The 115343-nt window shown below is 51.2% G+C and carries 96 protein-coding genes and 2 pseudogenes (1 of these 98 cut by a window edge); 70 read left to right on the top strand and 28 right to left on the bottom strand.

Annotated elements, in window-relative coordinates; translation table 11 throughout:
* Positions 1-811, top strand: partial view of a CDF family Co(II)/Ni(II) efflux transporter DmeF gene (gene dmeF, locus DYA43_RS16865; protein ID WP_061056107.1) — the 3' portion only. Its footprint begins 161 nt before the window's first position; only the last 811 of its 972 coding nucleotides appear in the window; its start codon lies beyond the left edge, outside the window; the stop codon is at positions 809-811.
* A 10-nt stretch (positions 812-821) separates the two neighbouring features.
* On the top strand, positions 822-1238 hold the full coding sequence (locus tag DYA43_RS16860) for a MarR family winged helix-turn-helix transcriptional regulator (protein ID WP_047461411.1): 417 nt from the start codon (positions 822-824) through the stop codon (positions 1236-1238).
* Positions 1239-1245: 7 nt separating this feature from the next.
* On the opposite strand, the gene DYA43_RS16855 is transcribed toward DYA43_RS16860, so the two are convergent.
* Positions 1246-1830, bottom strand: coding sequence for a LysE family translocator (locus DYA43_RS16855; RefSeq protein ID WP_061055965.1), 585 nt, complete (start codon positions 1828-1830; stop codon positions 1246-1248).
* A gap of 111 nt (positions 1831-1941) precedes the next feature.
* On the opposite strand from DYA43_RS16855, the gene DYA43_RS16850 reads away from it, so the two are divergent.
* The 20 genes from DYA43_RS16850 (at position 1942) to DYA43_RS16755 (ending at position 28568) form a co-directional block, all read left to right on the top strand.
* Positions 1942-2385: an Lrp/AsnC family transcriptional regulator gene (locus DYA43_RS16850; protein ID WP_032082175.1), complete on the top strand. Its 444-nt coding sequence runs from the start codon at positions 1942-1944 to the stop codon at positions 2383-2385.
* A 423-nt stretch (positions 2386-2808) separates the two neighbouring features.
* Positions 2809-3093 carry a type VI secretion system PAAR protein gene (locus DYA43_RS16845; protein ID WP_020329726.1) on the top strand — a complete coding sequence of 95 codons (285 nt, stop codon included), beginning with the start codon at positions 2809-2811 and terminating at the stop codon, positions 3091-3093.
* On the top strand, positions 3077-4084 hold the full coding sequence (locus DYA43_RS16840) for an SEL1-like repeat protein (protein WP_047462520.1): 1008 nt from the start codon (positions 3077-3079) through the stop codon (positions 4082-4084). The genes DYA43_RS16845 and DYA43_RS16840 overlap by 17 nt, the downstream gene beginning before the upstream one ends.
* A gap of 381 nt (positions 4085-4465) precedes the next feature.
* Complete coding sequence (gene tssB / locus DYA43_RS16835) at positions 4466-4975, top strand: type VI secretion system contractile sheath small subunit (RefSeq protein ID WP_024375571.1); 510 nt, start codon at positions 4466-4468, stop codon at positions 4973-4975.
* A 46-nt stretch (positions 4976-5021) separates the two neighbouring features.
* Positions 5022-6497, top strand: coding sequence for a type VI secretion system contractile sheath large subunit (gene tssC, locus DYA43_RS16830; protein ID WP_020329729.1), 1476 nt, complete (start codon positions 5022-5024; stop codon positions 6495-6497).
* A gap of 2 nt (positions 6498-6499) precedes the next feature.
* On the top strand, positions 6500-6937 hold the full coding sequence (gene tssE / locus DYA43_RS16825; RefSeq protein ID WP_004727193.1) for a type VI secretion system baseplate subunit TssE: 438 nt from the start codon (positions 6500-6502) through the stop codon (positions 6935-6937).
* Between the two features lie 5 nt (positions 6938-6942).
* Positions 6943-8712, top strand: a complete 1770-nt coding sequence (gene tssF, locus DYA43_RS16820) for a type VI secretion system baseplate subunit TssF (protein WP_061055964.1) — start codon at positions 6943-6945, stop codon at positions 8710-8712.
* Entirely contained in the window at positions 8676-9692 is a 1017-nt protein-coding gene (gene tssG, locus DYA43_RS16815) for a type VI secretion system baseplate subunit TssG (RefSeq protein WP_020329731.1), read from the top strand. The genes tssF and tssG overlap by 37 nt, the downstream gene beginning before the upstream one ends.
* Before the next feature lie 3 nt (positions 9693-9695).
* On the top strand, positions 9696-11174 hold the full coding sequence (gene tagH, locus DYA43_RS16810; RefSeq protein ID WP_061055963.1) for a type VI secretion system-associated FHA domain protein TagH: 1479 nt from the start codon (positions 9696-9698) through the stop codon (positions 11172-11174).
* 2 nt (positions 11175-11176) lie between these two features.
* Positions 11177-11653, top strand: a complete 477-nt coding sequence (tssJ, locus tag DYA43_RS16805) for a type VI secretion system lipoprotein TssJ (protein ID WP_020329733.1) — start codon at positions 11177-11179, stop codon at positions 11651-11653.
* Between the two features lie 6 nt (positions 11654-11659).
* Entirely contained in the window at positions 11660-12994 is a 1335-nt protein-coding gene (gene tssK / locus DYA43_RS16800; protein WP_020329734.1) for a type VI secretion system baseplate subunit TssK, read from the top strand.
* Between the two features lie 2 nt (positions 12995-12996).
* Positions 12997-13770, top strand: coding sequence for a type VI protein secretion system protein VasF (vasF, locus tag DYA43_RS16795; protein WP_020329735.1), 774 nt, complete (start codon positions 12997-12999; stop codon positions 13768-13770).
* 26 nt (positions 13771-13796) lie between these two features.
* Complete coding sequence (gene tssH / locus DYA43_RS16790; RefSeq protein WP_061055962.1) at positions 13797-16409, top strand: type VI secretion system ATPase TssH; 2613 nt, start codon at positions 13797-13799, stop codon at positions 16407-16409.
* 2 nt (positions 16410-16411) lie between these two features.
* Positions 16412-18007, top strand: a complete 1596-nt coding sequence (locus DYA43_RS16785) for a sigma-54 interaction domain-containing protein (protein WP_061055961.1) — start codon at positions 16412-16414, stop codon at positions 18005-18007.
* Between the two features lie 44 nt (positions 18008-18051).
* Positions 18052-18663 carry a type VI secretion system protein VasI gene (gene vasI / locus DYA43_RS16780; RefSeq protein WP_081094741.1) on the top strand — a complete coding sequence of 204 codons (612 nt, stop codon included), beginning with the start codon at positions 18052-18054 and terminating at the stop codon, positions 18661-18663.
* 9 nt (positions 18664-18672) lie between these two features.
* Positions 18673-20073, top strand: coding sequence for a type VI secretion system protein TssA (gene tssA / locus DYA43_RS16775; protein ID WP_061055959.1), 1401 nt, complete (start codon positions 18673-18675; stop codon positions 20071-20073).
* An 18-nt stretch (positions 20074-20091) separates the two neighbouring features.
* Positions 20092-23637, top strand: coding sequence for a type VI secretion system membrane subunit TssM (tssM, locus tag DYA43_RS16770; RefSeq protein ID WP_020329740.1), 3546 nt, complete (start codon positions 20092-20094; stop codon positions 23635-23637).
* Positions 23638-23689: 52 nt separating this feature from the next.
* Complete coding sequence (gene vasL, locus DYA43_RS16765) at positions 23690-24970, top strand: type VI secretion system protein VasL (RefSeq protein ID WP_061055958.1); 1281 nt, start codon at positions 23690-23692, stop codon at positions 24968-24970.
* A 191-nt stretch (positions 24971-25161) separates the two neighbouring features.
* A complete protein-coding gene (gene tssI / locus DYA43_RS16760) occupies positions 25162-28188 on the top strand; it encodes a type VI secretion system tip protein TssI/VgrG (RefSeq protein WP_177431938.1) in 3027 nt (1008 codons plus the stop codon).
* Entirely contained in the window at positions 28185-28568 is a 384-nt protein-coding gene (locus DYA43_RS16755) for a hypothetical protein (protein WP_225869385.1), read from the top strand. The genes tssI and DYA43_RS16755 overlap by 4 nt, the downstream gene beginning before the upstream one ends.
* A gap of 108 nt (positions 28569-28676) precedes the next feature.
* Here DYA43_RS16755 and DYA43_RS16750 read toward each other — a convergent pair whose 3' ends face one another.
* The gene (locus DYA43_RS16750) at positions 28677-28943 is read right to left on the bottom strand and encodes a DUF3012 domain-containing protein (RefSeq protein WP_024375407.1); all 267 of its coding nucleotides are present in this window, start codon (positions 28941-28943) and stop codon (positions 28677-28679) included.
* 409 nt (positions 28944-29352) lie between these two features.
* Here DYA43_RS16750 and rbsD point away from each other — a divergent pair, with 409 nt between their 5' ends.
* The 6 genes from rbsD to DYA43_RS16720 all read left to right on the top strand — a co-directional run bounded on the left by rbsD (position 29353) and on the right by DYA43_RS16720 (position 35341).
* Positions 29353-29772: a D-ribose pyranase gene (gene rbsD / locus DYA43_RS16745; RefSeq protein ID WP_024375408.1), complete on the top strand. Its 420-nt coding sequence runs from the start codon at positions 29353-29355 to the stop codon at positions 29770-29772.
* 31 nt (positions 29773-29803) lie between these two features.
* Positions 29804-31309, top strand: a complete 1506-nt coding sequence (gene rbsA, locus DYA43_RS16740) for a ribose ABC transporter ATP-binding protein RbsA (RefSeq protein WP_061055957.1) — start codon at positions 29804-29806, stop codon at positions 31307-31309.
* On the top strand, positions 31306-32289 hold the full coding sequence (rbsC, locus tag DYA43_RS16735; RefSeq protein WP_020329748.1) for a ribose ABC transporter permease: 984 nt from the start codon (positions 31306-31308) through the stop codon (positions 32287-32289). The genes rbsA and rbsC overlap by 4 nt, the downstream gene beginning before the upstream one ends.
* A 61-nt stretch (positions 32290-32350) precedes the next feature.
* On the top strand, positions 32351-33229 hold the full coding sequence (gene rbsB, locus DYA43_RS16730; RefSeq protein ID WP_020329749.1) for a ribose ABC transporter substrate-binding protein RbsB: 879 nt from the start codon (positions 32351-32353) through the stop codon (positions 33227-33229).
* 173 nt (positions 33230-33402) lie between these two features.
* On the top strand, positions 33403-34320 hold the full coding sequence (gene rbsK / locus DYA43_RS16725) for a ribokinase (protein WP_020329750.1): 918 nt from the start codon (positions 33403-33405) through the stop codon (positions 34318-34320).
* A 16-nt stretch (positions 34321-34336) separates the two neighbouring features.
* Entirely contained in the window at positions 34337-35341 is a 1005-nt protein-coding gene (locus DYA43_RS16720; protein ID WP_032081820.1) for a substrate-binding domain-containing protein, read from the top strand.
* Here DYA43_RS16720 and DYA43_RS16715 read toward each other — a convergent pair.
* Positions 35338-36243: a LysR family transcriptional regulator gene (locus DYA43_RS16715; RefSeq protein ID WP_061055956.1), complete on the bottom strand. Its 906-nt coding sequence runs from the start codon at positions 36241-36243 to the stop codon at positions 35338-35340. The two genes, DYA43_RS16720 and DYA43_RS16715, sit on opposite strands and share 4 nt — an antisense overlap.
* 107 nt (positions 36244-36350) lie before the next feature.
* Between DYA43_RS16715 and xapA the strand changes: the two genes are divergently transcribed.
* Positions 36351-37181: a xanthosine phosphorylase gene (gene xapA, locus DYA43_RS16710; protein ID WP_171934567.1), complete on the top strand. Its 831-nt coding sequence runs from the start codon at positions 36351-36353 to the stop codon at positions 37179-37181.
* A gap of 86 nt (positions 37182-37267) precedes the next feature.
* Here xapA and glpQ read toward each other — a convergent pair whose 3' ends face one another.
* The 3 genes from glpQ to DYA43_RS16695 all read right to left on the bottom strand — a co-directional run bounded on the left by glpQ (position 37268) and on the right by DYA43_RS16695 (position 41415).
* Complete coding sequence (gene glpQ, locus DYA43_RS16705) at positions 37268-38323, bottom strand: glycerophosphodiester phosphodiesterase (protein ID WP_061055955.1); 1056 nt, start codon at positions 38321-38323, stop codon at positions 37268-37270.
* A gap of 167 nt (positions 38324-38490) precedes the next feature.
* The gene (gene glpT, locus DYA43_RS16700; protein WP_020329755.1) at positions 38491-39861 is read right to left on the bottom strand and encodes a glycerol-3-phosphate transporter; all 1371 of its coding nucleotides are present in this window, start codon (positions 39859-39861) and stop codon (positions 38491-38493) included.
* A gap of 312 nt (positions 39862-40173) precedes the next feature.
* Positions 40174-41415, bottom strand: a complete 1242-nt coding sequence (locus DYA43_RS16695; protein ID WP_225869384.1) for a diguanylate cyclase domain-containing protein — start codon at positions 41413-41415, stop codon at positions 40174-40176.
* A 303-nt stretch (positions 41416-41718) separates the two neighbouring features.
* Between DYA43_RS16695 and DYA43_RS16690 the strand changes: the two genes are divergently transcribed.
* Positions 41719-43266, top strand: a complete 1548-nt coding sequence (locus DYA43_RS16690; RefSeq protein WP_061055954.1) for a methyl-accepting chemotaxis protein — start codon at positions 41719-41721, stop codon at positions 43264-43266.
* A gap of 70 nt (positions 43267-43336) precedes the next feature.
* Here DYA43_RS16690 and DYA43_RS16685 read toward each other — a convergent pair whose 3' ends face one another.
* Positions 43337-43684 (bottom strand): DUF3316 domain-containing protein, encoded by a 348-nt coding sequence (locus DYA43_RS16685; protein WP_020329758.1) that lies wholly within the window; start codon positions 43682-43684, stop codon positions 43337-43339.
* Positions 43685-44079: 395 nt separating this feature from the next.
* On the opposite strand from DYA43_RS16685, the gene DYA43_RS16680 reads away from it, so the two are divergent.
* The gene (locus tag DYA43_RS16680) at positions 44080-45249 is read left to right on the top strand and encodes a lytic polysaccharide monooxygenase (protein ID WP_061055953.1); all 1170 of its coding nucleotides are present in this window, start codon (positions 44080-44082) and stop codon (positions 45247-45249) included.
* Positions 45250-45297: 48 nt separating this feature from the next.
* Here DYA43_RS16680 and DYA43_RS16675 read toward each other — a convergent pair whose 3' ends face one another.
* Complete coding sequence (locus DYA43_RS16675) at positions 45298-47379, bottom strand: sensor histidine kinase (RefSeq protein ID WP_081094727.1); 2082 nt, start codon at positions 47377-47379, stop codon at positions 45298-45300.
* Between the two features lie 68 nt (positions 47380-47447).
* Complete coding sequence (locus DYA43_RS16670; protein WP_020329762.1) at positions 47448-48167, bottom strand: GntR family transcriptional regulator; 720 nt, start codon at positions 48165-48167, stop codon at positions 47448-47450.
* A 241-nt stretch (positions 48168-48408) separates the two neighbouring features.
* On the opposite strand from DYA43_RS16670, the gene mngA reads away from it, so the two are divergent.
* The 8 genes from mngA to lhgD all read left to right on the top strand — a co-directional run bounded on the left by mngA (position 48409) and on the right by lhgD (position 61921).
* Positions 48409-50346 carry a PTS 2-O-a-mannosyl-D-glycerate transporter subunit IIABC gene (gene mngA, locus DYA43_RS16665; RefSeq protein WP_061056104.1) on the top strand — a complete coding sequence of 646 codons (1938 nt, stop codon included), beginning with the start codon at positions 48409-48411 and terminating at the stop codon, positions 50344-50346.
* A 134-nt stretch (positions 50347-50480) separates the two neighbouring features.
* Positions 50481-53120 (top strand): mannosylglycerate hydrolase, encoded by a 2640-nt coding sequence (mngB, locus tag DYA43_RS16660; protein WP_061055952.1) that lies wholly within the window; start codon positions 50481-50483, stop codon positions 53118-53120.
* Between the two features lie 43 nt (positions 53121-53163).
* A complete protein-coding gene (locus DYA43_RS16655) occupies positions 53164-54312 on the top strand; it encodes a glycerate kinase (protein ID WP_061055951.1) in 1149 nt (382 codons plus the stop codon).
* 1 nt (position 54313) lies between these two features.
* Positions 54314-55501, top strand: coding sequence for a mannose-6-phosphate isomerase, class I (manA, locus tag DYA43_RS16650; RefSeq protein WP_061055950.1), 1188 nt, complete (start codon positions 54314-54316; stop codon positions 55499-55501).
* A gap of 193 nt (positions 55502-55694) precedes the next feature.
* Positions 55695-57083, top strand: coding sequence for a sigma-54-dependent transcriptional regulator (locus tag DYA43_RS16645; RefSeq protein WP_061055949.1), 1389 nt, complete (start codon positions 55695-55697; stop codon positions 57081-57083).
* Positions 57084-57446: 363 nt separating this feature from the next.
* The gene (locus tag DYA43_RS16640; RefSeq protein WP_020329768.1) at positions 57447-58454 is read left to right on the top strand and encodes a TAXI family TRAP transporter solute-binding subunit; all 1008 of its coding nucleotides are present in this window, start codon (positions 57447-57449) and stop codon (positions 58452-58454) included.
* Positions 58455-58555: 101 nt separating this feature from the next.
* Positions 58556-60676, top strand: coding sequence for a TRAP transporter permease (locus DYA43_RS16635; RefSeq protein ID WP_020329769.1), 2121 nt, complete (start codon positions 58556-58558; stop codon positions 60674-60676).
* Positions 60677-60685: 9 nt separating this feature from the next.
* Positions 60686-61921, top strand: coding sequence for an L-2-hydroxyglutarate dehydrogenase (lhgD, locus tag DYA43_RS16630; RefSeq protein ID WP_061055948.1), 1236 nt, complete (start codon positions 60686-60688; stop codon positions 61919-61921).
* 48 nt (positions 61922-61969) lie between these two features.
* Here the strand turns inward: lhgD and DYA43_RS16625 are convergent, their stop codons facing one another.
* Positions 61970-62374 carry a cystatin domain-containing protein gene (locus DYA43_RS16625; RefSeq protein WP_024374905.1) on the bottom strand — a complete coding sequence of 135 codons (405 nt, stop codon included), beginning with the start codon at positions 62372-62374 and terminating at the stop codon, positions 61970-61972.
* Between the two features lie 106 nt (positions 62375-62480).
* Here DYA43_RS16625 and DYA43_RS16620 point away from each other — a divergent pair, with 106 nt between their 5' ends.
* Both DYA43_RS16620 and arfB read left to right on the top strand, forming a co-directional pair.
* Positions 62481-62696, top strand: a complete 216-nt coding sequence (locus DYA43_RS16620) for a DUF3820 family protein (RefSeq protein ID WP_061055947.1) — start codon at positions 62481-62483, stop codon at positions 62694-62696.
* Positions 62697-62700: 4 nt separating this feature from the next.
* On the top strand, positions 62701-63114 hold the full coding sequence (gene arfB, locus DYA43_RS16615; protein ID WP_020329773.1) for an alternative ribosome rescue aminoacyl-tRNA hydrolase ArfB: 414 nt from the start codon (positions 62701-62703) through the stop codon (positions 63112-63114).
* A gap of 95 nt (positions 63115-63209) precedes the next feature.
* Here arfB and DYA43_RS16610 read toward each other — a convergent pair whose 3' ends face one another.
* Positions 63210-63629, bottom strand: a complete 420-nt coding sequence (locus DYA43_RS16610) for a universal stress protein (RefSeq protein ID WP_024374906.1) — start codon at positions 63627-63629, stop codon at positions 63210-63212.
* A gap of 236 nt (positions 63630-63865) precedes the next feature.
* On the opposite strand from DYA43_RS16610, the gene DYA43_RS16605 reads away from it, so the two are divergent.
* The 5 genes and pseudogenes from DYA43_RS16605 (at position 63866) to DYA43_RS16585 (ending at position 66307) form a co-directional block, all read left to right on the top strand.
* Positions 63866-64198, top strand: coding sequence for a YggL 50S ribosome-binding family protein (locus DYA43_RS16605; protein WP_020329775.1), 333 nt, complete (start codon positions 63866-63868; stop codon positions 64196-64198).
* A gap of 76 nt (positions 64199-64274) precedes the next feature.
* Positions 64275-64673 carry an SRPBCC family protein gene (locus DYA43_RS16600; protein ID WP_047462086.1) on the top strand — a complete coding sequence of 133 codons (399 nt, stop codon included), beginning with the start codon at positions 64275-64277 and terminating at the stop codon, positions 64671-64673.
* Between the two features lie 35 nt (positions 64674-64708).
* Complete coding sequence (locus DYA43_RS16595; protein ID WP_061055946.1) at positions 64709-65146, top strand: GNAT family N-acetyltransferase; 438 nt, start codon at positions 64709-64711, stop codon at positions 65144-65146.
* Positions 65143-65643, top strand: a pseudogene (locus DYA43_RS16590) (GNAT family N-acetyltransferase); the annotation flags it as partial. The gene DYA43_RS16595 and the pseudogene DYA43_RS16590, both read left to right, overlap by 4 nt.
* A 61-nt stretch (positions 65644-65704) precedes the next feature.
* On the top strand, positions 65705-66307 hold the full coding sequence (locus DYA43_RS16585) for a DJ-1/PfpI family protein (protein ID WP_020329780.1): 603 nt from the start codon (positions 65705-65707) through the stop codon (positions 66305-66307).
* Between the two features lie 29 nt (positions 66308-66336).
* Here DYA43_RS16585 and DYA43_RS16580 read toward each other — a convergent pair whose 3' ends face one another.
* Complete coding sequence (locus tag DYA43_RS16580) at positions 66337-67320, bottom strand: LysR family transcriptional regulator (RefSeq protein WP_061055944.1); 984 nt, start codon at positions 67318-67320, stop codon at positions 66337-66339.
* A gap of 233 nt (positions 67321-67553) precedes the next feature.
* Between DYA43_RS16580 and DYA43_RS16575 the strand changes: the two genes are divergently transcribed.
* The 12 genes from DYA43_RS16575 to astE all read left to right on the top strand — a co-directional run bounded on the left by DYA43_RS16575 (position 67554) and on the right by astE (position 80841).
* Positions 67554-68327 (top strand): transporter substrate-binding domain-containing protein, encoded by a 774-nt coding sequence (locus DYA43_RS16575; RefSeq protein WP_061055943.1) that lies wholly within the window; start codon positions 67554-67556, stop codon positions 68325-68327.
* A gap of 61 nt (positions 68328-68388) precedes the next feature.
* Positions 68389-69105, top strand: coding sequence for an ABC transporter permease (locus DYA43_RS16570; RefSeq protein WP_020329783.1), 717 nt, complete (start codon positions 68389-68391; stop codon positions 69103-69105).
* A 10-nt stretch (positions 69106-69115) separates the two neighbouring features.
* Entirely contained in the window at positions 69116-69835 is a 720-nt protein-coding gene (locus tag DYA43_RS16565) for an ABC transporter permease (protein ID WP_024374912.1), read from the top strand.
* 83 nt (positions 69836-69918) lie between these two features.
* Positions 69919-70941 carry an N-acetyltransferase DgcN gene (gene dgcN, locus DYA43_RS16560; RefSeq protein ID WP_061055942.1) on the top strand — a complete coding sequence of 341 codons (1023 nt, stop codon included), beginning with the start codon at positions 69919-69921 and terminating at the stop codon, positions 70939-70941.
* Positions 70934-71920: an N-acetyl-D-Glu racemase DgcA gene (gene dgcA, locus DYA43_RS16555; RefSeq protein ID WP_061055941.1), complete on the top strand. Its 987-nt coding sequence runs from the start codon at positions 70934-70936 to the stop codon at positions 71918-71920. Before dgcN ends, dgcA begins: the two co-directional genes overlap by 8 nt.
* Before the next feature lie 654 nt (positions 71921-72574).
* Positions 72575-73561 (top strand): GlxA family transcriptional regulator, encoded by a 987-nt coding sequence (locus DYA43_RS16550; protein WP_061055940.1) that lies wholly within the window; start codon positions 72575-72577, stop codon positions 73559-73561.
* Positions 73562-73693: 132 nt separating this feature from the next.
* The gene (locus tag DYA43_RS16545) at positions 73694-74908 is read left to right on the top strand and encodes a bifunctional succinylornithine transaminase/acetylornithine transaminase (RefSeq protein WP_024374915.1); all 1215 of its coding nucleotides are present in this window, start codon (positions 73694-73696) and stop codon (positions 74906-74908) included.
* 3 nt (positions 74909-74911) lie between these two features.
* Positions 74912-75925, top strand: coding sequence for an arginine N-succinyltransferase (locus DYA43_RS16540; RefSeq protein WP_020329789.1), 1014 nt, complete (start codon positions 74912-74914; stop codon positions 75923-75925).
* Positions 75926-75963: 38 nt separating this feature from the next.
* A complete protein-coding gene (gene astA / locus DYA43_RS16535; RefSeq protein WP_020329790.1) occupies positions 75964-77007 on the top strand; it encodes an arginine N-succinyltransferase in 1044 nt (347 codons plus the stop codon).
* Positions 76994-78466: a succinylglutamate-semialdehyde dehydrogenase gene (gene astD, locus DYA43_RS16530; protein ID WP_061055939.1), complete on the top strand. Its 1473-nt coding sequence runs from the start codon at positions 76994-76996 to the stop codon at positions 78464-78466. The genes astA and astD overlap by 14 nt, the downstream gene beginning before the upstream one ends.
* 23 nt (positions 78467-78489) lie before the next feature.
* On the top strand, positions 78490-79839 hold the full coding sequence (gene astB / locus DYA43_RS16525; protein ID WP_061055938.1) for an N-succinylarginine dihydrolase: 1350 nt from the start codon (positions 78490-78492) through the stop codon (positions 79837-79839).
* A gap of 12 nt (positions 79840-79851) precedes the next feature.
* On the top strand, positions 79852-80841 hold the full coding sequence (astE, locus tag DYA43_RS16520; protein ID WP_061055937.1) for a succinylglutamate desuccinylase: 990 nt from the start codon (positions 79852-79854) through the stop codon (positions 80839-80841).
* Between the two features lie 138 nt (positions 80842-80979).
* Here astE and DYA43_RS16515 read toward each other — a convergent pair whose 3' ends face one another.
* From DYA43_RS16515 to DYA43_RS16505, 3 genes are all read right to left on the bottom strand, one after another.
* On the bottom strand, positions 80980-81903 hold the full coding sequence (locus DYA43_RS16515; protein WP_225869382.1) for a diguanylate cyclase: 924 nt from the start codon (positions 81901-81903) through the stop codon (positions 80980-80982).
* Between the two features lie 19 nt (positions 81904-81922).
* Positions 81923-85723: a PAS domain-containing hybrid sensor histidine kinase/response regulator gene (locus DYA43_RS16510; RefSeq protein WP_061055936.1), complete on the bottom strand. Its 3801-nt coding sequence runs from the start codon at positions 85721-85723 to the stop codon at positions 81923-81925.
* A gap of 227 nt (positions 85724-85950) precedes the next feature.
* Complete coding sequence (locus DYA43_RS16505; RefSeq protein WP_061055935.1) at positions 85951-86430, bottom strand: L,D-transpeptidase family protein; 480 nt, start codon at positions 86428-86430, stop codon at positions 85951-85953.
* Positions 86431-86734: 304 nt separating this feature from the next.
* Between DYA43_RS16505 and DYA43_RS16500 the strand changes: the two genes are divergently transcribed.
* Entirely contained in the window at positions 86735-88852 is a 2118-nt protein-coding gene (locus tag DYA43_RS16500; RefSeq protein WP_061055934.1) for a GGDEF domain-containing protein, read from the top strand.
* A gap of 16 nt (positions 88853-88868) precedes the next feature.
* Here DYA43_RS16500 and DYA43_RS16495 read toward each other — a convergent pair whose 3' ends face one another.
* The 7 genes from DYA43_RS16495 to DYA43_RS16465 all read right to left on the bottom strand — a co-directional run bounded on the left by DYA43_RS16495 (position 88869) and on the right by DYA43_RS16465 (position 96626).
* Positions 88869-89588, bottom strand: a complete 720-nt coding sequence (locus DYA43_RS16495) for an SIMPL domain-containing protein (RefSeq protein WP_024375602.1) — start codon at positions 89586-89588, stop codon at positions 88869-88871.
* 73 nt (positions 89589-89661) lie between these two features.
* A complete protein-coding gene (locus DYA43_RS16490) occupies positions 89662-91323 on the bottom strand; it encodes a BatD family protein (protein WP_061055933.1) in 1662 nt (553 codons plus the stop codon).
* A 2-nt stretch (positions 91324-91325) separates the two neighbouring features.
* Positions 91326-93293: a VWA domain-containing protein gene (locus tag DYA43_RS16485; RefSeq protein ID WP_062789275.1), complete on the bottom strand. Its 1968-nt coding sequence runs from the start codon at positions 93291-93293 to the stop codon at positions 91326-91328.
* The gene (locus DYA43_RS16480) at positions 93286-94254 is read right to left on the bottom strand and encodes a vWA domain-containing protein (protein ID WP_061055931.1); all 969 of its coding nucleotides are present in this window, start codon (positions 94252-94254) and stop codon (positions 93286-93288) included. Before DYA43_RS16480 ends, DYA43_RS16485 begins: the two co-directional genes overlap by 8 nt.
* Positions 94241-94726, bottom strand: a complete 486-nt coding sequence (locus tag DYA43_RS16475; protein WP_038128037.1) for a DUF4381 domain-containing protein — start codon at positions 94724-94726, stop codon at positions 94241-94243. The genes DYA43_RS16480 and DYA43_RS16475 overlap by 14 nt, the downstream gene beginning before the upstream one ends.
* A 7-nt stretch (positions 94727-94733) precedes the next feature.
* Complete coding sequence (locus DYA43_RS16470) at positions 94734-95660, bottom strand: DUF58 domain-containing protein (RefSeq protein ID WP_020329805.1); 927 nt, start codon at positions 95658-95660, stop codon at positions 94734-94736.
* A gap of 9 nt (positions 95661-95669) precedes the next feature.
* Complete coding sequence (locus tag DYA43_RS16465; RefSeq protein ID WP_061055930.1) at positions 95670-96626, bottom strand: AAA family ATPase; 957 nt, start codon at positions 96624-96626, stop codon at positions 95670-95672.
* 302 nt (positions 96627-96928) lie between these two features.
* Between DYA43_RS16465 and DYA43_RS16460 the strand changes: the two genes are divergently transcribed.
* Positions 96929-98845 (top strand): methyl-accepting chemotaxis protein, encoded by a 1917-nt coding sequence (locus tag DYA43_RS16460; RefSeq protein ID WP_061055929.1) that lies wholly within the window; start codon positions 96929-96931, stop codon positions 98843-98845.
* A gap of 62 nt (positions 98846-98907) precedes the next feature.
* Positions 98908-99108 (top strand): restriction endonuclease subunit S domain-containing protein, encoded by a 201-nt coding sequence (locus DYA43_RS16455; protein ID WP_020329808.1) that lies wholly within the window; start codon positions 98908-98910, stop codon positions 99106-99108.
* Between the two features lie 66 nt (positions 99109-99174).
* On the opposite strand, the gene DYA43_RS16450 is transcribed toward DYA43_RS16455, so the two are convergent.
* Positions 99175-99828: a DsbA family oxidoreductase gene (locus DYA43_RS16450; protein ID WP_020329809.1), complete on the bottom strand. Its 654-nt coding sequence runs from the start codon at positions 99826-99828 to the stop codon at positions 99175-99177.
* 312 nt (positions 99829-100140) lie between these two features.
* Here DYA43_RS16450 and DYA43_RS16445 point away from each other — a divergent pair, with 312 nt between their 5' ends.
* From DYA43_RS16445 to DYA43_RS16425, 5 genes are all read left to right on the top strand, one after another.
* The gene (locus DYA43_RS16445; protein WP_061055928.1) at positions 100141-101499 is read left to right on the top strand and encodes an alpha-amylase family glycosyl hydrolase; all 1359 of its coding nucleotides are present in this window, start codon (positions 100141-100143) and stop codon (positions 101497-101499) included.
* 241 nt (positions 101500-101740) lie between these two features.
* Positions 101741-102691 (top strand): DUF4382 domain-containing protein, encoded by a 951-nt coding sequence (locus DYA43_RS16440; RefSeq protein WP_061055927.1) that lies wholly within the window; start codon positions 101741-101743, stop codon positions 102689-102691.
* A 559-nt stretch (positions 102692-103250) separates the two neighbouring features.
* Complete coding sequence (locus tag DYA43_RS16435; RefSeq protein ID WP_020329812.1) at positions 103251-104459, top strand: NupC/NupG family nucleoside CNT transporter; 1209 nt, start codon at positions 103251-103253, stop codon at positions 104457-104459.
* A gap of 212 nt (positions 104460-104671) precedes the next feature.
* Positions 104672-105901, top strand: a complete 1230-nt coding sequence (gene pepT / locus DYA43_RS16430) for a peptidase T (protein ID WP_061055926.1) — start codon at positions 104672-104674, stop codon at positions 105899-105901.
* A 275-nt stretch (positions 105902-106176) separates the two neighbouring features.
* Positions 106177-107046: a mechanosensitive ion channel family protein gene (locus tag DYA43_RS16425; RefSeq protein ID WP_020329814.1), complete on the top strand. Its 870-nt coding sequence runs from the start codon at positions 106177-106179 to the stop codon at positions 107044-107046.
* A 66-nt stretch (positions 107047-107112) separates the two neighbouring features.
* On the opposite strand, the gene norR is transcribed toward DYA43_RS16425, so the two are convergent.
* Positions 107113-108699: a nitric oxide reductase transcriptional regulator NorR gene (norR, locus tag DYA43_RS16420; RefSeq protein WP_024375588.1), complete on the bottom strand. Its 1587-nt coding sequence runs from the start codon at positions 108697-108699 to the stop codon at positions 107113-107115.
* A 232-nt stretch (positions 108700-108931) separates the two neighbouring features.
* Here norR and hmpA point away from each other — a divergent pair, with 232 nt between their 5' ends.
* Complete coding sequence (gene hmpA / locus DYA43_RS16415; RefSeq protein WP_061055925.1) at positions 108932-110116, top strand: NO-inducible flavohemoprotein; 1185 nt, start codon at positions 108932-108934, stop codon at positions 110114-110116.
* Between the two features lie 61 nt (positions 110117-110177).
* On the opposite strand, the gene DYA43_RS16410 is transcribed toward hmpA, so the two are convergent.
* From DYA43_RS16410 to DYA43_RS16400, 3 genes are all read right to left on the bottom strand, one after another.
* Positions 110178-111221: a GGDEF domain-containing protein gene (locus tag DYA43_RS16410; RefSeq protein WP_038128064.1), complete on the bottom strand. Its 1044-nt coding sequence runs from the start codon at positions 111219-111221 to the stop codon at positions 110178-110180.
* A gap of 180 nt (positions 111222-111401) precedes the next feature.
* Positions 111402-111944, bottom strand: coding sequence for a YaeQ family protein (locus tag DYA43_RS16405; protein ID WP_020329820.1), 543 nt, complete (start codon positions 111942-111944; stop codon positions 111402-111404).
* A gap of 115 nt (positions 111945-112059) precedes the next feature.
* The gene (locus DYA43_RS16400) at positions 112060-112269 is read right to left on the bottom strand and encodes a cold-shock protein (RefSeq protein ID WP_000106983.1); all 210 of its coding nucleotides are present in this window, start codon (positions 112267-112269) and stop codon (positions 112060-112062) included.
* A 377-nt stretch (positions 112270-112646) separates the two neighbouring features.
* On the opposite strand from DYA43_RS16400, the pseudogene DYA43_RS16395 reads away from it, so the two are divergent.
* Positions 112647-112844 (top strand): annotated as a pseudogene (locus DYA43_RS16395) (alternative ribosome-rescue factor A); the annotation flags it as partial.
* 50 nt (positions 112845-112894) lie between these two features.
* Here DYA43_RS16395 and DYA43_RS16390 read toward each other — a convergent pair.
* The gene (locus DYA43_RS16390; protein ID WP_020432828.1) at positions 112895-114058 is read right to left on the bottom strand and encodes a threonine/serine exporter family protein; all 1164 of its coding nucleotides are present in this window, start codon (positions 114056-114058) and stop codon (positions 112895-112897) included.
* A gap of 492 nt (positions 114059-114550) precedes the next feature.
* On the opposite strand from DYA43_RS16390, the gene DYA43_RS16385 reads away from it, so the two are divergent.
* On the top strand, positions 114551-114907 hold the full coding sequence (locus DYA43_RS16385; protein ID WP_020329829.1) for a hypothetical protein: 357 nt from the start codon (positions 114551-114553) through the stop codon (positions 114905-114907).
* A gap of 142 nt (positions 114908-115049) precedes the next feature.
* A complete protein-coding gene (locus tag DYA43_RS16380) occupies positions 115050-115289 on the top strand; it encodes a hypothetical protein (protein ID WP_020329830.1) in 240 nt (79 codons plus the stop codon).
* Positions 115290-115343 lie beyond the last annotated feature (54 nt).

The raw sequence follows: 115343 nt of genomic DNA, 5'->3' as shown, positions 1-115343 counted from the left end.
GCATATGGGCACTCATGCCGCGGCATTCTGTATCACGCTGTTCACGTTTCGTTACGCACGTAAACATCAGGACTCACGTCAGTATACGTTTGGGACTGGCAAGGTGGGCGTGTTGGGGGGCTACACCAGCGCAATTGGCCTGGGATTAGTGGCGCTATTTATGTTTGGCGAATCGCTGCATCGTCTGTTCAATCCGCTGTCAATCCAGTTTAATGAAGCGATTTTAGTGGCTGTGATTGGTTTGATTGTGAATGTTGTCAGTATGTTTTTATTGCACGACCATCACGACCATCACGACCATCACGACCATCACGACCATCACGACCATCACGACCATCATCATGAACATGAACATGAACATGAACATGAACATGGCCATGCTCATGAGCATCATCATGATCACAATCTCACAGCAGCGTATATGCATGTTCTGGCTGACGCACTGACGTCGTTGCTGGCCATTGCAGCATTGATTGTGGGCAAATATCTGGGTTGGGTATGGTTGGATCCAATCATGGGTATCGTGGGGGCGTTGGTGATCACCAAGTGGGCGATTGGTTTGATGAAACAGACGGCGCCAATATTGCTGGATGCACATATTGGCCGTGATTATGAGCAAAAAATTCTGACCAAGCTGGCGCAGAGTGGTGCCGATGTGATGGATATCCATATGTGGAAAGTGAGCTCCAGTCATTACGCAGCGACGATTCGCCTTAAAGCTGAAGCTGAGAAAGATGCTGAGTACTTTAGACAGCAACTGACCGAGTTTGATAAACTGCACCACCTCACACTAGAGGTGAATACCAAGTAAAGGCAAACACATGCAACATCTGACTGAACTCAACAATCTGATCACCGAGTTTTACGACAAAATGTCCTCTTGGGAACTGTCAGTGGTCAAAGAAACCGGTTATTCACTGGCGCAGATCCACACGTTGGAGGTGTTGGGCAGTCATGGTGCGATGCGGATGAAAGAGCTGGCCAATCGCTTGAGTATCACGACGGGCACGCTGACCGTTCAGGTTGAAAAACTGGTGCAGGCGGGGTTGATTGAACGTCAGTCGTTGGAAGGCGACCGACGTTCCATTGTGGTTGATCTAACTGAGCAGGGGCAAAGTGTTTATCGCGAGCACAATGCGCTGCACATCGCGCTTACGCAGGATTTGACCCGCCACTTTACCGAACAGCAGCACCAGGCTCTGGTGCAAATGCTGACTCAAATGAACAAAGAGTTCTGATCGTACCTCACAACATCGGCACGGTGGACAGCAGGAGCAAACCGCCCATCGAGCCGTTAAACCAACGCACATACTTCGGATGTGTCATCCAATGGCTGAGCTGTTTTCCTGCAGCCGTCCACACGCTGACGGACGGAATGTTCACTGCCGCGAACACCAACGCAATCAACAGTAATTGAGCCCAACTTGCACTTTGGTTATAAACACTGACTGCCGTTAACGCCATTGACCAACCTTTGGGATTGACCCACTGAAACATGGCTGCTGAAAGAAACGACATCGGCTTATATTGATGGTTTTTATTTGCTGGCGTGCTGCGAGCAATTTTGATCGCCAGATAGACCAGATAAACCAGACATGCCACGTGCAGGATCTGCTGCAGCACTGGGTAGGCTTGAAACAATCCCGTCAGGCCAACGCCCACTAACAGCACCATGACACTAAACCCAAACGTAACGCCCAACATATGGGGAATCGTACGCCAGAAGCCTACGTTGGCACCGGACGTCATGAGCATGATGTTATTCGGGCCTGGGGTAAAGGTTGATACAAAAGCGAAAGCCACCAGCGGGCCCCATTGACTGGAATCCATACAAAGTTACTCATTCATCATCAAAACATATGAAAAATAGTAATGGTAGCTGAGCGCAATTTTGTGCTTATATTTGTGTATTATTGAAGTTTTTAGCAATGGATGGTGGCAATGGATAAGTTTGACGAAAGAATATTGCGTGAGTTGCAGCAAGACGGCCGAATCTCCAATGTAGAGTTGGCGGAACGGGTGGGTTTGTCGCCCTCAGCCACGCTGCGTCGAGTTCAGGAGCTGGAACGTAAGAAGGTCATCAAAGGCTATCGTGCGGTGTTGGATAAAACTCAACTGAATGTTGGGTTTATTGCCTACGTCTCAATTGGTTTGAACAGCCATACTAAAAAGTCGCAACTGAGTTTTGAAGATCATGTGCGCTTTGCAGATGAAGTCGTGGAATGCCATAACATTACCGGAATGAATGAATATCTGCTTCGGGTTGAAACAAAGGACCTCTCGGCTTATAAACGTTTTCATGCTGATGTATTAGGAGAATGTCTACAAGTGCAATCGATTACAACCATGGTGGTTATGGATTCACCCAAAGATGAACGGCAATAATATTAGGAAAATATATTTTAGAAATATCAAACAATAATATTCAACTAGATGAATTAAATTAAAAATGAAAAGTAATTATTTACTCAATATATAGAGTTATATTTTCTCTCAAAAATAAGACATTATTAATATATTTATTATCGACTAGAAGTGATATTCAGCCACAAAATTGATCAATTAAATGACAAATGTGTATATTGTGATGATTTATTAGAGCTTTTACTTTATTAAATTTCATTTCTCTGACATTGATAAACCATCGAGCAAATTTTTGTATTGGTTTGGGTAATGTATTGCTTGTTATGGGCAATAACTTGCCTGATTATGTTCTGGTTTAACCAGTTGCTGGATAAACAATGGGTATACATTTTGCTTTTATAAGAGCCACACATATTTTAATGATGGTTCAGAGAAGAGTTTGTTATGGGAAATGGCATAGTAGTCGGGCATATCGGGTCAGCACATGATGGATTCCCTCCGACTCCGGTCACTGCGGGTTCGGGTTCGGTCAAAATTGATGGCATTCCTGCCGCTCGTCAGGGGGACCCGCTTGCACCGCATGATAAACCGAAAAATCCAGCTCACCCGCGCAGTATTGCGGCAGGCTCTGCAACCGTGATGATTGATGGCAAGCCCGCAGCAAGAGCTGGCGATGCAGTGGATTGTGGTGGCGTGTTACAAGGTGGTAGCAGTGTCAACATTGGTTAAGTCTTGTCTGGTTTCTCTTGTTCTCTCCTTTGGCGTGACGAGCTTTGCTACGCATGGTGAAGATTACGATGCCAAGTTGTTGAACGCGCAGCAGGCGTTCGAAAGTGGTCGCTTATTGCGCGCCCAGTTTAAAAATGTTGAGTCTCGCCAGTATCTGAAACACGCAGCGGACAATGGCAATGCTGATGCGGCTTACCTTTATGCTATGGAACTTTCCAACTATCGGACGACGATTCGTACCCCGCCGCAAGCCCGTGAATATTTGCTTCAGGCTGCACAAGGCGGTAACCGCCACGCGATGCAACATTTGTATCAGAATGGTCAATGGCTGAGTAAAAAGGAACGCGAGCAGTGGCAGCATCAATACCACGACACGCTGATTCGCTTGGGGCAGCTTAACCCGGCGCAAGCTTTGTTTGAATTGGCGCAGTACTACCATTCAAGCAATAAAGAACTTTCAGAATATTACCTGGTTAAAGCAATGGCTTTTCATCATCCGCGAGCATTAATGGAGCAGGCCAGACGGATAGAAAGTGGTTCTGGCTCATATATGATGCCTGGTTCTCGTGACACCAAAGTGCGTGAAACGTATCTGGCTGCGGCTAAAACAGGTTATGTTCCGGCAATACGCGCCTATATCAACTTGTTGGAAGATAAAGGTCGCTACGAAGAAGCATTCGAATGGCGCCAGAAGGCCTTGCAGGCCGGAGATCTCACATCGCTAGCCGCACTGGGTTTCATTTACAGCGGACAAGGAGAAGCTTATCCGTTTGTGGAAACCGACTTGGTGCGAGCAAAAGCTTACTTCGATCTGTATCTGGAAACGGCGGGGACGGACCGCTTAGAAAATCTCCATTCTGCAGTGGCTGAAAAGTATCAACAATTGGCACCACGTATTACCTCTGAGCAAGAGACTGCGGCAGATACATTAGAATTAAACCTGAAAAAAAATGTCGACTTTTATAACCATGATCTGTTCTGGGATATTTAGTTTATTTCAATATTAGCGATAGATAATAAGTGTGATAAAAGTAATCGTTTTTGGGGTGAAGATCATATTCTTGTGATTTTTGTGCAACAAAACATTATTAAATGAATAGAATATGCTCGCTTTCGAATATCAGGAATAGGGAGATTGGCTTGTCTCTTTATTCATAGTTTTATAAATAAAAGTTTATATGTAAGTTTAACTTGTATTATTCAATGGTTATATTTGTCTGACGAGAAGTCGGGTGAATTAATCAATTTCAAGAAGTTATATTTACTAAAAATCAAATAAGATAATTAAGATATTTCTAATGTGTATTATCAATCAGATATTTACACAACTATTTCATTGACAACGACTGGCATAGGTATTTGGAGACGTTATATGTCTAAAGAAGGAAGTGTAGCTCCTAAAGAGCGCATTAATATTAAGTATATTCCTGCGACTGGGGATGCACAGGCTGAAGTGGAATTGCCATTAAAAACCTTAGTGGTTGGTGATTTCAAAGGCCATTCAGAAGAGACGCCAGTAGAAGAGCGCTCAACCGTTTCTGTGGATAAGAATAACTTTGAAGCCGTAATGCGTGAAAGCAATCTCAAACTGACGACAACAGTGAAGAACAAACTGGGTGAAGATGAAAACGCCGATCTACCGGTGGAACTGAGCTTCAAATCCCTTGCGGATTTCTCCCCAGATTCTGTGGCTTCGCAAGTTCCTGAATTGAAAAAATTGATTGAGTTACGTGAGGCGCTGGTGGCACTGAAAGGTCCGCTGGGCAACATTCCTGCGTTCCGTGAGCGCTTGCAAGATCTGCTGAACTCGGAAGAGTCGCGCGAGAAACTGCTGGCAGAACTCAGTCTTGTTAGTGAGTCAGAAGAGCAAACTCAAGCCTAAGTTGACTTGATACTTTTGTCATTAATTATTAATCAGGAACAAAAAGATGTCTACTACTGAAACGGTACTGGAAAGACCGCAGCTGGCTGAAGGAAGCCTGCTGGACGAAATTATGGCGCAAACCCGCATCGCTCCAAGCGAAGAAGGGTACGATGTTGCGAAAAAAGGTGTTGCAGCATTTATTGAAAATCTGATTGGTGGCAACCAGTTAGATGAAGCAGTGAATAAATCTCTGGTCGACCAGATGTTGGTTGAACTGGACAAAAAAATCAGCGCGCAGATGGATGAAATTCTCCACGACGAGAAATACCAGCAAATGGAATCGGCTTGGCGTGGCTTGAAACTGTTCGTTGATCGTACCGATTTCCGCGAAAACAACAAAGTTGATTTGCTGCACGTCACCAAAGAAGAGCTGCTGGAAGACTTTGAATTTGCACCAGAAACAACTCAATCTGGCTTATACAAACACGTTTACTCCTCAGGTTATGGTCAGTTTGGTGGTGAACCAACCGGCGCTATCATTGGCAACTTCGCTTTCACGCCATCAACACCGGACATGAAACTGCTGCAATACATGGGCGCATTAGGCGCAATGGCGCACGCACCTTTTATCTCTAGTGTTGGCCCGCAATTCTTTGGCATCGATTCTTTTGAAGAGCTGCCAAACATCAAAGACATCAAGTCTACGTTTGAAAGCCCGAAATACACCAAATGGCGTGCACTGCGTGAGTCAGAAGATGCACGTTACATTGGCCTGACGGCGCCTCGTTTCCTGCTGCGTGTTCCTTATGACCCAACAGAGAACCCAATCAAATCATTCAACTATTCAGAGAACGTGAGCCAATCGCACGAGCATTACCTATGGGGTAATACGGCGTTTGCATTCGCAACTCGTTTGACAGATAGCTTCGCGAAATACCGTTGGTGTCCAAACATTATCGGCCCACAAAGTGGCGGTGCGGTTGAAGATCTGCCAGTACACGTATTTGAATCGATGGGCGCGCTGCAAAGCAAGATCCCAACGGAAGTGCTGATCACTGACCGTAAAGAGTTTGAACTGGCAGAAGAAGGTTTCATTGCTCTGACCATGCGTAAGGGCAGCGACAACGCCGCATTCTTCTCGGCAAACTCCATTCAGAAAGCCAAGATCTTCCCGAACACCAAAGAAGGCAAAGAAGCAGAAACCAACTACAAGTTGGGTACGCAACTGCCTTACATGATGATCATCAACCGCTTGGCACATTACGTGAAAGTGCTGCAGCGTGAACAGATTGGTGCTTGGAAAGAGCGTCAGGATCTGGAACGTGAGCTGAACGCTTGGATCAAGCAATTCGTTGCCGATCAGGAAAACCCGCCAGCAGACGTACGCAGCCGTCGTCCACTTCGCGCCGCGAAAATCGAGGTGATGGACGTGGAAGGCAATCCAGGTTGGTACCAAGTTTCTCTGGCTGTTCGTCCGCACTTTAAGTACATGGGGGCGAACTTCGAACTGTCGCTGGTAGGCCGTCTGGATCAAGCATAACCATGACTTACATTGCACCTGAAGAGAGTGCATTTGGTGTTGGCTTCTTTGAACGTTTGGAAGCCAATGCTAAACCCATGTCTCTGACCCAAGGGCCAGATGCATGGGATGTACTCGAATCCGTTAAGCGTAATGTGTCCAATATCCTCAATACACGAATCGGTGGTGCTCAAAGCGCCCCGCATCTCGGGTTAGTGGATTTTAACGACGCTACTTTGGAAACCATGGACTTGTCGCTGCGCATCAAACTGGCGATTCAGCATTGTCTGGAACGTTATGAGCCGCGCTTAAAACAGGTACTAGTGCGTGCCGACTCGGACCATTTCAATCCTTTAACGCTGCGTTTCCACATTGTGGCCAGCATTAACTGCGATGCATTACACAAGAAAGTTCAGTTCAGTCTGTTACTGGATCAAAACAGAAAGTATCGAGTGTTTTAATCACCATGACTCAAGACAAGTATTTCAGGGAAGAGCTCGCTTTTCTTAAAGAGCAGGGGAGAGAATTTACCGAAATTCACCCTCAGCTGTCGCGCTTTCTGCATGGCAGAACAACCGACCCGGACGTTGAACGTCTGTTGGAAGGTTTTGCGTTCCTGACTGCGCGTCTGCGTGAAAAAGTCGAAGATGAATTCCCTGAACTGACACACTCGATCATCAACATGCTGTGGCCGAACTATTTGCGGCCCGTGCCGAGCATGAGTGTGGTGGCCTTTACACCGGACAAAAGCGTCAGTGAAAAGCAGACCATTACACGCGGCACACAACTGGATAGCAAACCCGTGTTTGGCACTAAATGCCATTTTCGAACCTGTCGAGATGTTGCTCTCTATCCGCTTCATTGTCTGGACGCCAACGCGGAACACACGCGCGAAGCAACCACCATTAAATTAGTGATGAAGATGAACGGCGACATTTCGATTGGTGATGCTGAACTGGGTGATTTGCGTTTTTACTTAGGTGGGGACAAGTACAGTTCACAAATGCTGTATCTGTGGCTCAACCACTATCTGGATAAAGTCACCGTTGAAGTGAATGGTGCGGTGTTTACTCTGCCGCGTAATACGTTTGCAACAGTGGGCTTTAAGAGCGACGAATCGTTGTTGCCTTATCCAACTAATGTTTACGAAGGCTACCGCATTTTGCAGGAATACCTGTCATTTCCGGAAGCGTTCCACTTTTTTGATCTCAAGGGATTGGGGCAAGCACTGCCAAAATCGGTGCACGGCGAATTCACGCTGCACATTCATTTATCCAAAACGTTGCCTGCCGACGTTCGCGTGCGTAAGGACAATTTTCAGCTCTATTGCACCCCAGTGATCAACCTATTCGAACATGATGCCGACCCAATCGATCTCAATGGTCGCAAATCGGAATACCGTATTGTGCCGTCAAGCCGCTATCCGGCGCACTATGAAGTGTTCAGCGTTGATAGCGTGGTGGGTTGGCAGGACAACAGCCAAGCGGGTCAACGGGTGCGTGGCGAGAAGCGTGTGTACTCCTCATTTGAAAGCTTTCAGCACGAAGTAGAACGTGTTCGTCATCGTCAGGCGTTGTATTACCGCACACGCATTAAAGAAAGCATTCGCGGTGACGGCTTTGACTCATTTGTGTCCTTTATTCGTGGTGATGAAACCTTGTCGGTAGATGTTGATGAAGCGGTGTCAATCAAACTGACCTGCACCAACCGTCTGTTACCGTTGGAACTGGGCATTGGTGACATTTGTGAGCCGACCGATACCTCGCCGCCGTATGCGACGTTTCGCAACATCACCGTGCCGTCGCAGTCACTGCGTCCGGTTCTTGATGGCAGCCTGCTGTGGACACTGATTTCCAACTTGTCACTCAACTATTTGTCGCTGCTGTCCAAAGATGCGCTCAGCTGTGTGTTGCGTGCTTACGATTTTCGCGCGCTGGTCGATCGTCAGGCAGAGCGTGTGGCGCGTCTGCGCATGGACGGCATCAGCAAAATCGAATCACAACCGGTGGACAAAATGCTGCGAGGCTTACCCGTGCGCGGCCTGCAATCGACCCTCTACATTGATCAGGCTGGTTTTGGTTCAGAAGGCGATTTGTATCTGTTTGGCACGGTACTGAGCCATTTTTTTGCGCTCTACGCCAGCATCAATTCGTTTCATGAGCTGGTCGTCATCAACGTTAGTAACCAAGAGAAATACACATGGGGAACACAGACCGGAATGCAGCCGTTGATATGACGGCTGACAGCCAGCTGGTGCCCCAATCGCACTTGCCTGGTGATGTACGTGCTTACAACTTCTATCAGTTGGTCGAATTGTTACAAAAACTGCAGCAATTCAACCCAGAGTCGGAAGAGTGGGAGCGTCAGTGTCAGTTGGTATTCAGTGCAAACCCAAGCCTTGGTTTTTCGCCATCAGACGTCAATTCCCTGCACGAGCGCGCAGATGAACGCCTGGTGATGCTGACCAACTTTTTTGGCTTGTCTGGCGCGCAGTCACCCTTGCCAGGATTCATCATCGAGCAACTGGTTAATGAAGAGCCGGGTGGTTTTAAGCAGCCATTTCTCGATTTTTTTAACAATCGGCTGATCAACCTCGTGTATCGCATCTGGCGAAAGTATCGCTATTACGTGCGCTTTCAGCCGGATGCTAAAGACGCCTTTTCCGCTCAGTTGTTTGCATTGGTCGGGCTGGGTGATACCGACTTGCGCGGTGAGACCCCCATCAACTGGTGCAAGATGCTGGCTTACGCTGGCACTTTGGCCGGACGTAGCCGCTCACCGCAGGTGGTGGCCGGCATCATCGCCCACTGTTTCGATTTGCAGGATGTGCAAATTCGCCAGTGGGTGCGCCGTAAGGTGCATATCGACAAATCCCAGCAATTGTCGCTGGGGCAGCAGAACGCTCAACTGGGCGTTGACAGCATGGTGGGTGAATCAGTGATGGACTGCAACGGTAAGTTTGTCATCTGTATCGGTAAGTTGTCGCGCGAGCGTTTCGCCGATTTTCTTCCTTCCGGTAAGGAACACCAACCGCTGTGTAAATTGGTGGAATTTATTTTGCGTGAGCAGATGGCCTACGACGTAGAGCTGACCATGGATGAAGATGAAGCGCCAAAACTGAGCCTGGCCGCTGACAGTGGTGTGGCTCTGGGATGGACTTCGTTTCTGGGTGACAACGCGCAAGACCAACACGTTCTGATTCAAGTGAGGCAATAACAGATGAACGCAATGACTCAGACGTCACTGATCCTTCAGGTGGCTAACGTACAACTGCTCGAATCGGGCCTGACCGCTCAGTCACACTGGACTGCAGAAGGCGGCAACATCGGATCTGAATCATGGGCAACCTGGCGACTGAAAGATGCTCAAGGCCGCGTGAAACCGCAGCATTGCGCGATTGTCTCGATTGATGGTGCGTTTTGTGTTCGCGATTTGTGTGGTGACACCTATGTGAATGGATCACACATGCCGCTGGGTAAAGATCAGTTGGCGAAGCTGGAACACAAAGACGAAATCACCGTCGGGCCTTACCAGTTACGCGTGTCATTTGGTCATGCGGACGATCATGAGCGTAATTCTGGTCCGCTGGATGCGATGTTTAAAGCCGATCAGGTCGATCTGCTGGCGGATGAACCTTTCGATGATGAAGAACTGTTGGACGACGATCAACCTGCTGTTAATGCCGATCCACTACTGGCACTTGATGCGCTGCTTGAGGCCAAAGACGACGCCGATGCACTGCTGCGTGATGTTGAGCTGAAAGAAGACAGTGACAAGCCACAATCCTTGGTGCCGGAAGATAACCTGGTTCTTCATGATTTGAAATTTACTCCGCAGGCAGACAGCGAATACGAAATGACGTCATCAATCCGATTGAAAAAAATTCTGGGCTTTGGCCAGCGCAAAGATGATGCCGCGCAACGCGACATTGAGCCTGAGCATCAGCCGCTACAACAAACAACAGCACCATCACTACAAATCAATACTCACAACGTATCAGAGGGCTTAATAATGGATGAAAAAGTATTGGATCTTCTTGAAGAAGAAGTCGCCAAAAGTCTGCAACCAGCTAAGGCAGAAAGTGCCACAAGTTCCGCTGGCGGTAAACATTTGCTGACTGGCCCAATGCTGCAGGGACTGGGAATCGATCTTAGTCAGGACACTGACATGGAACGCATGCACTTTTTGTCTCAGGAACTGGGTGAGTCGCTGCAGGCGTGTGTCAAAGGCTTGCTGGAACTGCATCAACAAGTCAGTGAGGGTCGCTTTGGTACCATGAACCGTAACCTGCAACCTATCGAAGATAACCCACTGCGTCTGGGGCTCTCTTACGAGCAAACTATCCGCACCATGTACGATGCCGACAAGAGTTTGGTTCACCTCTCTGCACCAGCGGCGATTTCAGAAAGCCTGAAGAACGTGCGCGACCACAACGAAGCAATGCAACATGCGACATCGGAAGCGCTGAATCAGATTCTGAACGCGTTCTCTCCGCAGGTGTTGTTGCGCCGTTTCCATCACTACAAACGCAATACAGACAACAGCACAACCTCGGATGAAGCGTGGGCGTGGAACATGTACTGCAACTACTACCAAGAGCTGACTTCCAACCGTCAACGCGGTTTTGAAAAGCTGTTCTGGGAAATTTTCGAACAGGCTTACGACAAGAAAATTCGTGAGAAGCAACTGGAGCTCTAATCGTGAACAAACTGCTGTTTATGCTGCTTTCGTTGCTGGTATTGACCGCCTGCAGTTCGACGGAACCGTACGAGCCAGCGAAACAGCCGACGAAAGTCACGTTCAGTCTGCTCGCTGATGACGGGGTGAACCCTAGTATCTGGGGTGAAGCGTCTCCGGTCGAGATTCAGGTGTTTGAACTCAAAGATGACTCGATGTTCATGTCCGCCGATTACGACCAACTGAAAGCGGACTACAAAAAGGCGCTTCGCAGCAACTTCGTCAAAAATTACGACTACGTGCTGATGCCGGACCAGTTCAAGTTTGTGAATGCGTTTGAAGTGGATGAAGAAACAAACTACATCGGCGTGATGGCGCACTTTTCTGATCCGGAAATCAGTGAATGGAAAAAGGCCGTCAAAGTGCTGAACAAAGGCAGGGAATACCATCTGCTGATGTTTTTCAAAGATTACGATGTGAAATTGGATAGGGTGGAATAACAAAAGATGTTTGCGCGTAACCGTGTCATTTGGAATGAGGGGCTGTTTATCAAGCCGCAACATTTCCAGCAGCAGCAACGTTATGTGGAGTACCACATCGACGAGCGTATGACCGCTGTCAGCCGTTATCTGTACGGTGTGTCTGAGCTGTCACTCAATCCTGAATATTTATCTTTTGGTCGCATTGCCATTGAACGCGCGGTCGGCATCATGCCTGATGGTACGGCGTTTCGCATTCCTCAGGAAGACGCGATGCCAGATGCCTTAGAAATCGAAGACGCGTCACTCGCTAATCAACTGGTGTATCTGGCGGTTCCGCTGCGCAGTGAATCGCTGATGGAAGTGAACTGGCCGGAAGAAAGAGGCACCGGGCGCTATGTCAGTCGCCGCTTGGAAGTGCGTGACGTGCACACAGTACAGGGCGATACCACGACCATTGATGTCTCGCCAGTGCGCATGCAACTGATGCTGGAAAAAGAAGATCGCAGCTCGTTTGCCTCCATCGCCATTGCACGTATTCTTGAAAAACGTCCGGACGGCAGCGTGGTGATGGATCCGGATTTCATCCCTTGTCACCTCAACGTGGTGGGCAATGCTGCGCTGCACCGTTTCATCAACGAAATGTCCGGTCTGATGCGCGAGCGCGCCAAGAACATTGCGCAGCGTATCAGCTCGCCGTCTCAGGGCGGCGTTGCCGATGTGTCGGATTTTATGTTGCTGCAAGCACTGAACCGCCTACAGCCACAGATGCAACATTTGGCAGAGTTGCGTAGCCTGCATCCCGAACGTTTGTTTGAGTGCCTGGCGTCAGTGTGTGGTGAACTGGCGACGTTTACGGACGAAAGCCGTCTGCCGCCAGCACTGCCAAGTTACAACCACGACATGCCCAGCCAATCTTTTGGCCCCTTAATTCGCAATCTGCGTCAGAGTTTGAGCGTGGTGCTGGAGCCTCGCGCCGTTTCGATTCAACTGGACAAGCGCAAGTACGGCCTGATGGTGGCGCCAGTGCACGATCCGCAGTTGATGGACAGCGCCGAATTTATCATTGCGGTGAAAGCACGGATGCCGCTCGACGATCTGCGTCGCCTGTTTACGCAGCAGACCAAAGTGTCGTCGGTGGAGAAAATTCGCGAACTCATTTCCCTGCAACTGCCGGGTATTCCGTTGATTTCATTGCCTGTGGCTCCTCGTCAGTTGCCATATCACGCAGGTTATACCTATTACCAGCTGGATAAAACCAGCCCAGCTTGGGCGATGCTGAATCATTCGAGCGGCTTTGCGTTCCACGTCGCTGCGGCATTTGACGATCTCGACCTGCAATTCTGGGCGATTAGGAGTTAATCATGGCGTTAAGTAAAAAAGAGACCCAATACAGCAGCTTGCTCTTCGATGACGTGCAGCAGATCAACCATGATCAGGACTTCTGGTTCCAACTGCGTGGCGACAATCCCAATGTGCTGATCGATGCGGCGACGCCGCTGTTTGGTTTGTCACTGCGTGTCCGTTCTTTGGCGGCCTGCGACAACATTGAGCAAATCTATAACCAGACCATTGAAGAGATCAAAGCTATCGAGATTGAGCTGGCTGAACAAGGCTTTGAACACGCGATTCTGATGGCGTATCGCTACATCCTGTGCGCGTTTCTGGATGAAGCGGTGATGGGCACCGAATGGGGCGCATCCAGTGTTTGGGCGGAGCATTCTATGCTGTCGCGTTTTCACAATGAAACGTGGGGCGGCGAAAAAGTCTTCACGATTCTGAGCCGGTTGGAAGGTGAACCCAAGCGTTATCAGGCGCTGTTGGAATTCATTTATCAGTGCTTGGTGTTGGGTTTTGAAGGCAAATACCGGGTGATGGACGGTGGTCAACTGGAACGTGAAAAGGTCATCGCCCGCTTACACGGCGTTCTGGCGAGCCTTGAAGAGGAAGAGCCACAGGATCTCACGCGTGCCACTGACCATGTTGTGCGCGCCAAATATAAACTGAGCCGTCAGTTGCCAATCTGGTCGATTTTTGCCGGTTTTGCCCTGCTGTGGGTAGGACTCTTTCTCGGCTATACCTATTTGCTGCACAGCAAATCAAGCGACGTGTTAAATCAACTCAATCAAATACTTTAAAAAAATTATAAGGCTAGGTAATCGCTGTGATTCGTATTGAACTACCCACTCTGATTTCAAAATTAAACGCCCAAAGCAAGCTGGCCCTTGAGCAGGCTGCCTCTCTGTGTATCGAACGTCAGCATCCGGAAGTGACATTTGAGCATTATTTGGATGTGCTGACGGACAACCCGCTGTCGGATGTGCGCTTGATTCTCAAACAAGCCAATCTGGATCTGGATACCGTGAAACAGGCTTTGGCCGCCAGCTATGCGCGCGAGCAGGTGCTCGATACTTATCCGGCATTTTCACCGCTGCTGGTCGAACTGCTGCAAGAAGCATGGCTGCTTTCTACCACCGAACTGAACCAAAGCGAATTGCGTTCGGGTGCAATTTTCCTCGCGGCAATCACACGCGCTGATCGTTATCTGCCTTTCAAACTGATCAGTCTGTTTGAAAGCATTAACCGTGAAAATCTGAAAAAACATTTTGATGTGATTGTGGCTGATTCGGCAGAAACTGAAGTGAGCAAACCAGCAGCAACCAAGGGTGTTACCAATAGTCTGGAAGGGAACAATTCGCCGCTGACCAAGTACTGCACCAACGTGACTGAACAGGCGCGTAATCAAGAACTGGATCCGGTGCTGTGTCGTGAGAACGAACTCAACCTGATGATTGACATTCTCTGCCGCCGCCGCAAAAACAACCCGATTGTGGTCGGGGATGCGGGTGTCGGTAAAAGTGCCATGATTGAAGGCTTGGCGCTGCGTGTGGTCGCAGGCACCGTGCCGACACAGCTCCAAAACGTTGAGCTGCTCTCGCTGGATCTCGGTTTGCTGCAAGCGGGTGCTTCGGTGAAAGGGGAGTTTGAGAAACGCTTGAAAGGCGTGATCGATGCGATTAAGAGCTCGCCAAAGCCTGTCATTCTGTTTATCGATGAAGCGCACACCTTGATCGGCTCCGGAAATCAGGAAGGCGGCAGTGACGCGGCAAACTTGCTGAAACCCGCTTTGGCGCGCGGCGAACTGAGCACCGTCGCGGCGACGACGTGGAAAGAGTACAAAAAATATTTTGAAAAAGATCCGGCATTGACGCGCCGTTTCCAACTGGTGAAGTTAGAAGAACCGACGATTCACCAGGCGGTCGACATTCTGCGCGGCCTCAACAGTGTGTATGAAAAAGCGCATAACGTGTTGATCACCGATGATGCGTTAAAAGCGGCGGCGGAATTGTCTGCTCGTTATATCTCAGGTCGTCAGCTGCCGGATAAAGCGATTGATGTGCTGGACACCGCTTGTGCCCGTATCGCCATCAACATGACCACGCCACCCAAACGTCTGGCGCTGCTCGAAACTGCGTGTCACCAACGTCAGTTGGAAATTGACATGCTGGAGCGCGCGCAATACCTCGGTCGGGAAGTCGATCATGCTCGTCTGGATGAGCTGCGCACTCAGGAACTGGCGGACGAAGCGGAAAAAGCCTCGCTGACCGCAAGCTGGCAGCAACAAAAAGCACTGATTGAGTCGATCATCGCTCTGCGAGCGGAACTGATGGCCATGTCGACGGCAGATGATTTGGATGAGGACGCACGCTCTGCGCTGCAGGCGGATCTCGCAGCGCAATATCAGGCACTGGAGGCAATAGCGCACCATGAGCGTTTGATGCACCCACAGGTCGATGCAGAGCAAATCGCCGAAGTCATTGCCGACTGGACGGGCGTTCCGGTTGATCAAATGAACACCGATGAGCTGTATAAAATTACCCACCTGACGGACATTCTCGGCGCGGCAATCAAAGGTCAGGACACTGCGATTGAGCGTGTCCATCGCCATCTGCTGACGGCACGTGCGGATCTGCGTCGTCCGGGACGTCCGAAAGGCGCTTTCTTGCTGGTGGGACCCAGTGGCGTAGGGAAAACCGAAACGGTGGTGCAGCTTGCCGAGCAGCTCTACGGTGGTAAGCAATTCCTCACCACCATCAACATGTCAGAATATCAAGAGAAGCATACAGTTTCACGTCTGATCGGGTCGCCTCCTGGCTATGTGGGCTACGGCGAAGGCGGCATCCTGACCGAAGCGATTCGCAAAATGCCATATTCCGTCGTGCTGCTGGATGAAGTGGAAAAAGCCCACCCTGAAGTACTGAACATTTTTTACCAAGCGTTTGATAAAGGTGAACTGGCCGATGGCGAAGGACGCTTAATCGACTGCCAGAACATTGTGTTCTTCCTGACATCGAACCTTGGTTATCAAACCATCGTTGATTTTGCTGACGATCCCAAAGCTCTGGATGAAGCGCTGTACCCAGAACTGGCAGCATTCTTTAAGCCAGCTCTGTTGGCGCGTATGGAAGTCATTCCATATATGCCACTCAACAAAGAGATTCTTGAGCTGATCGTCAAAGGCAAACTGGCGCGTCTGGAGAAACTGTTCCGTGATCGCTACAACGCTGAGGTGGTGATTGAAGATCGCTTGATTGAAGAGATCTTAAATCGCGCCACGCGCAGCGAAAACGGTGCACGCATGCTTGAAGCCATCATTGAAGGTCAATTGTTGCCGCCCGTATCGCTGGCGCTGTTAAATAAACTGGCGGAGAAGCAACCGGTACATCGTATTCATCTTGATGCGCAGGACGGTGAATTCAAAGGAGAGGTAGAGTAATCATGAGTAACTGGCTCGCTTTCACCGCCGATCTGGTGGGCCTTCGAAAGCCGCACCAGCTGGCGACCCGGTTTGTTGACATCATTGCAAAGGAGCTTGGGCTTTCAAATGCAATGCTGTTGATGCCCAGCTCCGATGGTCGTCTATTGGTTCCTCATGATGAACGTCTGACCTATTCGTGGGCAGTAACGGATTTTGATAATCCGTTTGCTCATGTACTGCAATCGTCGAAAGCCATGCATCTGACCGCAGAAGAGCTGGTGTTCTGGCAGTCAAACCGCACGTTTGGCCAACTGGTGTCAAAAGTGGGAATGTTTGATTCCGTGTGGATTCAACCGTTGCCGATGGGACATCGTCATGTGCAATCGATTTTGCTGCTGATTGGCGAAAGCCATGTGGTGGCGAACATTTTCCAGGATGAGGGATTCCTTAAATTCATCGATGTGTTCTCGCAGCAGTGGTCACTGCTGCATGACATGGAGCGTGAAGAGCAGAACCGCCGCGTGCTTAAAGAGTCGCTGTGTGACATTCAGCGTGACTCCGTGCAGCGTGTGTTGGTGAGCGATCTGTCACGCAAACTGATTGGTGACAGTGAGGTCATGCAGAAGCTGCGTGAACAAATCGTCAGTGCAGCCAGCTCTAATCTGTCGGTGATGGTACAAGGCGAAACTGGCACGGGTAAAGAACTGGCAGCCGAAGCGGTGCACGATCTTTCATCACGCAAACATTCGCCGTTTGTGGCTATTAACTGTGCCGCCATTCCGGAAAACCTGCTTGAAAGTGAACTGTTTGGTTACTGCAAAGGCGCCTTCTCCGGTGCAGACAGTGACAAGCAGGGGCTGATCGCCCAAGCCAACGGCGGCACTCTGTTTCTCGATGAAATTGGCGATATGCCGCTGGCGTTGCAAGCGAAGTTGCTGCGGGTTCTGGAGTCAAAAACCTTCCGCCCGGTCGGGGGCAAACAAGAACTGACATCAGACTTTCGCTTAGTGTCGGCAACGCATGTCAACTTGTTGGATCAGGTGCGCCGCAAAGCGTTTCGTCAGGATCTTTACTATCGTCTGTTCCAGTATCCGATTACCCTGCCGCGCCTTGCTTCCCGTCTGGATGATGTGGATCTTCTGGCGCAGCATTTTGTGCGTGTGTTCAATCAGCAGCATGGCAAAAACATTCGCGGCCTGCACTACAGCGCGATCGATTGCCTTAAACAGCATGATTTCCCGGGCAACGTCCGTGAACTCAAGCACTTGATTGAGTTTGGCTGCGCGCAAACGGCCGATGGTACGCAGGTTGAAGAGCACTGTTTTACGCACCGCATTGCTTCCATAGCGATGCTGTCGCCAACGGTGTCCGCTCACGACGAGACAATCATTCCGCAGGTTAATCAACCTCAGGCTCAGCACACCAGAGCGGCGGCTGATCACAACTACTCGGTGATTAACGATCTCAAACAAGCACTGAGCGACTTTGAAGAAAAAATCATTCGCGAACGTCTCAACCATTTTTCGGGTGACCGCGCCAAAGCGGCGCAGAGCCTTGGTATTCCTAAGCGCACGCTGGCATACAAATGCCAGAAGCTGGAGATCAAGGCGTTATGACAAGATCGCTATATACACTTTCTGGGGCCAGTTCACTGCTGCTGATGTTCTCGGCTTCTGTATGGGCTCAAGAGTCCAATGAGTTAGTGACGCAGGCTGAGCAGTGCCGCGTCATCTCGGGGCGACTAGAGCGTTTGGCCTGTTTTGACCGCGTTTTTCAGACACCCGTGGATGAAGTGGTGATCGCACCTAAGCAGAACGTGCCACCTTCTTGGCAGCGAGCCATGCAGGCTGTCGCTGGCAGTGAAGCGGCGATGGTGTTAGTGACCGAAGGCGAAGGTAAGGGCAGCAACGCTTGGGTTGCTCTCAGAGCACTCAATCGCACCACACCGTTTGAGCATAATGCAAAACCCGTACTGATGGTGAGCTGCATTGATAACCTGAGCCGCGTTGAACTGGCGCTGCCAAGCAGTGTGGAAGATGCACGCATTCAGATATCGGTGGCCAATGCACAGCCGGAGTATCTGCGCAGTGATGATAACGGTGTCCTGATGTCGTCGGCACGCGGCATTCCCGCCATTGAAATGATGAAATCGATGGCAAGAGAACCGCGTCTGGTGCTGCGCTCCAACTCACCATTTGCGGACGGTTTGCAGTTTGATGCGAGTGAACTTAACGACGCGTTGTCGGCACTGCGTGAACGCTGTGGTTGGTAGGAGGCCTGAATGGAAATAACCGAATACCGCCGCTGTGTGGCACAGCCGATTGCTGGAGATAATCCGGTCGGTGAACGTTTGATTGACGATCCCCTGTTTGACTTCATTGAAGATCAGATGATGAAAGTCGGCTCACTGTCGCATAGCAGCGTGCAGTGGGACGAAGTGGAACACAGTGCGCTGAAATTACTGCAGGACAAGACCAAAGACATCAAGCTGATGGTGTATCTGCTGCAATGCCTTCACAACCAACTTTCGCCTTCCCGTTTTATTCTCTCATTTGAACTGATGAGCGATTTTATGGCGTCTTTCTGGGAAGAAAGTTACCCCGCACCGGGCAAGCGCGGCAATCTGCCAAGACGCAAATTTTTCAGTCAGATTGCGCAGCGTTTTTCGATGGCGACGGAAAAAATCGATTTTAATCAGTTTGATGCGCAGGACCGCCAAGCATTAGGTGAGGCGGTGGATGCGTGGAAAAAAATCATTGAAGCGCAAGGGCTGAGTTCGGATGTGGTCGAAGCGGTCGCTCGCTCGGTTCAGAGTGAACTGAATAAAGTGGAAGCGCGTCAGCAAGCCGAGCAGCAGCAAACGGCCAAGCCTGCAGATACGCCGCGCCCGACCACGGCCAACTCAGCCTTGTCGGTGGATAATTCCAGTGACAAAGCGGCCAAGCAAACGCTGCTCAAAGTCGCGGATTTTCTTGCTGAGCAGGAGTTTGGCATTGCGCTGTCGATTCGCCTGCGCCGTTATGCCGTTTGGGGTTCGATTACTACGCTGCCGGATCACAAAGCCGACGGTGAAACCATGCTGCGCGGTATGCAGCAAGATCGAATTAAAGATTATCAGGACCAGATGCGCCATGCGGATCTGACACTCTGGCGCAAGGTCGAGCAGAGCCTCACGCTCTCCCCGTACTGGTTTGACGGCCAACTGATGAGTTTCACCATTGCGCAAAACTTGGGCAAAGAGAGCTGGTGTCTGGCTATTACTGAAGAAACGCAACAATTTCTCGCCCGAATGCCTTCGCTGCTGGAACTCAAATTCAAAGGGGGCGAACCGTTTGTCTCCGACAGCGTGAAGGAGTGGCTGGCATCCGGCAACGGCTCGACTGGCGGGCAAAGTGTGGGCGGTGATTGGCAGGAAAAGCGCAAAGAAGCGATGGCTTTGGCTAAGGAAGGCGGCATCGCGGTCGCCTTGTCGATGCTCAATGATGGCCTAGTGGCAGCCACGGAACCGCGCGACAAATTTTACTGGCGGATGCTCTCTGCCGATCTGCTCAACGCCAATCATCTCGATGCGATGGCGAAAGAGCAGTACCAAACTTTACATAATCAAGTCACCACCATGCAGGTCACCGATTGGGAGCCGTCGCTGGTGGAACAACTAGAACGATATACAACGTCAGAGTAAACGAAGGACACAATTCACATGTGGAAATTTATTGTTGGAATAGTGAGAAAGCTTAAGCCAGGTATGGTGGCCGCTTTACCGATTTTGCTATTCACCACGTTCATTTTACTGAACGTCGCAATTTGGTGGGCGGGCCCTTGGCTAGAGGTTTCCGGTCACAAGCCGCTCGAGTCTGTGGCTGCTCGTGCTGTCGCAAGCAGTTTGTTTACTCTGGGCGCATTCGCCGTTTGGGGCTTCTGGCAATGGCGTAAACTGCAAGGCTATAAAGCGCAGCAGAAACGTGATGAGCAACTGCGCCAAGACCCGATTCAGCTGTTCGAAGAACGTCAGGAAGTCGAACTGAATCAGGTCATGGTCAACATGAAGCAGAACCTCAATAAGCGCAATTATTTGTATGCGCTGCCGTGGTATCTGGTTTTGGGGTTAGAAAATGCAGGCAAAACCAGCCTGATCAACCGCTCCGGCCAGAAATTCGTGTTCTCTTCAGTGATGCGTGCTTCGGGACAAAAAAGCGAAAACCCGTACTCGTTCGACTGGTGGATCGGCGATGAATCGGTACTGATTGACCCGGATGGTGAGCTGCTGACTCAGGGCAATCGCAGTGAAGACAACGACGGTGCGATGGAGCGCCGTTTGTGGCTGCATTTTGTCAACTGGCTGGACAGAACCCGCAGTCGCCGCCCGCTGAACGGTATCGTATTGGCGTTGGATGTGTCGCATTTGGCGACGGCGACGGCATCGGAGCGTAAAGCTTACGCCAGTTTGCTGCGTGCCCGTCTGCGTGAGTTGATGGAAACACTCTCAACGCGTTTACCAGTGTATATTGCGCTGACCAAGCTTGACCTTCTGTACGGTTTTGAACCGTTTTTCAAACACTACACTAAGAGCCAGCGTGAAGAAGTGCTGGGCTTTACTTTCTCGCTGGATTCAATTGATAACCTGGATCACTGGTTGGAAGAGTTTGCCAAAGAATACGCCGAGTTTGTCGAGCGTATTAATGGGGTACTGCCACATGCGGTATCGGCACCAATGTCGCTGGATGAACGTAATGCCATCTACAGTTTTACTCGCCAGATCTCCGGTTTGAAAGAGATCCTGACACAGTTTTTCCAAGATGCCTTGGCGAGTGATCAGTTCTCCACCTCGGCACTGGTGCGCGGGGCTTACTTTACTTCGGTGTATCAGCAAGGTGTACCAACCAACGCATTCGATGATGCGGCGTCTCGCCGCTACGGCCTGTCGCATGCGATCAATACTGCTCAGCACGCGAAAAACTCGACCATCTATTTCACCCAGAAACTGTTCAGTAACATCATTTACCCGGAAGCCGGACTGGCTTCGGATAACTTTCGGATTGCGCGCCAAAAGCGCCGCTTGATCGCGTTGTCGTTTCTCACTTGTTCAATTGCGACCGTTTTGCTTGCGGGGACATGGCATCGCAACTACCTGGCTAACATTAAGCATTCCGATGCGGTTCTGGCTAAGGTCAACCAGTACAAAGATCAGTATCCGTCCAATGTCTATCTGGCGTCGCAAAAGGATGTGCTGGAGCCGCTGAACAAGATTCGTGAAGCCACGTTGGAATTTGGTTTCTTCCGTGAAAAACCCCGCTTTATTTCTGACTTTGGCCTCTATCAGGGCCATACCATCGGGCCGATGGTGGAAGCGACGTATCTGAACCTGCTGGAAAGCCGCTTTCTGCCTCTTTTGATGGCGGACGTGGTGGTCGATCTGAATCAGGCGCAGACGGATGAAGAGAAGCTGGCGGTGCTGAGGGTGTATCGCATGATGGTGGATAAAAGCGGTCGCTATAAAGATTACGTGATGGATTACTTCGCGAAACATTGGCAGCAAGAGTTCTCGGGCCGTCGTGAAATTCAGGAGGAACTGCTGGGTCACCTCGATTACGCCATGCGTCATACCGATCTGGCAGGCGAACGTGAACGCGGTGACAAAGTCGCGAATCAGGTGATGAAGCCTTATGATAAGACCATCGCGAAAGTGCAGAGCGATCTGGGTTCGATGCCAAACGACCAACGCGTCTATCGTAACCTGAAGCTGAATGCGCAAACGGTGCTTGGCCCAGCGATTAACCTGCGTAATCTGGTGGGGCCGGTATTTGATGTGGTGTTCGAAGAGCGCGTGATGAACAGCAGCACGCTGTATATTCCGCAGATGCTCACCAAGCGCGGCTTTGAAGATTACTTTATGCCGCAGTCTGAATCGGTGTCGGAACTGGCATTGATCGACAGTTGGGTATTGGGACAGTCAAAGTCGGCGCAATTCAGTGAAGCGGACAAGCAAGCGCTGCGCGATAAGATTCGAAATCTGTATGTCGCGGACTACACCAACACCTGGCGTGCGGCGTTAAATGAAATCGACATGAAATATTTCAGCGATATCAACGACGCCGTCACGGTGTTAGACAACCTGACTGGCAACATTGAACCGCTGCAACGTCTGCTGCGCACACTCGACGACAACACCAAGATGTTTGCCGCGCTGCCAAAAGACGATAGTGCTCAGAAAGAGCTGCTCAAGAGTCCCAAATATAAAGTGGCCTCGATGATCGAAGCGCCGTTCTCTGATTTGAACAATATGATCAAACCGGTTGGAGACAAGCCTGCGTACCTCCATGAAGTGTTGGCATCGGTGGAAGAGCTGAAGAACTATCTGAAATCCATTCAGGATGCGCCGGATGTTGGCATGGCAGCGCTTGATGCAACCAAGGCTCGAGTGAAGCTCGTCAACGCGGACCCAATCTATACCTTGAAGCGCATCTCTTCTGGCTTGCCAAAACCGCTTGATACGATGGTCGCCAAACTGGCGGATGAGAGCTGGTATGTAGTCAAGCAAGAGGCAATCAAACATCTTGAAGTACGTTGGCATGAAGATGTTTATAAGACATTTGAAGAGAAACTGGCGGGTCGTTATCCGTTTAATACGGCATCGAAAAAAGATGCGTCACTGGAGGATTTTGAATCCTTCTTTGCACCAAACGGCACGCTGGATAGCTTCTACAACAATCAGCTACGCATGTTCATTGAAGAGAACATCGCTGTGAATAACGACGATACCTCACAGTCGATCATTCGCAAAGATGTACTGAGTCAGATAAAACAGGCGCAGAAAATCCGTGAAGCCTTCTTTAACCGCAAAGGCATTCTGGATGTCAGTTTCTCGGTTGAGCCTCTGCGTCTGAGTGGCAACAAACGCCGCAGTGTACTGAATGTCGACGGCCAATATCTGGCATACAGTCATGGCCCACGCGATAGCGTGGAGTTGATCTGGCCAAACACGTTGCGTGACTCGGCGGTATCGAAAGTGACTCTGGTTCCGACCAAAGCCAACATGTCACCACGCAGCATCAACATTCAGGGACCATGGGCATTCTTCCGTCTGCTTGACCAGGGAGATGTGGTGGCTGCGAGCACCACGTCAGTGGACTACAAGTTCGCGGTGGATGGCGGCGATATGATTTACCGCATCAACTCAGAAGCGGATGCCAACCCGTTCACAGAACGTTTGTTCAGATCGTTCAAGCTATCTAAAACCTTGTATTAAAAAGTAAAGGAGCGGGGAAACTCGCTCCTGTTTATTTAGGACGCAGTCGTAAATGTCCAACATTTTATTTATTGATAACGCTTACTATCGTCTGACCAATGACATCGATGCCATTCGCCAACTGGATGTCTATCAGAAGATCAGAGATGAAATTAACCGTCGTTTCAATCCGTTAGCGGGTGGAACCGATTGGGAAGCCGTGCGCGAATCTTGCGATGTTTTGGCAAAGAGTGCCGGGCTGGATCTGTTGATGTGTGGCTACTTTGCGGTCGCCAATCTTAAAACGGTGGGGTTGGCTGGCTACGCCAATGGTTTGGAGTTGCTGAGCGTCTGCTTGAGCAATCAAAGTAAGCCGGATGTAAAAACCGCCAAGATGCGTAAAGAGGTCTTGGATTGGGTCAATGCCCGTGTGGTTCAGGAACTCAAAGATCTTAAGCCTAACTACGAATCGCTACGCGACTTATATCGTTGCGAACGTTTTTGCGAACGTATCCATCATCAGCTTGAGCGTCAGCAACCGGAATATCTGGTGGATTTCGAAGGGGTCGGGTTTGCGCTTTTTGAACACATTGACCGCATCGAAACGCAATATCACAGCTTAGTGAAACGCCAACATCAGCAGGCCTTAGAAGCCGAACCTCAGGTGCTGCGACGCGTGCATCGCACGCGATTGTCGCTGGCCTTTGTTACGGGCTGTGTTTTGTCTGTGGGCGCGTTGTGGGGATATCAGGTGATCCCGTGGTTTCACACCAACGATTACGCCACGCGTGTTGAGGTCGCGACGCTCAGCAGCGACGATGCGCGTAGTCATTTTCAAATGTCCGCTTCTGAACACCAAATCTCTCGTTGGAAAAGCGATCTGGTACCACTCTATGAGCGGTCGATTATGCAAAAAAGCGCAATCTCAATGGAACAGAGCAAGCGCGAAGCGATGCATGAGATGGCAACACTACGCACACTTTATCCAGACGATGATCAAATCAAGGCAAGCGATGAAGCGTTCAATGCAGAGCAGCGGGCAGCATTGGAGCAAACCGAACTGTTTGTGCAGCGATTTGGCGAAATTCGCACCAAGATGGCCAACATTGCTCTGTTAGCCAAGCGAGAAAAATGGAGTGATTTACAGCGTCAGACTAAATCGTTGGAAGATTTTGCCGTGAGTTTATCGCCAGTGTATGGGCGGGTCGACTATGTACAGAATCTCATCAAGCAGGGTGAGATGGAATCGGCGCGCAAAGAGCTGGAGATTCTGAAAACCCGTCTCAACAATTTGAGCTGGACGATGGCTCAACTGGAAGAATCGTTGAGTGGGCAACCAATAGTGAAACAGTGAAACAGTGAAACAAGACCAAGAAGCAAGAAGTTGCGATAAAAGCAGCTTCTTGCTTGGAGCTGGCAGATAGTTGCCCTAGTGAGTAAAAATCTCAATTTAACTCTTTGAATATCAATAAAAACAAACTGGCACTGAGCTTGCTGAATATCCGGCTCATAAAGTGAAGTCAGTGACGTAATAGGAATGGCAGGATGGCGACGTTAAAGTATCAGTTTCATGTGGAAGGTCTGGAGGACGACACGCTGGTGGTGCGTGGGTTCGACGGGCAAGAAACGCTTTCCAGCGAACGCATCAATGGGCAACCGTGCCACGGTTTTCGTTATCAACTGGAGCTCGCCAGTCGGCTTGCCAATTTAACGCCGGAGATGGTGGTGGATAAAGCCGCGGAGCTGACGCTCTATCGCGACGATATGCTGGTTCAGCGCGTGAACGGCATCGTACGCCGCTTTACGCAGGGCGATACCGGCCATCACCACACCTTCTATTCACTCACGTTGGTGCCTGCTTTAGAGCGTTTGTCTCTGCGCCACAACAGCCGCATCTTCCAACTCAACACCGTGCCGGAAATCCTCTCCATTCTGTTGCAGGAAATGGGCATCAACGACTACGCCTTTGCGCTGACTCGCGACTGCGCGCAGCGTGAATTCTGTGTTCAGTACCGTGAAACCGACCTCGATTTTTTCCATCGCCTGGCGGCCGAAGAAGGGCTGGTGTACAGCTTCATTCATGAAGAAGGCAAACACACGCTGATATTCAGCGACGCCTCAGAGAGCCTACCGAAACTCGGCGAGCCAATCCCGTACAACACGCTGGCGGGCGGCATGATTGAATCGCCGTATATCTCGGCGTTGAGCGTGCACACCCAATCGGAGGTGAGCCAAACGGCGCTGCAGGATTACAGCTTCAAAAAGCCGGCGTACTCGTTTGCCCAGCAAGCGGTCGGGACCGAAATGGCGTACCAGCAGCCAAATTACGAACATTTCGATGCGCCGGGGCGGTATAAAGACGATGTCAGCGGTAAAGCGTTCAGCCAGATCCGCCTTGATTACCTGCGCCGCAACGCGCGCACCGCGACGGGTAAAAGCAACCAGCCGCTGCTGCGTCCGGGGGTGAAGTTTGACCTACAAGAACACCTTGATGACACCTTAAACCGAGATTGGTTGGTGGTGAGTGTCACCAGCCAAGGCACTCAGCCTCAGGCGCTAGAAGAAGCGGGCGGTAATGGCGCGACCACCTACGCGAACCAATTTTCGCTCATCCCGGCGCATCGCACCTGGCGCGCCACACCGCAAGCCAAACCTCAGGTTGATGGCCCGATGATTGCCACAGTTGTAGGCCCGCAAGGCGAAGAGATCTTCTGTGATGAACACGGCCGCGTAAAACTGTATTTTCCGTGGGATCGCTATTCCAACGGTGATGAGCACAGCTCGTGCTGGGTGCGCGTCTCACAAGGTTGGGCGGGCAGCCAATACGGCATGATTGCCATTCCGCGCATCGGTCATGAAGTGATTGTGTCGTTTCTCAATGGTGATCCCGACCAACCGATAGTTACTGGCCGTACCTATCACGCCACTAATACCGCGCCATATGCGCTGCCGGACAACAAAACCAAAACCGTGCTGCGCACCGAAACCCATCAGGGGCAGGGCTATAACGAACTCAGTTTTGAAGACCAAGCGGGCAGCGAACAAATTTACCTGCACGCGCAGAAAGACTTTGATGGCCTGATTGAAAACGACCACACCAGCGTGATTAAGCACGACAAACACCTCACGGTGGAGAACGACCGCTTTACCCAAATCAAAAACAATCAGCATCTGACGGTGGGTGGAGAAAGCCGCACCAAAATCGTGGCTGACAGTAGTATTGAGATTGCTGGCGCTTCACAAAACAAAGTCGCTAAACTGATTGCTGTGCAAACCGGGCGTGAAATTTCACTGAAAGGTGGCACCAAAATTGTGGTCGAAGCCGGTGCAGAGGTTACCTTAAAGGCAGGAGGAAGCTTTGTTAAGGTCGACGCTGGTGGCGTCCACCTTTCAGGATCCGCGATTAACCTTAATGCCGGTGGAAGTGCAGGCAGTGGGAGCAGTTATGGCGGCAAGTCGGCCCTGTTAGCGAAGGACCTTGTCAGTTTGGAATCGCCAGCAGAATTGCAACAGGCAGCGATTCAATCCACGCAAGTCGCTGGTGAGGCAAATATCGTGACTGTGTCTGAACTGGTGGCTCCCGTCTTAGGCGAGGGCGCTCAACAGCAGAGCGCATCATCTCAGGCGGCATCGGGTTCAGCGGTAAATTCAACGCAAGCCGAGAACGACGTTGAATCAACGAAAGAACCTAGATTGAAGTCTGATTTGTTGAAACCGTCCGAAACGCTCAATAAATTAGCGGACCGTGAAGTTGCTTCCTACAAAACGGGTTCAAAGGGTCAAGAAGTTGAATCGATTCAGAAAGCACTGATAAAACTGGGGTTTGATCTCGGTACCTACGGCGCAGATGGCAGTTTTGGCAGTACTACGGAACGTCAGGTCAAAATGTTCCAGCAAAGCTATACACCGTCCCATTCGACACATCCCGACTATAAAGTCGGCAAGACTGATGGCATTGTAGGTCAAGGAACCTTGCTGGGCTTGGATGAGGCGTTGATTGATGGGTGGGTCTACAAGCATGAATGCAAGTTAATGATCAATTTTGAATTCATTAAAGAACTGGAGGGTGTTAAAAAAGATGGCTATGTTCCTGATGTTAAAAATAGTAGTAGCGGAGTAACTATCGCATCCGGTTTTGATCTTGGTGCTAGATCTAAATCAGATTTATTGGCTCTGGGACTGCCTCAAACATTAGTTGATAAACTCACTCCTTATCTAGGATATAAAAAGGACGAGGCTGTAGAATTTTTAGCTAAAAATCCATTGTCAGTAAATGAGCAAGAGTTAGAACTGCTCATTTCTAAAGTCAAAGAGTCTGAAACGAGACGTATTGTTGACCTGTATAACCGGACGTCAAAAACAACCAAGTTTGAATGCTTACCTTGGCAAGCTCAAACTGTGATTGCTTCTGTTTCGTATCAATACGGCTATCTACCATCAGAAACAGAGAATTTTTGGAAACAAGCGATCGAACAAGACTGGTCTGCAATGTTCAATAACTTAATGAAATTTGGTGATAAATATCCAACTCGCAGAGAAAAAGAAGCTGGATTAATCAAGGAAATAAAATGAAAAAACTGCTTTTAGTCTTTCTATGGGGGGTTACCTATTGTGCCCAAGCTTTTCCTACAAATGAGGTATATGCGCATTTGGATATCACCTCCTTTAACAGTTCTTTGGTGCAAAAAGCAGCTCAAGGCCAGAAACACTTTTCAGATCTGAAAATACCTAATCCTGTTATATCTAAAGACACCATTCTTATTGAAAGTGAGTATTGGAAGTACGAGATGCAGTTTGTAAAAGAAGATGATAGCGGGATACATGTTTGCTTTGTCGATAAAGCTAAATGGGGATCATACGATGCTCAAACGCCTATGATCATTCGAAAATATGCAGATGACTACGTTGCCATTAAAATGAATTCTGATGTTTGTGAAGACTTTGCCAAGTAGGTTTGGCTTTCCTTGTTATAGGCAGCTCCTGAAATCATCTGTCGTACTAGAAATGCAGTAAAAAATCAGGCCACACGGCCTGATTTTTTATTACAGAATGATCTGAACTTATTGAAAGATGCAGTGCTTAGCGTAGGAGGTGGCTTCGTTTGCGGTCCAGTCGCCTTTTGGTTTGGCATCCATACTTTCACACCATTGTGGTGTTCCGATCTCTTCCTGGAACAAGCAGTGCTTCGCGAAATCGACGGCGTTTTGCGCGCTCCATTCATTCTTTGGCTTTTCACGCATATCCTGACACCAGCCCGCGCTGCCGACCTCATTTTCACACGCGGTTAGGGCGAGTGCGCTTAGCATGACCAGTGCAATTTTCTTCATCATAAACAATCCTTTTCCGCTGCAAGTGCTTAATGCGCGCCACTATACCCAAATTGGTTGAAGCTTTGTTAAATCTAGGCCAAATATCTGCGCTCGACCAGACTTTATCGGATGGAACAATGGCGCACTTAAATGCATGTGAGTGCTTATAGGGCAACCGATGTCGCACCACTGTTGGCGACTAAAGAATGGCCTTGATGATAGAAAACTCAGTGATCACTCTCACCCTTTGCAGGCGTTGTGAATCGATTTCGGAGATCGAACTCACACTCTGATTTTTACCTTAGTGCAAATCAACAAACTTGCGTTAGGATTTCATCGAAACGTTTCGATGGGTGTTTTTTCTTACTTTTCTGCCCCAGAAAATACTCGGAAAAATTCGAACGTGAGCGAACACGAAGGTAAAACGATGAAAAAAAGTACTCTACTCAACGCCGACCTCTCTTACCTGGTCGCGACGCTTGGTCATACCGATGAAATCACCATTTGTGATGCGGGTTTACCGATTGCTGATGAAACACAACGTATCGATTTAGCACTGACTCATGGTGTTCCAAGTTTTATGGACACTGTGCGCGTGATTTTGTCGGAATCACAAATCGAAGGTGTGGTAATGGCCGAAGAATTTGCCAAAGTCAGCCCGGAACTGCACGCCGCGTTGCTTAACGAGCTGAAAGCGGAAGAAGCACGTTGCAACAAATCCATCGCCATCGCTTACGTCTCTCACGAAGAGTTCAAAGCTCGTACTCATTACAGTCGCGCTGTAGTGAGAACCGGAGAATGCACGCCTTACGCAAACGTGATTTTCCAAGCTGGAGTGGTGTTTTAACGCCGCTCTTAAACTCGATTGAGGACTGACTATGACTCAACCAATTCTGGCTCTCAGCAACATTGAAAAAGCGTTTCCGGGCGTGAAGGCGCTGGATAAAGCGAGCCTGAACGTCTACCCGGGACGCGTGATGGCGTTGATGGGCGAAAACGGCGCAGGCAAGTCGACGCTGATGAAAGTGCTGACAGGCATCTACACCAAAGATGCAGGCTGCATCGAGTATCAGGGCCAGCCAACCAGCTTTAAAGGTCCGCGTGATTCGCAACATGCGGGCATCAGTATCATTCACCAAGAGCTGAACCTGATCCCGGAACTGACGATTGCTGAAAACATCTTCTTGGGACGCGAGAAAACCAGCGCGATGGGACGCATTCTCTGGTCACAGATGTATGCCGAAGCCGACAAACTGCTGGCACGTCTGAATGTCAAACACAGTTCAAAAACTCTGCTCGGTGATTTAAGTCTCGGCGAGCAACAGATGGTGGAAATCGCCAAAGCGCTGTCGTTTGAATCCAAAGTCATCATCATGGATGAACCAACGGACGCGCTGACCGACACGGAAACCGAATCACTGTTTAGCGTGATCAATGAATTGCGTGCGCAAGGTTGCGGCATCGTTTACATCTCGCATCGTCTGAAAGAGATCTTTGAGATTTGTGATGACATCACGGTGCTACGTGATGGCAAATTTATTGGCCAGTGCCGCGTGGCAGATACCAATGAAGATGGCCTGATCGAAATGATGGTTGGCCGTAAGCTGGAAGAGCAGTACCCGCGAGTGGAAGTTAAGCACGGCGATGTTTGTCTGGAAGTGATTGGTCTGACGGGTTCGGGCGTCCACGATGTCAGCTTTACGCTCAAACGCGGTGAGATTCTAGGTATCTCCGGGCTGATGGGCGCAGGCCGCACGGAGCTGATGAAAGTGATTTATGGCGCGCTGCCTTCTGAACGCGGCGTGATCAACCTCAATAACAAAACCATTAATCCGGTAAGCCCGCAGGACGGACTGGCGAATGGCATCGCGTATATCTCGGAAGACCGCAAAGGCGATGGCTTGATCCTCGGTTTGTCGGTGAAAGAGAACATGTCGTTGTGCGCGCTCGATCAACTGACCAAAGGCGTGCAAATCCAGCACAGCGATGAAGTGATGGCGGTGGAAGATTTCATTCAGCTGTTCAACATCAAAACGCCAAGTCGCGACCAAATCATCGGCAACCTTTCTGGCGGTAACCAACAGAAAGTGGCGATCGCCAAAGGACTGATGACGCGTCCAAAAGTATTGATTTTGGATGAACCGACTCGCGGTGTGGACGTCGGTGCGAAGAAAGAAATCTACCAACTGATCAACAAATTTAAAGCCGATGGCATGAGCATCATTTTGGTGTCTTCTGAAATGCCGGAAGTGCTGGGCATGAGCGATCGTATTCTGGTGATGCACGAAGGCCGCATCAGCGGAGAATTTGATGCTAAAGATGCCAACCAAGAAAATCTACTGGCGTGCGCCGTTGGCAAAACGCTGAACGAGGAAGCAGCATGAGTACTAAGACCATGACGAAACCAACCCCGACAGGCGGCAGAAAGCTGCTGAGCAAAGAGTGGCTGATTGAACAAAAATCATTGATCGCACTGCTGTTTTTGATAGTCGTCGTATCATTCTTGAACCCGAACTTTTTTACCGTCGATAACCTGTTGAACATTCTGCGTCAGACATCAGTAAACGCGATCATCGCCGTGGGTATGACGCTGGTTATCCTGACCGCAGGCATCGATCTGAGCGTGGGCTCGGTATTGGCATTGTGTGGCGCGTTTGCTGCCAGCCTGATTGCGATGGAAGTGCCAGTGTTAGTGGCAGTACCTACAGCGCTGCTGGCGGGCGCGGTACTTGGTGGTATCAGTGGCATCATCATTGCCAAAGGGAAAGTACAGGCGTTTATCGCCACGCTGGTCACCATGACTTTGCTGCGCGGTGTCACCATGGTGTACACCGATGGCCGACCAATTTCGACCGGTTTTACCGATACCGCTGATGCCTTTGCCTGGTTTGGTACAGGTTATGCGCTGGGTATTCCTGTACCTGTTTGGCTGATGGTGGTGGTGTTTGCGGCGGCTTGGTATCTGCTGAACCACACGCGCTTTGGGCGTTATGTGTATGCGCTGGGCGGAAACGAATCAGCGACGCGTTTGTCCGGTATTAACGTGGATCGCGTCAAGATTGGTGTGTACGCCATCTGTGGTCTGCTCTCAGCGCTGGCTGGCATCATCGTGACTTCACGTCTCTCTTCTGCTCAACCTACGGCGGGGATGGGATACGAACTGGATGCGATCGCGGCCGTAGTACTGGGCGGCACCAGCTTAATGGGCGGTAAAGGTCGCATCATGGGCACTCTGATTGGTGCGTTGATTATCGGCTTCCTGAATAACGCATTGAACCTGCTCGATGTGTCTTCTTACTACCAGATGATTGCAAAAGCCGTCGTGATTTTGCTCGCGGTACTGGTAGACAACAAAAACAAGTAAACAGTGAAACCACCGGGTTCAGGATTCCTGACCCGGTCCCCTACAATAAAGGACGATGAACATGAAAAAACTCGCAACTTTGATTTCCGCTGCGCTGCTGTCTACCACCGTTTCTGTGTCAGCACAGGCACAGGACACGATGGCAATCGTGCTGTCGACGCTGAACAACCCATTTTTTGTGACCATGAAAGACGGCGCTGAAGCGAAAGCGAAAGAGCTGGGTTACAACCTGATCGTACTCGATTCGCAAAACGACCCAAGCAAAGAACTGTCAAACGTGGAAGATTTGACCGTACGTGGCGTGAAAGCGATTCTGATCAACCCAACCGATTCTGATGCGGTATCAAACGCGATTCGCATTGCCAACAACGCTAAGATTCCGGTGCTGACTCTGGACCGTGGCGCAAGTCGTGGCGAAGTGGTGAGCCACATCGCTTCTGACAACGTGGTGGGCGGCGAAATGGCGGGTCACTTCATTATGGAAAAAGTGGGTGAAAAAGCCAAAGTGATCCAACTGGAAGGCATTGCGGGTACTTCTGCGGCGCGTGAGCGTGGCGAAGGTTTCATGAATGCCGTTAAAGGCAGCGAAATGCAACTACTTGCCAGCCAACCTGCGGATTTCGACCGTACTAAAGGTCTGAACGTAATGGAAAACCTGCTGGCTGCGAACCCAGATGTTCAAGCTGTATTTGCTCAAAACGATGAGATGGCGCTGGGCGCACTGCGCGCAGTTCAGGCATCAGGCAAAAACGTGGTTATCGTTGGCTTTGACGGCACGGATGACGGCATCGCAGCTGTAAAACGTGGCAAGCTGGCGGCAACCGTGGCACAGCAACCGGATATGATCGGTGCGCTGGGTGTAGAAACCGCTGACCAGATGCTGAAAGGCGAAAAAGTGGACGAGTACATTCCTGTACCACTGAAAATCATCTCTGAATAAGCGAGACTCTCTGCTCTCTCCGGCAGGCTCAGGAGAGAGCAGTTCCTACCGCAACGGATAGTGACGGTAGGGCAGGATGAGACAGCTATGACGCTTTACGTCCCTGAGTGAGGCGTCAAATCTCTCTGAATTTCCTATCACATTGTATTCCATTCAAACTGAGGATAACCCTTATGAACAAGTTGGTGGTATTAGGTAGTGTCAATGCTGACCATGTTCTTCAAGTGCCTTCATTTCCTCGCCCAGGCGAGACGCTGCACGGTCGCAATTACCAAGTTATCCCAGGTGGCAAAGGCGCCAATCAGGCGGTCGCCGCCGCGCGTTTAAAAGCGGATATCGGCTTTATTGCCTGCGTCGGCGACGACTCATTTGGCATCAATATTCGTGAAAGTTTTAAGCTTGATGGCATGAACATCAGTGGTGTGAAAATGCAGCCGAACTGCCCGACAGGCATCGCGATGATCCAGGTCTCGGACAGCGGTGAAAACAGCATTTGTATTTCTGCCGAAGCCAACGCCAGACTGACTGCCGAAGCGATTGAACCGGATCTTGCCCGCATTCGCGAAGCTAAGTATCTGTTGATGCAGCTGGAAACGCCGATTGACGGTATCGTCAAAGCCGCACAGGTCGCCAAAGAAGCGCGCACGAACGTGATTCTTAACCCTGCGCCAGCACGTGAACTGCCGGATGAGTTGTTAAGCTGTGTGGATGTCATCACGCCCAATGAAACCGAAGCGGAAGTGCTGACGGGCATTACGGTTACCGACGACGAATCTGCGCAATTGGCGGCGGATGCACTGCATCGCAAAGGGATTGAAATTGTCATGATCACGCTGGGTGCAAAAGGCGTGTGGCTGAGCCAGAATGGCCGTGGCGCGTTGATCCCGGGTTTCCGCGTTCAGGCAACGGACACGACCGCAGCGGGTGATACCTTTAATGGGGCGCTGGTCACTGGTTTGTTAGAAGAAATGCCTCTAGAATCAGCGATTAAGTTTGCTCATGCGGCGGCAGCCATTTCGGTTACTCGTTTTGGTGCCCAGACTTCCATTCCAAACCGGGCGGAAGTGGACGCGTTTTTGGCCAATCATTAATCAAGGAGACAATGACATGGCAACCATGAAGGATATTGCACGACTCGCCGGGGTTTCAACCTCGACCGTCAGCCATGTCATTAACAAGACCCGTTTTGTCAGTGATGAAATCGCCGAGCGGGTCAACAAAGCCGCGCAAGACCTGAACTATGCGCCGTCTGCACTGGCGCGTAGCCTTAAAATGAACCGCACCAAAACCATCGGTATGTTGGTGACAACCTCCACCAACCCGTTTTTCGGCGAAGTCGTGAAAGGGGTGGAGCGCAGCTGTTATCATCAGGGTTACAACCTCATTTTGTGTAACACCGAAGGCGACCATGAACGCATGAAATCCTCCATCAATACGCTGCTGCAAAAGCGTGTCGACGGGGTGATTTTGATGTGTTCCACGCTGGCGGGCGAGCGTATCGACATGTTCGAGCGCTATCCGGATATTCCGGTGGTAGTGATGGACTGGGGCCCGATGCTGTTTGCCAGCGACAAGATTCAGGATAACTCACTGCAGGGCGGCTATATGGCGACCAAGCATCTGATTGAGTGCGGCCACAAAGAGATTGGTTGTATCACCGGCCCGCTGATTCGCCAGCAGGCGCAAATGCGTTATGAAGGCTACAAACGTGCCATTCTTGAAGCCGGGCTGGAGATCAATCCGAAATGGATTGTCGAAGCCGACTTTGAATGCGAAGGCGGTTACGAAGCAATGAACAAAATGATCGAACGTGGCGCGCTGCCGAGTGCAATTTTTGTCAGCAACGACATGATGGCGATGGGCGCGATCAATGCAGCAAACGAACACGGTCTGAGTATTCCTGAAGATGTCTCGCTCATTGGCTATGATGACATCCACATCGCAAAATTTATGTCACCCGCTTTGACCACCATTCACCAGCCGAAATATCGCCTCGGCAAAGCGGCGGTGGAAACATTGCTGAAAAAACTCGACAAAGAGACCAACGAAGCACAAGTGGTGCAGCTGGAGCCGACGCTGGTGGTGAGAAAGAGCGTCAAAACCCTCAACTAACCTTTCTGTAATGCCTGACTAAGCTGGTTCAGCAGCGTGTCGGTCAGGCTGTGCGAAGCTTTGGTGTACAGCGCGCAGATATCGGCGAGAATCGTCTCTTTCAACGCAACAAAACGCACGTGCGGCCAGGCCAGATTAGCGTAACTGGCTGGCACAATTGACAGCAGCCCACGGGTGGAAATCACCGCCAGCAGAGTATTGGGTTCGACCACTTCCTGCAAAATCGTCATCTCAAATCCCGCTTGTTGGCAGTGCTGACGAATCAGCGCAGTCGAGGCGGAATTTTCCTGGCGAAGCATCACAAATTCAGTGTCACGCAACTCCTGCAAGGAGAGCTGTTTACGGGACGCCAAAGGGTGTTGTGCGGGCAGCGCCACCACCATTTTCTCCTGATACAAACTGCGCGTCTGGAGCGGCGCTATCTGTGTCGTGTCGGCAAAACGCACCAGACCGATATCGATTTGGTGTTGCATCAGTGCCTGTTTTTGTTTCTCCGGCGACAGCTCCAGCAGATTGAGCGTCAGGGATGGATTGGCCTGTTGCAACTGATGCAGCGCATCGCCAAACCCAGCCCAGAAAATCGAACTCATCAAACCCAGGTTCAAGGTTGCCTGCTCTTCGCGCGCGCTTTGCGTTACCCGATTAAGCGATGTTTCCAGCACGTCAAAAATGCGTCCACACTCCTGATTCAGCTGTTTGCCTGCCGTGGTTAAGCGCACATTGCGCGTATCGCGTTCAAACAGCACCACGCCCAGAGCGTGCTCCAGCTCTTTAATCTGCGCGCTGAGTGGTGATTTGGTGATGTTGAGTTGTTCTGCGGCCTGACTGAACTGCTGACACTGCGCGACCTGATGAAAATAGCGCAGCATTTTCAGCGTAATACGTTGGCTGGGAGTGGACATAGTGGCTCTTTAATTGTGCTGTATAATCACATAATTGTGCCAAATTTTGAGATTTTGTCAGCACAGTGATTGCGCTAGAGTGAAGCAAATAACATAACGAGGTGAACATCATGTCCGATCCGGTTAATCAAGCTCTGGAAACTATCTACGCGCGCAAGCCTGGCTTTAAGCCTCAGGCCGCTTTTATTCTTGGCTCTGGTCTTGGCGTTATCGCTGATGAGTTGGAAGACAAGGTGGCTATCCCTTACGAGGAGTTAGCCGGATTCCCGGTCAGCACTGTGGAAGGCCACTCTGGTGAACTGGTATTGGGCACTCTGTTTGGTATCGAAGTCGTGTGCATGAAAGGCCGTGGTCACTACTACGAACACCAGAGCATGAAAGTGATGACCAATCCGGTGCGTACCTTTAAACGCCTTGGCTGTGAATTCATGCTGGTGACCAACGCAGCAGGTTCACTGCGACCGGAACGCATTGATGTGGGTTCGCTGGTGGTGTTTACTGATCACATCAATACCATGCCGGAATCGCCGATGACGGGTCCGAATGATGACGCGTACGGTCCACGTTTCTTTAGCCTTGCCAATGCTTACGACAAAACACTGCGTGAAGAAACGCTGGCGGTGGCTAAGGCGCAGAACATCCACCTCAACGAGGGCATTTTTGTCTCCTACACTGGCCCGAACTTTGAGACCGCCGCGGAAATCCGCATGATGCAAATCATCGGCGGCGACGTGGTCGGTATGTCGGTGGTGCCGGAAGTGATCTCGGCTGCGCATTGCGGGTTGCCAGTGCTGGCGGTGTGCGCCATCACCAACATGGCGGAAGGGCTGGGCGATGTAGAACTGTCTCACGAGCAGACACTGCGCTGCGCAAAACTGGCGGAGAAAGACTTCATCACGTTGATCAAATCCTTTATGCGCCATCATTATGCCGCGTAACAATCGCAGATAGCGTGAAAACGAAAAGGGACGATCCATGATCGTCCCTTTTTAGTTATCCATTTTTATATTTAGCGCAACGTCGGTTACTGATGATTCAGGAACGACACCGCTTTGTCCGGGAAGTCGGTAAACAGTCCATCGACTTTTACTTGGTTGTAGAACACATCCAGCATGCCATCGAAGTTTTCCGCATACGGCGCGATGCGGCCTTTGTCGGCGCGGAAGGTGTACGGATGCACCACCAGACCGGCGGCTTTGGCTTCACCCATCAACGGCTTGATGATGATGTTGTCTTTGGTGCTCTTGTCGTCAACCAGCATCGGTTTCCAAGGGCCGATGCCATCGGCGTATTGCGCGACTTTCTTCATGCCACCCGGCTCAAACATCCAGTCGTAGCTGTAAGGCATTGCTGTGTCGCCTTGATAGGTCATGGTTTCATTCCAGTCGGTGTAGGCCATCAACTGTACCAGATTGAGATCCATCTTCATCGATGGCAGCAGCTCATCGTGAATGCGTTTCAGCTCGTTGGCATCAAAACATTGCAGGTAGACTTTGTCGTCTTTGCTGTCGTAGCCGTACTGTTTCAGCACGTCCAACACCGCTTTAGAAATGTCTTTGCCCTCATGGCGATGGAACCACGGCGCTTTGATTTCAGGGTAGATACCGATGTCATAACCGAGCGATTTGTTCAGTCCTTGAATCAGCTCAATCTCTTCAGCAAAGGTGGGCACGGTAAAGGTTGATTTCCACATCGGGAAACGGTCGGGGAAACCGGCCACTTTGTTGCCTTTGTCATCGATGTTGAAACCTTCGGTCACGCGCAGGCTTTTGATTTCCGCCAGTGTAAAGTCGATGGCGTAGTAACGGCCATCAGCACGTGCGCGGCCAGGGAAACGCTCGGCAACGTCGGTCACGCGATCGAGGTAGTGATCGTGCAGAACCACTAGCTGGTCATCCTTGGTCATCACCACGTCTTGCTCGATGTAATCCGGTTTCATGCCATAGGCCAGCGCTTTGGCTTCCAGCGTGTGCTCCGGCAGGTAACCCGATGCGCCGCGGTGGGCAATCACCAATGGATTGGCAGATACGCTCGCGCTGCAAGCCAGAGAGAGCAGAGAAAGGGTCAGAATCTTTTTCATGTGGAATCCTTGTGTTTTGCAGGGCGTGGTTAGAAAAAATCGCGCTCTGAATCGGGGGAAGAGCGCGATGAATGGGGGAGTAAACCACACCTAAATGGAGACATTGTGACAATCTGAAAACGGGCGTTATCGGAGGAGCTGCCCGTTTTCAGTGTGGGTCGCGGGAATTATGCGACCGCTTGTTTGGCTTCTTTATCGGCTTTCGCTTTATGGTGCGCTCGTTCGCCAATCAATGCGTAAATCAGACACACGATGGCGGTAATACAAGAACCAACCAGAATGATGAAACCGCCGTCCCAACCGAAGTGGTCTACGGTGTAACCCAGAATCGCGTTCGCTGCTACAGCGCCGCCCAGGTAACCAAACAGACCGGTCAGGCCAGCCGCAGTCCCTGCTGCTTTCTTCGGAGCCAGTTCCAGCGCGTACAGACCAATCAGCATAACCGGGCCGTAGATCAGGAAGCCGATCGCAACCAGTGCTGCCATGTCAATCGCTGGGTTGCCAGCCGGGTTGAACCAGTAAACCAGAACAGCCAGCAGAACCAGTACCATGAACAAGATACCAGCAGGTGCGCGGCGACCTTTGAACACTTTATCCGAGATCCAACCACACAGCAGTGTGCCCGGAATGCCTGCCCATTCGTACAGGAAGTACGCCCAAGACGATTTATCAACGGTGAATTCTTTCGCTTCACGCAGGTAAACCGGCGCCCAGTCCAGCACGCCGTAACGGATCAGGTAAACGAACGCGTTGGCAATCGCGATTGACCACAGCAGCTTGTTAGAGAACACGTACTTAAAGAAGATCTCTTTGGCCGTCATCTCTTTTTCGTGTGAGGTGTCGTAGTCGTCCGGGTAATCGTTTTTGTACTCTTCGATTGGTGGCAGACCACACGATTGCGGTGTATCACGCATGGTGATCCAGATGAAGATTGCAACCAGAACCGCGAAGAAGGCAGGCACGTAGAATGCAGTGCGCCAGTCGTCGTTGAACATCCACAAACCCAGCAGGAAGATAGGACCGATCAGACCGCCGCCGACGTTGTGCGCGACGTTCCATACAGAAACGATTTCACCCCGCTCTTTGCGCGACCACCAGTGCACCATGGTTCGCCCACAAGCTGGCCAACCCATGCCCTGGAACCAACCGTTCAGGAACAACAGGATGAACATGGCCGTGATGCTGCCGGTTGCCCATGGCATAAAGCCAAAGCAGAACATGACCAGTGCAGAGCAAAGCAGGCCCGCACTGAGGAAATAACGTGGGTTGGAGCGGTCAGACACGCTGCCCATTAAGAATTTAGATAAGCCGTAAGCGATCGAAACCGCAGCCAGTGCGACACCGAGATCGCCGCGGCTGTAGCCTTGCTCGATCAGATATGGCATCGCCAAGCTGAAGTTCTTACGAACCAGATAGTAACCTGCATAGCCTACAAAAATACCGATAAAAAGTTGCCAGCGTAGACGTGTATAAGCGCTCTCAACCCGATCCGGCGACAGCCGTTCGATGTGAGCTTGTGGTTTGAAAATCCCAAACATTGGTGACCTCATTTGTTTTGCGATGGTTTTTAAGTGCGAACGAGAAAAAGTTTGTTTCGTTCGAAATTTCGTGGATTGTTGTTCGAACGTATACTTATTTCTGTGATAAATGTTGCATGTGAATTAATTTGAACATAAAAACAAATGATTAGATTGCAAATTTATGGGGTTACTTCAAAGTTTTGCACCAAAATCGTGTTTTAGATAACACTGATAAATGTTTGTTTTTGTTCGAAAAGGCGTAGTAGAAAAGCGGGTATTTGCTCAAAAATACCCATTCGAAAGTGTGAGGACGGGATAAACGGTGAAAAACTATTCGATGACGAAACCGCCTTTGCCACTGCTTTTGGCTTTGTACATGGCCGCATCGGCCCGCGCCAGCCAGGTTTCTTCACTCAGATGTTGGGTGTGATCGAGCAGTGTCGCGCCAATGCTGCAACTGCAGGGGATGCAATGGCCTTCAATCTCGACGCTGGCGGGCAGCCGTTCCTGAATGCGCTGACAGATTTCCTGCATGTTGACGAGCGGGTCTTCCAGCTCCGTCAGAATGATGGTGAATTCATCACCCGCCAAGCGCGAAACGAAATCCTGCGGGCGAATGGCATCTTGTAGCACCCGGGCGAAGATCTTCAGTAAGCCGTCGCCGATGTGGTGGCCGTAGCGATCGTTCGCCAATTTGAGACCATCCAGATCAATAAACAACAGTGCAGAGCCTTGTTGTTTGTACTTAAGCACGTTGGCGAGCGATTTCATAAAAAAGCTACGGTTAGGCAGACCCGTAAGCGAATCATGATAAGCCTTGAACTCCAAGCTGCTCTGAAACGCCCTCAACTCGGTGACATCCTGACCGAAAATATAAAACCCACCCTGATGCATCTCATCCGGCACCAGTTTGAGATGCAGCACGCGTAATTCGTTGGTGAAAAACAAGGTATTGTCGAAGGTGACGGTTTCACCCTGACGAGCTCGTTCGATATAAGGCGCGCTGCGCGCAAATGCTTCTTCGCCGATCAGATTTTCGATCGTACGGCCAATCACTTCATTCAGTGTGGTATGGAAGTATTCTTCGTAGGTTTTGTTGGCGTACAGATAGCGGTTCTGAGCGTCGATCTGAGCGATCAGGACGGGCAGGCTGTCGACAATCGCATTGAGGTGCACATTCATGCGTGGATTGAGCTGTCGGTTGAGACTGATGTCTTCAATCACAAACGATACGTGAGTTTTGGCGTTTTTATCCAGCAGGCTGGCCTTGATGATGCACCAACTTAAAGTGTCAGCACTGAAGGCGTGCTTGACCTCAAAAATGTGCATATGCTGTTTACCCTGCAACAGATCATCGATGACCTCTGCGACGCTGATTGGCAATGCGGGATTCATAATCTCCCCGATGTCCTGCTGCTCATTGGCCCGCGTGATTTGAGAAAAGCGCTGATTGGCAATTTCAATCTGACCCTTCAGATCCGTGATAGCAATACCCGCGGGTGATTGGTCAAAGTAACACTGTTTCAGCTCATTCATCGGCACATCCTGAATTTGATGTTGTTCTTTCGGCATAAGTTCGTGGGCGTGAAAGCCCGTTGTGTTTGTTTTTATTCTTGTTCTGTTTACGTGACTGAGTCGGTTTAAGTTTAATCCATTTATTCTGCGGACCGTTGCCTCGGATTCGTTGTTTCGCTTTTTCTCAGTTTAGCGTGATGATTTCGACGTCAAATATGTAAACCTTGCATTATTTGTTTCATAAATGAGATAAATTTCGCAGCTTATTGATAGAATTGATGCGTATCAAAGTGACCATAAAGTGAGCATGCTAAAAGTCTCTCCTCAACTAAATTTATATTAATTAAGAGCTTGCTCAGCATGGCCGCTACCGAGAATAAAGATTATCCGGAGAATATCAGTTTTATCTCTACCACCCAGCCTTCTAGCCATATCACTTACGCCAACGAAGCTTTCTGCGATGTTGCAGAGTATGAACTTGATGAGATGTTGGCTCAGCCGCACAACATGGTTCGTCACCCTGAAATGCCCAAAGCTGCGTTTGAGCAGTTATGGCAGTATCTCAATCAGGGAAAAAGCTGGATGGGGATTGTGAAGAACCGTTGCAAAGGTCCCAGGCACTATTGGGTGTCGGCGTTTGTCACACCGATAAAGGATGCGCAGGGTAACATCGTTGAGCATCAATCGGTGCGCTCCAAACCAAGCAAAGAACAAGTCGCGCGCGCCGAGGCGTTGTACGCCAAACTCAATCAGGGGCAAGCCGTCACGGTGCGTCGCTGGCCGATGATGCGCATATTGCAAGGCGCAGTGCTGTCAGGCACGCTCATCAGCGCGGGCTGGATGTGGCAACAGCAGGCGTGGTTGCCGGGTAGCCTGGTGGTGCTGATGCAAATGATCACGCTGGCTGGAATGGGCTACTTACATCGGCGTCATGCTCAGCTGTATAAACTGGCCAGCGAAGCTTACAGTAACCCGCTGATGGAAAAAGTGTATACCGGCTATTGCGATGAATGTTCGCCCGTCGAGCTGGCGCTGATGATGCGTAAGGCGGAGCTGCGTGCGGTGGTTGCACGCAGCAGCGAAACGTCCGGACAAATCCTGAAAGAGGCGCAGCGTGAATTCGACAATATGCGTGGAATCGAACAGGCATTGGCCCAGCAACAGCAGGAAACGGAACTCGTGGCCACCGCAGTGGAAGAGCTGACCTATTCGATCAACGACATCGCCCAGAGTGCGTCGGCCGCGTCACAACTAACTGAAATTGCCCAGAGCGATTCGTTGTGTGGTCTGGAGCGGATTCGTGCCACGGTGGCTCAGGTAAACGCACTGGACAGTGAATTGGCGCAGAGTCAGAAGGTTCTGACCACACTGGCTCAACACAGTCAGCAGGTGGAAACCATTCTGGAAGTGATCACGGCCATTTCTGAGCAAACCAATTTGCTGGCGCTGAACGCTGCTATTGAAGCGGCGCGTGCCGGAGAGTCGGGGCGTGGTTTTGCGGTGGTGGCTGATGAAGTGCGCAAACTGGCGGCCAAAACCGGGGATTCAACCAGTGAAATTCATGCCATGATTGCGGAGTTGCAATCGCTCGCGACACAGGCGGTCTCTTCGATGCAACGTGGTTCGGAACTCTCGCTGCAATGCAAACAAACGGTGGATTCAACTGGCGGTGTGATTCAGGATATTGCGGCCAAGCTCGGTCAGGTGACCCATGAAAGCCAGCAGATTGCAGCCGCGGTGGAGCAGCAGGCGAGTGCGACGCGCGAAATTACTGCCAATGCCGTCAATATTAAGACGTTAACCGAGAAAAATTCACTTGCGGCGTCTTCTTCAGTGCAGCGCACGCAACATCTGGTGCACAACTTAGAACAGTTGCAGCGCCTGATTCATCAGTTTGAACGACATTAAGCCGCTTCGATTGCGGCAATAACAGAAAGGCAACAGGGTGAGATCTCCGCTCACCCTGTTGATCGAGAGATTAGCTGTTTTTGCTTTCACGAACGGTGTACTGGTAATCGACATCGACCACCGCGCGGTACTGAACCTGACCATCCGGTTTGGCAAAGGGTTCGACTTTCACTTCCGCATCTTTCACCTTCATACTGTTTTGTACCAGTTTGGTATCAAACACATTGAGCTCATTGGCCAGCTCGTTTGAAGGCATTCTTTTCAGTTCGCTCACTTTCGCGAAACCGGCATCATACGCTTGTTGTTTCGATGCATACGCATCCGTGGTTAGCGTGGTTTCCTGTTGGGTGGTGCCCATTGACGCAAATGCACCAGCACTAAGGGTCATAGTCGTTAAGATAACAAGTGCTTTCTTCATAACTTTTCTCCTGTTGTTGTGCGACATGCACAGTTTCATATTACGCAACCTTCTGTAAAGAGTCCGTCAGCCCAAGTAAAGCTTGCGATAGGTTTTGTCGGGGATTTCTGACAATCCATGATTTGGTGGTGGATTCTCTAACACTGTTAATTGACTGACCAAAGATTGAACGCCGTTTGACGTTTGTCCGACATACAAAATTTGAAGTGACTCGAAGGGAAATGTGATGATACGAAAACTGGCGGCTGGCTTTGGAAACGGCTCGTCAGTTTGACGATTGAATGGGGTGAAAACCCCACCTTGCGCGCCGTGAAAAGATAAATCCTTGCTAGCTTTGTGGAGCAAAAGCGGTTTTGTACGCCTTGCTTCTCAATGTCAGTTAAAAAGGATAAATCATGAACAAAGTGTTGCAGTTTAGTGCGTTAAGCGCACTGATCATCGGGAGTGTTGCCTCGTTTCAGGTGGCCGCTCATGGCTGGGTGGAATACCCAAGTGCCCGCCAGAATACCTGTTATCAGGATGGAGGCTTTTGGGACAATACGATTCCGAACGCTGCCTGTCAGGCCGCGTTTGATGAATCCGGTGCTTTTCCGTTTGTACAGCGAAATGAAATTTCAGCCAACGTGCCTAACTATCAGGATATGGCACATGTGCAAGCCATCGTGCGCGATGGTTCATTGTGTTCGGCTGCTGACAGTGCCAAATCTGGCTTAAACATTCCGTCACCCTATTGGCAGAAAACCGCCATTACGCTGGATGCGAATCAGCAGATTGAACTGGTGTTCAACGCCACCGCGCCGCACAGCCCATCATACTGGCAGTTCTATTTGACGAAGCCGGAATACAATCACGCTGCGCCGCTCACGTGGGCGGATCTGGAACTGATCGATACCGCAGGTAATGTCGCGGTAGGCGAAGATAAAAAGTATCGTATTGCAGTAACGTTCCCCGTTGGGCGCAGTGGCGATGCCGTGTTGTATACCCGTTGGCAGCGTGAAGATGCGGCTGGTGAAGGGTTTTACAACTGCAGTGATATCTCCTTTGATGGCGGCGCAGGGCCAACAGACCCCACCGATCCCACGCAACCCGTCGACCTGACGGCGCTGGGCTATTTTATTGCGCAGGGATTTGGCCCGGTCGAATCGGGTGATACCGTGCGTTTTCGCACCTTTGATGCCAATGGTAATGAACAGTCAGACATCAACCTTGCTATTTCTGCCAATAACAGCTCGACCTGGGCGGCAGAACTGGCGGGGCAGTTTAATCAACTGACTAACGGGGCTTGGTATATCGGCATCTGGCATGCAGAGATGGGGCATTACATGTTCGATACCAGTAACCTGTTTGCAAACCAAGTTTTCGCGCCGAATGCGACCTTCAGCTATCAGCTATCCCTGATCAAAGGTGAAACGACTCCGCCGACCGGACCTGACAACGCATGGAGCAGCGACACTATCTATAATGCGGGCGATGTGGTCAGCCACAATGGCCGCGAATGGACTGCGCAATGGTGGACGCAAGGTGACGAACCGGGCACTACCGGCGAGTGGGGAGTGTGGCGTTAGGTGTTGGATTCAACAAGAAAATAAAAAAGAGGCGGCATCGCCTCTTTTTTATTGTGCGAGGTTGCTGGTTTCGGCGCTGGCGCTCAGCGTCACTTCGAATGTCATGCCGCCTTCCGGATTGTTCACCGCGCGAATGGTGCCTTGCATATCACGCACGCTGTTGGCGGTGATGGAAAGCCCCAACCCCAGGCCTTCCCCCATTTTTTTGCTGGTCTGGAACGGCTCAAAGATGGTGGTCAGCTTGTCTTCATCAATACCGCAGCCATTGTCACGCACGCGAATCATCACTTTGCCGGCTTCATCTGAGGCACTGATGATCAGTTTCGCTTCCGGTTGATCCTGCATCGCATCCAGCGCGTTGGTGATGAGATTGCCCAGCACCTGCCTCAGACGCTGTTCCTCTCCGCGAACCAAGGGGAGCTCGGATGACATACGCACCCGCACATCCACACGATTGAGGCGCGCCTGATGAACGCGCAAAATTTCCTGCAGCGCATCGGGAATTGATACTGGCGTCAGTGTTTCCGGGCGGTTAAAGGCAAAAGACTTTAACTGCGTAGTCATATTCGCCATCCTATCGATCAGTGTGTGTACCAGCTTCATGTTGGCTTGCGCGAGCTGGGTTTCTCCGCGTGCCAGCAGCAATTCATTGCTCGACAAGAGGGTGCGCAGCCCGGTCAGTGGCTGGTTGAGTTCATGGGTGATCGCACTCGACATGCGGCCCAGTGCTGCCATTTTGCTGGCATCAATCAGTTCCTGCTGCGCTGACTTCAGCTCAGCGGTGCGCTCTTCGACCCGATGTTGTAACTCCTGGTTTGCCGTCTGCAGCGCAATTTCGGCTTTCTTACGCTTACTGATGTCGAGGATCGTCACCAGATAGTGGCGCTTGTCTTTCCATTGCACAGAGGTGAGAGAGAACAAAATCGGGAACAAACTGCCATCGCTGCGCCGCGCCATGGTTTCCACGGAGGTAATGTCGGCCAGTTCCTGATTCCGCGCCAAGTTTTCCAGCAGCAAAGGAATGGTGGCGTTGGGGTTACCAATATCAAACAGCTCCCAGGCGCGCACGTTTTTCACCATCAACTCTGACAGGCTGAAATAGCGCTTAGCCATCGGGTTGATCTCTTCAATCCGGCCAGATTCATCGAGCAGCAGCAGCCCGACGTGAGTCTTCTGAATCATGTTGCGCTGGCGCCGCTCTGACTCCTGCACGATCTCCTGCAACTTACGCTGACTGATCTGTTTCTGGTACTGCTCGTAGCGCAACGTACCCAGTAAGATCAGCAACAACACGACAACCACACAACTCATGCTTATCCAGTTGACCGTCTGATAGAGCGATTTCATCGGCGTCAGATAGGTCAGCGTCCAGTTCAAATCATCCAGCGTGACCGATTGGGCCAGATACGGATCTGATTGCAAATTCCACAGCACCAAACGGGTACCGTTGTACAAATGAATCGGCTGTGCGGCGTTGGTGATGTGCGGATGGGCATTGAGCCAGTCGGCGTTGTATTGCGGGCTGCTGGAGAGAAAGTATTGGCCGCTGGCGTTTTGAAACAGGATCAGTTCATCATTGGCAAACCATTGGTCGGCCAGCACGCTGAGATCAATTTGCACCGCTACAATGCCGACAATATCAAGATCGATGTAAATCGGCGCGGCGAGGAAATAGATCGGCGTTGCGCCAATCGCTTTGGTCACAATGGAAATCCCTTCGCGCTGCTCGTGAATTTTGGCCACGATCGCATCGCCGTCATGAGTATTCCAGTTCTCCGCATCTTTACTGGAAACCAACACGTCGCCGCTGGGCGAAAGTACGTACCAGCCTTTGGTGTTGGCGGCTTTGTCGAGTTTACCCAGCGTCGCCTGCATTTCATCCATGACGGAAGTATCACCGCTCAGCAGTTGTTGGCTGATCAGCTCATTGGTGATGAGATAGGGCAAATGATAAAAGCGGCGCAGCGTTTTGCGCACATCGCCGATGTAGTCCAGCAGACGCTGCTCACCGTGACTTTGTGCCTGCTCCAGCTGCCACTGCTTGACGATATTGGTCGATGCCGACTTAACGCCCAAAATCAGCAATAGAGCGAGCATCGCCAAACCAAACTTTTTCTGCGCTAACGTCATGTATGACACCTGTACTTTCCCTAGTCGGTGATTCAAAAAAGCGCAGCACTGTTGGCCGCGCTTATGGATTACCCGCGGTTACGTTTCGCGACTAACGTGAACTTGTATTCGGTTGGGCTGGTGTAGTTACGGCTGTATTCAAATACTGTCGCATTTTCCAGATAGCCAATCGTCCGTTTTTCAATGATCGGAGCGGTTACATCTATTTTTAACAAGTCCGCGATCTCTTTAGGTGGCAGAATGGGAATAATCTCCTGCTCACTGCGATCAATCACCAATCCTTTTTGATTTTCAATGTAGTCATACTTAGAGCCCTGCATCACCTGATAAGTCAGATCGGGAAACAAGTTGGTCGGCATCCAAGTCTCTTCAACGGTGATAGGCGTGTCGTCGATGTAGCGAACTCGTTTGACAAAGTAAACGCGTTCACCTTCTTTAATGTTGAGATGTTCTGCGATATGCAGAGCCGCTCGTTGAATCTCAAAAGCCACAACGTCACTGTGGGTCACTTTGTTGAGGTGTTCCCACTTTTCAGAAAAGCTACTTTGTTGGTAAATGTCGTAATTGACTTTGTTGGCTTTAACGTAAGTACCGCTGCCCTGAACGCTTTCCAGTTCCTCGTTTTCGACCAATAATTTGATTGCCTGACGAACCGTCACTCGGCTGACTGAAAACTCTTCACGTAATTGTGCTTCTGTCGGCAGGGCTTCACCTACCTTATACTCACCCGAACTGATCTTTTTTCTAATGGCATCAGCGATCTGCCGATACATGGGTAATCTGGCCATACTTTCTCTCAGTAACTGTATGCTTAACAGGGATTTTAACGCTGTCTATAGTTATTTGTATGATACGAAAGTGATTCAATATGACAAGTGCACATTGCTGTTCTTGTGATAAATTAAAATACAACTATAATACATATATTAATACAACTGAGATCTTGATCATGGTATTGATGTATTTAAAAGGTATTATTCCATTGTTGTTGGACGGACAACGAATGTAAACGTGACAATGGGACAAATTATGAAACTTACCTCTCTAACCAATCCGTCGCTGATAACATTACAAACGACATTTGAAAGTCGTGACGCAGCGATTCGTGCACTTGCTGAGATGTTGGATCAGCAGGGAAAATTGCACAACAAAGACGAATATCTACAGGCGGTGTTCGCCCGTGAAACCCAAGGGCCGACAGCGCTTGGGGAAGGTTTGGCGGTACCTCATGGTAAAACCGATGCTGTAAAGGAAGCGGCTTTTGCGATAGCGACACTTAAAGAAGATCTGAAATGGCAAGGCATAGATGATGAGGAAGATGTCAACCTTATCTTCCTCATCGCGATTCCTAACGCCGAAGCAGGTTCGACCCACATGCATCTGCTGACTGAACTGACCACAACATTGGTGGATGATGAGGTTCGAGAAGCGGCATTAAATGCTACAAATGTAGAACAAATTTTTGAATTGCTTGATAACCAAGCAGAACAGGATAAAGAATCAGAGACTCATCAACTCAAAGATGCGCCTACGATTGTCTGTGTGACGGCGTGTCCGGCAGGGATCGCGCATACTTACATGGCTGCGGAGTATCTGGAAAAAGCAGGTAAAAAGCTGGGATATAACGTCTCAGTAGAAAAGCAGGGTGCGAATGGTATTGAAGATCGACTGACCGCAGAGCAATTAAATAAAGCAACAGCAGTCGTGTTTGCTGCGGAAGTGGCGATCAAGGAACTGGAGCGTTTTAATGGTATTCCACGTGTCGAAGTGCCTGTGGCGGAGCCGATTAAACACGCAGAACGTATTTTGCAAGAAGCGGTTGAAGTGGGCAAATCAGGCTCAGGTGCGAATCGCACGGTTGCGAATGACCATCAGCCGAAGAAACTGCCATTAAAAACGGAACTCAAACAGGCGCTGTTATCCGGCATTTCTTACGCTGTTCCTCTGATTGTTGCCGGCGGTACCGTATTGGCTGTGGCCGTGCTCCTCGCGCAAATGTTTAATTTGCAGGATCTGTATGCACAAGAAGGCTCGTGGTTGTGGATGTATCGCAAACTGGGTGGCGGCTTGTTGGGGACGTTGATGGTTCCTGTGCTGGCTGCTTACACGGCTTACTCTCTGGCAGATAAACCGGCATTAGGCCCTGGTTTTGCAGCAGGTATCGCAGCGAATCTGATTGGGTCGGGCTTTCTGGGTGGTGTTGTCGGTGGTCTGATTGCCGGTTACGTCATGCGCTGGGTTAAAGAGAATGTACGTTTGAGCCCTGCATTCAACGGCTTCCTGACTTTCTACTTGTATCCGGTGATCGGCACTTTGGTGGCGGGCTCGTTGATGCTGTTTGTGATTGGGAAACCGGTAGCTTGGTTGAACCAAGGGCTGACAGATTGGCTGAATGGTATGTCGGGGACCAATGCATTGCTTCTGGGTGCTGTGATTGGGCTATTTGTATCATTTGACCTCGGCGGCCCGGTGAATAAAGCTGCTTACGCATTCTGTCTGGGGGCAATGGCTAATGGTGTATATGGCCCTTACGCCATCTTCGGCTCAGTGAAAATGGTGTCGGCGTTTACCGTAACCGCTTCAACCATGTTGGCCCCTAAACTGTTTAAAGACTTTGAAATCGAGACGGGGAAATCCACCTGGCTATTGGGCTTGGCGGGGATCACCGAAGGGGCGATTCCAATGGCAATTGAAGATCCAATCCGCGTCATTGGCTCATTCCTGCTGGGTTCTGTGGTGACGGGTGCCATGGTTGGTGCCGCAGGCATCGGTCTGTCGACGCCAGGAGCGGGCATTTTCTCCATCTTCTTACTTCACGACGCCGGTATTGGCGCGTTTACCGCGGCGGCCATCTGGTTTGGCGCTGCATTGGTCGGAACGGCTATTTCTACCTTGACCTTGGTTGCATGGAGAGCTCATGCAGTAAAAAAGGGCAAGTTTGCCACTGAGGCTGTCACTCAGAACTAATCAGAGCATGGATTCATTCGCTCAATACCACTGTTGGGCGCAGGATTTCTGCGCCCCGAATTCGCTAGAACGAATAAAAAGCAACCACATTTTCACTCATTACTGGCCTCGATGGCTAATTAGGGTAAACCGTTATGACTACATCTCGCGTTCATATCACTCCTCACATGCACTGGGATCGTGAATGGTACTTCACGACCGAAGAGTCCCGCATTCTGTTGGTGAACAACATGGAGGAAATCATGACTCGTCTGGAAAACGATCCGGACTACAAATATTACGTGCTTGATGGACAGACCGCCGTACTTGAAGACTACTTCGCGATTAAACCTGAACACAAACAACGAGTGAAAGCTCTGGTGGAGGCAGGCAAACTCATCATTGGCCCGTGGTATTCGCAAACCGACACCATGCAAGTGTCTGGTGAGTCGATTGTACGCAATATGTTGTATGGATTGCGAGATTGTCTGGCATTGGGTGAGCCCATGAAAATTGGTTATCTGCCGGACTCGTTCTCAATGAGTTCTCAACTGCCTGCCATCTATAACGGCTTTGGCATTCAGCGTGCGATGTTCTGGCGCGGCTGTTCTGAACGCCATGGCACAGACAAAACAGAATTTGTGTGGCAGTCAAACGATGGCAGCGAAGTGACGGCGCAAGTACTGCCGCTCGGGTATGCGATTGGTAAATACCTGCCACAAGATGAAGCAGGCCTGCGTGCTCGCTTGGACAAATATTTCCCTGTGCTGGAAAAACCGTCGGTAACCAAAGATATTTTGCTGCCGAATGGCCATGACCAGATGCCGATTCAAAAAGACATTTTTGAAGTGATGGCTGCACTGCGTGAAATCTACCCGGACAAAACATTCCAAATGAGCCGTTTCGAAGAGGTGTTTGAACGCATTGAAGCTGAACGCGAACAACTGGACACCGTGAAAGGTGAGTTTAACGATGGCAAATACATGCGTGTTCACCGCACGATTTCTTCGACTCGCATGGACATCAAGCTGATCCATGCCCAAGTAGAAAACAAGATCGTCAATATTCTTGAACCGTTGGCGTCGATTGCCTGGACTCTGGGCTTTGAGTATCACCACGGTTTGATTGAGAAGATGTGGAAAGAGAGCATGAAGAACCATGCGCACGATTCAATCGGCTGCTGTTGCTCAGACAAAGTGCACGCGGAGATTCTCAATCGTTACATTCTCGCTGACGATATGGCGACCAATCTGATTAACTTCTATAAGCGCAAGATTGTTGACCACATGCCTGCTCGCGAAGGCTGCGACAAATTGGCGCTGTTTAACCTGTCTCCTTATGCTCGCGATGAAGTGATTAATACCACCATCACCATTCGCGCAGAAGAATTCAATCTGTTTGATGAGCACGGCACGCCCGTTGAATACTTCATTCAGGATCAACGCGTCATTGACCCTGGCAAAATTGACCGCCAGATCGTGCATTACGGAAATTACGATCCGTTCATTGAATATGACATTCAAATCAAACATTCAGTCCCTGCGATGGGCTTTACCACTTTGCATATTCAAGCACATGAAAAAGGTGTGAAAAAAGTCGCAGAGCAAAAAGACTTTCTGCTGGAGAACGAATACTACCGCATCCACGTGAACAGCAACGGCACGTTGGATATCTTCGATAAAGAGACCAAGCATACCTACGCGCAAGTACTGCGCATTGAAGATGGTTCCGATGATGGTGATGAGTACGATTATTCTCCATCTCGTCACGAATGGCTGTTGTATTCAGATGAATTTAAAGCTGACGTGAATGTGAAACATGAAGGCTTCCAATCTGTCGCAAGCATCATGCTGCGAATGAATGTGCCGCAGGATTTGAGCGAACGCGAAGCGCGTAGCGGTCAAAATGGTTTCGTGGATGTTGATTGTCAGGTGGTTCTCAAACAGGGCTCGCGCCGCATTGAAGTAAGGATGGTGCTGGATAACCAGGCGGATGACCACCGTGTTCGCGTGTTGGTTCCTACTCCGTTTGTGTCTGAAACGGTCGTGGCCGACAACCAGTTTGGTCTGATCACTCGTCCTACCAACGATCCGGAAATGGCCAACTGGGAAGCCGATGGTTGGAAAGAAGCTCCGGTTCCGATTTATCAACTGATGAACTTTGCTGCGCTGGAAGATGCTCAGGGTGGAATGGCCATTATGAGCAATGGCCTACGTGAATTTGAAGTGATTTCCGCTCAAGGCAATGAACAGCGCGATACCTTTGCATTAACACTAGTGCGTGGTGTTGGTGTGCTGGGTAAAGAGAATTTGTTGCTGCGCCCGGGCCGTCCTTCAGGGATCAAAATTCCAACGCCGGATTCTCAGGTGAGAGGCAAGCTGGTGTGCGAATTTACCCTGTTTGGTTTTGCGGGTAACCACATTGACGCCAATGTGATGGCGGCTGCCCGTGACAATGTGACGCCGATTCAGTGTTACAACAAAATTCCTTACAACGCGATGAAACTTAATGTCGGTGAGCAGAATTTGCCATTGACCCATAGCCTGCTTAGCAAAGATCAACGCGGCGCGGTACTGAGTGTGCTGAAAAAAGCAGAAGATGAAAATGCCTTAATTTTAAGGGTTTACAACCCATCGGAATCCGCCGTGGTTGAAGATGCCGTGCAAATTCATGGTGGTGTAACGTCTTGGCAGGCGGTGAGTTTGGATGAAAAAGCCATTTCGAATGACGTAGATACCGAGTCGTTTGGTGTGCTCAAACCTTGTCAGGTGAAATCTTTCCGTTTCACGTTGTAATTTTCTGCAATACCCGCTCTTCGGAGCGGGTAAGGATCCTTTCATGAAAATCGTTATCGCGCCTGATTCTTTCAAAGAGTCCTTGCCAGCACTGGCGGTGTGTCAGTGCATTCAACACGGATTCTCTGCCGTCTTTCCGAATGCTGACTATCATCTGATGCCTTTAGCCGATGGAGGAGAAGGAACGGTCGATGTGCTGTTGAAAGCGCTCAATGGCGAGAAAATCGTCTCTCGGGTCGAGGGGCCGCTCGGCGACATCATCGCCGCCGAATGGGCGCTTTTGGATAATGGGCGTACAGCACTCATTGAAATTGCTCAGGCATCCGGGCTCGATAAAGTGCCTATGCAGCAGCGTAATCCATTGATCGCCTCAACCTACGGTACAGGGCAAATCATTCAGCAGGCACTGGATCTCGGTGTGAAAAAAATCCTCATAGGATTAGGCGGCAGTGCGACCAATGATGCTGGCGCTGGGATCATTCAAGCGCTTGGCGGGGTGCTGCGCAAAGCCAACGGAGAAGTCATCGGCCGAGGCGGGCGGGCGCTTGCTGATGTTGCCGAAATAGACCTGACGGCACTCGATGGTCGCTGCGCTCACGTTGACATGGTGATCGCTTGTGATGTGGCGAATCCTCTGACTGGCCCTGCAGGAGCCAGCCATATCTTTGGTCCGCAGAAAGGTGCAACGCCAAAGGATGTGGCACAACTTGATGAGGCGTTGACTCACTTTGCTGATCTGGCCGCGAAAAAGTGTGGCACTCATTGTGGCAACATGCCCGGCTTTGGGGCCGCTGGCGGTGCACCACTTGGGTTGTCACTGCTGTTTCCCATTGAGATGAAACCGGGCATTGAGATGGTGTTGGATGCCCTTGATGCAGAGAGCGTTCTGAAAAATGCTGACCTGGTTATTACCGGCGAGGGGCAGATGGACAACCAGACTCTGCAAGGCAAAACCCCGTTTGGTATTGCGCAAAGGGCGGCAAATCTAGGCATTCCGGTGATTGGTATTGCGGGTTCTCTGGGGGCTGAGACGGATGCTCTGAATCTCCATTTTGCAGGGGTTTTCGACTCAGTCCGCGCACCGCAATCATTGGAGCAAGTGCTCTCTGAAGCGAGTGAGAACCTACAACGTACCGCACGTAATGTCGCGGCGATGCTGAAACTGGGCACGAATCTGACAGGAGGACATTAAGATGGCACTGTTTAAACTGGATAATGTCATTCAGAACTACGCTTGGGGCAGCAAAAGTGCTCTGACGGAGATGTTTGGAATCGCCAATCCACAGCAGCAACCTCAGGCCGAAATCTGGATGGGGGCACACCCCAATGGTTGTGCCAAGGTGCATGGTACGGGCGAGTCGTTGGCGGATCTTCTGGCGAAGAATGGCAAACGCTATCTGGGGGAGTACACGGCAGCAAGATTTGCTGAACTGCCGTTTTTGCTCAAAGTGTTATCCGCTGAGGCACCGTTGTCGATTCAGGTTCACCCCAATAAGCGCAATGCGGAAATCGGATTTGAACGCGAAAATCAACAAGGAATTGCGCTGAATTCGCCGCAGCGAAACTACAAGGACGCGAATCACAAACCAGAGTTAGTTTACGCGCTCACTTTTTATCGTGCGATGAATGGCTTTCGTCCGATTCCGGACATCATCGAATTATTTGGTCAGATCAGTATTCAAGCGCTAGAACAAGATTTGGCGCTGCTTGAGAGCCAGCCAACTAACGCTGGGTTAAAAGTGTTTTTTACCACGTTAATGACGATGAACGATGAGCGAAAAACTGAAGTATTGCAGCAACTTAAACAGTCAATGTTGCGTCCGGCTAAAACGTCACAACTGCGTGAAGCTTTGCAGTATATCGAAGAATTTGAGCAGTTGTTTCCCCATGATATCGGCCTGCTTGCTCCGCTGTTTCTCAATACTGTAGAGCTGGCCCCGGGGGAAGCGATGTTCCTGCATGCAGAAACCCCCCATGCGTATGTTCGAGGAACGGCGTTGGAAATTATGGCCAATTCCGACAACGTACTCCGAGCCGGGTTGACGCCTAAACATATCGACGTTGCAGAGTTGATTCGTAACACCAGCTTTGACCCGATGAATCCACAAGAGATCAAACTGGCTCCGGTTCACAAAGATGGCAAACAAAGCTATCCGGTTCCGGTGGATGATTTTGCCTTCGATATTTTAACGGTGACCGATGAAATCCGAGAGCAGTACATCCGCAGCGCAGAGATCCTATTCTGCATTGATGGGCAAGTGAATGTGACGTGCGAAGAACACACGATTGTGTTGTCGGCGGGTGAGTCGGCATTTATCAGTAATGATGCATTACGTTTCAGTTATGCCGGCCAGGGAACACTTGCTCGGGCATACAACTAGTCGGTTTGTCTTTTGTGGCTAAATTACGCTCCTAACCCTCGTTAGCCAGGCCCATCTTCGGATGGGCATTTTTTGTTGTAAGTGATGGGTGATTCGCGGCTTTGTATCTGGTAACAAAGAAGTGAGAAGCAGCTCCTTTCTTTGCGGCGCTTTTTTCCTTACCGTATCGCGAGATAGGAAAAGGAAGCATGGCATGAGTAGTCAGGACGCATTACCGATCGCGTTAATTGAAGATGATGACATTGTCCGTCAGGCCACCAGTCAGTGGCTGCAACTGGCGGGCTTTGATGTATGTGTGTTCGCCGACGGGCGAGCCGCGCTGGAAGGATTAAAGGCGCAGCGCTTTGCGACCATCATCAGTGATGTTCGCCTGCCGGATTACGATGGCGTAGAAATGTTGTCTGAGCTGAAAAGCCTGCAGCCGCATACGCCAGTGATCTTGATCACGGGTCATGGCGATGTGGACATGGCGGTTAAAGCGCTGCAAAAAGGCGCGTACGACTTTATTGAAAAGCCGTTTAATCCGGAGCGCCTGTCGAGCACCGTCGCGGATGCGGTGAGTAAGTTTCACAGTGAAGCGCAGTCGCAAGACAGAAGCCATTATCTCTCCACGCTGCAAGGGCTGGAGCAAGTCCTGATCGGGCGCAGTAAAGTGATGACGGCACTGCGTGAGCAAATTGCCAAAGTGGCGGCGATTGACACCAACGTCATCATCTACGGCGAAACCGGCTGTGGTAAAGAGCTGGTGGCGACCTGTCTGCATCAGGAAAGTCCGCGCCGACATTTCAATTTTGTGCCAATTAACTGCGGCGCTATTCCGGAAAGCCTGTTTGAAAGCGAGCTGTTTGGTCACGAAGCGGGCGCGTTTACCGGCGCGGTGAAAAAGCGTATCGGGAAGTTGGAGTTTGCCGACAAAGGAACGCTGTTTCTCGATGAAATCGAGAGTATGCCGCTGTCGATGCAGGTCAAAGTACTGCGGGCGCTGCAAGAGCATGTGGTGGAACGCGTTGGTGGCAACCAGAAAGTGGCGATCGATTTGCGTGTGATTGCGGCTGCCAAAGAAGATCTGTTGGAACATCCGGAGTTTCGTCAGGACTTGTTCTATCGTCTCAACGTGGCGCAGCTCTATTTGCCGCCGCTGCGCGAACGCGACGAAGATGCGTTGTTGCTGTTTGAACACTTCACGTTGCAAGCCAATCCGCAAACCCGCGTCGCCAGCGAAGCGGATCAGCATGCACTGCTCAGCTACGCCTGGCCGGGTAACGTGCGTGAACTGCGCAACGTGGCCATTCGTTTCGCACTGGATGAATCGCTGACAGTCGGGGAAATTTTGGCCAGTCGCCCGAATGCCACCACCGAAGAGGCCAGCGCCGGATTGCCGCTGTCGATTCAGTTGCAAACGTTCGAGCGCAAGGTGATTCACGATGCGCTGACCAGGCATCGCGGCAGCATCAGCGACACCATGAGAGAGCTGGATCTGCCGCGTCGCACCCTCAATCAGAAAATGCAGAAGTATGGGCTCAATCGCAGCGATTACACCCAGGATGACGAGGAGACGCGTTCCCAATCCAGCGGCAAGTAATTTGGGATAGGCAAAATTTTGCTCATTAGGATTCAATGGCATTTATTAACATTGATCACAATTCGTTAATGAGTTGTGATCAAAAACCGCAATAAGCACCGCTTTTTACTCGTCACCATCGGCGAAATTTTGCTTATGCCTAATCGGGCGAATAAGCGGATTTTTGCTCATTTCGTTGACTGACTTTTATTATTTCAAATAAATTCAATCGCTTAGTTTTTGGCATTGTCTTTGCTCTATAGGGATAGACCTAAACAATCGGCTAGGGCAGCGGACATTCGCTTCCAACCAATTTCCGCACTGTCGATAGGAAGGGTTACTCGCTATTTCCGGCGAACAACAATAATGACACGGAGAGTAAAGATGAAACACAAACGCCTGGCCAAAACCCTACTGGCCGCCGCCGCTTCTTTTGGTCTGCTGGCAGGAGCGCACGCTGCTGAAGAACGCAGCTACATTCTGGCGACCGCTTCAACCGGTGGTACTTACTACCCAGTTGGTGTTGCTCTGGCGACACTGAGCAAAGTTAAACTGAGTCCGACTTACCACTTCTCCCTTTCTGCTATCAGCTCTGCGGGGTCGGGCGAAAACGTCAAAATGCTCAACGAGAATGAAGCGCAATTTGCGATTCTGCAAGGCCTGTACGGCGCTTGGGCATGGGCGGGTGAAGGCCCATACAAAGAGCGTCAGACACAACTGCGCTCGGTTTCTATGCTGTGGCAGAACGTCGAACACTTCATTGTACGTTCTGATTTAGCGCCAAACGGCAGCATTGCCGATATGGCGAATATGCAGGGCAAGAAATTCTCAATCGGTTCGAAAAACTCAGGCACAGAGTACTCGGGTCGCCAGATCATGAAAGGTCTGAGCATCGATCCGGACAGCTTCAATCTGGCGTATCTGGGCTACAGCGGCAGTGCCAGTGCGCTGCAAAACGGCACGATTGATGGCATGAACACGCCAGCAGGTGTCCCTGTCGGTGCGGTAACTCAGGCGTTTGCGGCGCTGGGTAACGATATCAAAATCCTGTCGTTCACTGATGAGCAAATCAAACAGGCGAACGGCAACTATGAGCTGTGGACCAAATACGTCATTCCAGCCAACACTTACCCAGGTCTGGATAAGCCAATCACCACCATCGCGCAGCCAAACTTCCTGGCGGTGCGTGATGACATCTCAGAAGAAGATGTGTACCAGCTGACCAAAACCATGTACGAAAACCTGGCGTTCCTGCAAGGCATCCATAAAGCGACCAAAGCCATGGCGATTGAAAAAGCCATCGCTGGCCTGCCTCTGCCATTGCACCCAGGTGCGGCTCGTTACTACAAAGAAGTGGGCATCAACATCCCGGCTCAGTTAATCGCTGAGTAATGCTGCAAGCCGCCTCGACTTGAGGCGGCATTTCTCATTTTCTATGGTTAATTGTGTCCGGTATTTGACGGGCATTAGCTGTAGAGCCGTGGAGTATCAATATGAGTGAACCACTGGATCAAGAACTACAAAAATATGAACTGCCAACCCGCGATGCCTTTCCGTGGGTGACGAAAACCATTGCTGTGCTCGGTGTGCTGCTGTCGCTCGCCCACATCTGGTTTAATACTTTTTCAACGTTGCCGGAGCTGTGGATCTCCGCCACCCACTTTGTCGGTTTTGCGATGATCTGCGCGCTGTGGTACCCGGCCAGCATTCGCTGGCGTGACAGCAAAATCGCGCTCGGCGTCGACGTAATGATTGCCCTGGCAGCGCTAGCGTGCCTGATTTATATCCCTCTGGCAGAAGATGCACTCTATGCGCGCGGCGTGAAATTCGTCACCAGTGATTGGGTGTTTGCCATTATGGCGATTGTGATTGCGATTGAAATGATTCGCCGCACCATGGGCTGGTTCATTCCCATCTTGATTATTGTCTGCCTGAGCTACGTGGTGTTGTGGGGCAAATGGGCGGGGGGCATTTTCCATTTCCCGGGCCTGAGCATGGAAACCCTGCTGTATCGCAGCTTCTATTCTTCTGAAGGGATGTTCGGGTCGATTTCCCGTATCAGTTGGAGCTTTGTCTTCATGTTCATCCTGTTTGGCGCCTTTCTGGTGCGCTCCGGGGTGGGCGATTACATCATTGACGTCTCGCGCGCCGCTGCGGGCAAAGTCATTGGCGGGCCGGGCTTTATTGCCGTGTTGGCTTCCGGTCTGATGGGGTCGGTGTCGGGTTCCAGTGTGGCGAACACTGTATCGACGGGCGTGATCACCATTCCGATGATGAAGAAAGCGGGCTTCCCGTCGCGATTTGCAGCGGGTGTTGAAGCCGCCGCGTCTACGGGGGGGCAATTGATGCCGCCAGTAATGGGCGCCGGGGCATTCATCATGGCGTCTTATACCCAAATTCCGTATGTTGATATTGTCGCGGTGTCGTTTATTCCAGCGCTGATCTACTTCTTGTCGGTGGCGTTTTTCGTCCGTATCGAAGCCAAACGCAGCGGCGTACAGAAGATAACCACCAGTGACGAATCGTTCCTCAAAGTGCTGGTGTCGGGCTGGCATAATCTGATCCCGCTGTTTGTGCTGGTCACGCTGTTGGTGCAAGGTTTTACCCCGACTTATGCGGCGGGCCTGTCGATTCTGTCGGTGATTGTCGCGTCATGGTTCTCGAAAGAACACCGCATGGGCATCAAAGAAATCATTGATGCGCTTGAGCAGGGTGCGAAAAACATGGCCACTACGGCTGTGCTGCTGGTGGGTATTGGTCTGGTCATTAACGTAATCAGTACCACCGGTATCGGCAACACGTTCTCGCTGATGATTGATAACTGGTCTGGCGGCGATCTGCTGACCATGTTGGTGCTGATCACGCTGGCGTCTTTGGTGCTCGGAATGGGTCTGCCGGTAACGGCAGCGTACATCGTATTGGGCACACTTTCTGCGCCTGCGCTGTACAAACTGATTGCAGAAAGCCAGTTGGTCGACATGATTGCTGCTGGTCAGTTGCCTGAACAGGCCAAAGCGATCTTCATGCTGGCCGCGCCGGATAAACTGGAACTGCTCAATGCGCCGATGGCGCTGGAAAAAGCCAAAGAGTTGGTGGAGTTGGTGCCGGCAGACTTCCTCGATACGCTGCTGCAACAAAGCTTGGGTCTTGAAGCGGTGGGCTTGGCGCTGCTTTCTGCGCACCTCATCATCTTTTGGCTGTCGCAAGACAGTAACGTCACACCACCCGTGTGTCTGACGGCATTTGCTGCGGCAACGATTGCCAAAACACCGCCAATGCGCACAGGCCTGACGGCGTGGAAAATTGCCAAAGGCTTGTATCTGGTGCCGCTGTTGATTGCCTATACCCAGTTGATCGACTGGGATCCGATGACCGTGATCACAATTGGTTTCTTCGCCATTGTCGGCACGTACGCCATGATCGGTGCCATTGAAGGCTTTTTGGAAGGCCCGCTCAACTGGCCGATACGCGCACTGCTGGCGGTGATTGGTATCGCGTTGGTGTGGCCAAACATTCCGTTGCTGGTTCGCGTGGTGTGTGTCGCACTGTTTATTGCGATTTTCATCTACAGTGGCCGACGTCCGAACGTCGCCATGAAAACGGCTTCAGCATAAGGAACGCAAATGAACACCCATTTTGATTATGTGATTGTGGGCGGCGGTATTGTTGGTGTTTCGACGGCCTGGCAACTCAAACAGCAATATCCGGATAAGTCGATTCTGCTGGTGGAGAAAGAGGCAGGCTTCTCCCGCCATCAGACCGGGCACAACAGCGGGGTGATCCATGCGGGCGTCTACTACGCGCCCGGCAGCCTCAAAGCGGATTTTTGCAAACGCGGCGTGGAGCGCACGTTGTCGTTCTGCGCCAAACACGATATTCCGGTAGAGAATTGCGGCAAACTTCTGGTCGCCACCAACGAGGTTGAGTTTGAACGTATGCAGGCGCTGTTTGAGCGTTGCCTGCAAAATGAACTCGATGTGGAACTGCTCGATGCCGCGCAACTGAAACTGGCGGAGCCTAACATCACTGGCCTTGGTGCGATTTACGTCAAAGCGACCAGCATCGTCAACTACCGTTTAGTGACCGAGAAAATGGCGGAAGAGTTCAAAGCATTAGGTGGTGAAGTGTGTCTGAGCACCGAAGTGGTGGGGTTGAATGAAACCGAGCAGGAGATCAGCGTGCAGTGTCGTTATAAAGGCTCGCCGATCACTTTCCACAGCCAGTTCCTGGTGTCGTGCTCTGGCCTGATGGCTGATCGCATGACCAAGATGCTGGGGCTGGAGACGGATTTTCAAATCATCCCGTATCGCGGTGAATACTATCGCCTTGCGCCAAAACACAATCAGGTGGTGAAACACCTGATTTACCCGATTCCGGATCCTGAACTGCCGTTTTTGGGCGTGCACTTAACGCGCATGATTGATGGTTCGGTCACGGTTGGGCCGAATGCGGTGCAAGGGTTTAAGCGCGAAGGTTATGGCAAAGTGAACATCAGCGTGCGCGATGTGTGGGAGATGCTTCGCTTTAGTGGTTTTTGGAAAGTGACCGCGAAGAACTTGAAAACCGGGTTGGTGGAGATGAAAAACTCGCTGTGGAAGCCAGGCTATCTGCAACTGGTTCGCAAGTATTGCCCGAGCATTGAATTGGCGGACTTACAACCTTATCCGGCGGGCATTCGCGCTCAGGCGGTGTTGTCGGATGGCACCTTGGTGCATGATTTTCTGTTTGCGGAAAGCCCACGCAGCTTGCATGTGTGCAATGCGCCATCGCCGGCCGCAACGTCGGCAATGCCGATTGGTGAATACATCTGCCAGAAAATCGCAGATAAAGCGCCGCCCGCGCAGTCTCAGGCCGCGTAATAGAAGAAGGGGCTTTCGCCCCTTTTTCTTGTATCGCCTCACACGTGTTTAGCCACACAAATCGCCCAGTGTTGCGCCTTGGGTGATGGTGAACTCACCATCGAGGGTGCGATACACCACAGCGTGCCAAACCTGACCATCTTGCGTATCAAACTCAATAGCATAGTTGGTGCCGTTGACCACCTGCGTTTTCACCGCAAGAATCGATTTCAGCCGCACGTTGTTGCCCATCTGAGCCAGCACTGCGTCTACCGCTTGTTCTGCTTCCGGAGAGACGTCGGCGTCGTGCCAGCCTCCGGCCAGCTTCTCATTGCTGCACATGGCGCTGGTGGCATTGTCGGTCACCTGCGGTACTGCGTTTTGGGTCGAATTGCCTTCTGCTGCGGATTGCTGAGCCTGATCGCACCCGGCCAGCAGAATCAGACCGAGGCAAGGGATAACGAACTTTTTCATACGAGACCTTTTGGTTTACACATCATTAGGGGTTAGACTTGCGTCCTTCGCTCCATTACGTTGTACTCCCTCAATATCGGAACAGAGACAAAAGGCCGTCAAGCTTATGTTAGAAAAAGAAAACTTGCTGAAACTGACTCGGGTGCAGATGCCGTTTGGCAAATACGCCGGACGCGTGCTGATTGACCTGCCGGAAGAGTATCTGTTGTGGTTCGATAAAAAAGGCTTTCCGGAAGGCGAACTGGGGCAACTGCTGCAGTTGTGCCTGGCGTTGAAAATTGAAGGTCTCGACAGTGTGGTCAAGCCACTGAAACGGATGTAGCGGCATGTTGGTTATTTCAAACAACGTCACGCTGGCCGACTGGGAAATCGAAATCAACGCGATTCGTTCGGCGGGCAATGGCGGTCAGAATGTTAATAAAGTCGCCACCGCGATTCATCTGCGCTTTGATATTCAGCGCTCGTCGCTGCCAGCTATTTACAAAGAACGATTGCTTAAAGTTTCCGACAGCCGCATTACATCAGATGGCGTAATCGTGATTAAATCGCAGGAATTTCGCACCCAACTACAAAATAAAGAGGCCGCGCTGGAGCGACTCAAAGAGCTGATCTTGTCTGCGATGGTGGTGCAGAAAAAGCGCCGTGCGACCAAACCGACGCTGGGCTCACAACGCCGCCGTATGGATGGTAAATCCAAACGTGGCGAAACCAAGGTTTTGAGAAAGAAAGTCGATTATTGAGTGAATGGAAGAGACGATAACCCCAAGTCGGTTGAGGTTGCTTGGGGTTATCGTTTTTTTTTGCGCGAATTGATGACCTGAAGTCAGGTCGAGAATCAGATCGGAACCACCAGAATATCGATGGGGGATTTGTTGATCAGATGGCGAGAATAGGAGACTAACTTGCTGACAAAGTCATGGTGGTGACCGCAAATCAGCAGATCAAAACCGTTATCGGCGATGATCATCCCGAGTTTGTCACTCAGATCGCCAGTGCCGACATAGAAATGTTTGATCGGAAAATCGCTGTATTGTTGTAGCGATTTGAGCATTTTGTTTGAACGGTCATTGAGCGGCTTCTGGTTCGGATCGGCCTGAATGTCGATCAGCTCTTTGTAGATCTCGCCAATGGTGCCATCGATATGAATAAATGACACGTCCGCGCCCGTTACCTCGGCAAACGACACCGCTTTATCGATGAGCGGTTTGCTGTCGTCTGAGAGTTCGAGCGCGACCAGGATATGTTGGTATTTCATCACTACACTCCTATGCTTAGACACGGTTTGCCAATCACCAGATTGCGCACCATGAGTCGGTTTGCAAACCTCCGCAGAGGGAGTGATCGGGCGATAAAGTCATCATAGAACGCGCGAAAAAAAATTGTGTCGCAGCGGTAACAGATTGAAAAAAATGCTCGATAAAACAGCGATTATCACCATGATAACCGCGACAACGAGCGCATTGCATTTTTGATAGTAACGAGGAAATAACAATGACAACCAACAGAAGCAAACGACTGAGAAAGAAACTTTACGTGGGCGAATTTCAGGTACTGGGCTTCGCGTTTTCGTGCAAGGTGAACACCGATGATGACACGCAATACGACGTGCTGCTCGACAGCTTCATCGATTTCATTGAGAGCCGCAATCTGGTGATGGGCGGCGGCGCGAATCACGAGTCGTTTGATGGGTTTGTGGTTGCCGAAGGCCGCTACGATTCAGCAACGGATGAAGACCGTGCAGCGGTTGAAAAGTGGCTGAGCGAACAGGCGATGTGCTCACAGGTTCAGGTGGAAGCTTTGGTTGACATCAACCACGGCGAGTAAGCACTTTCTTATCTTGCTTTGTGCACTTTTTACCCCTTAGGCTGGCGTTAAAATAGTCAGCTCTGAAAGGCGTCGTATGAACGAAGTGCACCACCTCAGTCTTTACATCGACTGCCCAGTGCAGACGGTGTATCAATTTGCGTCTAATCCCGTCAATCTGCCTTTGTGGGCGGCTGGATTAGCGCAGTCCAACGTGATTCAAGAGGGCAACCTCTGGTTGGTTGAGGCGCCGTTTGGTCGGGTGCGGATTGAATTCGCTCCGGCCAATCCCTTTGGCGTCATGGACCACACGGTCGAACTTGAAGATGGCGAACGGGTGTATAACCCGATGCGCGTTGTGCCCCATGGCGAAGGCTGCGAATTCACCTTCACCCTATTTCGCCGCGATGGCATGAGCGATGAAGCCTTCTTTCGCGATAAAATGGCGGTCATCAACGATCTCAACGCGTTAAAAGAGCGCATGGAAAACCACTGACATTTTCATTTCTTCTATCAGTCAAGGAGCCGACGATGGATTTTAGCCTGCGACAGGCCACCCCAAACGATATGGAATTTTTGCTGACGCTGCGTGATGTCACCATGCGCCATTACCTTGAACAAGTTGGTGCGCCGACGTCGCGCGAGGCCTTTCTTCAGCGAATTCACTACCATTTTGATGACGCCAAAATCGTTCTCATTGATGGCCAACCCGCCGGGCTATTCAAAGCCACCTTCTTACCCGATCGCAATCAATGGTATCTGGTGCAAATTCAGGTACATCCCGATTTTCAGAATGCCCAAATCGGCAGCCGCCTGATTGCCACATTAATTGAGCAAGCCAAAACAGAAGGCGCCAGCGTTGGTTTGAGCGTGCTGAAAAGCAATCCGGCGCAGCACCTGTATGCGCGGCTTGGATTTCAGCGTACTGGCGAGTCTGAATTTGAATACGACATGGTGTATCCGGCATGAATGATGTTGTCGTTCAATCATCCTTAACACTGACCCCGTTCACAGCGGCCGATTATCCGCAATTGATCGGCTGGATCGACAGTGACGAACTCAATTATTTGTGGGGCGGGCCGAATTATCAGTTTCCGCTGACGGTCGAACAAATCGAGGCGCATTGCGCGCAGCCACAGGTGCATCCGTTTTTGTTTCACGTTCAGGGTGTCGCATCGGGGTTTATTGAGTTGTATCAGGTCGATAGCCGGCACGTGCGGTTATGTCGCATTTTTATCGCTCACGCTCAACGTGGTAAAGGGCTGGCCAGCCCGATGATCGAACTGGCCATCGACGTCGCTACAGAGCAACTCAATGCGGCTTTGTTGAGCCTTGCTGTGTTTGAACACAACGCGGTGGCACGTCATTGTTATCAGCAACTGGGGTTTGTCGAAACACAGTGGGATCAAGGCACGCGCTCGTTCAACGGCCACAGCTGGAATTTGGTGCGCATGGAAAAAACGTTACCGCTACAGGGCTCACATCACGGTCATCACACCGCTGAAATCACACCACAGGGAGAAACTCATGCAAGTCGCGATACTGACGTTTGAAGGATTTAATGAGCTCGACTCGTTCATTGCTGCGGGCATTTTAAACCGGATGAAAGGCGACGGGTGGAACGTGCAAATCACCTCGCCAACGGCGCAGGTGACCTCGATGAATGGCGTCACCATTGATGCGCAGCAGCCACTGGAATTTGCCAATCAGGCCGATGTGGTGCTGTTTGGCAGTGGCATTCTGACCCGTGATATTGCAAGCGATGAGGCAATCTTGTCACGTCTGGCACTCAATCCGGCCAAGCAGCTCATTGGTGCGCAGTGTTCGGGCGCGCTGCTGTTGGCAAAATTGGGCTTGCTGACAAACTTGCCAGCCTGCACCGATTTAACCACCAAACCTTGGGTGATCGAGGCGGGCGTTGAGGTCCTCAATCAACCCTTTTTTGCCCAAGGATCGATTGCGACCGCTGGCGGTTGCTTAGCGTCACAATATCTCGCCGCGTGGGCGATTGCCACATTGGCTGGCACGCAGGCCGCAAGCGAGGCGATGTTTTACGTTGCGCCCGTCGGTGAAAAGGAGCAGACCGTGCAACACGCGATGTCGGTGATTTTGCCCTTTATCGACGCATAATTTCGCGATATCCACGCAGTATTCAACGGTTAGTCACTCAATGGCTGGTGATGCGCGCTCTGGATCGCATTCAGCGTTCTGCGTACCAGCGCTTGGGTTTGCTGTTTCAGCAGACGCACAAAATGCACTTCGATATCACTCAGCGAAACGGTTTCCGGCGTCACCAGATACATTTCGGTCACAGGCAGCGACTCATACGGCGGTAGCGGCCATAACAACCCTTGCGCCACATACGGCTTGGCGCTTTCCACCGTCAGCGCGCCGAAGCCAATGCCTGCCATAATCATGCGGCGAACTTCTTCTAAATTCGACGATACGGCAACTAATTTACCCCAAAATTGCTGTTGATCGCGAAAGTGGGCAATCGCGTCCAAGCCTTCGCCGGGTTGGTCACTTTCAAACGAGATATAGGGCAGGCCTTTGATTTCGTCCAAAGTCAGGTCATCGCGCCCAAAGCAGAGATGGGTACGACCACAGTAAAAACCCATCTGCTCATAGCCGAGAAAATCGCAACGGATCCCGGTTTTGGCGATTTTTTTATTGCTGAGGCCAATGTGCAGCAGGCCGTCGGCCACATGGCTGACAATGTCGGCACTCGGGTGCGTGTTGACGTTGAAAATGACGTTGGGAAACAGCGCATGGTATTGGGCGAGGGTGGCGTCAAACGCCGGGCATTGCAGATGGCTGGCAATCTCAATATTCAGCTCGCCCTGAATATTATCCGTTTGATCGACAAACTGATCCGCCATGTTGCCGATGATTCGTCCCACCGACGAGGCGTATTCATACACCCTCATGCCGTGCAGCGTCAGGGCGAACACGCCTTTCTTACGCAGGATTAGCCGCTTGTCGACATGCTCTTCCAGACGCTTCAACGCATTGCTGACACTGGGCTGGCTGAGTGACAACTTACGTGCTGCTGCACTGATGCCGCCTTCATTCACGATCGTGAGAAAGGTATAGAGCAGGTTCCAGTCGAGATTGCGCAGCAGGCGATCTTTGGCGTTGAGCATGATGTGGCTTCCTTGGCGAATTATCCATAGCGATAAACTATGTATATCATACTTATTCATCATTATGGATTTTATCCAACTTTCAACATACTCATTAGTGAGCTTGCATCGTTTGCGGTTTTGAAAGAAAGCGGTCTTCAGGGCAAACGACAGTCTGGAATGAAATCATTCAACCAAACGACCGGGCGTATCATGAGTCGTACGGGCATAACAAAAGTAGAAGGGAATCCATGATGACAAAAGGAAAACTATGGGGCGCATTACTTGCAACCTCAGTGGTATTCGCGGCGTCAGCCAGCGCAGAAACGATTAAAATTGGCACCGAAGGCGCGTACCCTCCGTTCAATTACTACACCGCTGATGGTCAGTTGGCTGGGTTTGATATTGAAATTGGTAAGGCGCTGTGCAGCGAAATGAAAGTGGAATGTGAATTTGTCGCTCAGGATTGGGACGGCATTATTCCGGCGCTGCTCGCGGGTAAGTACGACATGATTCTCGCCTCGATGTTCATTACCGAAGCACGTAAGCAGCAGGTCTCGTTCAGCGCGCCGTATCAGGCTTCTGCGATGACCTTTGTGGTTGATAAAAACTCAGGCATCAAAGATGTGTCGCCGAAAGCGATGAAAGGCTTAATCATCGGCGCGCAAAGCTCTACGACACAGGCGGAATATCTGCTGGCCAACTATCCGGAATCGGATGTGCGCCTGTATCCGACTCAGGACGCGGTGAACCTCGATCTTGCCAGTGGCCGGATTGATGCGCAGGCGGGCGACATCATGCCAATGACCGATTGGCTGAACTCAGACGACGGCGCGTGTTGCCACAAAGCGGGCGATCTGATTACCGACAGCAAATACGTGGGCGACGGCGTGGGCATTGCGCTGCGCAAAGAAGATGATGCCCTGCGTCAGCGCGTCAATCAGGCGCTCGCTAACATCATCAAAGATGGCACCTATCAGAAAATCAACGACGAGTTTTTCAAGATTAACCTGCTGACGCTGAAATAAGTCAGCCGATGGGTGGCGGCGTGAGTCGCCACTTGGATGGAATCACGAAGAGAGCGACGCGATGGATTATCTGATGTATCTGAGTCTGGGTGACAGTGGCTGGGGCGACGAACTGCTCAAAGGGCTGGCGATTACGCTCGGGTTGGCGCTGTGTGCGTTACCGGTGGGGATGGTGCTTGGCACGGGCGTCGCCGCACTGTCGATCAGCAAGCACAAAGGCCACCGCTGGTTTGCCACTGTGTACACCACGGTGCTGCGCGGCCTGCCGGAACTGCTGACGCTGTTCATCATTTACCACGGCGTCGGTCTGCTGATTAATAAAACCCTGAAATGGCTTGACCCGAGCAACGGCTTTTTTGAACTCAACCCGTTTGGTGCGGGCGTAATTGCGCTGGGCTTGGTCTTCAGTGGCTACGCGGCGGAAGTGCTGCGTGGCGCGTGGAAGGCCATGGATAAAGGCCAGCGCGAAGCGGGCTATTCACTGGCGATGGGCCGCGGGCAGATTTTCTGGCTGATTGAGCGCCCGCAACTGCTGCGCTTGGCACTGCCCGGGCTGGGCAACCTCTGGATCAACCTGCTCAAAGACACCGCGCTGGTGTCGGTGATTGCGCTGGATGATTTGATGCGTGCGGCGAATATCGCGGTAGGTGCAACCAAGAAACCGTTCCTGTTTTATCTCACCGTGTGCCTGGCGTACTGGGCCGTGTGCGTCTGTTGTGAGCGGGTACTGGCAGCAATGGAAGAGCGTTCCAAACGTGGCATTCGCGTGAGTCGATAAGGAGACCGTCATGACCGAATTTATCGCTAAAGTCGCGCCGATGTTGCTGGATGGTGCATGGATGACACTCAAAATCACCTTTATCTCGGTGTCACTGGCGGCGTTGCTGGCACTACCGATGTCGCTGCTGCGTATTCAGCGTGCGCGCGTTTATCGCTGGCCGGTGCAGTGGTTCATCTCGTTCTTTCGCGGCACGCCGCTGATTGCACAACTGTTTTTACTCTATTACGGCTCCGGGCAATTTCGTCCTTGGCTGATGGAGATGGGGCTGTGGCACTTTTTCCGCGACCCGTTTAACTGCGCGCTGCTGGCGTTCACGTTCAACTCGCTGGCTTATCAGACGGAAATTCTGCGTGGCGCGATTCAGTCGGTCGACGCTGGCGAAATTGAAGCGGCCAAGTCGATGGGCATGAACAACAGCCTGCTGTATCGCCACATTGTGCTGCCGCTGGCGTATCGGATTGCGTTTCCGGCACTGGGCAATGAATGCATCTTAATGCTCAAAGGCGGCGCGGTGGCCAGCGTGATCACCGTGATGGATTTAATGGGCCAAACACGGCGCGCTTTTTCTCAAACTTTTGATATTTCAACGTACTTTTTGGCAGCAGGGCTATACCTCATCATTGCGACGGTGTTTGTGATGGCCTGGCGTCAGGCAGAGCGTTACCTCTATCGACACCAGATTCAGCGAACACCGGAAGCAAACCCCGTGACCGCTGCTGCGACCTGATTTTTCCACGCTAACCACCAACTGATGGCACCGGGAGTTACGGCTCTTGTGGGCTCGTTTGACTGTAAAAAAGGATCAACACAATGAACAAGATTGAATTGAAAACCCCTTACTTAGTGTTTCTGGGCGAAGCCAATGACCTGCTGATGGCGAAAGTGGCGAAAGGTGTGGCGCATTGGCGCCCGGAAAAATGCCTGGCGCAATTTCGTCTGCCGGGTGCCAAAGCCGATTTGGGCTTAGCGGAAATGTCACCGCGTGAAGCGGCGGCGTGCGGCGCCAAAACCTTCATTCTTGGTCTGGCGCCGGTGGGCGGCACTTTGCCGATGGCGTGGTTGGATATTCTGATTGACGCGATGGAAGCGGGCATGGATATCGCCAGCGGTCTGCACATGCGCCTTAACGATATTCCTGAGCTGGTGGCGGCGGCTGAGCGCACCGGGCAAAAACTGATTGATGTGCGTGTTCCACAAGGGCCGATGGTGTGTGGTACCGGGTTACCACGTGTGGGTAAACGTCTGCTGAGTGTCGGCACCGATTGCTGTGTTGGCAAGATGTTCACCACGCTGGCGATTCATCGTGAACTGGAAAAACGTGGCGTGGCCGCGACGTTTCGCGCGACCGGTCAAACCGGCATTCTGATTGAAGGCAGCGGTGTCCCGGTCGATGCCGTGGTCTCTGATTTTATCTCCGGCATGGTGGAAAACCTGTCGCCGGACAACGCACCTGAGCACTGGGACATTATTGAAGGCCAGGGCTCGTTGCTGCATCCGGCTTACGCGGGCGTGAGTTTAGGTCTGCTGCATGGCGCGCAGGCGGATGTGATCATTGTGTGCCACGAAGCGGGCCGCACGCAGATGGACGAAATGCCGGGCTTTAGCGTGCCTGATCTGCAAACCACCATCGACATCAACCTGACCATGGGCCGTGTGACGAACCCGAACATTCGCTTAGGTGGCATTGCGCTGAACACGGTCAACCTGACTCAGGAAGAAGCGCTGGCTGAAATCGCCCGCGTGGAGAAGCAGTTTGGTGTGCCAGTCGTTGATCCGGTGCGCACGGGTGTGGCGAAGATCGTCGATGGCCTGACTGAGGTGTGTTATGCGTAAGATGAGCGTACGCGTCGAGCAATGGCCGCTGCACGAACCGTTCGTCATTTCTCGCATGGCGCCGATGCTGCATGGTGAAGTTGTGGTGGTGGAAATTGAGCAGGATGGCTGTGTGGGGCGCGGCGAATGTGAGCGCATGGACATTTTCGAGCCCGATTATCCATTCGATGTGCTGGCGGATGTGCAATCTGCGGTGGCGGCGGTTGAAGGTGGCATCAGCCGTGATGAACTGCGCGATCTGCTGCCTTCCGGCGCACCACGCAACGCCATTGACTGCGCGCTGTTTGAACTTGAAGCCAAGTTACAGCAGCAGCCCGCTTGGCAGATGGCCGGATTTGACGCCGCACCGCACCCTGTGACGACCGTCTTTACCTTGTCACTCGACAGCGCGGAGAACATGGGCCGCGCCGCTGCGGCGCAGAAGCATCGACCGATTCTCAAACTCAAACTGGGCCGCAGCGGTGATATAGAACGTGTGCGTGCAGTGCGCGCCGCCGCACCCGATACGCGCTTGGTGATTGATGCGAACACGGGCTGGAGCTTTACCCAGTTGTGCGACTATCTGCCTGAGCTGGCAAAACTGGGGGTGGAAATGGTCGAGCAGCCGCTGGCGTTTGAAGAAGAGCATCTGCTGGAAACCATTACGCCGATTCTACCGATCACCGCTGATGAATCGTGCATTGATCGCACCTCACTGGCGGCGCTCAAAGGACGTTATCAGGCAGTGAACATCAAGCTGGATAAAACCGGCGGCATGACGGAAGCGCTGGCACTGCTCAAAGAGGCGCAGGCGATGGGCTTTGAGGTGATGGTCGGTTGCATGATTGGGACGTCACTGGCGATGGCTCCGGCACTTCTTCTGGCGCAGCAAGCACGCTGGGTGGATATCGACGGGCCTTTATTGCTGTCAGAAGATCGCTCTCCCTCGCTTCACTACCGTGACAGTGTGGTGGAACCGAGCGAAGGCGTGTGGGGCTGAGACGGATTTCCTTCCACTGTGTGATTGTTTGTTGTTCCTCTTTAGCCATGGCATTCGCCATGGCTTTTTGTTTCTACGGATGAATTTCCGCCGTGACGTCGCTTCTTGAATCTATCTCCATTCAGATTGAGGTGTTATTTAGAGTTAATATTTAATTTGATGTTTTATTCAAAATAATTAAATAAAAATCTGAATTTGAATTAATAAAATTGCTTCATTGATGATCAAGCTGAAAATAATCTTTTCATTGTGTTTGTTTTCTCAATTCATTCTATAAATAAGTTTTATAAAACAATTGGTTAATTAAATTTATTTGAAATAAATCCAAAGAAGCATGTTTCGAATTTGTTTAATATGTTGATATTTTATTGTGTTTAAATTTACTATGTGACGAGCCCTGTGGGTATTTATTATGGGCAGAATGGAATATAAAAATTCATTTTATTTGTTTTATTTGCATGAGTTTTCATGATGAAGAAATAAAGCTGATTAATTATTCGCTTTTTCTTGGTCGCGCCGACTCCGGCCGAGCTCATGCAAATAGGCGCGAAAGGAATTTCGGTGTGTTGCCCCGTCCAGGCCGAGCAAGCAGATTGCTGCGGTGAGTGAAGGTGAATGGTCAACCGAAATGGGTGCGCAAGGCCGCCACTCAACATGGAACATAGTAATCACGATATGACCTCATCTTCTTCGCCTCACAGAATCGGACTCTATGTCCCTCAACCTTGCTCACTGCTCACCCTGGGTGCGATCACTGAGTCGCTGGCCTGCATCAACCAGATTCTGGACGAAGAAAAATACACGCTCTTTTACATCGCCGAACAAACCGACCAACCCGTGACGATGGCGGTGGGACTGACGCTTCATGCCGAACAGGCCATCAGCGACGCGCTCGATTGCCAACTGTTGATTGTGCTGGCAAGCCATGCGCCGCAAGCGGCGTTGAGCGATGACGTCAAACGAGCGCTGGCGGAGTATGCCGCCCAAGGTGATTCACACCTGTTGGCGCTGGATAACGGCGGCTTGTGGCTGCTGGAGAGTGGCATCGGGCTGGACGCGACGTGGGCGTGGCATGGTCACACGTTGGATGCGGCGGCGCAGCGTTATCCGCAACTGGCGCTCAGTCACGAACTTTACGTGCTCGGTGAACGCCTCAGCAGTGGCTGCGGTCAGGCGGCTGCTCTCGATTGCCTGCTGGCCTATCTCAGCCGTTTTGAAAGCGAAGAGACGATTCAAACGTTGGCAGATGCATTGTGTCTCGAACGGGTCAGACCGGGCAGTGATAAGCAGCGCGTCACCAGCGGGGCAGAGATGCAACCGAGGCTGCAACAGGCGCTCGCGCTGATGGAGAGCAACCTCGAAGAGCCGCTGTCGAGCGATGAACTGGCAGAGTTGGTGCACATTTCCCGTCGCCAGTTAGAACGCTTGTTTAAGCGTTACCTCGATACCATGCCAGCGCGCTACTACTTGCAGTTGCGGCTGAAAAAAGCGCGTCATCTGCTGCAAACCACCAACCAGTCGGTGGTGCAGATTGGTCTGATGTGCGGTTTTTCCAGCGGGCCTCATTTTTCGTCGGCCTATAAGGCGCACTACGACATGACGCCGAGAGATGAGCGGGCAAAACGCTTCAAAACGTTTTAAAGCAGTCCTTTAATAAACCAGTCCGTTTAAACTGGTGTGAAAATCTATAAGTTTTGGTCGGAAATCCGAACGAATTCTGGCAACCGATTGAGTAATCTGGTGGCAATGGAAAAACACAACGAGGCACACAACATGACGCTTACGCCAAACAGAACCGATTTCGACCAATACATGATCCCAATGTTCTCTCCTGCACCGTTTATTCCGGTTCGCGGTGAAGGCTCGACCGTTTACGACCAGCAAGGCAAACAATACATCGATTTCGCTGGCGGCATTGCGGTGAACGCGCTGGGTCATGCAAGCCCGCTGCTGAAAGCGGTTCTGACTGAGCAAGCGGACAAGTTGTGGCATCTCGGCAATGGCTACACCAACGAGCCTGTGCTGGCGCTGGCTCGCACGCTGGTGGAAAGCACTTTCGCAGACAAAGTGTTCTTTTGTAACTCCGGTGCGGAAGCGAACGAAGCGGCGCTGAAACTGGCCCGCAAGTACGCGCTGGATAAACACGGCAGCGATAAGAACGAGATTGTCGCCTTTCGCAATGCGTTCCACGGCCGCACGCTGTTTACCGTGACCGCGGGTGGTCAGCCAAAATACTCACAAGATTTCGCGCCGCTGCCCGGCGGGATTCACCACGTTGATTTCAACGACCTGGATGCGGCGAAACAGGTGATCGGCCCCCAAACGTGTGCGGTCATCGTTGAACCCATGCAAGGCGAAGGCGGTGTCGTTCCGGCAACGCCTGAGTTCCTGCAAGGCCTGCGCGCGCTGTGTGATGAGCACGATGCGGTGCTGATTTTCGATGAAGTACAAACGGGCGTTGGCCGCACCGGACACCTGTATGCGTACATGCACTATGGCGTGGCGCCGGATGTGCTTTCAACGGCCAAAGCACTGGGTGGCGGTTTCCCGATTGGCGGTATTCTGACCACCGATAAATTTGCCCCGGCGCTGTCGGTTGGCACGCACGGCACAACCTACGGCGGTAACCCGCTGGCTGCGGCTGTTGCGGGTGCCGTGCTGAGCGAGATTAATCAGGACGCGTTCCTGCAAGCTGTCAAAGCCAAGCAGGATCACTTTGTTACGCGTCTGGAAAGTATCAATGCCAAGCTTGGCGTGTTCAAGCAAGTGCGTGGCCTCGGTCTGTTGATCGGCTGCGAGCTGACTGCTGAGCACGCGGGGCAGGCGAAAACCATCAGCAACATGGCGGCTGAGCATGGCCTGATGACGCTGATTGCCGGCCCGAACGTGGTTCGTTTTGCGCCGGCACTGAATATCACAACCAACGAAATCGATACCGGTCTGGATCGATTGGAACAGGCACTGGAAGCCTTTACGCATAAGGAATAAATCATGATTTTATTGCGTCCTGCAAACCTGGGTGATCTTAACGAGATCGAGCGTCTGGCACACGAAAGTGGGCCGATGGTGTGCACCTTGCCCGCCATGCGTGATCACCTGATGAAAAAAGTGGAACGTTCGGTTTCCGCCTTTGAGCAGGACGTAATTTGTCCGGGAGAAGAGTCTTACTTCTTTGTGTTGGAAGAGACACACACCGGACGCCTTTTGGGCACGGGAGCGATCAACGCACTGGCGGGCTACCGCGAACCGTTTTACGCGTTTCGCAATGACATTCTGATCCACTCATCACGAGCGTTGAATGTTCACAGCCGCATCCATGCGCTGACGCTGAATCACGATCTGAGTGATCACTCCCAATTGTGCTCGTTTTATGTGGTTCCCTCACTCAAAGCGACCACCTACCCCTCACTGATCACCCTCGGTCGTCTGCTCTATATGAGCGCGTTTCCGATTCGTTTTGCCAGTGAATGGATGGCGGTTCTGCCGGGTATTGCAGACAAGAACGGTCGAGCCCCGTTCTGGGAGCATGTCGGCAGAAAATTCTTCGGTATGGATTACAACCAGGTCGAGTACTACAACGGCACGCGCGACAAAACCTTTGTTGCCGAGCTGATGCCACACCACCCGCTGTACGTGCCTCTGATTGATGAGGAAGCGCAAGCGGTGATGGGGCAGGTTCACCCGGATGCGGAATTGCAGTGCCAGCTGCTGAGCGACGAAGGGTTTGAACCGGATAAATACGTCGAGATCTTCGATGCAGGTCCAATCCTGACCGCACCGCGCAATACGTTGTCGGTGTGGCATGGCATGCAGCGCGGCAAAATTGCAGCGCAACCACTCGGTGGAGAAGGCATGCCGTTTTTGGTCGGCTTTGAAGGTCCGCACGGCTTCAGCGCTATGATTGCTGAAGGCACGTTGTCAGGGAACCAGTTGAGTGTAGATAAAGGAATGATGGAAGAAGCGGGGCTGCAATCTGGCCAGCCGGTGTGGATCGTCTCGCTGTAACACTTTCATCTTCAACAATAGAACAAGGAATCAGGACTATGATGGTAATTCGCCCGGTAACGAGGGATGACAAACAGGCGCTGCTGAAGCTGGCGACCAAAACCGGGGTAGGATTTACGTCTCTGCCAAACAACGAAGCGCGTCTGACCGATCGTATCGAACGTATGATTGCGACCTGGGAAGGTGACGCGCCACTGCACGATCAGGGTTACCTGTTTGTGCTGGAAGAAACCGAAACTGGTGAAGTGGTTGGGATCAGCGGCGTGGAAGTCGCGATTGGCCTGACGGAAGCCTGGTACGATTTTCGTGTCGGCACACTGGTTCATGCCTCCAAAGAACTGAACGTGTACACTCAGATGCCAACGCTGTTTCTGAGTAACGACCACACAGGTTACAGCGAGCTGTGTACGCTGTTCCTTGACCCGGATTACCGCCAGGGTAAGAACGGTCACCTGCTGTCAAAGTCGCGAATGCTGTTTATGGCGACGTTCCAGGACAAATTTGCCGACAAGCTGATCGCTGAAATGCGCGGCGTGTCGGATGAAAACGGCCACTCGCCATTCTGGGAAAGTCTGGGCCGCCATTTCTTTGCGATTGATTTCAGCGAAGCGGATTACCTGACGGGGATCGGCCAGAAAGCCTTTATTGCCGAACTGATGCCAAAGCACCCACTGTACGTCGATTTCCTGACTGACGAAGCCAAAGCCGTGATCGCCGAAGTGCATGAAAACACGCTGCCAGCCCGTAAGATTCTGGAAGGTGAAGGCATGCGTTACGAAGGCTACATCGACATCTTTGATGCGGGCCCGACGCTGGAAGCGTACACCCGAGATCTGCGCATCGTGCGTGATTTCGAAACCCGTAAAGTCGTGATTGCTGAGCACATCGAAGAAACCGAGACCACCTTACTGATCGGTAACGAAAGCTACCAGAACTACCGCGCGCTGATTGGCAATCAGCCATGCACCGAGACGGAAATTGTGCTGTCGGCAGAGCAGGCGAAAGCGCTGTTGGTGAGCGATGGCGATCACGTGCGCATTGCGCCGCTGTTTGCCAAGGAGAAACGTCATGACCTCGCATGATCTGTTGATTAACGGCGAATGGTTGCAAGGCCAAGGCGCTGCATTGTCGAAATACAACCCGGGCGATCTGCAAACCATCTGGTCTGGCAATGCGGCCAGCGATGCGCAGGTGGATCAAGCGGTCCAAGCGGCCCGTGACGCGTTCCCAAGTTGGGCGCGCATGGAGCTTGAAGCGCGTATCGAGATTCTGAACCGTTTTGTTGCCAACCTGAATGAATCGCGCGATCGCCTGGCGGACGTGATTGCTCAGGAAACTGGTAAGCCAAAATGGGAAGCGCTGACGGAAGTGCAGGCGATGATGAACAAAGTGCAGATCTCCGTGCAGGCTTATCACGAACGCAGCGGGCAGAAAGTGACGGCAATGGCCGAAGGTCAGGCCGTGCTGCGTCACCGTCCTCACGGCGTGCTGGCGGTGTTTGGTCCGTATAACTTCCCGGGCCACCTGCCAAACGGTCACATTGTGCCCGCGCTGCTTGCGGGTAACTGCGTGGTGTTTAAACCGAGTGAGCTGACGCCGTGGACGGCGCAAATCACGCTGGAAATCTGGCAGCAGTCGGGTCTGCCGGCTGGCGTACTGAACCTGGTTCAGGGCGCAAAAGAGACCGGGATTGCCCTCTCTTCGCATCAGGATATCGATGGTCTGCTGTTCACCGGCTCAGCCAATACCGGTTATCTGCTGCATCGTCAGCTTTCCGGCCAGCCGGAGAAGATTCTGGCGCTGGAAATGGGTGGCAACAACGCGCTGATCGTCGATGAATACGACAACCTGGATGCCGCAGTGAACATCGTGGTGCAATCGGCCTTTATCAGTGCCGGACAGCGTTGTACCTGTTCACGTCGTTTGCTGGTGCGCTCTGGCGCGCAGGGTGATGCACTGATTCGTCGCCTGATTGAGGTGACGCGTGATCTTCGTATCGGTCAGTGGAACGACGATCCGGCGCCATTCATGGGCCCGGTGATTTCAACCGCAGCGGCAGAGCAACTGCTGGCTGCGCAGGACAAACTGATTGGCCTTGGTGCTGAGCCGTTGCTGCGTATGGCAAAGCTCAATGATCACAGCGCCATGCTGTCTCCGGGCATTCTTGAGGTGTCGTCGGTCAGCGAGCTGCCAGATGACGAATATTTTGGTCCGCTGCTGAGCATCATTCGCTACGACAGCTATGATCAAGCCATCAAACTGGCGAACCGTACCCGTTTCGGTCTGGCGACCGGCCTGATTTCGCCACAACGTGAAAAATACGAACAACTGCTGATTGAAGCGCGTGCTGGTATTGTGAACTGGAACAAACCGTTGACCGGCGCTTCCAGCAACGCGCCATTTGGTGGCACCGGCGCTTCCGGTAACCATCGCCCGAGCGCGTACTACGCAGCGGATTACTGTTCCTGGCCGATGGCTTCACTGGAACATGAACACCTGACCCTGCCAGAAAAACATTTACCCGGCCTACAATTTAACTAAAAGGCGAGAAGGAGTATTACCCTATGTCAGTGAAACAAGCTTATGAAGTGAACTTCGATGGTCTCGTCGGTTTAACGCACAACTATGCTGGTCTGTCGTTTGGCAACGTGGCCTCGACCTCCAACAAAAATGCAGTCGCGAACCCGAAAGTGGCGGCGCTGCAAGGTCTGCAAAAGATGAAAACCCTGTCCGACATGGGGTTCAAACAAGGCGTACTGCCACCACAAGAACGTCCATGCGTGCACACGCTGCGCAAACTGGGCTTTTCTGGCACCGATGCCGAAGTGATTGCGCAGGCCGCGAAGAAAGCGCCGCAACTGCTGGCGAACGTGAGCTCGGCCTCCTCAATGTGGGTAGCAAACGCGGCGACGGTGTCACCGTCGGCCGACACGGCGGATCGCAAAGTGCACTTTACCGTGGCGAACCTGAACAACAAGTTCCACCGCTCAATTGAAGACATCACCACTGGCAATGCGCTGCAGGCGATTTTTGCCGATGCAAACCACTTTGCGCACCACGCGGCGCTGCCTCAGCAAGCGCTGATGGGCGACGAAGGCGCTGCGAACCACAACCGTCTGTGCCGCAGCTACGGTGAGCAAGGTGTGGAAGTGTTTGTTTATGGTCGTCAGGCGTTTGGTGGTCAGGTTGAACCACAGAAATTCCCGGCGCGTCAGACCCGTGAAGCGAGTGAAGCGGTGGCGCGTCTGCATCAACTGGATGAATCGCAAACCGTGTTCCTGCAACAGAATCCGGAGGTGATCGACAAAGGTGTGTTTCACAACGACGTGATCGCGGTGAGCAACGGTCCGGTGCTGTTCCATCATCAGGAAGCGTTTATTCATCAAGCGCAAGTGTTTGACGAAATTCGCCACAAATTGGGCCGTTTTGACTGTGAATTCACCCCAATTGAAGTGCCGTCAGCGAAAGTATCGGTGGAAGATGCGGTCGGTACTTACCTGTTTAACAGCCAACTGCTGACCAAAGCCGACGGCCGCATGATGATTGTGGTCCCGGAAGAGTCACGCAAGAACGAGCGCGTGTGGACGTACCTTAACGAACTGGTGACCAGCGGCGGCCCGATCAACGAAGTAAAAGTGTTCGACCTGCGTGAAAGTATGTGCAATGGCGGTGGTCCTGCGTGTTTACGTCTGCGTGTGGTCTTAAACGACGACGAATTGCGTGCGGCGAACCCCAAAGCACTGATGAACGATGGCTTGTATCTGTCTCTGACGCAGTGGGTTGAGAAACACTACCGTGACCGTCTGACGGAAGCGGATCTGGCGGACCCACAATTGCTGGTGGAAAACCGCACTGCACTGGACGAGCTGACTCAAATCATGGGTCTGGGTTCAATTTATCCGTTCCAGCGCTAAGAGGTTGCGATAATGCAATTTCTGCACGAAACATTGGCGGGGGATGCCTATTCCCCGCAGTCAGGTGAAACACCAGCGCTACATTGGCAGCGTAGCGCGCCCGGCGTGATTGAATTCACGCCGAAAGCGGCGTGCGACAAGAGCGTAGTGATCTCTGCCGGTATTCACGGCAATGAAACGGCACCGGTCGAGATCGTGACGCAACTGGTGCAGGATCTGCTCAGTGGCGAGCGCAAATTGGCGGTACGCTTGCTGGTGATTCTGGGGAATTTGCCGGCGCTGCGCAGTGGTGAACGCTACTTGGATGTGGACATGAACCGCCTGTTCAGTGGCAAGCATCATAATTATGAGCCGTGTGATGAAACCCGTCGCGCCGCGCTGATTGAAACGCTGGTGAGCGAGTTTTATCAGGCTGCGCCAGAGACGCAACGTGTGCACTTTGACCTGCACACCGCGCGCAAACCGTCGTTCCATGTCCGCTTTGGTCTGATGCCGCATGTCGACTGTGGCAAATATCCGGCAGCGACCATCGAATGGCTGCGCCGTGTGGGCCTCGAAGCGCTGGTGATCAACCATGCGCCTGCCGCGACGTTCAGCTACTTCTCCAGCCAACAATGCCGCGCAGACAGCTGCACATTGGAACTGGGTAAAGCATTGCCGTTTGGCGAAAATGACCTCAGTCAGTTTGTCGGTATCGAGCAGGGGTTGCAGGCTCTGGTCAGCGACGAAGTCACGCCGGATAACAGCGCCGAGGCCATGCCGGTGTACAAAGTGAGTCAGGAACTGACGAAACTGTCGGAAGCGTTCAGGCTCAATTTCGCCGAAAGCGTCGAGAACTTTACCGCATTTGAACGGGGTGAACTGTTGGCGCAAGATGGTGACACGGAATACCGCGTTCATCAGGATCAGGAATGGCTGATCTTCCCGAACAGCGGCGTTCGCCCGGGCCTACGCGCTGGATTGATGCTGACCCGCACTTCGCTGGAAGAGTGGATTGCCTGATTCAAATTTCCTAACTGCTGTGAGTTTTAGCCACGTTTCGCCGTGGCTATTTTTTTGTCTCTAGGCAGGAGATGAGGGGGAAAGTTGAATTATTCGGCGTGACAATGTCACGTAGCGTGCAGATTTCGCGCAAGCGGACTACAACACTTCGGCGTGCAAAACTTCGATGCAACTGCGGTTTCGACCTTCCGCTTTGGCTTTGTAGAGCATGGTATCTGCCAGTATCAGCATCGCTTCGGCGCCGTCAGGCAGCTCTCCTGGTAAGTAAACCGCGCCGCCAGCGCTGACCGTCAGCAGCGAGGTCGGAGAACCAATGTGGGCAATCGCTTCTTGTTCAAGCTGCTGCTTGATGCGCTGAGCGATACGTTCCAAACCTCTCTCATTGGTATCGGGCAGTACCAACACAAACTCTTCTCCGCCATAACGGGCCACCATGTCCGCCGAGCGCAGACAGCTTTGTTTGAGACTCTGCGCCACTTGGCGCAAACAGTCATCGCCCGCGATATGGCCGTAGCGATCGTTGTACTGCTTGAAAAAGTCGATATCAATCAACAGCACACCTAAGCTTTCCTGCTTGCGAAACGCATGGCCCATCTGAGCTTCCATATACTGATCAAAATGGCGACGCGAACTGATGCCGGTCAGGCCATCAACATAGGCCAGTGAGCGCAGCAAATCCGACTGATGTTTCAAGGTCAGGTGCGCGCGGACGCGGTGTTTGAGGGTATTCGCGTTGATTGGCTTTTGCAGAAAATCGACCGCACCCGCGTCCCAGCAGGCATTTTCATCATCCTGATCAGTCAGGGCGGTGACGAAAATCACCGGAATGGTGGCGATGTCCGGATCGCGCTTGAGAATCTTACACGTTTCCCAGCCGTTGATATCCGGCATCAATACATCCATCAGAATCAGATCGGGTTTGTGCTCGCGGCACACGGCGATCGCCTGCTGGCCAGTTGTGGCCATCAGGACGTCGTACTCATTCTTCAAAAGCTGGTAGATCAACTGAATATTGGTCGCCTGATCGTCGACGACTAACACGGTGAATTTGGGTTCTGTCATTAACTCTGGGGAGAAAGAGTTATGATGCATCGGCTAAGCCTTTTGTCTTTTTAATTTGTCCTAGGATTGCAGCCGCCTGATCGAACGCCAGATTCTGCATATGAGCAGACAGTTCCGCTGTCTGATATGCATCAATATATTGAAGTTGCTCGGAAATTTCATCAAATAAACTCATCGCCGCCATGTTTGACGTCTTCAGATAATGAACCAGTTGCTCGATTTTTGAATCCAGTTCCGGAATTTCGTCTGCGGTTTCAGTCGATTTCTCATTGTCCGCCGTGAGCAGCTCATAAAGATTGTTGAGTTTTGAGCGTGCAACCAATACTTCGGCCAGTAGGCTACTGTTGCGCGGAATGACACTATCTGGGTCTTGCGCACAATACTGTTCGGCTTGCTGCAGTTTCTGTGCTAGTGAGGTCAGACCGCAACTGGCTGCGCCGCTTTTCAGGCTGTGGTAGAGCAAACGCGCCTCTTTGGCGGGAAGTTCCTGCTGTTGGAACTGAGGAATAGCCTGCTGAATATCATCGGCAAACTGCTGGACTACGCGAGCGTAGATGGCTGTGTCGCCAAGGCGTTCAATTGCAGACATCACATCAATATGTTGAGTTTCACCATATTGCAGAGCAGCCTGAGTCAGGTCCTTCAACTTAGTCTCAGTTTCCGTTTTGTGTTCTTCCGGCGGCGACAGTTGACTGGTGTATTGCAGAATTTTTTCTGCCACTTCGCCAATGTGGAAAGGTTTGGCAATATGATCGTCCATGCCAGCGTTCAGACAAGCGACTTTGTCTTCTGGCATCGCGTTCGCGGTCATGGCCAGAATCGGTAAGTCAGCAAAATGCGGGATCTGACGAATACGGCGCGTGGTTTCATAACCATCCATCCCAGGCATCTGTACATCCATCAGTACCAATGAGAATTCTTGTTGAGTGAGGGCCGCCAGTGCTTCGGTGCCGCTCTCCGCTTCTACAACGGTAGCCCCTTGCTGACTGAGAAGCTCGGTGGCGACCAGACGGTTGGTTGAATTGTCTTCCACCAACAGCAGTTTCAGGCCAAGCAAAGCTTGTGACTGGGCTTTATAACCAAGTTGTTCATCACGTGGCTTATTGCGGTTATTGACCACGTCCAACAGGGTATTTTTCACCATATCAGGCGTTACTGGCTTCACCAGCAGCGCATCAAGCAGTGATTGAGTCTCTTCCAGATGTTCATCCAGCAGCTCACGCCCAAACGCAGTTGCCATCACTACTTGTGGTGTCTTTTTCAACGTGAGTTGGCTGCGCACTGTCTGGGTCAGACTTAACCCATCCATGCCCGGCAGTTTCCAATCAATAAACAGCAGGTCAAACGGCTGAAGGTTCGCATCGGCCTGTTCAATCAGAGGCAAAGCCTGTTCGGCATCCGCCACGGAAGTCACCTTGCAGCCGAACCGCTTGAGCAGATCATCGAAAATCAAACGCGCGGTGTTGTTGTCTTCCACGATCAGAACATTGAGACCATTAGGCAGTGCCGCCGCTGGTTCGGGTAACTTCCACTCTTCAACGCAACCTAAACTGACCGTAAAGCTAAATTCACTACCGACGCCTAGCTGGCTTTTTACCTCGACCGTACCATCCATCAGGCTGACCAGATGCTTCACTATAGACAGACCCAGCCCAGTACCGCCATAGCGACGGCTGATGGACGATTCGGCCTGGCTAAAGCCTTTAAAGATCACGCTTTGCTGCTCGTCCGTCATGCCGATGCCGGTGTCGGTAACGGTGACACGCAAAACGTAGTGATCAGCGGTGTGTTCAACCGTGCTGATGGCGACTTTCACTTCGCCTTCTTCGGTAAACTTAATCGCATTGCCCGCCAGATTGAGCAGGATCTGGCGCAGGCGCAGGCTGTCACCAACCAAGTACGAAGGCACGTCTTCATCTATTTGATAGATGATCTCCAGATGTTTGTGTTGCAGGTTAGATGAGAGCAGAATGCCGGTTTCGTGCATCAGTTCCGGCAGAGAAAATGGTTGCTGTTCGATCTCCATTTTTCCGGCTTCCACTTTCGAAAAGTCGAGAATGTCATTAAGCAGCACCAGCAGGGATTGCGCGGCATTTTGCGTCTTGTTGAGGTAGTCGCGCTGCTGTTTGTTGAGATCGGTATTCTGCGCGATTTGCAGTAGTCCCAAAATCGCATTCATCGGCGTGCGCAGCTCATGACTCATGTTGGCCAGAAAGTCCGACTTTGCGCGGTTGGCTTGCTCTGCCAGTTCTTTTGCTTCTGCCAGCTCTTTTTCGCGCTGTAGCATGTCGGTTAGGTCGTCAGCGATGCCGAGGTAACCTAACGGCTCCTGGTTATCGTCCAGCAGGCAACTGACGATAAGGCGGATTGGAATGTGATGGCCGTTTTTGTGTACGTAGGTCCAGCGGGTGATGTCGACGAATCCAAGGCGTGCTTTTGCTACAAATACATCAAATCCGGGCTGAATATTCTCACCTAGCTCTGAAGACAACTGTTTTGCGCGCTCGGACACTTCTTCCATCAGATGAAAACGTGAAGGGGTGCTGACACCAATCATTTCCTTGGCGGTGTAGCCAAGTAACTTTTCCGCTGAAGGGTTAAATACAGTGATAATACCATCGAGATCGGTAGCGATGATCGCATAGCCCGCACTGCTGAGAATGGTGCGTTGCAAGGCGTTAATTTTCGCCATCTGTTGGGTACGTTCGATAACTTGCAATTCAAGGAGGGCGTTGGCTTCTTTGAGCGCTTTTTCCGTTGCGAGTGCGAGCTCTGCTTTGTGTTTGGTTGCTTGCGTTCGGCGCATAGCAATCAATTGGATACTGAATACGATCAGCATCATGACCAGCGTACTGCCCAGAATTTCACGATAGATATATTCGTTAGCAGGCAAAGGCAGTGAGTCAATAAAGCTTTGTTTTGCGGTTAGATTCAGTGACCAGTCGCGTCCGAACAACCAGATGATCTGCTGAGTATTATATGAGGTAGTGGCATCATCGGTGCCACGTGAGAAAAACGGCAGCGGCGAACCATTGGTGATATCGGAAATGCTCAGCGTGACATCATCATTTAGCCCTGAAACGGAGCTGAGTACTTCATCGATTAAGATCGGCGCGTAACTCCAGCCTGCCAGCTCTTGCAAGCGCTGGTCGATACGTGCCGGCACTTCGTTGTGCTGGTAAATCGGCATCAGGATCAGAAAGCCTTGTTTGGTTTTCTTGCTGGCTTGTACCAAAGTGATGGGGGCAGTAAGGCGCACTTCGTTAAATCGAGCGGCATTCAGCGCTGCCTCACGTCGCATCGATTCGGAGCCGATATCCAGCCCCACTGCTTGCTTATTGCGGTTTTCCGGCTCTATGTACTGAATCACAAACAGACTGTCGTTGTGCGCCGTCAGCGTGCGAATATCAAAACTGTTGTCAGGACGATCAGCGCGTGCCTTGGCCACAAAGTCGTCTTTTTGGTCGGGCAGGATAAAGCGGATAAAACCGAAACCACGCGCACCAGGAAACTCCAATGGGTAATCGCGAGTTTTGGTGTAAGCCTGCATTTGTGCATAATCAAAATTTTCGAGGCGGGAGGTCATCACGGCGCCACGTACGCCGCGAATACCATACTGATACAGCGTGACTCGTTCGACCACACCTTCGCTAATTTGTTTGAGACGAGCATCCAGCTCACGCTGAATCGTCTGGTGATTTTGCTGTTGCTGTTGACTATCCAGATAGGACGCCACCAGATACCCTAAGGCGAAAATAATGAGGGGCAGCCAAAGAATATTGAGCAGATTTTTATAAATGGGGGGCATTGGCGCTGGCATTGTTCCCTTGGACCTTTCCCTGTGGTTAACGCTGCACTCGGACGACTGTTTATTCCGGCGTTAAAATGAATGAGCGTCTAAAGTACATGAAATATTATGTATTTTTAACAATTACTTTAGCTCAATCATGGAATTAGCGTGGCGTTTTACCGCTGATTATATAGATAGAAATCACACAATGACGCACGTTGACGTGGCGCTAACAGCAGAACAAGGTAATTGGTGGGTTACCACTGAATCTCAATCGGAGTACCGATTTTGACCAGACTCAAAAACTCGTCCATCTCCTGATTGGTGATTGCAATGCAACCATTGGTCCAGTCAAAGCTCTGAATAAACTCGGGGTTGCCGGCATAACCCGTCTTTAAACCGTGGATTTTAATTTCGCCGCCCGGGTCGACGCCGAGTGTCTCAGCGTGGTGTTTATCGCGCAGATTGGGGTAACTGATGTGCATGGAACGATAGAAGTGGGAATGCTCGGTAACGAAATCGAGGTAGTAGCGGCCTTCCGGTGTGCGCTGATCGCCTTCCTGCTGTTTGTGCCCTTTTGGCGATTTGCCCAACGCAATTCGAAATTCACGGATCACCTGACCATCGTCGATGAGATACATACGACGCTTCGATTTATCCACTTTGACCAATTCCACATCGGCCAGAGCGGAGCAACTGAACAATAAGAGCAGCAAAAAACAGCCGGATTTGAGCATAAACAGGGTTCCATCAGCAGTGCCGTTATTATGAATGCAGAGCAGGGGGGGATGCCAGCAATGATTTGGCCTGACTCGAAAAGTGTGGAATTACTTTGTCTTACATTTGCGAAGCGGGGTTTTTACTGGCTGTTGTCTGAAAAATAATTGGAAACAAGATCTCAAAACTGTTGTTCGGCTCCAGAATGCAAAAGTTCGCGCGGCGGATTTGCGGCGCGCTTAACATCGGTACGGTGAAGTGATTGAAGATAAACGGGCAATTTTCTAATTTTTCCCTATTCAATCAGACATATCAGGCTCTCTTATGCTCTCTCGGTCCTTGCTGAAAACACTCTCTGCCTGCCGCAACTATGCGATGCTGGCAGAAGAGACATTTGCTTTTCTGCAACCCCTGCTGGCACCTCATGCCATGCTGGTCTGCTACGCGCCGTCGTCTTCACATCAACCGGAATCGCTTTTCAGTTGTGGTAAGAATACTCCGCTGAGCGAGTACCCGGATACCTTCTGGTCATGGGCGGCGCAGTTTGATACCTCCGACACGCTGATCCCGCTGGCCACCAACACCTGTGGCTGGGACTACTCCCCCTTACTGGGCGGAGAAAGCTATTTACTCACGCTGGATAATCACAGCCAGCGGCGCATGTATCTGCTCATTCAGGCGGTGGATGAAGACCGGGTGACGCAGATGCTCAAAAGTGGAGAACTCGACAGCCTGCAACTGATCGCGGCGCGCTGGCAATCTATTCGGGCGGAAACCGATGCGGCGCAGGAGTTTAAACATCGCGATATTCGTGAAGCCAAGTATCGCGATGAAATTACCCAGCGTGAAACCTTTATCGACAACATGAAGCTGGTGCATCAACTGGCGATTGAACTGGCGAACCCTGATAGCCTCGATGCCCTGCACCGCGCAGCGGTGGAAGCGGTGCGGGATCGTCTCGGTTTTGATCGCGCGGCGTTCTTTTTGCTGGATATGAAAAAGCGATGTTTTATCGGTACTTACGGCACCAACGAACACGGCAAGACCATCAGCGAACACCACAATCAGTATGATCTGCATCAGTTGGAAGCGCGTTATCTGGCGGCGATTGCTGACGGAAATTCAACGTTAGTGGTGATTGAAGAGGCGCCACTCTACACGGCCGGTCAGGTGATTGGTCAGGGCTGGAACGGCATGTTGCTGCTGCGCGATGGTGACGACGTGTTTGGCTGGATCGCGATGGATAACTTTCTTCATCGTCAGCCGATCGATGAGTATCAGAAGCAGATGCTGGAGTCGTTTGGCTCGCTGCTGGCGCAAATCTACATTCGCAAACGTCAGGAGCAGAACGTACGCATGTTGCACGCCAGTATGGTGGAACTGTCGCGTTGCCTGACGGTGAGCGACGTGTGTAAATCGGCCGTGGCGTTTGCCATCAACCGAATGGGGATTGATCGCATGGCCGTGTTTCTGACCGATGAATCCTGTACTTATCTGCAAGGCACGTGGGGCACCAACATTCAGGGCAATATTGTTGACGAGTCCTATTTCCGCTCGACGGTGGAAAATAACGATATCGTGGCACTGGCGCGCAATCATCCCAGTGATGTGGTGTTTAAAGAATCGGTACCGATTTATCACGACAGCCGCATCGTCGGTTATGGCTGGACGGCGATGACCATGTTGGCAGACAAAGGAAAACCGATCGCCTTTATCGCCGCTGACAACCTGATTCGCCGCTCGCCATTGTCGTCGCAATTGCGCGATGTGATTCGTATGTTTGCCTCCAACCTGACCGAAGTGTTGTTGCGTGCCAAAGCGCAGCAGGCGATCAGTGAACTGAACGAGAATCTGGAACGCGAAGTGCGCAATCGCACGCGCGATCTGCAAAAAGCCAATGAAAAGCTCGATCTGCTGGCCAAAATGGACCCGCTGACGAGATTGGGTAACCGCCGCATGCTGACCCATTTGTTGGAACAAACCTGCGAGCGTCGGGACGCACGCTGTGTCGATTTCGGCGTGATTCTGCTCGATATTGACCACTTCGGTCTGTTCAATAATCAATACGGGCACCTGGAAGGGGACATCGCACTGATGCGCATCGGCAACATTCTCAGCCAGCATACGCCAGCACACAATGAAGGTTTCTGCCGCATTGGCGGTGAAGAGTTTATTTTACTGTTGGCGGATCACTCGCCACAGCAGGTCGCGGCGTTGGCGGAGAGCATTCGCCAGAGCGTTGAGCGGGAAGAGATTGCTCATTGTTGCAATCCGGATGGGGACTGGCTGACCGTGTCAATTGGCTTTGCCGTCGCGCGTATTCAGCCGAGCGAAATCCAGTTTGACCAGATGTACACTCAGGCTGATAAAGCGCTCTATGAAGCGAAACACGCTGGCCGCAACCGGGTCGTGGGGGAGAGCAAAACGGCCTGGTCTAATTGATCAGGCCTGATTGGTATCAGTCAGAAAGGAAATATTCCACGGTCGAGACGACGCGCACTTTTTTCACATATGGCGTGTTGTTGTCGCGATCGACAATCGAGAACTGGCCTTGTGTCGCGCGTTTAATTTTGCCCAGACTGCTTTGCGAATCTTTGGCGAATTTCTCGGCCACTTCTCGCGCCTGTTTGGTCGCTTCTTCAATCATGGCTGGTTTGATGTCATTCAAGCCAGAAAACAGATATTCCACCCGATTGTTGTAATTGTCCTGATTAAACACGATGCCCTGTTTACCCAGCTGACCTATCTGGCTTATCGCCTGACGGACCAAATCCACATGCGTGCTGTAGACGGTTAAGGTTTGCGTCGCGAGATAGCGGTATTCAATCCGCGCTTCGCCACCGTATTGCTGGGCTTTTTTATCAATCACTGCAGGGGCAGAGATAGAAATCGATTGGGTGTCGATACCTTGCTGCGCCAGAAACTGCATCACTTGCTGAGTTTGTGCATCTAGAGTGGTGAACAAGGTCGGCAGTTCGTTATCGGCGAGCGTGAACTGGATGGGCCAAATCACGGTGTCGGCCGGCACTTCACGTTCCGAGAGGCCTTTTACCGTGACGATGCGGTCGTACTCTTTGAACTTCACTGCGGCTTGTTCGACAAAGTAGCCCAGCAGCCCCAGTCCGAGCAGAATGCTGATCCCCATGGTCAGCGCCGATTTGGTATTCCATTGTGTCATGGTCTTCTCCTGTCAACCCAACTCCGACAGCGTAGACCAAACTGTCGGAGTGGAGTTAGGCGGCAGATCACGTTCATAGGCTTGCTAACGGCGATTTGACCTGCTTTTTACGTTTCGGTTGCTGCTTGTGAATGGCTTTGGTTAACCGTTTGAGATCGTTGCTGTTGTAGTTGCCCGGCAGCGCCCCATAGAGCGACTGATTGAGTTCGTGCAGCGCAAGCGTCAGCTGCGCGGTTTCTGCATCCGTTAACGTCACGTGTTGCATCCAAACGTTCAAGGCCCGCGAAATGGCGATGCCATCATCACGATTCAAAGCCTGTTGCAGCTGTTCATAAGGCGTATCGGCGACAGGCTGAGCTGAGCTTTGTGGTGCTGCTTTGCCTGGCGAGGACTTCCAGCGCCAGGCCAGCCCCAGTGTGGCGAGCCACAACAGCGCAAACAGCGCCGTCAGATAGGGCCAGAATCCAGCATCGTTAACCGTGGTCGTCTGCACTTGCGCAGGCGTCGCAGGAAGTGGTGTTGAAGCGGTCACGGTGCCGGGATCGCCCGCGGCGACGCTTAAAGTCAGGCCATCTGCCGTGGTATTTTTCTGCGCTTTGGTGACGGTATCCCACCACTGCATCGTTACTTTGGGCAGCGCAATGTCACCGCTCTGACGCGGGATCAGTACCTGTTTCAGCGTCATGGCGACGTCGCCGTTATCTAGTGTGGCGAACTGCGGCTTTTCATCATACACCCGCACAGAATCCGGGTAGCTGAGGCTGATGTTGGGCAACTGTTCCTGAGTCAGACCCGTGACCTGAACCGTTACCTCTCGGGTAATCGAATCGCCCACTTTGGTGGCGAAATGACGGCCGCTAATGGCTTTCCCTTGGCTGTCGAGCCATTGCTCGCTAAGGGTGAGTTTGCTGGTGGGGAGCCAAGCTCCCTGATAGTCGGCTGGTTTGGGATCGACGTGCAGGGTGTAGGTTTTCGGCGTGGTTTGCAGCGGCACAATACGCGTGCTGCCGCTGTAACTGCTGCCGTATATCAGCGCACCTTTGAAGCTCGGTTCAGTCAGCGTGAAATCACCCGCCTCACTGGCGGTGATACGAAAATCCTGATCGACAACCGTGACCTGAATTCCGTCCATCACCGTTTGGTACTGATTCGGCTCACTGGCCGCTTTCAGCTCCATTCCGTCGACAGAAGGTGGCGCGATTTTCGGATCCTGCAAACGGCGCGGATCGGCCTTGATGATCAATCTGGCTTTAAACAGCGCACTTTCGCTCGGATAGAGTGTTGAACGTGACAGTTGGCTGCGTACTTCGACCAGATCATCGCTGTTGGGGGCTTGTTCATCCTGCGTGACTTGCAGGGCGATCGGCTGCGTTCTGGCCCCATTGAGTTCAAAACTCGGAATGGTCACCACGCCGAGGCGGTTCGCGGCCAGCGACACGGTCCATTCGCTGCGGTTACTGCGGCTGCCGTTAATGATATTGACTGATGAGCTGAAACTCGGACGACTCATGAAGAAGTCTTTGTCCAGAACGCTGAAGTCGATGTCGTCACCCGACGCCTTCTGATCGCTGACGACGGTCAGTTGAAACACTTCGTTTTTGGCCACTTTGTTTTTGCTGACACTGGCATAAAAGTTAGCGGCTTGGGCTGATAAGCTGACGATACACATCAGCAGCGTGCTCAATCCGATTACAAGACGATTGAGCGTTGAGAGACGAGGTTGTAACAATTTCATGATCACCACTTCTTACCTTGCGTTTGTGGAGGCTCTCTGTCTTGCGCCTGCAAATAAAGCTGCGCGCGCAGTAGCTGGCTGGGGTCGCGAGCACTCTCAACCTGTTCGAGTTTTCTTAGCTGCGGATCGACGCTCTGAGTCGTCGGCTGTGCCTGAGCGGCCACGTCCGCTTGAGACTGAGAATGCGCCTCGGACGGTTTTGGCGATTGTGCTTGGCTCGCTTGGGCCTGCTGCTCACGATCAGATTTCGCTTGCGATCCTTCAGGCGTATTTTGCTCAGCCTCTTGTGGCTTTGAACTCTGTCCTTGGGAACGTGGCGGTTCGCTCTGCGGGTTTTGCTTCGAATTGGCCTGAGCCTCAGACTGGCTGGCGGAACCTGAATTTTGCGCCGAGTGATTCGACGATTGAGACGGATTTTGCTCGTCTTTGGCTGTTTGTGACGACGAGTTTTGCGAATCCTTGCTTTGATCGCCGTTTGAAGACGATGGATTTGGCTTTTGCTCAGAACCCTGCGACGATTTTTGTTGCTGTTGCTGTTGCTGTTGCTGTTGCTGTTGCTGTTGCTGTTGCTGTTGCTGTTGCTGTTGCTGTTGCTGTTGCTGTTGCTGTTGCTGTTGCTGTTGCTGTTGCTGTTTCAGCGCCTGCTCAACCACTTGCAGGTTGTGTTTGGCATCCACGTTGTCAGGCTCGGTTTGGAGTAACTGTTGGTAGAGATCGCGCGCCTTTTCCAGTTGACCAGCTTGGGCGTAGGCATTGGCCAGATTGTATTGGGTGCGGCTGTCTGGCTTCTCGACCTGAGAAAGCACGTCAATCGCGCCTTGATAATCTTTTGCTTCATAACGGGCGATGCCTTGCCACTGTGGGTCAGAAAATTGCTCGGCGGCATGCTGATAATCTTTCTGCTCAAAGGCCTGCATGGCTTGTTGGTCGCGGTTTAACCATGGAGAAGCTTCAGCCGTCGGCGTGTGCAAACCTAAGGTCAAGCCCAGCAGGGCGACAAAAACAAAACCGCGTCTAAACAGCAGTAGGACGGGAGCAAGCAGCAGAACGACCAACCAGTAGCCGTTATTGACCTGATCGCTGATAGTTTGTGCATTTTTACTACCCGTTACCGGTTTTTCACTGCGTGTTTGCGCCAGAATGCGCTCGACATCCGAACCGTCTGCACGATAGGGGGTAAACACCCCATTCACCGCTGAAGCCAGTGACTGCATGGCAGCAAAGTCCGTTTTGGCCACCACCGTCTGGCCCGCATCGGTTTTGAGCAGCGACCCGTCATCCAGCGGAATAGGGGCACCCGCTTGTGTACCGATACCGACAATCATCAGTGTCCAGTTTGTGCCGTCGAGCAGCGCGCGAATTGCTTTGCTTTCACTCGAGTCGAGATCGTCAGCCAGCAAAATGATATCACCGCGATTGAGCCCGGCGTTTTTCAGCATTTCAATCGCCAGTTTGACACCGCTGGCGGCATTGGCGCCGGGAAATGGCATGATCTCCGGCGACAGGTTGGGCACCAGGTTGGCAATCGTCGCGCTGTCGCTGGTCAGCGGGCTGACGGTGTAAGCATCACCTGCGTAGGCGACCAGAGCCGTACTGCCTTCCTGCCAGCCTTTCAATAAATCCAACACCTTGTAGCGCGCCTGCGCCAGTCGGTTGGGTTTGATGTCGGCGGCGTGCAGCGACAGCGACATATCCATCACCACGACTCGGGCGCTGCTGTTGCTGTAGCTTGGGCGCGGCTGTTTCTCAAAACTCGGGCCCGCCAATGCCGTGACGGCAATCAGCCAACTGAGTCCGAGCAGATGCAGCGCACCGCGTTGGCTTTTCGGGCTGGCAAGACCGAGAGCGGAGGCAAGGTGCGGCGCAATCAGCGTTTGGTTTTTCGCGCGGCGGCTCAGCCACAAAACCAATCCGCCCAATGGGATCAGCGCTAAGAGCCATAACGGGGAGAGGAAAACAAAATCAGACATGGTTTCTCCTCATGATCATCAGAATAACGGACAACAACAGGGCCAGAGCCAGCGGATAACCGGACCATTCGCTTTGAGGGCGCCAGGTCTGGCTGGCTTTGCTGATCGGTTCAAGCTGGTTAATGGTGTCGTAAATGTGTTGTAAATCCTGCTGATTGCGCGCGCGGAAGTACTGACCGCCAGTCTCATTGGCGATCGCCTGCAGGGTTTTCTCATCCAAATCTTCAGCCGTGTTGACTTTACGGGTCATGAAGAATTCTTTGACCATCATCTCCCCGGCACCGACGCCGACGGTATAAATGGTGGTGTGGTATTTCTTCGCGATTTTGGCCGCTTCCATTGGATCGAGCACACCCGAGGTGTTGCTGCCGTCGCTGAGCAGAATCATCACGCGCTGCGGTGCGTCGCTGTCGATAAACGTTTTGGTGGCTAAACCGATTCCTTCACCGATCGCGGTTTTAGTGCCGATCAGGCGCAGTACGGCTTGGTTGAGCTGTTGGGCGATCGTTTGACGATCCAGTGTCAGCGGCGTTTGCAGATAAGCGTGGTCAGCAAAAAAGATCAGACCCAAGCGGTCGCCCTGACGTTTGGCAATAAAATCAGACAGCACCTGTTTGACAGCGCTGAGACGGTCGATGAACTGATCACCGGATTTCATGTCCTGCTGGCTCATGGAATAAGACAAATCGACCACCAGCATCATGTCGCGGTGTTTGGGCGATGTGGTGACGGGTTCGCCGTACCAGACTGGCCTCGCTGCGGCGGTCACTAAACAGAGCCAGAGCGCAATGACCAGAGTTTTCGCAAGCCATTGGCGCGGAGCAATTGCCTGATTTTGTTGAGGAAGGTAGGGCAGTTGAATCGCTGCCCTTTCTTTTACCGGAGGTAAAAAACAATAAATAATCAGCGGCAGTGGCACCAGAACAAACAGCCACCACCATACGAATTCAATGTTTGCCAATGCTCACAGGTCTCCTTTTCTTGGGCGGCAAAGCATCATTAACCCATTGGTAGCAGTCAGCGACCAGCGCATCGGCGTGTTCGACTTTCTGCTTTTGATACAAGGCTTGCTGCCACACATTCTCGTTCGGAACAAACAGTGGACGGCCGACCTGAGTATCCAGGAAGTTGTACCACTCTTTGCCCGTCAGATGGGCGATTTCTTCGCGAGGAAAATAACAAAGCGCCGCTTGTCTGAGCAGTTCGATCGCCGAAGAAGGCGTCTGCTTCAGATGCGGATTGAGCAGACGCAGAGCCGTTTTTTTCGGCGCCATGCGTTTACGTTTCCAGCGAATCATCAACATGATAATTACGACAACCGCAATAATGCCTGCCGCTGTTGCCCACCAACCCCAGGCCAAAGGCCACCAGGACGGTGCAGCAGGCAGATGCAAAGCATTAAGATCAAGGGATGTCGACGATGTTTCCTTCATATTTTTATTATCCGGACAGTTGTTGCAGCAAAGGGATCTCACATGTCAGTGAGCGGTAATCCATCTCCATAGATTGGCTCAATGATTTTAGTTTTTCTTTTTGAGATTCAAAGGCTTTTTTGATACCTGTGCGCGTACTATTTATCGAAAAGTTGAGCCAGCGCGTTTGTTGGTTATCTCTTACCCGTTCCACACCCCGAAAAGCGGTGTTCCCTTGCTCGAGCGGATCATAAATATGCACCAGACGAACGCGGTTATGCTTGCGCAGCTGGTTGAATAATGGCTTAAGTGAATCGTCGTACCGCACGAAGTCGCTGATCAAAATGACCTCGCTGCCTTTGGGGCACATGCGGTTAAGCACTTGCAGTGCGTTGTGCAACGGCGCTTGTTCAGGCGAGAGACTACTGAGCGCTTCTTGCTGCGCACTGACTAACTGCGCCATTAACTGCAATGGCCCTTTGCGGCGGCTGGTGGGTTTGAGTTCAATCTGCTTGTTGCCCAAGTCTATCACCGCACCAACGCGATCTTTTTGTGCCACGGAGAGCCAGCTGATCAGGCTGGCGACGTGCGCAGCTTGCACGGATTTCAGCATCAGCTGCGAGCCAAACTGCATCGACGCACTTAAATCGATGTACAGCACCACTGGCTTTTCCCGTTCTTCGGTAAACAGCTTGGTGTGCGGTTTGCCCGTGCGCGCCGTGACCCGCCAGTCAATGGCACGAATATCGTCGCCGGGTTGATATTGGCGCACCTCGGCAAAATCCATTCCGCGGCCCAGGCTGCGGCTCTGATGCTGACCGGACATTTGCGTCCATAAGCTGCGCGCCGGCGGAAGCCAGCGTACGCTCTGCTGCTGATACGGCAGCAGCTCTTCGAGGCTCAGCGTTACGCCATTAGCATGGGGTGGCAAATGATGAAGCGGTGTCGTTGCCATGGTTCAACCTTATGCGCTGCCGACCAGAGACAATAAGTGTGCAATCACCTGATTCGGATGCACGCCTTCCGCCTGCGCCTGATAAGTCAGCAGCAAGCGGTGACGCAGCACCGGAAAAACCATCGCCTGCACATCATCCGGGCTCACAAAATCACGTCCGTTCAGCCATGCGCGCGCGCGGGCGCAGCGATCCAGCGCAATCGTCGCACGCGGGCTGACGCCCATTTCAATCCATTCCGCCAGTTTGGTGTCGTACTGCGCAGGGTGGCGGGTTGCCATCACCAAACGAACCAGATACTGCTCAATCGACTCCGCCATATGGATAGCGAGCACCTCTTGGCGCGCTGCGAAAATTTGTGCCTGAGTAACCAGCGGTGGCGTCGCGGTCGCTGTGCCCTGAGCCTCGCCACGATTGAGGCGCAGAATCGCCAACTCGTGTTCGGCACTTGGGTAATCCACATCCAGATGAAGCAGGAAGCGGTCCAATTGCGCTTCCGGTAACGGATAGGTGCCTTCCTGTTCAATCGGGTTCTGAGTTGCCATGACCAGAAACAGCTTGGGCAGACGGTAAGTCTGACGACCGGCGGTAATTTGCTTCTCGGCCATCGCTTCGAGCATCGCCGCCTGCACTTTCGCGGGCGCGCGGTTGATCTCATCGGCCAGGATCAGAGAATTAAAAATCGGTCCGGCCTGAAAAGTGAATTCACCGGTTTCCGGGCGGTAGATATCGGTACCGGTTAAATCGGCGGGTAATAAATCGGGCGTAAACTGAATGCGGTGAAAATCGCCTTCGATACAATCGGCAAGAGATTTGACGGCGCGGGTTTTGGCCAGCCCGGGAGGGCCTTCCACCAGAATATGGCCATCGGCGAGCAGCGCGACGAGTAGCTGCTCAACCAGCGATTCCTGGCCGATGACTTGTTGATTCAGATAGGTCTGTAGTGTTTGAAAAGTCTGTGACTGCATGAAACCCAACTCTCCTTGGCGTTTGTATACCCTTCTTACTCTGGGCATTTAGTGAGTCGTTTGTAAGAAAAGTTCCGCAAAACTTCGACAGAGAGTTTGTTTGGCGAAAAGTTGGTCATTTCTGGACATTCTCGACCATGCTTAGCTCTGGATGACTGGCCGCTTATTGAACGGATTGTGGCCAAACTTGTGAAACCTAAGACATTTATTACATAAAAATCAGAGATAACTCTCAAGAAAGCCACTGAGTGGCCGACAACGTGACTGGTATTGGCAGCAGCCAAGTGTAAAAGGCGGAGAAGATGTTCAAATTCAATAATATGACAATTAAACAAAAGGTGGTGCTCGGAATTACTCTGGCCGTGCTCGCCTCGACCATCATTCTGGGTGTGATGGCTCAACGTCAGGCACGTGATGTGCTCGAGCATCGTTTGGTAGACATTGAGCTGCCATCCATGCTGGAACAGATCAGCGCTCAGATCGACCGCGAAGTGAGTACGCTTCTTCAGGCCGCGGAACAGATCGCCAATAACGAATTCATTAAGCAAGCCATTGCCAACAAGGATATCGATCCTGCGGCAGAGGCAGTGCTGGTTAAACAGCTGAACAACGTGCGCAATCAGTACAAACTGAACGACGCCTCGGTGGCCAACCGCAAAACGGCTTATTACTGGAACCAGAATGGCTTCCTGCGCCAGCTTAATCAGCAGCAGGATGGCTGGTTCTTCGGTTTCACCTCATCGGGTAACCAAACCATGGTGAGTATGTTCCAGGAAGCAACGGGCGAAGTGAAAATGTTTGCCAACTATCAGCAGCTGAACGGTGACAGTATGTCCGGTCTGTCCAAGTCGATGGACGACATGGTGAAACTGCTGAACGGTTTCAAAATTGAAGATACCGGTTTTGTGTTCCTGACCGATGCGAAAGGGAACGTGCAGATTCATCGTCAGAAGAATCAGGCCAAAGCGTCGCTCAACAGCCTGTATGGCGCGGACTCAAATCAGTTGCTGAACAAGTCGGGTTTTAACCTGATTAACACTCAGTACAACGGCGAACAAGTGTTTGTCGCGAGTTTGTACATTAAATCGATGGACTGGTTCGTGATTGGTACGGTGCCGGTTAATGAAGTGTTCGCCGATCTCGACCAAATGGCGCAGCGTATGTTGATCATCACGATTGTGGTGGCGGCGATTTTCATCGTGATGGGTATTGTGCTGGCGAACAGCATTGCCAATCCGATTCGTCAAATCGCGCAGCGCTTTACTGATCTGGGTAAAGGTGACGGTGACCTGTCACAGCGTATTGAGATCGCGGGCAAAGATGAAATTGCTCAGCTCTCTTCAGGTTTCAACGGTTTTATCGAAAAGATTCATCAGTCGATGAAGGAAGTGGCTTCTACCAGCAATTCGCTACAAATGGCGGCGGAAACCGTTTCGCACAAAGCCAACACCACTCACGACAACAGCCAGCAGCAGCGTGACCAGACTATTCAGGTGGTGACTGCCATTAACCAGATGGGCGCGACCATCTCGGAAATTGCGTCAAACGCGGCAACCGCAGCAGAAACGGCGAATCAGGCTTCAGGCAGCACTGACGAAGGCCGTGTCGTAGTGAACAAAGCTAAAGATGCGATCAGCCGACTGGCGGCCGACATCGAAAGTACGGGTCAGGTCGTACAGCAACTGGCAGCCACGACACAAGACATCGGTTCAATCCTTGATGTGATTCGCGATATTTCGGATCAAACCAACCTGTTGGCACTGAACGCGGCAATTGAAGCGGCGCGTGCGGGCGAACAGGGCCGTGGCTTTGCCGTGGTGGCCGATGAAGTGCGTAATCTGGCCAGCCGCACTGCATCGTCGACCGAAGAGATTCAGAAGATGATCAATCAGCTGCAAAGCGATGCCAAAGACGCTGTAACGGCCATGTCGGCGGGTATTGCTGTGACATCAGAAGGGGTTTCTTCGTCGGATGAAGCGGTGCAGGTGTTGGTGAGTATTTCGGATCGCATTCACGACATCTCGGATCGCAACACGCAAGTGGCAACCGCGACCGAAGAGCAGTCAACCGTGGTGCACACCATTAACCAGAACATCGAAGAGATCAACGCCATCAACGAAGTGACCACCAGCACCGCAGAAGAGCTGGCGGAAGCGAGTCAGGAGCTGCGCGACCTGTCGGCACGTCTGGATAAGATGGTAGGCAGCTTTAAGCTCTAGAATCAGGCGGGGTAGTTGGGTAAACTCCCCCTCAGTGATTTATGAACAATTAGGTAAGTAAGATGAGCGATTTTGAGAAAGAACTGGAGCAGATGTCACAGGAAATGGGTAGCGAGCCAGAGGTGGCGCTGCCAAGCCTGGAAGAGCAGAAAGCGATTGCTGCTGAGCTGAAAAAGCTTGAAGCGGAAGGCAAACTGACGCCGGAAGTGATGGAACAGTACTTCGGTAAGTTCTTCGCAGAATCTGACACGCCCGTTCACTAAGCTGCGTTCAATCGAATCCAAAAGGCACCTCTCGGTGCCTTTTTCTTTTTCTGCATCAACGGAACGTTAGTGCGTTGGTGATTTGCTGACAATCTCACGCAGCATCTGCAAGAGGTTCTCGGTGGTTTGCGCCCCGGATATCAGATGGCGCTGCTCGATGATGATCGCCGGCACGGCGTGAATGCCCGCCTGCAACCATTGCTGCTCGGTATTGGCTACCGCTTTCGCCCAGGATTCGTCCGCCAGAACCTGCTGGCATTCGGCCCGGTTGAGGCCGACCTGCTCTGTGAGGCCGAGCAGCACTTCATCATCGTCCATCACTTGGCCATGACAGAAGTATGCATCGAACATCAGCATTTCCAGTTCGCCCTGCTTGTGGTGTTGATTCGCCCACATCAGCAGTTGATGGGCTTTACGTGTGTTGTAGATACGCATGTCATCAAAAAATTGAAATGAAAAGCCGACTTCCTGGCCAAAGCGGATGAGCGTATCCCGTGCTTGCTGACTGGCTTGTGGTGTCGTGCCGTATTTGCGGGCCAGATGTTCACGCAGATTTTCGCCGCCCGGAGCCATGGTGGGGTTAAGTTCAAACGGGTGCCAGTGGATCTCCGCCCGGACTTCGTTTGACAGGATGCTGAGTGCGGCTTGCAGCCTTTTGTAACCGATGATGCACCAAGGGCAGACAACATCGGAGACGATGTCAATTCGAAGTGTGCGCATTTCAATCTCCGTCGTTTAATGGGTGTGTTTGTAACAGTTTGAGTTTGCTGGATTGTGGCCAGTGGCCACGCTCAGATGGGGGTAGACCCTGCAACTAAGTATAGCTTTTGCATGATCGGTTACTTGGGAGTGAGTCAAAGTTTAACCAAATCGGTGCAAGATCGACGATCTACGCCCTGACTCTCAACCATAAATTATTCTCCAAAGGGGGATTGCGACATGATTGGTCGATTTATAATCAGCGTCAAGATTAGCAAGCTGCATTCACTTTCTTCGTTTTCTTCGCTTGCTAACGCAGAAGGAGCATAAATCATGATCAGTTCTCATCCGACGGATGTCATTTTGCATGCGTTCGACTGGCCATATTCTTTGATTACTGAGCGAGCTGGCGTTATTGAGCAGGCTGGCTACAAAGCGGTGCTGGTTTCGCCACCGATGAAATCTTATCAACACCCATCCGGTACTCCCTGGTGGCAGCGTTATCAGCCGCAGGACTATCGGGTTATCGACAACCAACTTGGCAACACCGAAGACTTTATTAACATGATCAACGCGTTAAAGGCGCTGGATCTTCGCGTATATGCTGATGTGGTGTTTAACCACATGGCCAATGAATCCAAACAGCGGCTTGATCTGCAATATCCGAGTGAGGCGGATATGAAGGCCTATCGCAAGCGTTCAGGCTACTACCAGAAACAGTGTCTGTTCGGCGATTTGTCTCAGCCGTTGTTCAACGAAGATGATTTCGTCGAAGCCTTCGGAATTAAAGATTGGAAAGACAAATGGCAGGTGCAGAACGGGCGCATTACCGGCGGCCCGCATGACCAAGGTTTGCCGACACTGCGAGACAACGACCATGTAGTGACACAGCAGCAACACTACCTGTTGGCGCTGAAAAATCTCGGTGTAAAAGGCTTTCGAATTGATGCCGCTAAGCACATGACGATTGAGCATCTGAAAAAAGTCTGGACGGAAGAGATTACCCGCGATGTGCACATCTTTGGTGAAATTATCACCGATGGTGGTGCAACCAAGGAAGAGTATCAGCTGTTTTTGCAGCCGTATCTGGAAGAGACCCGACTTGGGGCCTACGACTTTCCGCTGTTCCAGACGCTGTTTAATGCACTGCAACCGGGTGGCAGCCTGAAAGGGTTGATTGATCCCTATTGTTTTGGTGAAGCGCTCTCCAAAGAGCGGGCGATTACGTTTGCCATCACCCATGACATTCCCAACAACGATGTATTCGCCAATCTGGTGATGACGCCACAATGTGAAGCGCTGGCATACAGCTATGTATTGGGACGTGACGGTGGCGTGCCATTGATCTACACCGATCTGGATCCGAGTGGTATTCGTGATGGAGCAGGGAAGCCGCGCTGGCGGGACAGCTGGCGCGATACGCAGATGGTCGCCAGAATCGCATTTCACAACCGCATGCACGGTTTGCCGATGGTGAACATTGAAGCCAATGATGATCTGCTGGTGTTCAGCCGTGGTGAAAAAGGCGTGGTGATCATCAACAAGTCATCCCGCAGTCAGACGGTGGAACTCAACTGGCCGCAGTCACTGACGGATGTACTGAGTGGCGAGACGTTTGCGTCTGATGGCACGCAAGTGATGATAGAGACGGCCTCGATGGGTAGCAGGATGTTGTGGGGGAGCGAAAAATAGATAAAAAAATAGCCGCAGCGGCCACTGCGGCTAATACATTGAAAAGACAGGAGTTTATAAACTTAACAACGTGGATAGGTCTTCGATTGTATTTGATTTAAAAGACTTTTTTACACTTAAAATGACAGCGTTCTGTAAAATTGCGTCAATTTGTCAGGTTACTGCCAGAATGCTCACTACGTTGTCGAGGAACGATTTTTTCGCACTATAATTGATGAGTGTATCAATAAGTGGTGTGAACATGAAAATCTTACCTTGGATGGCACTCAGCAGTGCTGCTCTTTTACTTGCGGGCTGCGGTGGCGGCGATGATTCATCTGTACAAACGTCTAAAGTTTCCTTTTCGGTTTCAGATGCACCAGTCGACAGCGCAAGCTCCGTTACCATCGGTTTTACTCAGGTAGAGCTGGTTCAAGCAGACGGGTCGTCGATCTATCTGGACGTCAATCCTTCGGATCCCAGTATGGATTATGAACAGATTGACTTGATGGATTATCAAGGTACCGACTCGAAGTTGATCATCACCAGCCAGTCGATCCCGGTGGGTACTTATAAAAACCTGATCCTGCACATCAGCACCGAATCGAACGTGAATTTCGTCGTGGATGAAGATGGCACTCAGGCGCTCAAGCAACCTAGTAATAAGCTGCAACTGGGCAGCTTCACTGTCAGCGATGAAGCCACACAAGCGTTCACAATTGAATTTGATCTGCGATACTCACTGGTGATGCGTGGCAGCAGTGGCAGCACCAATGGTTACATTTTGAAACCTCATGGTGTGTCTATTGTGAGCAACGATGAAGCCACCAATTTGTCTGGCACCGTCGACCCAACCCTCTTTGATGAAGGCACCTGTTCGCTGAGTACTGGCAAATATGTGTACCTCTATCAGGGCAGCGTAGCGGCATCGACGCTGGGCGACCTGGTGGACGAAAGCGATTCTGAATTTAACACCGTGGTGCCAGATGGCGTGGTCTCTCCATACAGCTCTACGGAAGTGGCTGATGATGGCAGCTATGCCTTTGGTTATCTTCCGGAAGGGGATTATACCGTTGCGTTTAATTGTGACGGTGATGACGACAGCTCGATTCAGTACGACGGCCTGACCATTCCAAACCCGGATGGCCAAGTGGCTGAAGTGACGCTGACTGTGGGAACAACGAGTACAGTGAACTTTACCCCTGTGCTTTAATCGCTGAACGCACAAATAAAAGCGCCTCAAGGATCCGAAGACAGATCACAAGAGGCAATGACGTTGTTAGTGATTTTAGTATCTAAAGGGATTTTAGAGAGACTTAGTTAAACGTAGACGCGATAGCTCAAACTGCAAATTACAGGCTGAGTATCGCGTCTTTTTTATTCTATTCTGGAAGCGAAGTAGCATTTGAAATGTGCTTGGGTGCATAGCTCGTCACCTTTATTACCCAATGTGTTGATCAATTGTTCAATGGATGAACGCTTGAACGTTTGCGTCAAAAAATGTGATGAAGTTCTATTTTCTATCGCTATACTTTCCGCCCGGCTATGAGCCGGTGCTCAGCCAATACAAGCCGTCACATGGAACTGTGAATGACCCCACGGACCGGACCAGCTGCGATCCATCCAACGCTTGTATAAGGTGATCTCTCATGAACAATTTGTTCTCTCTTCACAGTGCGCTGTCTGCCGACATTGCCGATGAGGTGCGTGCTTCCTCCTTTACCAAGTTTTTGGTTTTTCCTTTTATTACAAACTTTTAACTGGGTAAAACAATGACACTTTTATTTGGATTCATCGGTGTTCTGGTGCTGGTACTGTGCGCGGTGGCGTTATCGGAAAGCCGCAAATCAATCAACTGGAAAACTGTCTCCCGCGCGCTTTTACTGCAAGTGGGTTTTGCCGCGCTGGTACTTTATTTCCCTTGGGGGCAAAGCGCGCTGGCGTCATTGAGTGGCGGCGTTTCCAGCCTATTGGGCTTTGCCGATGCGGGCATCAACTTCCTGTTTGGTGACCTGGCGAATTCGGGTTTTATCTTTGCTATTCGCGTCCTGCCCATCATCATTTTCTTCAGCGCGCTGATTTCTGCGCTTTACTACCTCGGCATCATGCAAAAGGTGATTGAGTTCATCGGTGGTGGTATTCAGAAATTCCTCGGCACCAGTAAAGCCGAATCGCTGGTGGCAACGGGCAACATCTTTTTATCGCAGGGTGAATCTCCGCTGTTGGTGCGTCCGTTCCTGTCACGCATGACCCGTTCAGAGCTGTTTGCGGTAATGGCGGGCGGTATGGCATCGGTTGCGGGCAGCGTGCTGGGTGGCTACGCCGGCCTGGGTGTGGATCTGAAATACCTGATTGCGGCAAGTTTCATGGCGGCTCCTGGCAGCCTGCTGATGGCGAAAATCATTGTGCCAGAGCGCGATACGCCAGTGGATCAGAGCGATATTGAAATGGACAGCGCTAAAGACAGCAACGTGATTGATGCTCTGGCGAGCGGCGCGATGAACGGTATGAAAGTCGCGGTGGCGGTTGGCACCATGCTGATCGCGTTCGTCAGCGTGATCGCCATGGTCAACACGGGTCTGGAAAGCTTGGGTGAAGTGCTGGGCTTTAGCGGCGTCACTCTGCAAGCGCTGTTTGGCTACCTGTTCTCGCCACTGGCATGGGTGATTGGCGTGCCAAGCAGTGATGTGCTGATGGCGGGTTCTTACATTGGTCAGAAAATCGTGATGAACGAGTTCGTTGCCTTCATCGACTTTGTTGACCACCGTGCACTGCTGAGTGAGCACTCGCAAGTGATTGTGACTTTTGCACTGTGTGGCTTTGCCAATATTGGTTCTATTGCGATTCAGTTGGGTTCGATTGGGGTAATCGCGCCAGAGCGCCGCTCTGAAGTGGCAAACCTCGGCATCAAAGCGGTACTGGCTGGTACGTTGGCTAACCTGATGAGTGCCTGTTTAGCCGGCATCTTTATCTCGCTGTAATGCTTTTCACGCCCGTCTCTTCCTGAGGCGGGCGTTTCTGTTCTAATCCACCAAAAACTGATTTATAGCAAATCATCCTCCTGAAGAATCCGTACTATGGATTGCAATTGGCTGCGTATCTCAGCACCGAATGTTGCATCGCTGGGAGTAAGCGCGTTTTCTTTCAGTTGAGGAGAAGCTCAACTGCGTTTTGACAGACAGTGAGACTTGCTATGGATAATCTTGTGGGGCGTTTTCTACGCTATGTAACCTACGACACTCAATCGAAACCGAAAAACCACCACTGCCCGAGTTCGACCGGTCAGAAGGTGTTTGCTCTGGCGCTGCACGACGAGCTGCTGGAACTGGGGCTGAGCGAGGTCAGTATGGACGAGCATGGTTATGTCATGGCTAAGCTGCCGTCCAATGTGAATTATCCGGTGCCGCCGATCGGCTTTATCGCGCACATGGACACCGCACCCGATGCCCCCGGTAAGCATGTGAAACCGCAAATCGTAGAAAACTATCAGGGTGGCGACATCGCGCTGGGTAAGGGAGACGAAGTACTGTCACCGATTCAATACCCGGATCTGCATCATCTGCATGGTTACAACATCATCACCACTGATGGCAACACTCTGCTCGGAGCCGACAACAAGGCGGGTATCGCGGAAATCATAACCGCAGTCGAAATGCTGATGGCGGATCCTTCGATTCCCCACGGGGATATTTGCATTGCTTTCACCCCGGATGAAGAGATTGGCCGCGGCGCGAATCATTTTGACGTGAAGAAGTTTGGCGCGCAGTGGGCATATACCGTTGATGGTGGACCTGTGGGCGAGTTGGAATATGAAAATTTCCACGCCGCGAGCGCGGAAGTGATTTGTCACGGCGTGAACGTGCACCCGGGGACTGCCAAAGGCAAGATGGTGAATGCGATGCACATCGCAGCGCGCTTTATCCTGATGATGCCAGAGCAGGAAACACCGGAGTGCACCGAAGGCTATCAGGGTTTCTATCATCTTAAGTCTGCCAAAATGGGCGTGGCGAAAACGCAACTGGATTACTTGATCCGCGATTTTGAACGTGAGGGCTTACAAGCTCGCAAAGCGTTTTTGCAGCAAACGGTGGACGAGTTAAACCGTCAACTCAAGAAAGGCCATGTGGAGTTAGTGGTCAACGACTGCTATGCCAACATGAAAGAGATGATTGAACCGCATCCGCACATCATTGAGTTAGCGAAAACAGCGATGGAAGCGTGCGATGTACAGCCGCTGATCAAACCGATTCGTGGCGGGACTGATGGCGCACGTTTGTCATTCATGGGGTTGCCATGTCCGAACATTTTTACTGGTGGCTACAACTTCCACGGTATTCATGAATTCATTACCATTGAAGGCATGGAACAGGCAGTTCGAGTGATTGTGAAACTGGCGGAAAATACCGCGCATCATTATCGCTAATTGTCCTCATCTTCTTATATTCCGGCGCCGCTTTGCCTCTGTAAAGCGGCGCTTTGTTTTGTGGCGGAATCTCTTGACGCCCACGTTTATTCAACTGCCTGCGCACTAGTTAAGCGGGATAGGGATAAACCTTTGACAGGGCGCATAGAACGAGCAGCCTGTGCCGACACTCCCGCGTTACTTGGTTACAATGCCCCAAATTTGAATTAATCACAGAGTTTAATCATCCGCAGAGATGAATGGCAGTCGCTGTGCACAGAAAGTAGGAGAAGGTAGTGGAGAAGCTCAACGCGGTTATCGATTATCTGCTGACACACAAACTTATATTTACACTCATCATTTTACTGTTCGCGGTGTTCATGCGCCGGGTTGCGCTGTCGCAGATCCGTGGCGATGCGGCATTTTTAACCGAACATCAACGGAAATGGATGTCGAGTACCAAAAACGGTACCTTTGCCGCCACCTTGTTTGTGCTGTTTGTCTTGTGGCAACCGGAGATCAGCCAGTTTGCGTTGTCTGTTACCGCGATAGCCGTGGCTATTGTGGTTGCGTCCAAAGAGATCATCCTCTGTTTTACCGGTTCGATTCAGCGCGCCAGCTCGCGCTCATTCCGCATTGGCGACTGGATTGAAGTCGGCAAACTGAGCGGCGAAGTGATTGAGCACAACATGATGGCGACGGTGATTCAGGAAATCGACCTGCAACATGGCCAGTATCATTACACCGGCAAGACGGCGACTTTGCCGAACAGCATGTTTTTTACCTTTCCGGTCAAAAACCTCAATTTTATGAAACGCTACGTATTTCATAACTTCACGGTGGTGGTGCCGGAATTTGTGAATCTTTATCCGTTAGTGCCTGTCATGCATGAACGGATTGAAGAGCACTTCTCGCACTTTATTGATGTCGCGCGCCGCTACAACAGCATGATTGAAAAGCACGCTGGCGTGGATTTGCCGAATGCCGAGCCACACATCGACATTACCAGTGCGCCGGCAGGAGAGCAGATTGTGCACTTCATGATTTTCTGCCCGACCGAGCGGGCTACGCATCTTGAGCAGTTGATTCGCCGTGATTTTATGGAAGAGTACGAGCGAGCGTTTCCACGCCAGCCGACTCTCGCAGAGCCTTCAGCTGCGGCCTGATTTGATTGGCGATAAAAACAAAAGGGATAACCGATGTTATCCCTTTTTTGTGCGCATTGTGTGAGGCTAATTCTGCTCAATCTTGTGTGTTTTCGTTACATTTAGCCCAAGGCGTTTGGCAAGGCGAGTGAGGTTTGCCCGGTCAATTTGGAGCAGACGACCCGCTTTCGCCCAGTTAAAATCGGCTTGAGTTAGCGCTTCACTGACTAAGCGACGCTGAAAATCATCGGTGGCATCACGCAATCCCTTCGACAGATCAACCGCCGGCTCGGCTGCCGCTTTCACCACCTTTTTCGCTGGGGTATGAGCTTCGCCTTCCAGTACACCGATATCTTCGGCGCTGACGGTGATCAGCGTCTGCATCGGATGTTTGGCACGCGCTTTTAATGCTGCGCGGTTGATGACGTGCTCCAGTTCGCGCACGTTGCCAGGCCAAGAGTAGTAGATCAGTTGGCTGAGCGCTTCCTGATGAATTTTGAGCTGCACGATGCCGAGTTTACGCCGTGCCACTTCGAGGAAATAACCAGCCAGCAATGTGACATCGCCATTACGTTCGCGCAGTGCCGGAACGTGAATAGGATACACACTCAGGCGATGGTAGAGGTCCGCGCGGAAGCGGCCCGCTTCGACTTCCTGTTTTAAGTCGCGGTTGGTCGCGGCAAGAATACGCACGTTGATGGTCTGCACCTGATCTTGACCCACTGGCTGAATCTCGTTGTTCTGCAGCGCACGCAAGATTTTACTTTGTGCCGCCAGTGGCAGTTCGCCGATCTCATCCAGAAACAGGGTGCCGCCGTCTGCCAACGCAAACTTCCCGAGACGATGGCGATCGGCGCCGGTAAAAGCGCCTTTGACGTGACCAAACAATTCGCTTTCAACCAAATTTTCCGGAATGGCGGCGCAGTTAACGTAAATCAACGGTTGGCGTTTACGCGGTGACAGATGATGGATGGTGCGCGCCACCAGCTCTTTACCCACGCCAGTTTCACCGTGAATCAGAATATTAAAGTTGGACGGCGCGACGACTTCCAAATCGGCTTTCATTACTTGCATGGCGTCACTGGACCCAATAATTTCGCCACCATCACGTTCCCACGCTTCTTCATTGAGCTCTTCCAGACGCTGCTGGGTCTGCTTTGCCTGCGCTTCGAGCTGAGAAAAGGTCAGCGCCATTTTTAGGGTCGAAGCGGCGATGGCGGATAACACTTCCAGGCTGCGCAGCGGAATATGTTCAAACGCGTTGGTCGTCAGGCTGTCGAGCGTCAGTACGCCGAGCAGTTTGTCTCCGAAAATCAGCGGCAACCCCATGCAGGAGTGCATTGGCAGGTCATCATCGTGATCCATCAGCAGGCCGTCAAACGGGTCGGGCAGTGTACTGTCGGCGTCAAAGCGTACCGGAGTCGTTGAGGCGCAAATTTGATTCAGACGCGGGTGTTCATGAATGAGAAAACGACGTCCGAGGGTATCGCGGGTCAGGCCCTGCATCGCCAGTGGCACCAGCGTGTCGCCCTGTAGCGACATCAACGCCACGCAGTCGCATTGAATCGTCTTTCGCACCGCATCCAACAATCGGTTGAAACGGTCTTCATCATTGAGCCCGCTCGCCAGGCCGATGGTCATATCGACCAGCGTCGAAATAGAAAAATCCTGCATTCTAGAGTCCAAATGTTCGTTTTGGATAGTTTAGTGTCAAAGTGACCTGATTGAAAAGAGTTAATTTGACTCATTGCTTGTGATTGAAATTAAATCAAATTATTAAAAATCAATAAGATATGAATTGGTACGGATAGTGCAATATCAGATTCAGAAAGTCATGCTTTAAACCAGACAGAGTGGTCTTTAGCCACCTTACAATTTGTATCCACCTTTGAGGAGAATTGGATCTATGCTCAACAATCATAATATTGCCATCATCAAAAGCACCATTCCTTTGCTTGAGTCCGCAGGTCCTGCGCTGACTCAACATTTTTATCAGCGCATGTTCAGCCACAACCCGGAACTGAAAGACATCTTCAACATGACACACCAAAAAACGGGTCGTCAGAGTGTTGCGCTGTTTGAAGCCATTGCGGCGTACGCCAAGAACATCGAAAACCTTGCCGCGCTGACGGCAGCAGTTGAACGTATTGCGCATAAACATACCAGCTTCAACATTCAGCCAGAACACTACCAAATCGTGGGTCATCATCTGATTGAAACCCTGCGTGAACTGGCGCCTGACGCATTCACACAAGAAGTGGAAGAAGCGTGGACGGCAGCCTATCTGTTCCTGGCCAAAGTGTTTATTGACCGGGAAGGCGAACTGTATTTGCAGCGCAAACAAGCCGTCGGTGGTTGGGCGAATGCGCGCGAATTTGTCGTTGCAGAAAAACGAGTGGAATCGGAGCTGGTGACCAGTTTCATTCTGGCACCAAAAGATGGCGGGTCTGTCTTGGATTATCAGCCAGGTCAGTATATTGGGATTGAAGTAACGCCAAAGGGTGGTCAGTACAAAGAGATCCGTCAGTACTCACTATCACAAGCACCAAATGGTGTGAACTACCGCATTTCAGTTAAGCGTGAAGGTGTTGGCAGCGAGTTTGAAGGTTTGGTGTCAAATCACCTGCATGACCATGTTGAAGAGGGGGATAGTGTCTCGCTATACGCTCCAGCTGGTGATTTCTTCTATGTTGAGCGTGATCGCCCGGTGGTCCTGATTTCTGCTGGTGTGGGCGCGACACCCGTTCAGGCCATGCTGCAAACTCTGGCTCAGGGTGAGAAACAGCAGGTGACTTATCTGCACGCGTGTAACTCGCCTTTGCAGCACTCTTTTGTTGACGAAACTGCAACCCTGATAGCGGCAAAAGGCTGGCAGCAACATATTTGGTATCTAAATGGTCAACGCGGCGCTTCGCGCTCTGGAGCGATGGATCTCAGTCTGGTTGCTCTGCCACTGACAGATGGCGACTTCTATTTGTGTGGCCCACTGGCCTTCATGGAAAGCATCGTCAAACAGCTAATGGCTCTGGGTGTGAGTGGTGAGCGTATTCACTACGAAGTATTTGGTCCGCACGCTACGCTCAATGCCTGATTACTGAGACATCATCAAGAACACCAAAAGGCCCTGCGGGGCCTTTTTTCATGGAAGGATACTAGTAACGGAATGTCGAGACGATACGGTTTTTGCCTTCCGACTTCGCGCTGTAAAGCGCTTTGTCGACTTTACGCAGCGTCGCTTCATAGTCACCGAGATCATGCTGAGCCAGCCCAATACTGATGGATACTGGTGCTTTGATCTCAAAATTAGTGGTCGCGACTTTCGCTCGTGCCTGTTCAGTCAAATGGTAGATATCCTCACTGTCACCTTCAGTAAGCAGTACTATGAACTCTTCGCCACCCCAGCGTCCAACAATCCCCACACTGGCAAACGACTGGGTGAGCACATCGGCAATTCCTTTCAGGACGTTATCTCCGGCCACGTGTCCGAATTGATCGTTGACCATCTTAAAGTTATCAACGTCAATCATGGCCACATGGAAAGGACGAGTGCTGTTGGCAATGCGGCGCTCAATATAGTGGCGGTTGAACACACCCGTAAGAGAATCGGTCATCGCCAGTTTTTCCAGCTTGAGGTTGGCCTCGTTCATTTTCCGGTATGCATGCAAGCGACTAGCGTCGAAATACCAAATGATGATGGCTAATGTGATCCAAACGACCACCAAATTGATGTAGCTGGCAAAGTTATCTTCTGCGGGTTGCCAAACATCCATGTGCGACAGCATGAAGTAGTTAAAGACGGCAAACTGGATGGCAATCGCGGGAAGTGAAATTTTTCTGGGAAGTAATGCAATTGCGACGACTGGCGTGATCAACCCAAAAATTAAAGCGTATTCGCGGTTCCCTTCATCAAACATATAAAAATGGGTCAACAGGAAAATCACGCAGGTGAGTAGTACTGCTGACATGCAGGCCTTTTTCCTAACAAACAGAAGGTATTGGGTATAGCAGACAATCGCCAGTGTTGTCAGATGCGCGTATACCAAAGGAGGATAGAAATCGAGAACCGTATTGTAGAACAGGAAAAAGACGTTGTTTGCAGCGAGCAACATCGCCGATGCGCAATTGAGATATATACGCCGGTACTGCTCGTCATCGTTAGTCAGACGAAGGTGGTGGTTGATAAGCCGTGCAATCATTTATAGTCCAGTAGCCGGTAGCCTGACGTCCTTTTCTCAACAAAGATGTAACAATTTGCTGAAGTGTCCATTTTTTAAGACTGAATTTTTGCGCCCTATGTTGCCGGAAAATCACAAGTTTCTCTAGTTATGATTGTTCCGGCGATTCCAAAAGTTTGATGTCTATTGAAATGTGTGCAATTAGTCTGGTAACGCTTGCAGCAGATCGAAGTTGATCTCGTGGCTGTTGAGGTCACCTTCAACGAATACGGTATGACCCGTAATCATTACCGAGAGGTCAACCGTGCGTTTGGGATTCGCAGCTAAGGCAGTAATTGCTTCAGGGTCAAAGCGCACAATTTCAGCGCTGTGGTAGCCTAGTTTACCTTTGTTCTGTTGCCACCAGATATCTGACTTGGTTTGATAGGTGTAGACTTTTACTACATCGGCCAGGCGGGTCGCCTTTTTCACCCGTTCGACCTCTGGCTCACCTAATTCGATCCAGAGTTCGTTGTGCCCGGCTAAGTCTTGTTGCCAGATGTCCGGCTCGCTGGTGGTCGAAATGCCTTTGGTAAACTGTAGTTGAGGGTGGGCATTAAGACAGTAAGCCAGTACACGTGCCATCATACGCTCTTCGGTTTCTGAAGGGTGGAGTGCCACGGTAAGGTTGAGCGTATCGTAATGATCGCGGTTCATGTCCGTCAGTGCGATGCGGAACTTATAAATGGTTGGTTTCAGTGCCATGAAAACGGCTCACACTTTAACTTTAAGGGATAAGGATTATACGAGCCTGAAAAGTGGGAGGCCCAATAACGAAAATAGCCAGCTAAAAGCTGGCTATTAAAATTCGGAAAGTCTATTACAGAACTTTGATGCTTTCTGCTTGAGGACCTTTTTGACCTTGAGTGATTACGAACTCAACTTTTTGACCTTCAGCAAGAGTGCGGAAACCGTCACCTTGGATTGCGCTGAAGTGAGCAAAAACGTCAGGACCGTTTTCTTGTTTGATGAAGCCGAAGCCTTTAGTTTCGTTGAACCATTTAACGGTACCAGTAACTGGAGTAGACATAGTGTATATCCTAAAAAAATTTAAATATTGTGGCCGATCACGGCGCGGATAGCGTGGAAAAGTAGATTGCTATTGCGTACGACACGACGGGAGTTACAAGTAATCCAACGAATGTGTATACAAAGAACTTCATTTCTAGCTGCTAACGAGTCTAGAGCAATCCGTAGGGTTGTCAATCGAATCTTGATGTCTCTCGAAAAGCTTTTTCAGATTTTGTCAGATTTTATGCTCTATGCGCCATTTCTGTGCAATTGTGTATGTACTCATTCTTAAAAATAGTGGCCCCAGTTCCTCGTAGATGATTGACACGCCAAGATTTCGGCGCAAAATGTGCTACGAAAATGTAATCACATGTTAATGCCAATACAAAGGAGGCGATGATGAGTCATTCATCAAAGATGTCTCGTGACAATCCGGTAATAGAAACCGAGTTTGGTCGCGGTACGATCAAAGACAACGCGTTAAAAGCCGTCGTTACCAGTCAGTTGTTCAGACAACGAGTCGAGAAAGCGAAAAAAGGGAAAGGCAGTTTCAGCCGCAAAATGAAACACAGAGGGAAAGAGCCCTATTCAAAAGCCGCTTAAGAGTGACTTTCGAATAGGGCTCTTAACTTAGGGCAACATGATTAACGTTCGATTTTAGGAGAGTAAATCGAATAGGCGGTAATCTGGCCCGCAACGATGGCGGAAAACATAAACAACGCCGATAGGCCAATGCTTGGGATCGGCAGAATCGACTGTTCAAATACCGATTGGCTGGCGCTGATCAACACCCGGCTACCCGGAACCAGAATAATGATCCCCTGAACGATATAGATGGAGCCTGTGAGCTCCATTTTTTTGGCCAGCCAGGTACCATACAAAGTGATAAGTACGGTCGTTACCCAGGTGCCCACCACCCATCCTGCATCAAAGCCGAGATAAAATGGTCCCCACATCCCCAATACGGCGACGGGCAAACCAAGCAGAATATCTTTCGGGCGAGCATTAAACAGGACACCGATCGATGTCGAGAGCAGGAACAAGCCGAAAATATGCAGGGCCAGCGGTACTTCGTTTTTGTACGTTGTCGCCGGAGCTTGACCCCATATCGCTTCCCCGATGTTTAGACCAATCACAATCCCGACAAAAAGCTTAATGAGCGTCAGCGCACTCTGACCGAATAAACTGGTGCCGGAGACCAGGTCGTTGAACGCCAAACATTCCAATGAGTTCGCAATTGATAATCCGGGGACAAACAGAATCACGGCCGCAACACATAGCGCCCAAACCGGAATGGGCAAGCCGGTACTGGCCAGAAATGCCACCAGCACACCAGTAATAAGTGCAGCCACAAATTCCACCGCAATCGCTCGGCGTGAATGGCAAATCAGTTGACTGATCCAAACCAGAAAGCCAAGCAACACGGCGATCATAACCGCTTCCAGCGTACTCCCCACTAACATCAGATAGGCTGGCGGAATTCCCATATTGGCGAGCGCGATGATCCATTTGGGATAACCAATGGGTTCGGGAACTGGTTCATGGCTTGGCTGGTTGATACGGATAATCGTATTGGCCAGCAAGCTAAGGTTAATTGAAGCTGGCTTTAAACGTTTCATGACCACAGCGTTGTTGTCGTCTGGAAACTGGTAGTTGATCGTTGTCGGTGTCGCCTGAATCATCACATCCACCCCATGTTTTTGCGCATAAAACTGGGTGTATTTTTCTACTTTATAAGGGGCACATCCGCTGCGATGAAGTGTGTCGCCAATCTCAACAATTTTGTCGATTCGATACTGTGACGGCATGAGGTGAAAGTGAGGTTAATCAAAGGTGGCGCAAAAGTAGCAGAGAGCAATCCCTAAGACGAGAACCCTCGCGTTGTTAAATCGGTCAATAGTTTAAAAGTGTGATACAGCTATCTCTTCCGTTCCTCCTCTTTTCTGCCATTTTCAATCTCCGTAATCAGTGCTCCTTTCCATTTTTGCAATCTGAAGTTTTTCGCCGTGGGTTAACTGTGCGCTGATCACAAAATGAAAACATTAGTCATAAAAAAATTATGGTTAATTTTTTGTTTCAAAATGTCATCTTTCGAAAAGATGTCTCGCGCTAAGCTTTGGTAAATCTAAAAGTGTCTCTCTGCCTAATTTAACGCTTAATTAACAATCGCTTTGGGCCTGAGTTCTGTTCATTTTTTGTTGCTTTTTTGCTCTTGAAATAAAAATTCGATGCGAGAAAATATGCAAAAAGTGAGATTTCAAATTTGAAAGGATGCTTTCTGTAACTAAGGTAGGCAGATTATGAAACTGTTATTGATCATGATGGCATCGGTATCGGCAGGTGTTGCGTCAGCTGAACATTTCCATTCTTTCATGCTTGGCTTATCTGTCGCGGCATTGGCGGTAGGTAGCTGTTACTGGTTTGCGTTTCGCAGCTCTCGTTTCCCTGAACTAGCGGTATTCCTGCTGGTGTGTGGATTGTTGGCGAAAGTGGGTGTCACCGTGTTAGGTGTCGCCTGGGGATTGTCGGCGCAACTGATTACCTCGCCATTGGTGTTTGCGTTGTCCTATTTGTTCTTCTCGATTGTCGTGACCTATTTGTGGTTCAGCTATCGAGACAGCATTACAGTGGTGCCCAAACCAACCCTACATCACTAAGCAATTAAAAAAATGGAGGCCGTCAGGCCTCTTTTTTTGTGGCTCATCTCGCGTGTCCTGACGTTCGACTATAGTTCTACAGTCATACCGCTCGTTTCTTTATACACTGTCTGTTGAGTTGTAACTGAAGGATGGTAGAAGTATGGAAACCGCACTGTTTTGGATTGAAAAAAGTGTACTTTTAGTGGGCATTTTGCTGGTGCTGACAGGGATTACCCGATACGGCAAACGCAGTCAGGATTGGAAAGGTGTGGCGACAATGTTTTACAAGCGCGTTCCAATGACCATCGAGGAATACAAGTTATATCGACTCGGGGTTGCGATGGTTGTGTTGGCTATTGTTCTACGTATTGTCCTTCTGACTTTATGGCCAAATTACTAACGGATAGGAATCATCCTATTTATCAATAATTAAGGCCACAATTCTAGCCTCTCT

This window comes from Vibrio fluvialis, assembly GCF_900460245.1.
GTDB lineage: Bacteria > Pseudomonadota > Gammaproteobacteria > Enterobacterales > Vibrionaceae > Vibrio > Vibrio fluvialis.
This window is presented reverse-complemented; position numbering and strand designations above follow the sequence as displayed.

Coding starts and splice junctions, on each gene's coding strand:
- DYA43_RS16485 (WP_062789275.1), bottom strand. CDS start 93,293: ATGTCTGATTTTGTTTTCCTCTCCCCGTTATGGCTCTTAGCGCTGATC.
- hmpA (WP_061055925.1), top strand. CDS start 108,932: ATGCTCAACAATCATAATATTGCCATCATCAAAAGCACCATTCCTTTG.
- dgcN (WP_061055942.1), top strand. CDS start 69,919: ATGAACAAGATTGAATTGAAAACCCCTTACTTAGTGTTTCTGGGCGAA.
- tssM (WP_020329740.1), top strand. CDS start 20,092: ATGTGGAAATTTATTGTTGGAATAGTGAGAAAGCTTAAGCCAGGTATG.
- DYA43_RS16500 (WP_061055934.1), top strand. CDS start 86,735: ATGCTCTCTCGGTCCTTGCTGAAAACACTCTCTGCCTGCCGCAACTAT.
- DYA43_RS16445 (WP_061055928.1), top strand. CDS start 100,141: ATGATCAGTTCTCATCCGACGGATGTCATTTTGCATGCGTTCGACTGG.
- astD (WP_061055939.1), top strand. CDS start 76,994: ATGACCTCGCATGATCTGTTGATTAACGGCGAATGGTTGCAAGGCCAA.
- DYA43_RS16845 (WP_020329726.1), top strand. CDS start 2,809: ATGGGAAATGGCATAGTAGTCGGGCATATCGGGTCAGCACATGATGGA.
- DYA43_RS16855 (WP_061055965.1), bottom strand. CDS start 1,830: ATGGATTCCAGTCAATGGGGCCCGCTGGTGGCTTTCGCTTTTGTATCA.
- DYA43_RS16675 (WP_081094727.1), bottom strand. CDS start 47,379: ATGACGTTAGCGCAGAAAAAGTTTGGTTTGGCGATGCTCGCTCTATTG.
- DYA43_RS16695 (WP_225869384.1), bottom strand. CDS start 41,415: ATGCCGAAAGAACAACATCAAATTCAGGATGTGCCGATGAATGAGCTG.
- tagH (WP_061055963.1), top strand. CDS start 9,696: ATGAACGCAATGACTCAGACGTCACTGATCCTTCAGGTGGCTAACGTA.
- DYA43_RS16505 (WP_061055935.1), bottom strand. CDS start 86,430: ATGCTCAAATCCGGCTGTTTTTTGCTGCTCTTATTGTTCAGTTGCTCC.
- tssG (WP_020329731.1), top strand. CDS start 8,676: ATGGGGAACACAGACCGGAATGCAGCCGTTGATATGACGGCTGACAGC.
- tssA (WP_061055959.1), top strand. CDS start 18,673: ATGGAAATAACCGAATACCGCCGCTGTGTGGCACAGCCGATTGCTGGA.
- DYA43_RS16685 (WP_020329758.1), bottom strand. CDS start 43,684: ATGAAGAAAGCACTTGTTATCTTAACGACTATGACCCTTAGTGCTGGT.
- DYA43_RS16620 (WP_061055947.1), top strand. CDS start 62,481: ATGTTAGAAAAAGAAAACTTGCTGAAACTGACTCGGGTGCAGATGCCG.
- DYA43_RS16435 (WP_020329812.1), top strand. CDS start 103,251: ATGACACTTTTATTTGGATTCATCGGTGTTCTGGTGCTGGTACTGTGC.
- DYA43_RS16605 (WP_020329775.1), top strand. CDS start 63,866: ATGACAACCAACAGAAGCAAACGACTGAGAAAGAAACTTTACGTGGGC.
- DYA43_RS16510 (WP_061055936.1), bottom strand. CDS start 85,723: ATGCCAGCGCCAATGCCCCCCATTTATAAAAATCTGCTCAATATTCTT.
- astE (WP_061055937.1), top strand. CDS start 79,852: ATGCAATTTCTGCACGAAACATTGGCGGGGGATGCCTATTCCCCGCAG.
- mngA (WP_061056104.1), top strand. CDS start 48,409: ATGAAACTTACCTCTCTAACCAATCCGTCGCTGATAACATTACAAACG.
- DYA43_RS16465 (WP_061055930.1), bottom strand. CDS start 96,626: ATGCAGTCACAGACTTTTCAAACACTACAGACCTATCTGAATCAACAA.
- DYA43_RS16550 (WP_061055940.1), top strand. CDS start 72,575: ATGGAACATAGTAATCACGATATGACCTCATCTTCTTCGCCTCACAGA.
- DYA43_RS16575 (WP_061055943.1), top strand. CDS start 67,554: ATGACAAAAGGAAAACTATGGGGCGCATTACTTGCAACCTCAGTGGTA.
- tssF (WP_061055964.1), top strand. CDS start 6,943: ATGACTCAAGACAAGTATTTCAGGGAAGAGCTCGCTTTTCTTAAAGAG.
- rbsD (WP_024375408.1), top strand. CDS start 29,353: ATGAAAAAAAGTACTCTACTCAACGCCGACCTCTCTTACCTGGTCGCG.
- DYA43_RS16490 (WP_061055933.1), bottom strand. CDS start 91,323: ATGAAATTGTTACAACCTCGTCTCTCAACGCTCAATCGTCTTGTAATC.
- vasL (WP_061055958.1), top strand. CDS start 23,690: ATGTCCAACATTTTATTTATTGATAACGCTTACTATCGTCTGACCAAT.
- DYA43_RS16470 (WP_020329805.1), bottom strand. CDS start 95,660: ATGGCAACGACACCGCTTCATCATTTGCCACCCCATGCTAATGGCGTA.
- rbsA (WP_061055957.1), top strand. CDS start 29,804: ATGACTCAACCAATTCTGGCTCTCAGCAACATTGAAAAAGCGTTTCCG.
- DYA43_RS16640 (WP_020329768.1), top strand. CDS start 57,447: ATGAAACACAAACGCCTGGCCAAAACCCTACTGGCCGCCGCCGCTTCT.
- DYA43_RS16635 (WP_020329769.1), top strand. CDS start 58,556: ATGAGTGAACCACTGGATCAAGAACTACAAAAATATGAACTGCCAACC.
- DYA43_RS16515 (WP_225869382.1), bottom strand. CDS start 81,903: ATGACAGAACCCAAATTCACCGTGTTAGTCGTCGACGATCAGGCGACC.
- DYA43_RS16670 (WP_020329762.1), bottom strand. CDS start 48,167: ATGGCCAGATTACCCATGTATCGGCAGATCGCTGATGCCATTAGAAAA.
- DYA43_RS16600 (WP_047462086.1), top strand. CDS start 64,275: ATGAACGAAGTGCACCACCTCAGTCTTTACATCGACTGCCCAGTGCAG.
- DYA43_RS16410 (WP_038128064.1), bottom strand. CDS start 111,221: ATGATTGCACGGCTTATCAACCACCACCTTCGTCTGACTAACGATGAC.
- DYA43_RS16440 (WP_061055927.1), top strand. CDS start 101,741: ATGAAAATCTTACCTTGGATGGCACTCAGCAGTGCTGCTCTTTTACTT.
- DYA43_RS16390 (WP_020432828.1), bottom strand. CDS start 114,058: ATGCCGTCACAGTATCGAATCGACAAAATTGTTGAGATTGGCGACACA.
- DYA43_RS16625 (WP_024374905.1), bottom strand. CDS start 62,374: ATGAAAAAGTTCGTTATCCCTTGCCTCGGTCTGATTCTGCTGGCCGGG.
- DYA43_RS16860 (WP_047461411.1), top strand. CDS start 822: ATGCAACATCTGACTGAACTCAACAATCTGATCACCGAGTTTTACGAC.
- tssE (WP_004727193.1), top strand. CDS start 6,500: ATGACTTACATTGCACCTGAAGAGAGTGCATTTGGTGTTGGCTTCTTT.
- astB (WP_061055938.1), top strand. CDS start 78,490: ATGTCAGTGAAACAAGCTTATGAAGTGAACTTCGATGGTCTCGTCGGT.
- DYA43_RS16385 (WP_020329829.1), top strand. CDS start 114,551: ATGAAACTGTTATTGATCATGATGGCATCGGTATCGGCAGGTGTTGCG.
- mngB (WP_061055952.1), top strand. CDS start 50,481: ATGACTACATCTCGCGTTCATATCACTCCTCACATGCACTGGGATCGT.
- norR (WP_024375588.1), bottom strand. CDS start 108,699: ATGCAGGATTTTTCTATTTCGACGCTGGTCGATATGACCATCGGCCTG.
- glpT (WP_020329755.1), bottom strand. CDS start 39,861: ATGTTTGGGATTTTCAAACCACAAGCTCACATCGAACGGCTGTCGCCG.
- DYA43_RS16610 (WP_024374906.1), bottom strand. CDS start 63,629: ATGAAATACCAACATATCCTGGTCGCGCTCGAACTCTCAGACGACAGC.
- arfB (WP_020329773.1), top strand. CDS start 62,701: ATGTTGGTTATTTCAAACAACGTCACGCTGGCCGACTGGGAAATCGAA.
- tssB (WP_024375571.1), top strand. CDS start 4,466: ATGTCTAAAGAAGGAAGTGTAGCTCCTAAAGAGCGCATTAATATTAAG.
- DYA43_RS16450 (WP_020329809.1), bottom strand. CDS start 99,828: ATGCGCACACTTCGAATTGACATCGTCTCCGATGTTGTCTGCCCTTGG.
- DYA43_RS16380 (WP_020329830.1), top strand. CDS start 115,050: ATGGAAACCGCACTGTTTTGGATTGAAAAAAGTGTACTTTTAGTGGGC.
- astA (WP_020329790.1), top strand. CDS start 75,964: ATGATGGTAATTCGCCCGGTAACGAGGGATGACAAACAGGCGCTGCTG.
- tssI (WP_177431938.1), top strand. CDS start 25,162: ATGGCGACGTTAAAGTATCAGTTTCATGTGGAAGGTCTGGAGGACGAC.
- DYA43_RS16565 (WP_024374912.1), top strand. CDS start 69,116: ATGACCGAATTTATCGCTAAAGTCGCGCCGATGTTGCTGGATGGTGCA.
- tssK (WP_020329734.1), top strand. CDS start 11,660: ATGTTTGCGCGTAACCGTGTCATTTGGAATGAGGGGCTGTTTATCAAG.
- rbsC (WP_020329748.1), top strand. CDS start 31,306: ATGAGTACTAAGACCATGACGAAACCAACCCCGACAGGCGGCAGAAAG.
- DYA43_RS16645 (WP_061055949.1), top strand. CDS start 55,695: ATGAGTAGTCAGGACGCATTACCGATCGCGTTAATTGAAGATGATGAC.
- DYA43_RS16580 (WP_061055944.1), bottom strand. CDS start 67,320: ATGCTCAACGCCAAAGATCGCCTGCTGCGCAATCTCGACTGGAACCTG.
- DYA43_RS16595 (WP_061055946.1), top strand. CDS start 64,709: ATGGATTTTAGCCTGCGACAGGCCACCCCAAACGATATGGAATTTTTG.
- vasF (WP_020329735.1), top strand. CDS start 12,997: ATGGCGTTAAGTAAAAAAGAGACCCAATACAGCAGCTTGCTCTTCGAT.
- DYA43_RS16715 (WP_061055956.1), bottom strand. CDS start 36,243: ATGTCCACTCCCAGCCAACGTATTACGCTGAAAATGCTGCGCTATTTT.
- vasI (WP_081094741.1), top strand. CDS start 18,052: ATGTTCTCGGCTTCTGTATGGGCTCAAGAGTCCAATGAGTTAGTGACG.
- DYA43_RS16455 (WP_020329808.1), top strand. CDS start 98,908: ATGAGCGATTTTGAGAAAGAACTGGAGCAGATGTCACAGGAAATGGGT.
- rbsK (WP_020329750.1), top strand. CDS start 33,403: ATGAACAAGTTGGTGGTATTAGGTAGTGTCAATGCTGACCATGTTCTT.
- DYA43_RS16750 (WP_024375407.1), bottom strand. CDS start 28,943: ATGAAGAAAATTGCACTGGTCATGCTAAGCGCACTCGCCCTAACCGCG.
- DYA43_RS16475 (WP_038128037.1), bottom strand. CDS start 94,726: ATGAAGGAAACATCGTCGACATCCCTTGATCTTAATGCTTTGCATCTG.
- DYA43_RS16755 (WP_225869385.1), top strand. CDS start 28,185: ATGAAAAAACTGCTTTTAGTCTTTCTATGGGGGGTTACCTATTGTGCC.
- DYA43_RS16690 (WP_061055954.1), top strand. CDS start 41,719: ATGGCCGCTACCGAGAATAAAGATTATCCGGAGAATATCAGTTTTATC.
- DYA43_RS16545 (WP_024374915.1), top strand. CDS start 73,694: ATGACGCTTACGCCAAACAGAACCGATTTCGACCAATACATGATCCCA.
- DYA43_RS16850 (WP_032082175.1), top strand. CDS start 1,942: ATGGATAAGTTTGACGAAAGAATATTGCGTGAGTTGCAGCAAGACGGC.
- DYA43_RS16540 (WP_020329789.1), top strand. CDS start 74,912: ATGATTTTATTGCGTCCTGCAAACCTGGGTGATCTTAACGAGATCGAG.
- DYA43_RS16785 (WP_061055961.1), top strand. CDS start 16,412: ATGAGTAACTGGCTCGCTTTCACCGCCGATCTGGTGGGCCTTCGAAAG.
- dgcA (WP_061055941.1), top strand. CDS start 70,934: ATGCGTAAGATGAGCGTACGCGTCGAGCAATGGCCGCTGCACGAACCG.
- DYA43_RS16570 (WP_020329783.1), top strand. CDS start 68,389: ATGGATTATCTGATGTATCTGAGTCTGGGTGACAGTGGCTGGGGCGAC.
- pepT (WP_061055926.1), top strand. CDS start 104,672: ATGGATAATCTTGTGGGGCGTTTTCTACGCTATGTAACCTACGACACT.
- manA (WP_061055950.1), top strand. CDS start 54,314: ATGGCACTGTTTAAACTGGATAATGTCATTCAGAACTACGCTTGGGGC.
- lhgD (WP_061055948.1), top strand. CDS start 60,686: ATGAACACCCATTTTGATTATGTGATTGTGGGCGGCGGTATTGTTGGT.
- DYA43_RS16460 (WP_061055929.1), top strand. CDS start 96,929: ATGTTCAAATTCAATAATATGACAATTAAACAAAAGGTGGTGCTCGGA.
- rbsB (WP_020329749.1), top strand. CDS start 32,351: ATGAAAAAACTCGCAACTTTGATTTCCGCTGCGCTGCTGTCTACCACC.
- DYA43_RS16585 (WP_020329780.1), top strand. CDS start 65,705: ATGCAAGTCGCGATACTGACGTTTGAAGGATTTAATGAGCTCGACTCG.
- DYA43_RS16400 (WP_000106983.1), bottom strand. CDS start 112,269: ATGTCTACTCCAGTTACTGGTACCGTTAAATGGTTCAACGAAACTAAA.
- DYA43_RS16405 (WP_020329820.1), bottom strand. CDS start 111,944: ATGGCACTGAAACCAACCATTTATAAGTTCCGCATCGCACTGACGGAC.
- tssC (WP_020329729.1), top strand. CDS start 5,022: ATGTCTACTACTGAAACGGTACTGGAAAGACCGCAGCTGGCTGAAGGA.
- DYA43_RS16680 (WP_061055953.1), top strand. CDS start 44,080: ATGAACAAAGTGTTGCAGTTTAGTGCGTTAAGCGCACTGATCATCGGG.
- glpQ (WP_061055955.1), bottom strand. CDS start 38,323: ATGAAAAAGATTCTGACCCTTTCTCTGCTCTCTCTGGCTTGCAGCGCG.
- DYA43_RS16655 (WP_061055951.1), top strand. CDS start 53,164: ATGAAAATCGTTATCGCGCCTGATTCTTTCAAAGAGTCCTTGCCAGCA.
- DYA43_RS16495 (WP_024375602.1), bottom strand. CDS start 89,588: ATGACACAATGGAATACCAAATCGGCGCTGACCATGGGGATCAGCATT.
- DYA43_RS16720 (WP_032081820.1), top strand. CDS start 34,337: ATGGCAACCATGAAGGATATTGCACGACTCGCCGGGGTTTCAACCTCG.